This window comes from Pedobacter sp. UYEF25 (assembly GCF_054061655.1).
In genome coordinates this window covers 57,672-173,014 of record NZ_JBSSEL010000001.1, presented here as the reverse complement: position 1 = coordinate 173,014, position 115,343 = coordinate 57,672, and the positions used below count along the sequence as shown (strand labels likewise).

Annotated in this window: 102 protein-coding genes and 1 tRNA gene (2 of these 103 cut by a window edge); 67 read left to right on the top strand and 36 right to left on the bottom strand. The window is 38.3% G+C overall.

Annotation, left to right across the window (positions count from 1 at the left end):
• From ACVWYG_RS00735 to ACVWYG_RS00715, 5 genes are all read left to right on the top strand, one after another.
• On the top strand, nt 1–1,088 hold the final stretch of the coding sequence (locus tag ACVWYG_RS00735; RefSeq protein ID WP_457268207.1) for a DNA translocase FtsK 4TM domain-containing protein. It extends 1,480 nt beyond the left edge of the window; the window shows 1,088 of its 2,568 coding nt (coding positions 1,481–2,568); its start codon lies beyond the left edge, outside the window; it ends in the stop codon at nt 1,086–1,088.
• Nucleotides 1,089–1,148: 60 nt separating this feature from the next.
• The gene (locus ACVWYG_RS00730) at nt 1,149–1,799 is read left to right on the top strand and encodes a LolA family protein (RefSeq protein WP_457268206.1); all 651 of its coding nucleotides are present in this window, start codon (nt 1,149–1,151) and stop codon (nt 1,797–1,799) included.
• A 407-nt stretch (nt 1,800–2,206) separates the two neighbouring features.
• On the top strand, nt 2,207–2,455 hold the full coding sequence (locus ACVWYG_RS00725) for a hypothetical protein (RefSeq protein WP_457268205.1): 249 nt from the start codon (nt 2,207–2,209) through the stop codon (nt 2,453–2,455).
• 27 nt (nt 2,456–2,482) lie between these two features.
• Nucleotides 2,483–3,247 (top strand): MBL fold metallo-hydrolase, encoded by a 765-nt coding sequence (locus ACVWYG_RS00720; protein ID WP_457268204.1) that lies wholly within the window; start codon nt 2,483–2,485, stop codon nt 3,245–3,247.
• 211 nt (nt 3,248–3,458) lie between these two features.
• Nucleotides 3,459–3,542: transfer RNA gene (locus ACVWYG_RS00715), tRNA-Leu, on the top strand.
• Nucleotides 3,543–3,686: 144 nt separating this feature from the next.
• On the opposite strand, the gene ACVWYG_RS00710 is transcribed toward ACVWYG_RS00715, so the two are convergent.
• The 13 genes from ACVWYG_RS00710 to ACVWYG_RS00650 all read right to left on the bottom strand — a co-directional run bounded on the left by ACVWYG_RS00710 (nt 3,687) and on the right by ACVWYG_RS00650 (nt 16,606).
• On the bottom strand, nt 3,687–4,379 hold the full coding sequence (locus ACVWYG_RS00710; RefSeq protein ID WP_457268203.1) for a MarR family winged helix-turn-helix transcriptional regulator: 693 nt from the start codon (nt 4,377–4,379) through the stop codon (nt 3,687–3,689).
• 34 nt (nt 4,380–4,413) lie between these two features.
• On the bottom strand, nt 4,414–5,472 hold the full coding sequence (locus tag ACVWYG_RS00705) for an oxygenase MpaB family protein (RefSeq protein WP_457268202.1): 1,059 nt from the start codon (nt 5,470–5,472) through the stop codon (nt 4,414–4,416).
• On the bottom strand, nt 5,469–6,716 hold the full coding sequence (locus tag ACVWYG_RS00700) for an NAD(P)/FAD-dependent oxidoreductase (protein WP_457268201.1): 1,248 nt from the start codon (nt 6,714–6,716) through the stop codon (nt 5,469–5,471). The genes ACVWYG_RS00705 and ACVWYG_RS00700 overlap by 4 nt, the downstream gene beginning before the upstream one ends.
• Nucleotides 6,717–6,815: 99 nt before the next feature.
• The gene (locus ACVWYG_RS00695; protein WP_457268200.1) at nt 6,816–7,532 is read right to left on the bottom strand and encodes an SDR family NAD(P)-dependent oxidoreductase; all 717 of its coding nucleotides are present in this window, start codon (nt 7,530–7,532) and stop codon (nt 6,816–6,818) included.
• A complete protein-coding gene (gene folE / locus ACVWYG_RS00690) occupies nt 7,532–8,212 on the bottom strand; it encodes a GTP cyclohydrolase I FolE (protein ID WP_457268199.1) in 681 nt (226 codons plus the stop codon). Before folE ends, ACVWYG_RS00695 begins: the two co-directional genes overlap by 1 nt.
• Before the next feature lie 359 nt (nt 8,213–8,571).
• Complete coding sequence (locus ACVWYG_RS00685; RefSeq protein WP_457268198.1) at nt 8,572–9,312, bottom strand: LytR/AlgR family response regulator transcription factor; 741 nt, start codon at nt 9,310–9,312, stop codon at nt 8,572–8,574.
• Nucleotides 9,313–9,412: 100 nt separating this feature from the next.
• A complete protein-coding gene (aroC, locus tag ACVWYG_RS00680) occupies nt 9,413–10,525 on the bottom strand; it encodes a chorismate synthase (protein ID WP_457268197.1) in 1,113 nt (370 codons plus the stop codon).
• 127 nt (nt 10,526–10,652) lie between these two features.
• Nucleotides 10,653–11,936, bottom strand: coding sequence for a 3-phosphoshikimate 1-carboxyvinyltransferase (gene aroA / locus ACVWYG_RS00675; RefSeq protein WP_457268196.1), 1,284 nt, complete (start codon nt 11,934–11,936; stop codon nt 10,653–10,655).
• Nucleotides 11,937–12,022: 86 nt separating this feature from the next.
• Complete coding sequence (locus tag ACVWYG_RS00670) at nt 12,023–13,162, bottom strand: chorismate mutase (RefSeq protein ID WP_457268195.1); 1,140 nt, start codon at nt 13,160–13,162, stop codon at nt 12,023–12,025.
• Nucleotides 13,163–13,262: 100 nt separating this feature from the next.
• Nucleotides 13,263–14,096 (bottom strand): prephenate dehydratase, encoded by an 834-nt coding sequence (locus ACVWYG_RS00665; protein ID WP_457268194.1) that lies wholly within the window; start codon nt 14,094–14,096, stop codon nt 13,263–13,265.
• A gap of 329 nt (nt 14,097–14,425) precedes the next feature.
• Nucleotides 14,426–15,331, bottom strand: coding sequence for a sterol desaturase family protein (locus ACVWYG_RS00660; protein ID WP_457268193.1), 906 nt, complete (start codon nt 15,329–15,331; stop codon nt 14,426–14,428).
• Nucleotide 15,332: 1 nt separating this feature from the next.
• A complete protein-coding gene (gene aroB / locus ACVWYG_RS00655) occupies nt 15,333–16,400 on the bottom strand; it encodes a 3-dehydroquinate synthase (RefSeq protein WP_457268192.1) in 1,068 nt (355 codons plus the stop codon).
• Complete coding sequence (locus tag ACVWYG_RS00650) at nt 16,400–16,606, bottom strand: RNA-binding S4 domain-containing protein (RefSeq protein WP_457268191.1); 207 nt, start codon at nt 16,604–16,606, stop codon at nt 16,400–16,402. Before ACVWYG_RS00650 ends, aroB begins: the two co-directional genes overlap by 1 nt.
• Before the next feature lie 93 nt (nt 16,607–16,699).
• Between ACVWYG_RS00650 and ACVWYG_RS00645 the strand changes: the two genes are divergently transcribed.
• The gene (locus tag ACVWYG_RS00645) at nt 16,700–17,887 is read left to right on the top strand and encodes a proline dehydrogenase family protein (RefSeq protein WP_457268190.1); all 1,188 of its coding nucleotides are present in this window, start codon (nt 16,700–16,702) and stop codon (nt 17,885–17,887) included.
• A 185-nt stretch (nt 17,888–18,072) separates the two neighbouring features.
• On the opposite strand, the gene ACVWYG_RS00640 is transcribed toward ACVWYG_RS00645, so the two are convergent.
• The 3 genes from ACVWYG_RS00640 to ACVWYG_RS00630 are packed head-to-tail and all read right to left on the bottom strand — an operon-like array spanning nt 18,073 to nt 21,758.
• Nucleotides 18,073–18,390: an Mpo1-like protein gene (locus ACVWYG_RS00640; RefSeq protein WP_457268189.1), complete on the bottom strand. Its 318-nt coding sequence runs from the start codon at nt 18,388–18,390 to the stop codon at nt 18,073–18,075.
• Nucleotides 18,391–18,393: 3 nt separating this feature from the next.
• Nucleotides 18,394–19,029 carry an HAD family hydrolase gene (locus ACVWYG_RS00635; protein ID WP_457268188.1) on the bottom strand — a complete coding sequence of 212 codons (636 nt, stop codon included), beginning with the start codon at nt 19,027–19,029 and terminating at the stop codon, nt 18,394–18,396.
• Nucleotides 19,030–19,049: 20 nt separating this feature from the next.
• Complete coding sequence (locus ACVWYG_RS00630) at nt 19,050–21,758, bottom strand: PQQ-dependent sugar dehydrogenase (protein WP_457268187.1); 2,709 nt, start codon at nt 21,756–21,758, stop codon at nt 19,050–19,052.
• 392 nt (nt 21,759–22,150) lie between these two features.
• Between ACVWYG_RS00630 and ACVWYG_RS00625 the strand changes: the two genes are divergently transcribed.
• Genes ACVWYG_RS00625 through ACVWYG_RS00610 form a run of 4 tightly spaced genes read left to right on the top strand, consistent with a single transcriptional unit; the run spans nt 22,151 to nt 24,928 of the window.
• The gene (locus ACVWYG_RS00625) at nt 22,151–22,930 is read left to right on the top strand and encodes a DUF547 domain-containing protein (protein WP_457268186.1); all 780 of its coding nucleotides are present in this window, start codon (nt 22,151–22,153) and stop codon (nt 22,928–22,930) included.
• A gap of 5 nt (nt 22,931–22,935) precedes the next feature.
• Nucleotides 22,936–23,271: an arsenosugar biosynthesis-associated peroxidase-like protein gene (locus ACVWYG_RS00620; protein ID WP_457268185.1), complete on the top strand. Its 336-nt coding sequence runs from the start codon at nt 22,936–22,938 to the stop codon at nt 23,269–23,271.
• Nucleotides 23,272–24,321 (top strand): arsenosugar biosynthesis radical SAM (seleno)protein ArsS, encoded by a 1,050-nt coding sequence (arsS, locus tag ACVWYG_RS00615; RefSeq protein ID WP_457268184.1) that lies wholly within the window; start codon nt 23,272–23,274, stop codon nt 24,319–24,321. It abuts the gene before it with no gap.
• Nucleotides 24,269–24,928 (top strand): TIGR04282 family arsenosugar biosynthesis glycosyltransferase, encoded by a 660-nt coding sequence (locus tag ACVWYG_RS00610; protein ID WP_457268183.1) that lies wholly within the window; start codon nt 24,269–24,271, stop codon nt 24,926–24,928. Before arsS ends, ACVWYG_RS00610 begins: the two co-directional genes overlap by 53 nt.
• On the opposite strand, the gene ACVWYG_RS00605 is transcribed toward ACVWYG_RS00610, so the two are convergent.
• Nucleotides 24,923–25,336: an EamA family transporter gene (locus ACVWYG_RS00605; protein WP_457268182.1), complete on the bottom strand. Its 414-nt coding sequence runs from the start codon at nt 25,334–25,336 to the stop codon at nt 24,923–24,925. The two genes, ACVWYG_RS00610 and ACVWYG_RS00605, sit on opposite strands and share 6 nt — an antisense overlap.
• Before the next feature lie 437 nt (nt 25,337–25,773).
• Between ACVWYG_RS00605 and ACVWYG_RS00600 the strand changes: the two genes are divergently transcribed.
• The gene (locus ACVWYG_RS00600; RefSeq protein ID WP_457268181.1) at nt 25,774–27,279 is read left to right on the top strand and encodes a glycosyltransferase family 39 protein; all 1,506 of its coding nucleotides are present in this window, start codon (nt 25,774–25,776) and stop codon (nt 27,277–27,279) included.
• Nucleotides 27,280–27,554: 275 nt separating this feature from the next.
• Here ACVWYG_RS00600 and ACVWYG_RS00595 read toward each other — a convergent pair whose 3' ends face one another.
• Together ACVWYG_RS00595 and ACVWYG_RS00590 are read right to left on the bottom strand one after the other, a co-directional pair.
• Nucleotides 27,555–28,511 carry a hypothetical protein gene (locus ACVWYG_RS00595; RefSeq protein WP_457268180.1) on the bottom strand — a complete coding sequence of 319 codons (957 nt, stop codon included), beginning with the start codon at nt 28,509–28,511 and terminating at the stop codon, nt 27,555–27,557.
• A 111-nt stretch (nt 28,512–28,622) separates the two neighbouring features.
• Nucleotides 28,623–30,008, bottom strand: a complete 1,386-nt coding sequence (locus ACVWYG_RS00590) for a nucleoside permease (protein ID WP_457268179.1) — start codon at nt 30,006–30,008, stop codon at nt 28,623–28,625.
• Between the two features lie 502 nt (nt 30,009–30,510).
• On the opposite strand from ACVWYG_RS00590, the gene ACVWYG_RS00585 reads away from it, so the two are divergent.
• Nucleotides 30,511–30,741, top strand: coding sequence for a hypothetical protein (locus tag ACVWYG_RS00585; RefSeq protein WP_457268178.1), 231 nt, complete (start codon nt 30,511–30,513; stop codon nt 30,739–30,741).
• Nucleotides 30,742–30,814: 73 nt separating this feature from the next.
• Here ACVWYG_RS00585 and ACVWYG_RS00580 read toward each other — a convergent pair whose 3' ends face one another.
• The 3 genes from ACVWYG_RS00580 to ACVWYG_RS00570 form a co-directional block, all read right to left on the bottom strand.
• Nucleotides 30,815–31,429, bottom strand: coding sequence for a bifunctional nuclease domain-containing protein (locus ACVWYG_RS00580; RefSeq protein WP_457268177.1), 615 nt, complete (start codon nt 31,427–31,429; stop codon nt 30,815–30,817).
• Between the two features lie 46 nt (nt 31,430–31,475).
• Nucleotides 31,476–32,447 (bottom strand): electron transfer flavoprotein subunit alpha/FixB family protein, encoded by a 972-nt coding sequence (locus ACVWYG_RS00575; protein WP_457268176.1) that lies wholly within the window; start codon nt 32,445–32,447, stop codon nt 31,476–31,478.
• 102 nt (nt 32,448–32,549) lie between these two features.
• Nucleotides 32,550–33,287 (bottom strand): electron transfer flavoprotein subunit beta/FixA family protein, encoded by a 738-nt coding sequence (locus ACVWYG_RS00570; protein WP_457268175.1) that lies wholly within the window; start codon nt 33,285–33,287, stop codon nt 32,550–32,552.
• A 64-nt stretch (nt 33,288–33,351) separates the two neighbouring features.
• Here ACVWYG_RS00570 and ACVWYG_RS00565 point away from each other — a divergent pair, with 64 nt between their 5' ends.
• On the top strand, nt 33,352–33,687 hold the full coding sequence (locus ACVWYG_RS00565; protein WP_457268174.1) for a tetratricopeptide repeat protein: 336 nt from the start codon (nt 33,352–33,354) through the stop codon (nt 33,685–33,687).
• Between the two features lie 154 nt (nt 33,688–33,841).
• Nucleotides 33,842–35,059 (top strand): chromate efflux transporter, encoded by a 1,218-nt coding sequence (chrA, locus tag ACVWYG_RS00560; RefSeq protein WP_457268173.1) that lies wholly within the window; start codon nt 33,842–33,844, stop codon nt 35,057–35,059.
• Between the two features lie 107 nt (nt 35,060–35,166).
• Here chrA and dnaB read toward each other — a convergent pair whose 3' ends face one another.
• Nucleotides 35,167–36,735, bottom strand: coding sequence for a replicative DNA helicase (gene dnaB / locus ACVWYG_RS00555; RefSeq protein WP_457268172.1), 1,569 nt, complete (start codon nt 36,733–36,735; stop codon nt 35,167–35,169).
• A gap of 196 nt (nt 36,736–36,931) precedes the next feature.
• On the opposite strand from dnaB, the gene rlmB reads away from it, so the two are divergent.
• Nucleotides 36,932–37,699 (top strand): 23S rRNA (guanosine(2251)-2'-O)-methyltransferase RlmB, encoded by a 768-nt coding sequence (rlmB, locus tag ACVWYG_RS00550; RefSeq protein WP_457268171.1) that lies wholly within the window; start codon nt 36,932–36,934, stop codon nt 37,697–37,699.
• Between the two features lie 53 nt (nt 37,700–37,752).
• Here rlmB and ACVWYG_RS00545 read toward each other — a convergent pair whose 3' ends face one another.
• Together ACVWYG_RS00545 and ACVWYG_RS00540 are read right to left on the bottom strand one after the other, a co-directional pair.
• Complete coding sequence (locus ACVWYG_RS00545; RefSeq protein WP_457268170.1) at nt 37,753–38,337, bottom strand: YdeI/OmpD-associated family protein; 585 nt, start codon at nt 38,335–38,337, stop codon at nt 37,753–37,755.
• Nucleotides 38,338–38,400: 63 nt separating this feature from the next.
• Complete coding sequence (locus ACVWYG_RS00540) at nt 38,401–38,727, bottom strand: DMT family transporter (RefSeq protein WP_457268169.1); 327 nt, start codon at nt 38,725–38,727, stop codon at nt 38,401–38,403.
• Nucleotides 38,728–39,013: 286 nt separating this feature from the next.
• On the opposite strand from ACVWYG_RS00540, the gene ACVWYG_RS00535 reads away from it, so the two are divergent.
• The 4 genes from ACVWYG_RS00535 to ACVWYG_RS00520 all read left to right on the top strand — a co-directional run bounded on the left by ACVWYG_RS00535 (nt 39,014) and on the right by ACVWYG_RS00520 (nt 42,415).
• On the top strand, nt 39,014–39,496 hold the full coding sequence (locus tag ACVWYG_RS00535; RefSeq protein ID WP_457268168.1) for a GAF domain-containing protein: 483 nt from the start codon (nt 39,014–39,016) through the stop codon (nt 39,494–39,496).
• 177 nt (nt 39,497–39,673) lie between these two features.
• Nucleotides 39,674–40,162, top strand: coding sequence for a pyridoxamine 5'-phosphate oxidase family protein (locus ACVWYG_RS00530; RefSeq protein WP_457268167.1), 489 nt, complete (start codon nt 39,674–39,676; stop codon nt 40,160–40,162).
• Between the two features lie 50 nt (nt 40,163–40,212).
• Nucleotides 40,213–41,520, top strand: coding sequence for a kynureninase (gene kynU, locus ACVWYG_RS00525; RefSeq protein WP_457268166.1), 1,308 nt, complete (start codon nt 40,213–40,215; stop codon nt 41,518–41,520).
• Entirely contained in the window at nt 41,510–42,415 is a 906-nt protein-coding gene (locus ACVWYG_RS00520) for a histone deacetylase family protein (RefSeq protein WP_457268165.1), read from the top strand. Before kynU ends, ACVWYG_RS00520 begins: the two co-directional genes overlap by 11 nt.
• A 53-nt stretch (nt 42,416–42,468) precedes the next feature.
• On the opposite strand, the gene ACVWYG_RS00515 is transcribed toward ACVWYG_RS00520, so the two are convergent.
• The 3 genes from ACVWYG_RS00515 to ribD are packed head-to-tail and all read right to left on the bottom strand — an operon-like array spanning nt 42,469 to nt 45,106.
• Complete coding sequence (locus ACVWYG_RS00515) at nt 42,469–43,338, bottom strand: nucleoside phosphorylase (RefSeq protein WP_457268164.1); 870 nt, start codon at nt 43,336–43,338, stop codon at nt 42,469–42,471.
• Complete coding sequence (locus ACVWYG_RS00510; protein WP_457268163.1) at nt 43,319–43,969, bottom strand: IMPACT family protein; 651 nt, start codon at nt 43,967–43,969, stop codon at nt 43,319–43,321. Before ACVWYG_RS00510 ends, ACVWYG_RS00515 begins: the two co-directional genes overlap by 20 nt.
• 6 nt (nt 43,970–43,975) lie before the next feature.
• Nucleotides 43,976–45,106 carry a bifunctional diaminohydroxyphosphoribosylaminopyrimidine deaminase/5-amino-6-(5-phosphoribosylamino)uracil reductase RibD gene (gene ribD / locus ACVWYG_RS00505; protein WP_457268162.1) on the bottom strand — a complete coding sequence of 377 codons (1,131 nt, stop codon included), beginning with the start codon at nt 45,104–45,106 and terminating at the stop codon, nt 43,976–43,978.
• 1 nt (nt 45,107) lies between these two features.
• On the opposite strand from ribD, the gene prmC reads away from it, so the two are divergent.
• Nucleotides 45,108–45,959 carry a peptide chain release factor N(5)-glutamine methyltransferase gene (gene prmC, locus ACVWYG_RS00500; protein WP_457268161.1) on the top strand — a complete coding sequence of 284 codons (852 nt, stop codon included), beginning with the start codon at nt 45,108–45,110 and terminating at the stop codon, nt 45,957–45,959.
• Nucleotides 45,960–45,965: 6 nt separating this feature from the next.
• Here prmC and xerD read toward each other — a convergent pair whose 3' ends face one another.
• Entirely contained in the window at nt 45,966–46,865 is a 900-nt protein-coding gene (gene xerD, locus ACVWYG_RS00495) for a site-specific tyrosine recombinase XerD (RefSeq protein ID WP_457268160.1), read from the bottom strand.
• Between the two features lie 117 nt (nt 46,866–46,982).
• Here xerD and ACVWYG_RS00490 point away from each other — a divergent pair, with 117 nt between their 5' ends.
• Nucleotides 46,983–47,405, top strand: coding sequence for a type II 3-dehydroquinate dehydratase (locus tag ACVWYG_RS00490; RefSeq protein WP_457268159.1), 423 nt, complete (start codon nt 46,983–46,985; stop codon nt 47,403–47,405).
• 5 nt (nt 47,406–47,410) lie between these two features.
• On the opposite strand, the gene ACVWYG_RS00485 is transcribed toward ACVWYG_RS00490, so the two are convergent.
• Together ACVWYG_RS00485 and ACVWYG_RS00480 are read right to left on the bottom strand one after the other, a co-directional pair.
• Complete coding sequence (locus ACVWYG_RS00485) at nt 47,411–48,433, bottom strand: glycosyltransferase family 2 protein (protein WP_457268158.1); 1,023 nt, start codon at nt 48,431–48,433, stop codon at nt 47,411–47,413.
• Entirely contained in the window at nt 48,423–49,331 is a 909-nt protein-coding gene (locus ACVWYG_RS00480) for a lysophospholipid acyltransferase family protein (protein ID WP_457268157.1), read from the bottom strand. Before ACVWYG_RS00480 ends, ACVWYG_RS00485 begins: the two co-directional genes overlap by 11 nt.
• Nucleotides 49,332–49,341: 10 nt before the next feature.
• Between ACVWYG_RS00480 and ACVWYG_RS00475 the strand changes: the two genes are divergently transcribed.
• The 4 genes from ACVWYG_RS00475 to bioB all read left to right on the top strand — a co-directional run bounded on the left by ACVWYG_RS00475 (nt 49,342) and on the right by bioB (nt 53,662).
• On the top strand, nt 49,342–49,950 hold the full coding sequence (locus tag ACVWYG_RS00475; protein WP_457268156.1) for a WbqC family protein: 609 nt from the start codon (nt 49,342–49,344) through the stop codon (nt 49,948–49,950).
• Nucleotides 49,951–49,956: 6 nt separating this feature from the next.
• Nucleotides 49,957–51,078 (top strand): magnesium/cobalt transporter CorA, encoded by a 1,122-nt coding sequence (gene corA, locus ACVWYG_RS00470; protein WP_457268155.1) that lies wholly within the window; start codon nt 49,957–49,959, stop codon nt 51,076–51,078.
• Between the two features lie 127 nt (nt 51,079–51,205).
• Nucleotides 51,206–52,555, top strand: a complete 1,350-nt coding sequence (gene mgtE / locus ACVWYG_RS00465) for a magnesium transporter (RefSeq protein ID WP_457268154.1) — start codon at nt 51,206–51,208, stop codon at nt 52,553–52,555.
• 105 nt (nt 52,556–52,660) lie between these two features.
• The gene (gene bioB, locus ACVWYG_RS00460) at nt 52,661–53,662 is read left to right on the top strand and encodes a biotin synthase BioB (protein WP_457268153.1); all 1,002 of its coding nucleotides are present in this window, start codon (nt 52,661–52,663) and stop codon (nt 53,660–53,662) included.
• A 63-nt stretch (nt 53,663–53,725) separates the two neighbouring features.
• On the opposite strand, the gene ACVWYG_RS00455 is transcribed toward bioB, so the two are convergent.
• A complete protein-coding gene (locus ACVWYG_RS00455; protein ID WP_457268152.1) occupies nt 53,726–54,136 on the bottom strand; it encodes an organic hydroperoxide resistance protein in 411 nt (136 codons plus the stop codon).
• Nucleotides 54,137–54,250: 114 nt separating this feature from the next.
• Nucleotides 54,251–56,407: an FUSC family membrane protein gene (locus tag ACVWYG_RS00450; RefSeq protein WP_457268151.1), complete on the bottom strand. Its 2,157-nt coding sequence runs from the start codon at nt 56,405–56,407 to the stop codon at nt 54,251–54,253.
• A gap of 736 nt (nt 56,408–57,143) precedes the next feature.
• On the opposite strand from ACVWYG_RS00450, the gene ACVWYG_RS00445 reads away from it, so the two are divergent.
• The 27 genes from ACVWYG_RS00445 (at nt 57,144) to ACVWYG_RS00315 (ending at nt 90,258) form a co-directional block, all read left to right on the top strand.
• A complete protein-coding gene (locus tag ACVWYG_RS00445) occupies nt 57,144–58,496 on the top strand; it encodes a PhoH family protein (protein ID WP_457268150.1) in 1,353 nt (450 codons plus the stop codon).
• Nucleotides 58,497–58,731: 235 nt separating this feature from the next.
• Complete coding sequence (locus ACVWYG_RS00440; protein WP_457268149.1) at nt 58,732–59,193, top strand: hypothetical protein; 462 nt, start codon at nt 58,732–58,734, stop codon at nt 59,191–59,193.
• Nucleotides 59,194–59,316: 123 nt separating this feature from the next.
• On the top strand, nt 59,317–60,339 hold the full coding sequence (locus ACVWYG_RS00435) for a glycosyl hydrolase (protein ID WP_457268148.1): 1,023 nt from the start codon (nt 59,317–59,319) through the stop codon (nt 60,337–60,339).
• 182 nt (nt 60,340–60,521) lie between these two features.
• Nucleotides 60,522–61,040, top strand: a complete 519-nt coding sequence (locus ACVWYG_RS00430) for a UpxY family transcription antiterminator (protein ID WP_457268147.1) — start codon at nt 60,522–60,524, stop codon at nt 61,038–61,040.
• A 208-nt stretch (nt 61,041–61,248) separates the two neighbouring features.
• Nucleotides 61,249–63,462 carry a glycosyltransferase gene (locus ACVWYG_RS00425; protein ID WP_457268146.1) on the top strand — a complete coding sequence of 738 codons (2,214 nt, stop codon included), beginning with the start codon at nt 61,249–61,251 and terminating at the stop codon, nt 63,460–63,462.
• A gap of 8 nt (nt 63,463–63,470) precedes the next feature.
• Nucleotides 63,471–64,217, top strand: a complete 747-nt coding sequence (locus ACVWYG_RS00420; protein ID WP_457268145.1) for a capsular polysaccharide synthesis protein — start codon at nt 63,471–63,473, stop codon at nt 64,215–64,217.
• Between the two features lie 13 nt (nt 64,218–64,230).
• Entirely contained in the window at nt 64,231–64,878 is a 648-nt protein-coding gene (locus ACVWYG_RS00415; RefSeq protein ID WP_457268144.1) for an FkbM family methyltransferase, read from the top strand.
• A 19-nt stretch (nt 64,879–64,897) separates the two neighbouring features.
• Nucleotides 64,898–65,509, top strand: a complete 612-nt coding sequence (locus ACVWYG_RS00410; RefSeq protein WP_457268143.1) for a DUF4255 domain-containing protein — start codon at nt 64,898–64,900, stop codon at nt 65,507–65,509.
• A gap of 23 nt (nt 65,510–65,532) precedes the next feature.
• Nucleotides 65,533–66,573, top strand: coding sequence for a hypothetical protein (locus ACVWYG_RS00405; RefSeq protein WP_457268142.1), 1,041 nt, complete (start codon nt 65,533–65,535; stop codon nt 66,571–66,573).
• A gap of 11 nt (nt 66,574–66,584) precedes the next feature.
• The gene (locus ACVWYG_RS00400) at nt 66,585–68,126 is read left to right on the top strand and encodes a phage tail sheath family protein (protein ID WP_457268141.1); all 1,542 of its coding nucleotides are present in this window, start codon (nt 66,585–66,587) and stop codon (nt 68,124–68,126) included.
• Nucleotides 68,127–68,162: 36 nt separating this feature from the next.
• Complete coding sequence (locus ACVWYG_RS00395) at nt 68,163–68,597, top strand: phage tail protein (RefSeq protein ID WP_457268140.1); 435 nt, start codon at nt 68,163–68,165, stop codon at nt 68,595–68,597.
• Nucleotides 68,598–68,608: 11 nt separating this feature from the next.
• Complete coding sequence (locus tag ACVWYG_RS00390; RefSeq protein ID WP_457268139.1) at nt 68,609–69,154, top strand: phage tail protein; 546 nt, start codon at nt 68,609–68,611, stop codon at nt 69,152–69,154.
• 3 nt (nt 69,155–69,157) lie between these two features.
• Nucleotides 69,158–69,316 carry a DUF5908 family protein gene (locus ACVWYG_RS00385; protein WP_457268138.1) on the top strand — a complete coding sequence of 53 codons (159 nt, stop codon included), beginning with the start codon at nt 69,158–69,160 and terminating at the stop codon, nt 69,314–69,316.
• 3 nt (nt 69,317–69,319) lie between these two features.
• Complete coding sequence (locus tag ACVWYG_RS00380; RefSeq protein WP_457268137.1) at nt 69,320–70,030, top strand: CIS tube protein; 711 nt, start codon at nt 69,320–69,322, stop codon at nt 70,028–70,030.
• 12 nt (nt 70,031–70,042) lie between these two features.
• On the top strand, nt 70,043–71,929 hold the full coding sequence (gene vgrG, locus ACVWYG_RS00375) for a type VI secretion system tip protein VgrG (protein WP_457268136.1): 1,887 nt from the start codon (nt 70,043–70,045) through the stop codon (nt 71,927–71,929).
• A 1-nt stretch (nt 71,930) separates the two neighbouring features.
• The gene (locus ACVWYG_RS00370) at nt 71,931–72,182 is read left to right on the top strand and encodes a hypothetical protein (protein WP_457268135.1); all 252 of its coding nucleotides are present in this window, start codon (nt 71,931–71,933) and stop codon (nt 72,180–72,182) included.
• Between the two features lie 125 nt (nt 72,183–72,307).
• Nucleotides 72,308–72,739 (top strand): GPW/gp25 family protein, encoded by a 432-nt coding sequence (locus ACVWYG_RS00365; protein WP_457268134.1) that lies wholly within the window; start codon nt 72,308–72,310, stop codon nt 72,737–72,739.
• Nucleotides 72,736–75,972, top strand: a complete 3,237-nt coding sequence (locus tag ACVWYG_RS00360; RefSeq protein WP_457268133.1) for a baseplate J/gp47 family protein — start codon at nt 72,736–72,738, stop codon at nt 75,970–75,972. Before ACVWYG_RS00365 ends, ACVWYG_RS00360 begins: the two co-directional genes overlap by 4 nt.
• A 3-nt stretch (nt 75,973–75,975) precedes the next feature.
• Entirely contained in the window at nt 75,976–78,597 is a 2,622-nt protein-coding gene (locus tag ACVWYG_RS00355) for a hypothetical protein (protein ID WP_457268132.1), read from the top strand.
• Nucleotides 78,598–78,602: 5 nt separating this feature from the next.
• Nucleotides 78,603–81,455, top strand: a complete 2,853-nt coding sequence (locus tag ACVWYG_RS00350) for a hypothetical protein (RefSeq protein ID WP_457268131.1) — start codon at nt 78,603–78,605, stop codon at nt 81,453–81,455.
• Between the two features lie 42 nt (nt 81,456–81,497).
• Nucleotides 81,498–82,919 (top strand): contractile injection system tape measure protein, encoded by a 1,422-nt coding sequence (locus ACVWYG_RS00345; RefSeq protein ID WP_457268130.1) that lies wholly within the window; start codon nt 81,498–81,500, stop codon nt 82,917–82,919.
• Nucleotides 82,913–84,280 carry an ATP-binding protein gene (locus ACVWYG_RS00340; protein WP_457268129.1) on the top strand — a complete coding sequence of 456 codons (1,368 nt, stop codon included), beginning with the start codon at nt 82,913–82,915 and terminating at the stop codon, nt 84,278–84,280. The genes ACVWYG_RS00345 and ACVWYG_RS00340 overlap by 7 nt, the downstream gene beginning before the upstream one ends.
• A gap of 172 nt (nt 84,281–84,452) precedes the next feature.
• Nucleotides 84,453–85,214: a CHAP domain-containing protein gene (locus tag ACVWYG_RS00335; RefSeq protein WP_457268128.1), complete on the top strand. Its 762-nt coding sequence runs from the start codon at nt 84,453–84,455 to the stop codon at nt 85,212–85,214.
• Nucleotides 85,215–85,250: 36 nt separating this feature from the next.
• The gene (locus ACVWYG_RS00330; RefSeq protein ID WP_457268127.1) at nt 85,251–85,907 is read left to right on the top strand and encodes a tetratricopeptide repeat protein; all 657 of its coding nucleotides are present in this window, start codon (nt 85,251–85,253) and stop codon (nt 85,905–85,907) included.
• A 32-nt stretch (nt 85,908–85,939) separates the two neighbouring features.
• The gene (locus ACVWYG_RS00325) at nt 85,940–87,490 is read left to right on the top strand and encodes an eCIS core domain-containing protein (protein ID WP_457268126.1); all 1,551 of its coding nucleotides are present in this window, start codon (nt 85,940–85,942) and stop codon (nt 87,488–87,490) included.
• A gap of 62 nt (nt 87,491–87,552) precedes the next feature.
• The gene (locus ACVWYG_RS00320; protein WP_457268125.1) at nt 87,553–88,158 is read left to right on the top strand and encodes a hypothetical protein; all 606 of its coding nucleotides are present in this window, start codon (nt 87,553–87,555) and stop codon (nt 88,156–88,158) included.
• A gap of 357 nt (nt 88,159–88,515) precedes the next feature.
• Nucleotides 88,516–90,258: an eCIS core domain-containing protein gene (locus tag ACVWYG_RS00315; RefSeq protein ID WP_457268124.1), complete on the top strand. Its 1,743-nt coding sequence runs from the start codon at nt 88,516–88,518 to the stop codon at nt 90,256–90,258.
• A gap of 170 nt (nt 90,259–90,428) precedes the next feature.
• On the opposite strand, the gene ACVWYG_RS00310 is transcribed toward ACVWYG_RS00315, so the two are convergent.
• Both ACVWYG_RS00310 and ACVWYG_RS00305 read right to left on the bottom strand, forming a co-directional pair.
• On the bottom strand, nt 90,429–91,214 hold the full coding sequence (locus ACVWYG_RS00310; protein WP_457268123.1) for a response regulator transcription factor: 786 nt from the start codon (nt 91,212–91,214) through the stop codon (nt 90,429–90,431).
• A gap of 399 nt (nt 91,215–91,613) precedes the next feature.
• Nucleotides 91,614–92,486 carry an AraC family transcriptional regulator gene (locus tag ACVWYG_RS00305; RefSeq protein WP_457268122.1) on the bottom strand — a complete coding sequence of 291 codons (873 nt, stop codon included), beginning with the start codon at nt 92,484–92,486 and terminating at the stop codon, nt 91,614–91,616.
• A 205-nt stretch (nt 92,487–92,691) separates the two neighbouring features.
• Here ACVWYG_RS00305 and ACVWYG_RS00300 point away from each other — a divergent pair, with 205 nt between their 5' ends.
• From ACVWYG_RS00300 to ACVWYG_RS00285, 4 genes are all read left to right on the top strand, one after another.
• Complete coding sequence (locus ACVWYG_RS00300) at nt 92,692–95,844, top strand: SusC/RagA family TonB-linked outer membrane protein (protein ID WP_457268121.1); 3,153 nt, start codon at nt 92,692–92,694, stop codon at nt 95,842–95,844.
• Nucleotides 95,845–95,863: 19 nt separating this feature from the next.
• The gene (locus ACVWYG_RS00295; protein ID WP_457268120.1) at nt 95,864–97,522 is read left to right on the top strand and encodes a RagB/SusD family nutrient uptake outer membrane protein; all 1,659 of its coding nucleotides are present in this window, start codon (nt 95,864–95,866) and stop codon (nt 97,520–97,522) included.
• A gap of 11 nt (nt 97,523–97,533) precedes the next feature.
• A complete protein-coding gene (locus tag ACVWYG_RS00290) occupies nt 97,534–98,607 on the top strand; it encodes a hypothetical protein (RefSeq protein WP_457268119.1) in 1,074 nt (357 codons plus the stop codon).
• Between the two features lie 80 nt (nt 98,608–98,687).
• Nucleotides 98,688–99,662, top strand: coding sequence for a hypothetical protein (locus ACVWYG_RS00285; protein WP_457268118.1), 975 nt, complete (start codon nt 98,688–98,690; stop codon nt 99,660–99,662).
• A gap of 13 nt (nt 99,663–99,675) precedes the next feature.
• Here ACVWYG_RS00285 and ACVWYG_RS00280 read toward each other — a convergent pair whose 3' ends face one another.
• Nucleotides 99,676–99,924 (bottom strand): hypothetical protein, encoded by a 249-nt coding sequence (locus ACVWYG_RS00280; RefSeq protein WP_457268117.1) that lies wholly within the window; start codon nt 99,922–99,924, stop codon nt 99,676–99,678.
• On the opposite strand from ACVWYG_RS00280, the gene ACVWYG_RS00275 reads away from it, so the two are divergent.
• From ACVWYG_RS00275 to katG, 11 genes are all read left to right on the top strand, one after another.
• The gene (locus tag ACVWYG_RS00275; protein ID WP_457268116.1) at nt 99,902–101,011 is read left to right on the top strand and encodes a glycoside hydrolase family 26 protein; all 1,110 of its coding nucleotides are present in this window, start codon (nt 99,902–99,904) and stop codon (nt 101,009–101,011) included. The genes ACVWYG_RS00280 and ACVWYG_RS00275 overlap by 23 nt on opposite strands.
• Before the next feature lie 19 nt (nt 101,012–101,030).
• On the top strand, nt 101,031–102,335 hold the full coding sequence (locus ACVWYG_RS00270; protein ID WP_457268115.1) for a glycoside hydrolase 5 family protein: 1,305 nt from the start codon (nt 101,031–101,033) through the stop codon (nt 102,333–102,335).
• Nucleotides 102,325–103,482 (top strand): glycoside hydrolase family 26 protein, encoded by a 1,158-nt coding sequence (locus ACVWYG_RS00265; protein ID WP_457268114.1) that lies wholly within the window; start codon nt 102,325–102,327, stop codon nt 103,480–103,482. The genes ACVWYG_RS00270 and ACVWYG_RS00265 overlap by 11 nt, the downstream gene beginning before the upstream one ends.
• A gap of 30 nt (nt 103,483–103,512) precedes the next feature.
• Nucleotides 103,513–104,913: an MFS transporter gene (locus ACVWYG_RS00260; protein ID WP_457268113.1), complete on the top strand. Its 1,401-nt coding sequence runs from the start codon at nt 103,513–103,515 to the stop codon at nt 104,911–104,913.
• A 49-nt stretch (nt 104,914–104,962) separates the two neighbouring features.
• Nucleotides 104,963–106,537 (top strand): glycoside hydrolase family 28 protein, encoded by a 1,575-nt coding sequence (locus tag ACVWYG_RS00255; protein WP_457268112.1) that lies wholly within the window; start codon nt 104,963–104,965, stop codon nt 106,535–106,537.
• Nucleotides 106,538–106,556: 19 nt separating this feature from the next.
• Entirely contained in the window at nt 106,557–107,729 is a 1,173-nt protein-coding gene (locus ACVWYG_RS00250; protein WP_457268111.1) for a glycoside hydrolase family 130 protein, read from the top strand.
• Nucleotides 107,730–107,762: 33 nt separating this feature from the next.
• Nucleotides 107,763–108,956 (top strand): AGE family epimerase/isomerase, encoded by a 1,194-nt coding sequence (locus ACVWYG_RS00245; protein WP_457268110.1) that lies wholly within the window; start codon nt 107,763–107,765, stop codon nt 108,954–108,956.
• Between the two features lie 165 nt (nt 108,957–109,121).
• Nucleotides 109,122–110,672 carry a glycoside hydrolase family 28 protein gene (locus ACVWYG_RS00240; protein WP_457268109.1) on the top strand — a complete coding sequence of 517 codons (1,551 nt, stop codon included), beginning with the start codon at nt 109,122–109,124 and terminating at the stop codon, nt 110,670–110,672.
• Nucleotides 110,673–110,789: 117 nt separating this feature from the next.
• Nucleotides 110,790–111,776, top strand: a complete 987-nt coding sequence (locus ACVWYG_RS00235) for a hypothetical protein (protein ID WP_457268108.1) — start codon at nt 110,790–110,792, stop codon at nt 111,774–111,776.
• Between the two features lies 1 nt (nt 111,777).
• On the top strand, nt 111,778–113,238 hold the full coding sequence (locus ACVWYG_RS00230; RefSeq protein ID WP_457268107.1) for a family 43 glycosylhydrolase: 1,461 nt from the start codon (nt 111,778–111,780) through the stop codon (nt 113,236–113,238).
• A 1,335-nt stretch (nt 113,239–114,573) separates the two neighbouring features.
• Nucleotides 114,574–115,343, top strand: partial view of a catalase/peroxidase HPI gene (katG, locus tag ACVWYG_RS00225; protein WP_457268457.1) — the 5' end (the start) only. The gene runs 1,432 nt beyond the window's last position; only the first 770 of its 2,202 coding nucleotides appear in the window; the start codon lies at nt 114,574–114,576; the stop codon falls past the right edge of the window.

Genomic DNA, 115,343 nt, shown 5'->3' with positions numbered 1-115,343 from the left:
AAACCATTAGTAACGAGGTCTACATTGCAGACTTGGCTAAAATGCCACATTTATTAGTTGCCGGCGCTACCGGACAAGGAAAATCTGTTGGAATTAATACAATTTTGGTGTCCTTACTTTACAGCAAACATCCTGCAGAGTTAAAATTTGTATTGGTCGATCCAAAAAAAGTCGAATTGACGCTTTTTAATAAGATTGAGCGCCATTTTCTCGCAAAGCTTCCCGGAGAGGAAGATGCGATCATCACAGATACGAAAAAAGTAATAAATACCTTGAATTCGCTCTGTATCGAAATGGACCAGCGCTACGATTTATTAAAAGATGCCCAGGTAAGGAATCTAAAAGAATACAATGCTAAATTTATCAAACGAAAACTAAATCCAGAAAATGGGCACCGATTTTTGCCTTTTATTGTGCTGGTGGTAGATGAGTTTGCTGATTTAATGATGACGGCCGGAAAAGAGGTGGAAACGCCGATTGCCCGATTGGCCCAACTGGCCCGGGCCATTGGAATTCATTTGGTTTTAGCTACGCAGCGTCCTTCTGTAAATATTATTACCGGTACGATAAAAGCAAATTTCCCAGCTAGATTGGCTTTTAGAGTTTTGTCTAAGATAGATTCTCGAACTATTTTAGATACTGGTGGAGCAGATCAGCTAATTGGTAGGGGAGACATGCTTTTGGCGACAGGAAGTGAGTTGATCAGACTTCAGTGCGCTTTTGTAGACACCCCAGAAGTAGATAGAATTTCTGAATTCATTGGCAATCAGCGTGGTTATTCTGATGCTTATTTACTTCCAGAGTATGTTGATGAAAACGGAGAAGGCGGAAAGTTAGATTTCGATCCGAACGAGCGAGATGCAAAATTCGAGGAAGCTGCGCGATTAATTGTAATGCACCAACAAGGGTCTACATCCCTGATTCAACGAAAAATGAAATTGGGATACAACCGAGCGGGCCGAATTATAGATCAATTAGAGGCCGCTGGTATCGTTGGGCCGTTTGAGGGAAGTAAGGCTAGAGAAGTTTTATATCCAGATGAATATTCTTTGGAACAATTCTTGAATGGTATGAAGGGAGGGGAGTAGATTAAACAATTGGAAAATAATCGCTCTATATATTTAACCCTTGCAAATAGTAAATGTAATATGAAAAAAATAGTAGCAGCTATGATGGTTTTTGTTGGATTTACAACAATAGCCTACGCACAGCAGGATGCAAAAGCCAAAGCGATTTTGGCAGAGGTAAGTAAAAAATATAAATCTTATAAATACATTAAGACAGATTTTTCTTTTACCCTAACCAACCCAAAAGCCAATGTCAAAGAAAGTCAACAGGGTACATTATTTGTTAAGGTAAACTCTAACAAGTACAAGGTGGCCATGACAAACCAAGAATTGTATAGTGATGGAAAGACGCAGTGGACGCTTTTAAAACAGGATAAAGAGGTGCAGGTGAGTAACGTCGACAAAAGTAGCGACGCAATCAATCCCGCAAAGATTTTTACGGTTTACGAAAGTGGATTTAAATACCTCTACACGGGAGAGAAAAAAGTAGGTAATAAAACTTATCAAATGATCGATTTGACTCCAGTTAATGCTAAAAAATCTATATTCAAAATTCGATTGAGTATAGATAAAATGGCAAAGCAGATTGCGAGCGCTGTTTTATTCGATAAAAACGGAAACACATATACCTATGATGTAAAGTCTTTCACCCCAAATTCGAATATTCCAGAAAGTACTTTCGCATATGACGCAAAAGCGCATCCTGGGGTAGAATTGGTAGATTTGAGATAAAAGGTTTTTTAAAATAGCTCAGGTTCGAACTAAATTGAACCTAAGTTATTTTTTTGTTCGCAATTCAATTTTTAGATAATAAAACGGTTTTTTCTGAAAATCAGTTTTGGAGAAATGTTTTCGTGGAAATCGTAGTAGACTTTTTGTGGCGACTATACGAATCACGTCTTTTTTTAGGTTTCGACTAGAAAAAATATAATTGATTGCATGTTAAATTGTCCATATCGGTTGCAACACTGCGCTGAACGTAAACTTTTGTATCAAGAATAAAGTTTAGTTAAATATTTGAGCAAGTTCAAAAAAATGAGTTCATTGTATCGACCTGCGAGGAACGATTGAAGAAAAATTATTCACTTTAGAATGGTATCGTTATCTTTGATAGGATGGCTTTAATGCATACAAAACACATGCTAGAAAAACTAGAGCAGCTTTTATTTGCTATGGGCTATAAGGTACGGTATGAAAAAGGAAGCTTTAAAACTGGATCTTGCCTATTAGAGCGTGATAAAATAGTGGTAGTGAATAAATTTTCTAATCTGGAAGTGAAAATTTATGCACTTGCAATGCTTGTGAAACAAAGCAGTTTTAACGACGTTACTCTACAAGCTAAACAAAGGCAATTTTACCAATCTTTAATGCAAACAGAATTGTTTTAGTGTTCGAAAAATGGGAGAGTTTAATTGATGAATATTACATTTTTGGGTACTGGAACGTCCCAAGGGATACCGGTAATTACTTGCAAATGCGAAGTGTGTCAATCAGAACACCCGTATGACAATCGACTTAGGACTTCGGTATTAATTGAGGCAGAAGATAAGACTTTTGTAATAGATAGCGGTCCAGATTTTAGATATCAACTGCTTAGGGCCGACGTAAAAACGTTGGACGCCGTGTTATATACACATGAACATAAAGACCATATTGCAGGTTTAGATGACATTAGGCCATTTAATTATCTTCAGAAGAAAATTATAGATGTTTATGCAACAGCGCGGGTTCAATCAGCGTTGAAAAAGGAATTTAGCTACATTTTTGCTGAAACTAAATATCATGGTTTGCCGCAAATTAGCCTTCATACCGTTATCGAAGGAGAGACTTTTAGTGTAGGGGAAACTGCTATTATTCCTTTTGAAGTCATGCATCATTTATTGCCAATAACCGGATATAGAATTGGTGATTTTACTTACATTACAGATGCTAAAGTAATTTCAAAGGCATCTATTGAAAAAATTAAAGGAACAAAGGTTCTCATTTTAAATGCGCTGCAGCGCACAAACCACATTTCTCATTTTACGTTACAAGAAGCGATAGATTTTGCCCAAGAAATTGGAGCTGATGAAACTTATCTAACGCATATTAGTCACAATTTGGGTTTACATCGGGTGGTTTCGGAAGAACTACCCAAAGGTATTTCGCTCGCTTATGATGGCCTTAAAATAAAATTATAATTGCTTTAACTATTCAGCATTGTGTTGCCCAATTGCGGGCTATTAAAATGTATTGCGCAAGACTTTACACGATTTAAAAGCCAAACGCACTTTGTTTTAATCGATAACGCCGCTCAACCGCTTGTAAGAAGGATGCTAGCGCGATGTTAATTTTTTAAACTCCAATAAAATTCTATTTAGGTATGAAAAACTTGGTTATATTTGCCGCCATACCCGGGTGGCGAAATTGGTAGACGCGCCAGCTTGAGGGGCTGGTGCTGGCAACGGCGTGGCAGTTCGAATCTGCTCTCGGGTACAAGAAAATATATAAAAGCCTAATAATTTGATTATTAGGCTTTTATTATAAATGATTTAAGGTTATCGGAATTGGTTAACGTAAATTTGTAATAATTGCAGTCTATTTACTTGTTGACCGCAAATTCTAAATTAAAAAAAAGGGTCACAACGCTACTGGAAAGTTGTCTTCTACAAAACTTTTCAGATCTGATTTGCTTAGAATGGCTTTCTTATCATAAACATCTAAATGAAAGTCCTCTAGTTTCTGCAGCAAATACTGAAGTGTCAGCTTTTCGCCAAGCGCCAATTTACCTGTAATCATTTTACCTACATCGTTCATATCTGTAAAAACATGTTGCAGCAATTCTTTACCGGCATCGCTAATGGCAATTTGTTTACTTCGCTTATCCTCCAAATCGTCCCATTGCATCACCAATCCATTTGCGATTAATCTTCTGATAACTTCTGTCCCTGAAGTCTTTTCTTGTAGATTATGCTTAATAAGTTCTGTCTTTGAAAGGCTTTTATGGGTCATCAAAATGGCAAGAGCGGTAAAATCTTCTGCTGCCTGCAATGGGGTCCCGTCGAGTGCTTTTTTGATGTATAATTTTGCATAACGGCTCATAAATACAAATAATCTTCCAATATTATTATCCAATTGGTATGCAATTTCGAGTGTATCGGAATCATTATTTCCAAACCTCACTTCAGTATTCGCTACGTAGTCGGAATGGTGTGGTGTTTTATTTAGTAAAAAACCGGTAAAATCCTGGATCGTTGGTTCTTTCCCATTATTTTCCTCCTCAAGTTGCTGTACAAGATTTAGCAATTGATATATTAATTTATATGATTTCATTTATAAAATATTATCAACCCCGCTCCAGGCAAACTTAAATAGCTTGCTTGAATTGAGGATTCTGTTTTTTGAATGTAGTGTAGGCGCTATAATAAGTTGCTCTTATATCTCCCTTAGCCTTAATACTTTTAAATAAGTTTATCGCTCTAATTAATGACAGCTTATATTTTGGTAAATCGGGTCCGGCAATATTCAGCATATCTGCTATATCAGCCCCTAGTAGGTGCCGCATAAGACCAAGAATATCGTTATTGGTCGCTTTTCCCTTATTTACGGAAAAAATATGATCGATTAAAGATTGGGTAAGCTCTTCTCCATGTGAAGAATTTCTGAATTGACGCTGTTTGATTGAAAAATCCAGCTCTATGGCCATCTTTCCATCTTCTGGAATTAAATCATCGGCCAAGCCAGTAAAATAACCAATTACTTTCCAGAGGTGCAAGAAGGAAATTTGTTCCTTATCACTCACCGTTATTCCTAATTTACGAAGACCGCGTATTACAATTAACGAAAACGAGAGGTTCGTTCCAGCCATGTCTTCTTGATTAATCGGGATGCCCCATGCATCATCCCATTTACCACTTCGAAGCATATAATAACGTACAGCAGCGTGTACCATTCGCACCTTAAAAATCTGATTAAAAGCATTTCCAGCATCCGAGAATCCATCGGGTCCCATTACTTCCCATACAAATACTGCCGTGTCATAAAGGCGTTTTGAAGTTTGCTTTCTTATCCGTTCAGATAGATATAATACCATTGCGCCATTTGCTGCGGTATAGCAGTAGGGAAGGGATAAGAGCCCGAGCAGCGTCATTATATTTTGAGAATGTATGGCAAAAAATGCGGAGCCCTCTTGCATCAGTTTTCTGTTTGCCCAATGTGGTAGCTTAGTTGCTTGTTGGAGTAAATTGACATCCGGGAAAATTAAATCTAGTTGAGGTATTCCGGTGTTGCCCAACAGCCATTGCTGGAATTGGATTTTCTTCAAATCATCCGCAAAAACGTGTCTTATAAACTCATCAGCTGAAGGATCGCCAATGACTCTTTTTGCATTTAAAAATTCGTCGGTATAGGTTTGTGTAGCGGTCATCTTTTAGCCATTTCATTTATAATAGTTTCAGCCGCCACTCTACCGCTTTTCATTGCCGCATTAATGGATCCATTTAAAAGATGGTCCCCACAAATGAAACAACTATCATTCAATCTTATTGTAGTCTCAGTCAATTCATTAACAACATTATCGTCATTAGGTAATGCATAAGGAATGTGGTAGGTTTTTATGTGTTTCCATTGCACCGCATCTGGGAACCACAATTTAAGCTCAGCTATAACTTTACTGATGAGTTCGGTTTCACTTGTTTTAGTATGATTTCCAATAAGCGATAAAGATATCAACGCTCGCCCATTTTTTGAATAGTTTTGAGCTATTTTATTCACGACAGCCATATTATTTACCAATTTTCCCGGTAAAGTATTCAAGGCAATTAGCCGCCTTTCGAATGGGTTTTGCTCAGCACTGAAGTATAAAGTTGTTACAGAATTAAATTTATAAACGGGTTTTTTATTTGGAAGAGGTACATTTAGCTGGTCGGTTGCGATTAAAATAAAATCTGCCGGATAGGTCATACCATCTGCTGTTGTTACGCCACCAGACGCAACTTCAGAAACCTTTTTATTAAATATAATTTCTTCCTTAAGAAGTCCTTCTGCCAACTGAACAGGAATCATTCCCATGCCTTTCGATGGTAGTGAGGCACTTCCTTCACTAAACATTTTAAACACAAATTCGAACATTCTACTCGAAGTGCTAAGTTTATCTTCTAAAAAAATACCCTTGAAAAAAGGAAGAAAAAATTTATGGATAATAAGTTCGGTAAATCCTTTTTTTCGTAAATAAACCAAGGTTGTTGTTTCTTCTTCGCCAAAAATATCTTCTATCGACTTCGATAAAAGATTAAGTTTGAGCTTCAGCATTCGCATTTTATCTATAAAAGTTCCAGCAGACGAGAATAGAGTACTAAACAGTGCGGTAGGCTGTCGTAATGGGTCACCAATTTTTGATATGCCTTTTTTATCAAGAAGCAAAGCGCCAGGGTCGAAACTTTGTAATTCGAGTGCTTTATAATTTAAGAACCGTTTTGTTTCCGGGTAGGCGGTTAGCAAGACCTGAAATCCCCTATCGAGCAAAAAACCATCTACCTCGTCCGTCCTCACTCTTCCACCAACGGCATCAGAAGCTTCAATCACAAGAAAAGATTTCCCAGCGTCTTTTAAAACCTTTGCAGCAGTGAGACCGGCTAAACCGGCGCCTACTATAATCACTTTTCCTTCCATTTCTAACGCGCTTATAAATCAGTTTTAATTAGAAAATGAATAAAAAAACCTTTCCTGAAAGTTAATTTTTGCGCACATGAATTGTGGACTTTTCCAATATCAACCAGTTCTAAGATTTCCCAATCCACCATCAATACCGATCACTTGGCCGGTAATCCAACCACTCTCTGGTGAGAGTAAAAAAGCAATTAACTGACTGATGTCGTCAGGTTGTCCAATTTTTCCTAGAGGATGCCTTTTTGCAGAAACTTCACGCCTCTCAGGCGTACTAAGTAATGCTTTTGCTAAAGGTGTATCCGTTAATGAAGGGGAAACCACATTCACCCTAATCTGCTGGAAAGCTAATTCAGCAGCGAGCGTTAAGGCCATTCCCTCCACTCCAGACTTTGCGGCAGCAATACTCGCATGATAAGGCATCCCTGTTTTAGCCGCTACGGAGCTAATTAGTATTATTGACGCACCGACGGCATCTTTCAATGGTTTCAATGTTTTTCTGATGATGCGGGCAGCCCCAAGCACATTTAAATTAAAATCGTTTATAAAATCATCATCCGTCAGCCGACCAAATGGTTTAAGTGTAATGCTCCCGACAGAATAGACAAGTCCGTGCAATTTTTCAGGTAGAAAAGTCTCAAGTGTTTCAATACTTTCTAATATATCTGCTTTGAAAAATTTTACATCTGTAGACCATTCCTCAGATGCGGATCTTGAAACCACATAAATGTTTGCTTTTTCTGCAGCCAACAACTTTACAAGAGCCAATCCTATCCCAGAACTTCCACCTACCACAAGAATATTTTTTCCTTCTAATTTCATTATCCGATATGTTTTAGAAATTCGTTTTTTGTCTCTGCATTTAGAAATTTTCCCCCATACTCTGCAGTGAGTGTAGAACTTCCTGCATCCCTAATACCGCGACTTGATACGCAATGGTGATGTGCATCGATGATCACCGCTACATCCTCTGTATTCAAAGCCTCTTTCAACATATTTGCTATTTGTATCGTCAACCTTTCCTGTACTTGAGGTCTTTGCGAACAATATTGAACAATTCTATTTAATTTCGATAGACCAATTACCTGTCCGTTACTAATATATGCCACATGCGCTTTACCAACTATTGGCACAAAATGATGCTCACAATTGCTAAAAACAGAAATATTTCGCTCTACCAGCATTTGGTTATACTTATATGGATTGTTAAATAAGGTAGGTTCTGGTTTATTAGCAGGATTTAAACCACTAAAAATTTCTTTTACATACATTTTTGCCACACGCTTCGGCGTATCCTTTAAGCTGTCGTCGTCTAAGTCTAAACCTAGTATTTGCATGATACTTTTAAAATGCTTTGCAATAAGTTCCATCTTGGTCTCATCGTCCATCTCAAATGCGTCAGGCCTAAGGGGCGTATCAAAGGATAGTACAAAAGGCTCTTGCTGAGCATTTGCTGCCGAGTTGGCGATTTTTAATTCAGTTATGTTGTTGTTACTTGCCATGAAATTCAATGAAATTTAGATTGTATAAACTATCAACAAAAGTAATACGGTAATGTTTTTTATTTGTCTTTGTGATGCAATATCGTACTATAAGATATAATATTTCATAGCATACATCGCTTCAATTATTACATCTGAGAATTTATAATCGGAAATTTTGGAGTTTCGAATTTTCTTAAGCTCGACTAGAAATCACACAGAATGTATTGCTTAACTTATTGTTTGTCAACTTATAGAGTTCTAATCCATCCGTTAAAAATACACGGTGCGCCTGAGTAATCACACCTTTAAAAATATGTGCACAGCCAACACCTCGCCGATATATTGACATATCCACTTTAAATATCTTTTGTCTAAATTTATTTTAGAAACCTGGAAATGGTGTGTTTACCGATCGCATTTTCTAACAAGTATTGTCTGCTTGAGGTGGTGATTGGTACAGAGAAATCGAAATCGAGGTAGCACTTTTGAGTACTAAGCGTTACGATGTGATTTATATTGATGATGTACTGTTTGTGTACCCGCAAAAATTGGTGTGAGGGAAGCTGCAGATCCAAATTTTTTAGGCTTACCAGAACTACGTGCTGTTCTGTACTTGTAAATATTTTAGAAAAATCTCCCATGCTCTCTATGTATATTACATCATGGAATTTTAGTTTCGAGATTCCCCTTGGTTCTTTAAAGTAGAAAAAATTTTCCTCCTCGGTTTTTAACAATGAAGAATTTTCCTCTGCCTTTGCCTTAAGTTTTAAGTAATCTGTGGCTTTTGTAATCGCCTTTAAAAGCCGTTCGAATACAATTGGTTTATCAATATAATCTATCGCATTTACGCTGTACGCATCTAATCCAAACTCTCTATAATTACTAATAAATATAAATAAAGGAGGGTTTGGAAGACTTCTCAATAATTCAATGCCAGATAGTTCGGGCATTTTTATGTCTGAAAGAACAATATCGATTTTATTGTTTAACATAAAACGAAGGGCTTGCACACTGCTAGAACATACAGACGCTAGACCAATCTCGTCCACTTTGCGAAGATGCATTTCCATAATGTTCCGATCCATTTCGTTATCGTCTACTATTAAACAGCGGTACATCTTTTATTCGTTAAGTGACAGATAATCTGACAACACCAAAAATAAAAAATTTGTTGATAAACAAACCTAAAAATTAAAAATGTACGTATATAATGAGCATTTATACGTAGTTGTTAGGGAGTTTTATCCCGAGATTTCTCAGCAGGTGATCTGAAATAACCAGCGCGGCCATTGCTTCTACAATCACCACTGCTCTTGGCACTACACACGGGTCATGTCTTCCTTTTCCTTTAATTTCCGTAAGTTCTCCCGCAGCATTAATGGTTTTCTGCTTGTGCATAATTGTCGCTACTGGCTTAAAAGCAACTTTAAAATTGATTTCCATTCCGTTAGAGATACCACCTAGTATACCACCGGCATGATTTGTTATGGTTTCAAATGTCTTCACACCTGCGGGTTTCGGCAATGGAATATCGTTGTGTTCTGATCCTTTCCATTCACTTCCCTCAAACCCAGATCCATATTCAAAACCATGAACTGCGTTAATACTCAACATAGCTTTGCCTAAATCTGCATGCAACTTGTCAAATACCGGTTCGCCTAAACCTGTTGGACACCCCTTTATGATACAGCCAATCTTACCGCCAACCGTATCTCCATCTCTTCGAATTTCGTCTATGTACGCTATCATTTTTTCTGCAGTAGCCGCATCTGCACAACGTACAATATTCTCTTCTCGCACTTTTAGCAAAGCCAATAGGTCTTCGCTTTTTAAATTCGGCGCTTTTAGAATTCCAACTGCCGTTACATGAGCAAATACTTCTATACCATAATGTTTTAGCAGTAATTTTGCAACTGCACCTGCAGCGACCCGAGCAGCAGTTTCGCGCGCAGAAGATCTGCCGCCTCCGCGATGGTCTCTAATTCCATACTTTGCATCGTACACATAATCTGCGTGGCTTGGCCTGTAAATATCAACGTTATGTCCGTAATCTTTCGATCGTTGGTCTTCATTTGGAATAAGCAAGGCAATGGGCGTGCCTGTTGTCTTACCTTCAAAAACCCCCGATAATACCTGAACAATATCACTTTCCTTACGTTGGGTTGTAATTTTAGACTGACCCGGACGCCTTTTGTCCAATTCCGATTGAATAAAATTTAGATCAAAATCTAACAATGGCGGACAGCCATCAATAATTACACCTATAGCTACACCATGAGATTCCCCGAAGGTAGTAATGCGAAATAATTTTCCAAATGAATTGCCAGCCATACTGATTTACGATTTAAATTTTTAGATTTTAGAGTTTCGGTCGGATTTTAACCAACTCTACTTAGGTATAATTTTTTTTCCTGATTTGCAGCCTATTGTCTCAAATCTTATCGCTTGCTTGGTAAATCTATGCTACCTCGAATCCAGCCTTTTTTAGATCTTCCCAAAAATAGGGATAAGATTTCTCCACCACTTTCATGTCTTCAATTTCTACTTCGTTGATGAGCAGTGCGAGCGGCGCAAATGCCATCGCCATTCTATGATCTTCATAGGTTGCAAAGGTCACTTTATCAGGGAAATTAAGGTTGTCACAGTTCAACGTATACAACAAATCGTTCTCAGTAAACGCTACACCAATCTTGGATAATTCTGTTTGAAGCGCGAAAATCCTATTCGTTTCTTTGATCTTCAGTGTTTCCAAACCTGTAAAACTTAAATTTTTGCCTAAAGCAGCCGCAACAACGACGATGGTTTGTGCTAAATCTGGACATGTTTTTAGATCTAAAACTTGTTCATTGCGGTGTGGGATTACTTCCTTATTAATTGAGATTCCTACTGAGGTAAGGGACGTAAATACGCCAAATAGTTCCATTAATTTCTGAATTTGACTATCTCCTTGCAGACTTTTCTCTTTTAAAGCAGGCAAATTAATGTGTGCCTTTCTGGCAAGGGCAGCAATGCTGTACCAATAAGAGGCAGCGCTCCAGTCTGGTTCAATAATCAATGTCCCTTTCTTAAAGGACTGCGACTTAATATTGATGGTATTTTGAACCCAGGTGTGCGCTATACCGACTTCGGCAAGCATATCTAACGTCATATCTACGTATGGTTTAGAAGTAAGTGCGCCATCAATTTCTAATTTTAAGCCCAGTGGTAAGGTTGGCGCAATCATTAGCAACGCAGAAATATACTGGCTGCTAATGTCGCCCTTCACTTTTACAGAATCTGTCTGTTGATTAAATGATCCAGAAATCTTCAACGGAGGAAAACCTTCTTTCTCTGTATAAGAAATTGATGCGCCTAAGGTTTTCAACGCCTCCGTTAAAATCCCTACGGGACGTTGTTTCATCCGTTCGGTACCCGTGAGTAAAAAGTTTCCGTTTTTAGCGGCGAGGTAGGCAGATAGAAAACGCATTGCAGTTCCTGCGGGCCCTACGTCAATTGACTGATAACTATCGCTATCTTTCGTAAAGTTTTTATCATTATCGATCTCCTCTGTTTGAAGTTTTGTTAAAATTTCATTTAAAGTAACTGTATCTGCCGCATTAGAAAGATTAGCGACTTTCACCAAACCCTTACTCAGCGCGCTAATAATTAGAGCTCTATTGCACTCGCTTTTCGAACCAGTGAGACTAATTTCGGTACTTATATGTTTGCTCCTTTTAAAAGAAACCAATGCACTTTTAGACATTTACTTTTTGAAGATTTATGGTAATTTGTTGCATTGAAGCCTGAGCTTTTCGCCGCCTTAAAAATTTAAATTAACTTCTGTCGATACTAAGCTTTAATTTCCTCGTGCTTTTCTGCTGCGATTCCCTTTTCAGCTTTGTTTGCATTCATAATTTCAGTTTGTCTTCTGATAGATTCGCCATGCACAAGCTCCAAGAACTTTTCGGTAAAATTAACATCCAGGTTTAATGCCTTTGCAAAGGCCGTTCCTTTCTTTATAATTGCATCCCAGCGATTAACTTGAAGAATGGTAACTTGGTTATCTCTTTTATATTCCCCAATTTTTGAAACAATAGCCATGCGTTCGCCCAATTTCTGTAACAACACATCATCGATTTTATCGATCGATTTACGAAGCTCGGCCAAATGATCGGTAAACTCTTCATTGTTAGATTCAGGCTCTCTAACGGTTAATTTATCAACAAGTTCTGCTAAAGCCGAAGGTGTTAGCTGTTGTTTTGCATCTGTCCATGCCACACTTGGATCTACGTGCGATTCGATCATTAAACCTTGCATATCTAAATCTAAGGCCTTTTGAGAAATGTATGGAATTAGTTCTCGGTTGCCACAAATGTGACTTGGATCGTTAAAAATTGGCAGCTCAGGACAAAGCGTTTTTAACTGAATGGCAAGCTCCCACATCGGCTCATTGCGGAACGAAGTTTTTTCATAAGAGGAAAAACCACGGTGTATCGCACCAATTTTAGTAATTCCTGCCCGATTGATCCGCTCAATAGCCCCAATCCAAAGTTGTAAATCAGGATTAATTGGGTTTTTTATCAAAACAGGAACATCGTGACCCTGCAACGCATCGGCAATTTCTTGTACTGTAAATGGGTTTACGGTAGAACGCGCACCAATCCAGAGAATATCCACACCAGCAGCAAGGGCTTCTTCTACATGTTTTGCATTAGCAACCTCAACGGCAATTGGCAGACCAGTTTCTTGTTTTGCACGATTTAACCACTGTAAGCCGATGCTTCCAATGCCTTCAAATTCTCCAGGACGTGTACGGGGCTTCCATATACCAGCTCTTAAAACAGATACTTTGCCCGTTGCAGCCAATAAATGGGCTGTTGTTAACAACTGCTCTTCCGTTTCTGCACTGCACGGCCCCGAGATTAATAGAGGTTCGTTTTTAATTTCTATCCAAGAGTTTAGTGGTTGGATATTTAGATTAAGTTTCATATTGATTAGTTTTTGATTTTCTTTAATTTAATGTGACTTGTATTAACGCCCAGTGGCTTAATGATGATTTAAAATCGGTATTTAAGGCATAAAACAGACACTATACCTTATCGTTTTTTTGATATTCGCCTAAAATATTAAAATTAGAAGTGAACTTAAGTACCTTTCTAATGGCTTTCTCATACTTTTCTGTATTTGGCCATTCTAAATCTACATAGAAATAATATTCATTTCTTTTGCCCAATACAGGCATAGATTGAATTTTTGTCAAACTAACTTCTTGCTGGGCAAACAGATTTAACACAGTAGCCAAAGAGCCTACTTTGTGGCCAACTTGAAAACAGATTGAAGCTTTATTCACCTTTTTTTCTTCTGCTGTTTTATCCTTTTTAATAATTAGAAACCGGGTAAAATTTTTCTTATTAGATTCCACTCGGCGTTCTAAGATATTTAATCCATAAAGTTCTGCTGCCAAACTGTTGGCAATAGCCATCGTGTCTTTTAATTGTTCTTCTTTAATTCGTTTTGCACAGGCAGCAGTATCACTACTTTCAACAATTTTAATGTTCGGATAATCGTAAAAAAAATCCACACACTGTCTAATGGCAATGGGATGGGAGGTTACAATTTTTATGTCTTCAAATTTTACTCCTGGCAGCGCCATCAAGTGCAATTGAATAGACAGATAAACTTCTCCTACTACAGAAAAACCATAATCTCTAATCAGCGTGTAGTTGGGTAGTAAACTTCCTGCAATAGAATTCTCTATGGCCATCACCACAAAATCAGCTTCATTCTTCTCTAACTTGTCACAAGTTTCCTTAAATGAATTGCATTCTAAGGTTTCAATGTCTTTGCCAAAATATTTATAAGCGGCCTCCTCATGAAAAGATGCCTTAATGCCTTGAATAGCTACTCGTTTTTTTAATTCCATTATATATAAAACAAAAAAGTCCTGGCGGTAGGCCAGGACTTTTTATACATTTAATATTTTCATCTATTTTTTTGCATATTAGCCCCGGCATTTACTAAAATAGTAAAAGTAACCAAAGTAATATGTTGCAACTTTTTTCATTTCTTTTTTTGAATAAGTCAAATGTAGCAACAAAATTTAATTTGTCAAGATATATTTGAAAATAATTTAAACAAAATTTAATTTCGTTATTGTTTGTGGTCGAATGCGATTGCCACCGCAGTATTTTAGCTTTTCCTAATTCCGATTTAAATCAAAATAAATATCAACAGTGGACTTTAGGAGTTAACCTATGATGTTTTCTTAAATTTTTCTGTTTCAAGTAATTCTCTTTGCATTACTTTAGCTATTTTAGTGCTTCCGTTATGGCTCCATCCAGGTGGATTTACGATATACCGAACCTTATCAAAAAATGTTGGAGCATTCTTTACATCTGCTTTTAGCGCGATAAATTCGTGAAATATGATGTTGACCGCTCTAGTATCTTGGGGCTGTGTGGTTAACCCATATTTAACCTCATCTTCGGGCAATTCCTCCTGAAAAGTGCCGAACCATCGATCCCACAGAATAAGTACCATGCCCATATTTTTATCTAAATAACGCACATTGTGGGCATGATGAACCCGATGATGAGAGGGAGTTACAAAAATATATTCGAACCAAGGATGAAGTTTTCCAACAGTTCGTGTATGAACCAAGTTGCCATAAATCTGCGTAATTAAATAAGCAAATAAAATATCAACGGCGCTAAAGCCCATGAAAGCAAGCGGAAGATAGAAAAACACCCGATAAAACGGCTCAAATACTGTGGACCTAAATCCTGTGGTTAAGTTGAAATGTTCTGACGAATGGTGTGTAACATGCATCGCCCAAAAAAGCCTTACGTAATGCCCGACCGTATGCAAAAACCAGTATAAAAAATCCTGCGCCAGTATCAAAACAATCCAATACAGCCACAAATTTTGGATTTGGAACAACTTAAACTGATAGCAATAATCCAACAAAAAGAATGTCGCTGTTTTCATGGTTAAGTTTACCACAATTGCAGACGCCATTAAATAGACGTTTGTCCAGGTATCTTTTTTGGTGTACAGTTTTTTATCGTGAAAGTAACTAAAATACATTTCTACGAATGTAAGTACCACTACAAAGCCAAATAAAAATCCTACAGATATGTCTCCACTAGAAAACCTCATTTTATATAGTATTGTAATATTTTAGCGCAGAGAAAACGTCTTTTTTAGTTACTCTGCAATTGTAAGTACACCGGCCAATGTTCTCTAATAGAGAAAATAAAATATTTCCATCTTCATTTTTTTTATCCCCCTCCATTAGTAGGTATAAGTCTTCGAAAGTTGCTTCCTTAATGATGTATTTTGGATAAATTGAAGTTATATAATCTGAAATCTCTTTCAACGCTGTTTGATCAAGGCCGTTATTTTTTACCGAGAGTGCGGCCTCGCAAACAAAACCTATTGCAATTGCTTCGCCATGGGTTAACGGTGACTGATCGTTTAATAACGAATAACTTTCTACAGCATGGCCAATGGTGTGGCCAAAATTTAAGATTTTTCTAACGTTTTTTTCTTTTGGATCTTTTGTAACTACATGGTTTTTGATTTTTACCGAATGGTAAATGTCCTCGGGAAGGGGGCTGCGGTAATCGCCTTCAATCAATTTGTAAAAAAAATCTTTATCTGCTATCAAACCATGTTTAATCATTTCGGCAAAACCTGACAAAAGCTCTCGCTCTGGCAATGTTTGCAAAAACTGAGGTTCAATAAAAACCATTTGAGGTAGGGTAAAGGTGCCAACCATATTTTTGGCGCCATCCACATCTATTCCAGTTTTACCACCTACAGAAGCATCGACCATAGATAGTAGGGTGGTGGGAATGTTGATAAAATCTATTCCTCGTTTATATGTTGAGGCAATAAAACCACCCATGTCTGTAACAACTCCTCCACCAAGATTGATTAACAAGCTTTTACGGTCGGCGCCGAAATCTAACAATGTCTTCCAAATTCCAATGCAAAAATCTATGGTTTTGCTTTCTTCGCCGGCGGATGTTTCAATCAGGTCAAATTCCTCAAAATCTTGAAGCATCTCTTGAAAAACAGGCAGGCATTTTACAATCGTATGCTCATCAGTTAGCAAAAATACTTTGCTGTATTTTTTTTCTTCGAGCAGCGTAGCTAAATCCCTTAATCCGGTTTCGAAAAATATTTTATGACCCGCGCTGTCCAAACTCTCTAAAGATTTCATCAAATTACTTTTATGGTGTGTTCGCCAAATTTGATTACATCGCCAATCTTCACTTTAAGGCGTTTTCTGTAATCGACTTCATCATTATATTTCACAAGGCCTGCACTTACAAAAGTTTGTGCTTCTCCGCCGCTATTCACCAATCCCGTAGCTTTTAAAAGCTGAATGAGTGGGATAAACGGTCCTTTTAACTTAAACTCTATCATTTGTATGCAAAAATACATAAATTAATGTTTTTGTGGTTTTTACAATCAATGCTTTTTATAATTTTGCATACCACTGACTTTTATTTGTGCTACATGGATTCTATTCAAACAAAACACCCAAATTTTGACAATACCGAAATTGCCTTTCGTAACAAAACGAACCCTGAATTGAAAAAAGCCTATTGGCTGTTTAAAGCCATAGGAAATAATTTTTTGTCGACCATCGGGCCATCTATCACCAATTTCTTCTTAAATGTAGGTTTTCCTATCAAGGGAGCAATAAGAAGTACAATATTTAGTCAATTTTGTGGTGGGGAAGATATTTCAGAGTGTGAGAAGGCAATAAATCAACTTGCAAAAGCAAACGTCGGTACTATTTTAGATTATTCGGTAGAAGGCGAGGAGAAAGAGCAAGTATTTGATGAAACGCGCGATGAAATTATGCGAACGGTTCTGCGGGCAGATGGTGATAAACGCCTCCCAATCACCGTCTTTAAAATTTCTGGTATTGGTCGTTTTGAATTGTTAGAAAAAGTACAGGCGAAAGTTACATTAACGACCGACGAGAAATTGGAATTTGAAAAAGTTCAAGAACGTTGTGAAAAGATCTGTCAAGCGGCTTTCGACAGAATTGAGCCGGTAATGATTGATGCCGAGGAAAGTTGGATACAAGGTTGTATAGATGATTTGGCGTTGGATATGATGCGCAAATTTAACAGGGAAAGGGTAATTGTTTATAACACTTATCAAATGTATAGAGGAGATAAGCTGGCAGATATGCAGGCAGATCACTTGATAGCAAAGGCTGCTGGTTTTATTTTGGGCGTGAAAACTGTTCGCGGGGCTTATATGGAGAAAGAACGAGCAAGGGCAATTTCATTAGGAGTGGCAAGCTTAATCCAACCAAATAAAGCAGCCACAGACAAAGATTTTGATGAAGCTTTGCGTTACTGCACAGACCATGTGGAAGAAATTGCTTTGGTTTGTGGCACTCATAATGAAGAGAGCTGTAGGTTGCTCACCTATCTTTTAGATGAAAAAGGAATTAGACATAATCACCCAAATGTATACTTTTCGCAACTTTTGGGAATGAGTGATAACTTAAGCTTCAACCTCGCAGATGCCGATTACAATGTGGCGAAATATGTCCCTTATGGCCCAATAAAAAGTGTAATGCCATATTTGTTTAGAAGAGCTCAGGAAAATACCTCCGTTGCTGGTCAAACAGGGAGAGAGTTAGCCCTGATAGAGCGAGAGTTAAAGCGAAGAAAAATAAAATAGGAAAATAAGAATGTTGCTCTGCTTATATTTTACTTATAGAGAATAGGTATATGACTATTTTTAGAGTGACGCGCTATAGTGATTGTTAGTTTGATCATTTAGACCGACAATTGAAACGACACAAATCAAGCTTGTTTAGCCATCCCTATAGAAACCGATCGATTATTGTAGTTGATAAATTTAACTTATTTGACCTTAAAACTCTGTTTTCCTGTTAACAGATCGTAAAACAGAATAAAATCGCTTGCCAAACTATAAGCAGGATATTTAAAAGTTGCAGGTTTGTTCTTTTCGAAAAAGTAATGTCCAATCCAAGCAAAACCATAACCTACAACAGGGGTAACGATAAAAAAGCGGAAATCATGAAACAAAAAGCCAGTAAAAAAGCAAAGCACAACCAATCCACTCCCTATAAAGTGTAAGATTCTAGAGGTTGTGTTGGTGTGTTGGGAAAGATAAAATGGATAAAATTCTTTTAGTGATCTGTAATGCTTAGTGATCATAAATTAAAGTAAGCCGTTCGCTTTTAAAAATCCCCCAAGATTGGAGGGCTTTTCTGTCATCAACAGAGTTTGTAAACCTAGCTTTTTTGCGCCCTCTAAATGCTGTGGACTGTCATCTATAAATAATGTTTCTGCAGGTATTAGATGATTATCATTGATCACTTGCTCAAAAATTTCTCGATTTGGCTTTCTCAATTTCATTTGTTGAGAAAAATAAACCCGCTCGAAATAATCATCGTAATTTTCAAAATTAAACTCTCGCTTAATGTAATTTATAATCCAATCATAATGGATTTCGTTGCTATTGCTAAGTAAAAAAGTGCGATAACGTTGTTTCATTTGTAACAGCACTCGATTGTTCTCTTCAAATGAACCGATAAGTAGGCTATTCCAAGCGCCATCAATTTGTTCATCGCTAAGATTGGCATTGTTAACCTTGGTTCTAATTGCGGCTCTAAACTCTGTTGGAGATATGTTTGCCGTTTCTAACTCATCAAATAAGCTGGTATGTGCTTTATGCCCAAAAAAATCACCGACGTTAATTATTCCTAGATCAGCAAACGATTGCTGTGCCTTTTCAAAATCTATCTCAAAAATAACATTACCGAAATCGAATATTACGTTCTTTATGTGTTCCATTTAAGTAGCCATCTGTCAAATTATAGAGATTCAAACCTAAGCGCCTTAACCATTAATTTCGGCTTGGCATCATTTTTAGAAAGCTGCGTAAACACAATGAAAAGGTTATGATATTTACCATCAGTTATTTTATTTAAATTAACGATTTGTCCAGTGCTACTGCCAACCAACTTTCCGTTAACGTCATCTAGCCTAATTTCAGTTTGCATAGATCTATCTACATCATTTTCAAAATCGATGTTAATGGCTTTTATATTCGTCAAATCTATATTCTTTAATTTTAGCCAACCAGAAGTTTTGCTGAGCTCAAGTACTTGGGACTGTTGCATTTCCTTCACATCGAAATTAGAAAAGTCTTTTATATCGCTTGCCGCAATGGTGCTATTTCTTAAATTCAATTCATAAGTAGTGCTCAAAGGTCTTAGTCCAGAGGCGCCGTTATCAGTATAACTGGCTTTAAGGCTCAAAACGGTATTCTTTTTATTGCTAGGTACATCGGTCAACAATTGTCCTTTTAAAGGCAAAGACGCCGCTACCGACTTTTGTTCGTCTAAACTTAATATCCATTTAGCTATTTCCTTCAAATCGGAGTCTTTTGTTGTAGGATGTGCCGGCATAGGAACTTCTCCCCACACACCAGCACCACCTTTTTTGATTTTATTGGTTAAGTAGTCAACCGCATTCGCATCACCTTTATATTTCTGGGCTACTTTTATAAAGGCAGGGCCGATAGATGTTGTAGCTTCTTTATGGCAAGTGCCACAGTCGAGTTTAGCTATCATTGCCTTTCCCACCATTGCAGTTGCAGCTTGTTGATGTCCTAACTGTGCACCTGCCAGGTCAAAACCTTCTACATAGCTTTTTGAAAGATATATTTTAGTTTTATCTACAATTGCACCTTTGTCGCTAACAACTACGTTGTAATTTATAGGATTGTTCGCAAAGTAAAAACTTTTATTACCAACTACATCTATCGCCACGTTTGGATATTCATTTCCGGCAAAAACAGGAATAGTATTGCTTTTTGCACTTGCTTTCAATGGATCTATGACTGTAACACTTACGGGATATTCACCAACCTTTGTATAGGTATAACTAAACGAAGGGATAGTTGTCGTTTTTTTAATGCCATTACCCAAATTCCACACATACATAAGGGCATCTCCATCGGGATCTTTTGCCTTTACGGTAGCAGTTAGTTTATATGGTAAGCTGCCTGCAGTTTTGGAAATAGAAAAATCGCTAACAACAGGCGGACGATTGCCTTTTAAATAATCTACACGAACTAGTGCTGCATCTGGATTGCTTGCAAACCACCCCTTTCCATATTCTAAAATATATAATTTCCCGTCAGGACCTTGTTCCATATCAATTGGTGCCGATAAAGACATATTTCCCATAAAAGGCTCCATACTCACGTAATCTCCATTCGATCCCATGGTTACAGCCTTAACCCAACCGCGTACCCAATCGTAGATAAGAAGTTTGCCATCGTAGTAGTTTGGATAAGGAGATGCTCCAGGTTTTGAGTAGTAAACAGGACCTGCCATTGCAGTTCTACCGCCCGAACCTAACTGCGGAAATTCTTTTGACTCGCCATAAGGATACCATATAAAGGCAGGTTGCGCTGCCGGCAATTCTGTAAGTCCTGTGTTGTTTGGCGAATTGTTAATAGGCCTAGCAGGATCAAAATATGCTCCACTTTTTCCTGTGGTATAGTCATAAGCACGATAAGGATAGTTGTTGCCAATAATTAATGGCCAGCCAAAATTCCCTGCTTTTTTCGCCTGATTTACTTCGTCATAGCCTCGCGGTCCGCGAGTGGAATCATCATTATTGGCATCAGGTCCAACCTCGCCCCAATATAGATATCCTGTAGTTTTATCTACGGCAATTCTATAAGGATTTCTATCTCCCATCACATATATTTCAGGACGCGTTTTTGCAGTTCCCTTTGGAAAAAGATTTCCTTCAGGAATGCTATAAGTACCATCCGCATTCATTTTTATCCGCAGGATTTTACCCCTTAAATCATTCGTATTACCTGCAGAGCGCCTAGAGTCATATTGTTCAAATCCTTTTCTTGCGTCTAGAGGCGCATAGGCGTTTGTTTTATAAGTAGAATTTTCTTGATCGAAAGGGGTAGAGTTATCGCCGGCAGAAACAAATAGCATGTTGTCTTTACCAAAGGCAATAGAGCCACCTGTATGGCAACAAATATCGCGTTGAGAGTAGAATTCTAACACAATTTTTTCTGAGCTTAGGTCAATCTTATCATCTATCATTTTAAACCGAGACAAACGATTTACCGACTTACTTGTGGGACTATAAAAAAGATAGATGAATTGATTTGTAGAGAATTGAGGATCTGCAGCTATGCCCAGAAGACCTTCTTCAGCATTCACGTTCGGAACGGTTGTTTTCCAGTAAACATCTAACTTACCAACTTGGCTCATCATTTTTGTTTGGTTTTTGTACAGCAAAACCTCGCCTCTTCTCTGCGCTACTAACACATCATAATTGGGCAGAACTGCGATTTCTGTTGGTTCTGTAAATTTTCCCTGTACTAAGGTTGTTTTAACAAACCTGTCTTGATCTGGTGTGTCTATTTTCAGTTCTAACTTTGCGTCGTTTGAACGACTCGGCGCTGCAAAATAATTAGACATTCTAAAAAAATACAAAAGCGTTAAAGCAATAATTGAGAATAAAAAGACGGAAATATTTTTCATTTAATGGGTTAATTATGGTCGAACGGGCGTAAATATAAGATATAAAACCAAATCATAAAAATTTTGCGGTTAATTGACTCGATAATTGAAGGTAACCCCTTACCAGAGTACTGAATACACGACTAATTTGTCTTGGAATTAGATTCGACATAGTCATTTTAACTTAGAGGTTTCTCCAATCTTTAACTGCATAGGCGCGCTAACGACCGAAACGGCATCTTTTTGGGCAACATTGCCCAAAAAATAGAGTGGAAGGTGTGTTAAAGCGCCCAAATAAATAGGTTAATGATCTAAACAAATCAGATTTTATTTATTGACAAAAGAACATACTTCGGTGCGCTGAACAAATTTTTAGAAAAGTCTATAAACCTCCTATTTACGTAACTTTAGTTATGAAAGGTGCTTGCCTTATTTCGATGTGGCTAATTTTAAATATAACGGCTAATTATTCGTTGGCTGGAATGATCGAGGCCACGTTTGAAAATCCAATAAAGATTTCTCAAGATTTTTTATACGCCGCCAGAACTGGTGCGTCGACTGCACAATACATCGAAGAGTTGAAAAATATGAACAGTACCGGACTCGCCTCAGATTTGTCAACTGATGCCAGAAAGACGGCTTTTTGGTTGAATATATATAATGGTTTTACCCAAGTGATTCTTTCTAAAAACCCAGATAAATACAAAACGAGAGGCGCTTTTTTTTCTAGCAAACAAATAGACATTGCCGGCAATCTAATGAGTTTGGATTTGATTGAGCACGGGATTTTGCGGCGTTCTAAAATTAAATGGGCTGGTGGTTATCTTGGTAAATTATTTCCTTCTTCATTAGAAAAAAACTATCGGGTTGCTGAATTAGATTTCCGCATTCATTTTGCGTTGAACTGTGGTGCGAAAAGTTGTCCACCGATTGCATTTTATGATTCTAATAAACTTGATAAGCAATTGGATGTTGCTGTAAATACTTATTTGAGGAGCGAATGCCATTATGATAAATTTGCCAATGCCGTGAAAGTTCCTATATTGATGAGCTGGTTTAGAGGAGATTTTGGAGGGATAAATGGGATTAGGAAAATTTTGGTGAACCATGAGATTATCCCTAAGGGAGCAAAACCAGAAATTCAATTTAAAAGCTACGACTGGACCTTATATTTAAATAACTATAAATCATAAATTAGATGGCAAATCATTATTACAACGCGGAAGATTTAGGTAAATTTGGAAACATTGGCGAATATCAAAAGCCATTGGCCGATAAATTCTTCGACTATTATGGCGAAGTGTTCAAGGACGCAGCATTAACGGCAAAAGAAAAATCTTTAATTGCGTTGGCCGTTGCGCATGCCGTTCAATGTCCGTATTGCATAGATGCGTATAGCAGTGATGCTTATGAAAAGGGGTATAGCGAAGCACAAATGATGGAAGCCGTGCATGTTGCCGCGGCCATAAAAGGTGGTGCTGTGTTGGTTCATGGCGTGCAAATGATGAATAAAGTGAAGGAAATAGCAATGTAAATGATAAAATCTTTAAAAGTATTACAGCATCATTTATCAATACCTGAAAACCAACTTGCCGTTTTAGAAGATTCTGGTAAACATAAGCATGAATCTTTTAGGGCAAAAGCCGCAAACATTGGATTGCTGCCATTGAAAGCTACTGGCGTTGAGGTTTTTCAGGTAAACATGGGAAAGATGTGCAATCAGGTTTGCAAACATTGTCATGTCGATGCCGGGCCTGATCGGAAGGAGATTATGACCATGGAGGTAATGACACTTTGTTTAGATGTTTTGGCACACGAAGACATCAAGATTGTAGACCTTACAGGTGGGGCACCAGAACTCAATCCAAACTTTAGATGGTTTGTAGAAGAAATTAGAAAACTTGGGAAACACATTATTGTTAGGTGCAATCTAACAATCATTTTGGCCAATAAGCGGTTTAAGGATTTGCCAGAATTTTTTAAACTTCATCAAATAGAGGTAGTTTCTTCGCTGCCTAGCTTTACCAAAAATCGCACAGATAGGCAACGTGGAGACGGAGTTTTTGACGATTCTATCAAAGCTTTACAAATGTTAAACGAGGTTGGATATGGAAAGCCAAATACTGGCTTGATTTTAAATTTAGTCTACAATCCGGCAGGTGCATTTTTGCCTCCACTGCAAGAAGCGCTGCAGAAAGAATACAAAATAGAGTTATATAAATTATACGGCATTGTATTTAATCAACTGTTTGCCATTACAAATATGCCCATAAGCAGGTATTTGGATTATTTGCTTTCTTCTGGAAATTATGATGGCTATATGGAAAAATTGGTGAATGCCTTCAATCCGACGGCTTTGGCCAATGTAATGTGTAGAAATACCATTTCGATTGGGTGGGATGGCTATTTATTCGACTGTGATTTCAATCAGATGTTAGATTTGAAGGTGGATGTAAAATTTACAAAACATTTAAGGGATTTTGACCTTAATTTATTAAATAATAGGAATATCATTCTCGGTCAGCATTGTTATGGCTGCACAGCAGGTGCCGGTTCTAGTTGTGGAGGTGCAGTTGCAGGTTAAAACAAATTTCATCTCCTCGCCGATCGATGCACTGATCATTTTTGTGAGGCATCCGGAGTTGGGAAAAGTAAAAACTAGATTGGCCGCATCCATAGGCGATGAAAAAGCTTTGGTGATCTACCAAAAGTTGCTGCGACACACGTTTACAGTTACTAAGCCACTTACGGCGGCAAAGTTTGTTTTTTATGCTGAGACTATCCAAAAAATGGATCTATGGAATGAGCAAGGTTATTGGAAATGTAAGCAAAAGGGCAGAGATTTAGGCGAAAGAATGAAACATGCATTCTCTTTCCTTTTCGATCAAGGTTTTAAGCGCGTAATTATTATCGGAAGCGATTGTTACCTATTAACAAGCAGGACCATTCTGGATGCTTTCGAAATGTTGTCAACCCATCAAATGGTAATTGGACCTGCCGAAGATGGAGGCTATTATTTACTCGGAATGACTAAATTATATCCCGAAGTTTTCGAAAATAAAATTTGGAGTACAGATCAAATTGCAGCTCAAACCATTCAAGATGCTAGGAAGATGGGTGTTAAATTCAGCTTACTAACAACGTTATCTGACGTGGATGAATTTGACGACTTGGCGAAAAGTGGCTTATAGCAAAATGACTATGCTACCGCCAATAATAAGTAATCCGCCTATCAAAGTTTTTACTTCTATAGGTTCTTTTAGGATTAAAAAAGCCAAAGCCATTGAAATGGCTACACTCATCTTGTCTATAGGAGCAACTTTAGAAACCTCGCCGGTTTCTAGTGCTTTAAAGTAGAAAATCCAAGAAAGTCCGGTCGCTACTCCGGAAAGACCCAAAAAAAGCAGGTTATTTTTAGTGATCGTCTTTAATTCACTGACTTCCCCGCTTGCCAAAACAATTCCCCAGGCGATAAATAATACCACAACAGTTCTAATTGCGGTGGCTAAATTCCCGTTAATTCCTTTTATCCCTAACTTGGCTAAGATGGCTGTCGCGGCTGCAAAAAATGCCGCTAAAACGGCGTAGAGTTTCCACATGTTTTGTTTAGATAAAGAAACTATTATAAAAAAATACAAGGACAACTTTAGCACTTGGCTTTATTGCTAAGCACTGCCTTGTAGTGTTATTTAGCAAATATATACTTTATCTCGTGTCGATGCGATAGGAAAAGTCCACCTATATGAGACATTTAACGCTCATTAATATTCAATGTCCGAAACACCTTTGGGGCCTAACGACAGTAAACATTTGCTTGCCAACAAAACCTGCGGCTACAACATTTAGAATCCGATCAACTCAAAATAAGCCACTTAACTTATTTTTTAGCACAGGTGTTTGGATCTAATAATCACGAATTTCAACTTCATTTCAATTTTTTGGAATGGAAACTCCACTGGCTTTATCGCTGCTCAAGTTTCGTAAAAATCACCAAAAATTTATCGGCTAGGGAAAAAATGTTTCTTTACTTTTGAAAATGAAAATTTTATCGGACAATAATAACTCAAAAACCTTGGTTGGTTTAATTTCGATCATTATTTTAATACGTATTATTTTCATCTTTTGCATGGGGCCAATGCCTCAAGATGCTTACTATTTCTTTTACAGCCAGCACCCAAGTTTATCGTATTTCGATCACCCTCCAGCCATCGCGGTAATTCTCAGGTTTTTCACCTCGATTTTCGGTAACAACACGATCGCAATTAAGCTTGCAGATTCCGTTACTACTTTAGGAACAGTGTGGGTTTTTTATCTACTCGCTCAAAAATTCTATAAAAAGGATCAAGCACAAAAGGCGTTGTTATTGTTACTGTCAACGCTAATGGTTAGCATCCTTTCCTTAATTTCCACACCTGATAGTCCGCTGTTGTTGTTTTGGGCTTTATCGCTTCTTTTTTTATATAAAGCTATTTTTGAGCATAAAATTTGGTTTTGGATCTTAACTGGCATAGCGATGGGACTTGCTTTTGACAGTAAATACACCGCTGTTTTTCTTCCTTCTGGAATGATTTTATTTTTGCTTTTAAGCAATAGCAAACGTAAATATTTGACGACCATTTGGCCATATCTGGTTTGTGTTTTATTTGTTATTGTCGCGATGCCAGTGATTATTTGGAACGTCGACAATCATTTTGCTTCTTTTGTGTTTCAAGGGAGAGAGCGGATGCAATCGGTTTCTGGATTTCATTTAACGCCGCGCTTTTTCTTCGGTTTGGTTGGAACGCAACTATTCCTGTTAATTCCAATTTTATTTATAGCCCTTTTTTACGGGCTTTGGAAAATTTTTAATACTTACAAACATTCCTGGCGCAAACTGCCCAGTGACCTTTTATTTTTACTCTGTTTTTTTCTCCCTGTTTTTTTGGTTTTCATATTGTTGTCGCCCATTTATTGGATTAAAATAAATTGGTTAATGCCTAGCTATATTGCCGGGATTATTTTTGTAAGCAGTTACATATCTGATAAATGGCTAAAGTGGCAGATCGTTATTTCTGTGATCATTCACGTGGCCATGGCTGTAGAAGTTTTGTTTTACGTGGTGCCTGTAAGAAGCGATGATACTTGGTTTGGATGGAAAGATTTATCAACACAAACGCATACGATCGAAAAGCAGCAGGGTGCCGATTTTATATTTTCTGCCGACGGTTATAAGACTTCTGCAGAACTTAATCTTTTTTCTGATCATTTTATCTACGGTCAAAATGTAATTGGAGATCCAGCTTTGCAATTTGATTACATCGGCACAGACTTAAGCAAGTTGAATGGCAAAACAGGGGTTTTTATCGACTCAGAACCGCGCTTTAAAGATTTAAATAAAGCAGCATTTATTCCTGAAAAGTTAAATGCCTACTTCAAAACCGTGAAGCAATTAGATCCAATTTTAATCTCTAAAAACGGAAAGGTAGTGAGGAAGTTTAATGTTTTTCTTTGCGAAGATTATCATTTTATTCCGCCGGTAGGAGTAATTGAAAATAAACCTTAGTTGGTGCGCAAATAGATACTTTTGCTTATGCAAAATTTGCTCTTTGGGAAGTTAAGTTTGAGCATTTCAGATTTAGATAACGCGGATTTTCCAATCCCTATAGCCAAATTTTCTTAAGGGATTACAAATAGCTGGCTATCATGTGTTAGACATGACCCTGCGGAGCATATCGAACAGCGGGTTTAAATGTTAAATAACTGATTTACAACCTATAAATTAATTATTTGAAGCCACAAGCATTGGTGATTTCTAAAAGCAGATTAACTTCTTTTTCTTTACCAGTATTTAATTTCTCTCGTTTCGTTGTAAATTGATGAGAACTTTTTTTGGTCTGGCGCATAAGTTTTCATCGAAACATCTCGCTTATTCCAATTGCCATGACTATCGTACACATAAGCAAATTTCGATTCTCTAATTAACTTGCTACCGTTATAGATTTTAACATCAATTGGGTTATACAACTGATCATATTTGGTTTCTTCATCCATTTGCTTTATTAAATCTCGCGAAACGGTATAAATTCGTATTTTAAAAATATAACCGTTTTTCCACTCGATTTCACTAACGCGGGTTGTCCCCATAAATTTATAAGAGTACCCAACCAATTCGCCTTTCTTGGTGTACTTAGATTCTGCCACGTAAACAGGCTCCTTATTATTTCCCTTTAGTTGCGTCTCGGAAATGATTTTTCCTGTACCATTTAATCTATAAATGGTGTTACTTACTATAGAATCATTTTCTCGACCGTCTACTTGTTTAACAATTTTACCTTTGTCGTTAAGATAAATGGTAACCGTTTGTTGTGAACTGTTATTTATTAATATGTTTTTTTTCTCTGTTTTGTTGATTGTATCTCTCTTGCTTGTTATAGTATAATGCGTGTTTGTGGGTTTATTTTTAGAGGTAGTTTTATTGTTGAAGTGTGTCTCATCGTATTCCAGATGATTACTTTCTGTCAGTATGCCCTGAACGTCGAAATAGAAAATTTCTTTTACGGAACCAAAATCTGTAAATTTTTCCTTAAGTGTTATAATTGCCTTATCATCATTGTGGTCTTTTTGAAAAACCGTTTTGTAGGTTTCGATTTCCTTTACTTTTCCGTAAAGGTTTTTTTCCTGCCAAGCATTTTTAAAATCAGCGTACACTGGTTTTAAACCGGTCGGCATTTCTGTTTTTCTGCCACAGCTAAAAAGAATAATTGGCCACAGGTAGAGAACGTAGGAGTTTTTCATTTTAATTTGGTTGGAAGCAGATTATTGAAGCAAATACAGCGTTACAAATATCATTTTTCCAAACAACCTATATTTGGTTGGCTTAACGCAATTTTGTTAATCTTTGATCCGCTAGTGTATTATTGCCTCAATCGCCTTTTCTCGCGCGGTCGTATGCTTATGCTTAAAAAAAATCATAAATAAAACAGCAATAATCAATGCATAAATGGTGAAGGTAAGCCAAATGTCTCGCCAGTCTTTCATTAAAATCGGCTGACTAAAAAAGCCATTGTTTGCAATGCTTACACCCTGTTGCTTAATGAAAGATTGGAGGTGATTGTTGCTCGGTTCTGAGCCTACAAATTTTGCCATAGATTGTACTGTAGAAAAGGATTTGGTGAAATATCGATCTATCATCCAACCCGAAACCAAACTACCGAAAACCGCGCCGAAACCGTTAGTCATCATCATAAACAAACCTTGCGCAGAAGATCTAATTTTTGGTGCCGTAGAGGTTTCCACAAATAAAGAGCCTGAAATGTTGAAGAAATCGAAAGCCATGCCATATACAATACAAGAGAGTATGATCATCCATAAACCTCCACCAGGATTTCCATACGCAAACAGACCGAACCGGAGCACCCATGCAAACATTGCAATAACCATCACATTCTTAATTCCAAACCGCTTAAGAAAAAACGGAATTGCCAAAATAAATAGCGTTTCCGAAATTTGAGAAATCGACAAGATCATTGTGGAATACCTAATTACAAGGGAATCAGCGTATCGTGGAAAATCTTTAAAACCGTCTATAAAAACATCTCCATACATATTAGTAAGCTGCAATGCGCCACCCAAAAACATGGAGAAGATAAAGAACAGAGCCATTTTATAATCGGCAAAAAGTTTAAAAGACTCCAATCCAAATTTCTGCGCGAGTGTATTTTTTTCTGCACTCAGGTTTGCAGGTCGGCATTTCGGTAAAGTAAAACTATAAAAACCCAAAATTAAGGCCGCTACCCCTGCAATGTAAAACTGCATTGCACTTGCCTTACTGCCCGTTGCGTTTGTGGCAATCATGGCTACAATAAAACCTATGGTTCCCCAAACCCGAATGGGAGGGAAGTCCTTCACTACATCTAATAACTTAGATTTCAAGGTGGTGAAAGAAATAGAATTACTTAGCGCAATAGTGGGCATATAAAAGCACATGGCTAAAAACATCACCCAAAAAAAATCACCCGGTGTAGTTACCTGTGGAATGTAAAATAATACTGCCGCATACAAAAGGTGCAAAATTCCATACAAACGCTCGGCGTTAATCCATTTATCTGCAACAATGCCCATTAAGGTTGGCATAAATAAAGACGCGAAACCCATGGTGGCGAAAATAGCCCCGAATTGCGTTGCATCCCATCCTTTTGTGTTAAACCAATAGTTTGCAATGGTAATCAGCCATGCGCCCCATACAAAGAATTGCAGGAAGCTCATCACCGTTAGGCGAAACTTAACATTCATGTTTTGTTCGATTTTGAAATAAAATTTGAATATAGAATTAATTTAAAGTAAAATCTAAGAATGGTGTCTTTTTCGTCTTACTTAACTGGTTTCATCACCTCCCGATTGGTTTTATAGCTTCAAGGAGTCTTTAAATCCCAGAATGAATTTAGACTGACGGTCCACGTTATGGTTTTGTTTTCTCGGCGTTCTAAACGATTATATCTTCAAGCTAAATTCGTTTTTGCGTAGTGTTGCCAAATTGTCTGAACCTGGAGCCGGGAATCTGGGATTTAAGTAGAGAGTTTTTAGATGGTTTGTGTGTTCCCCTGAAGAGGGTCGCGCTTTACGTTTCAATCTTTTTGCTCGTTCCTCACAAAAAGGTTTTCCACTCCAATCGCTAACCGTAAAATCCGATATGCTCCCAAGCGCTAACGATGGGAATGGCATCTTTAATTGGCGCCTAAAGCCAATTAAAGTATAATGGACAGCGTGTTAAAGCGCACTAATAAATATCAACATCATGAACGTTAGAAAATTCAATGAGTTTTTAAATAATTTGGGCGTTCCCCTGAAGAGGGTCGCGCTTTACGTTCCAATCTTTTTGCTCGTTCCTCACGAAAAGGATTTCCAGGCAATCGCCACCGCAAAATTAGAGATCAGAGGTCGGGTGTATTCGATCAGCAAAAAGTGGCTTGTCGGTCGAGAAAATAGCAAATGCTTCACGTCAAATTTGATGCACAAAGCTGTCTGATAAAAATCAATAATTTTGAAGCTTTTCTATGTATTTTATATTAAAAAATTTAAAAAAAATTTTATTTAAAATATCATTTTGCATTCCTCTTACTCAGCTCATCTCTAAAACGCGCGGCCTTCTCATAGGCCTCAGCGGCGATGGCTTCTTGAAGTTGGTGTTGCAACTCTTCTAAAGTCAAATGGCTTAAACCCTGCTGTTTATTTTTTGTGGGCAAACTATCTGCATCTGGTTCTTTGGCAATATTATCCAAATTCTCTAAGAACAATAAATCGCTGCCTTCAATCAACAGTCCAGCAGATCCCAAAATAAATTCATAGGTGTAAATCATAGCGTTAAATCGCACGGCAAGCGCTATCGCATCTGATGTTCTCGCGTCGATCTCTTTTACATTTTTTCCATCAGTACAAATCAATTTTGCAAAAAACACACCATCTACCAAGTTGTAAATAATTACTTCTTGGATGTCTATGTGAAAAGTCTCTGCAAACGACTTAAAAAGGTCGTGTGTAAGCGGACGAGTTGGCGTCATTTTCTCAATTTCGATGGCAATTGCTTGGGCTTCAAAGGCGCCGATAATGATGGGAAGCCTGCGCCTACCATTTACCTCGCCTAACACCAATGCATACGCGCCAGTTTGAGTTTGACTATAAGATAAGCCAACAATATCGAGTTTTACTTTCTTCATTTTTTGGTGTGCTTAAAATACACAAATGGATTAAAATTTTGTGAATTTAAGATTGGTGTGCTTTCAATGTTGCTATCAAACGAGGAACGATGTCAAATGCATCGCCAACAATTCCATAATCAGCTACTTTAAAAAATGGTGCTTCAGGGTCTTTGTTAATCACCACAATTACTTTCGAGGAACTAACGCCAGCCAAATGTTGTATGGCACCAGAAATGCCAATGGCAATGTATAAATTCGGACTAATTGAAATTCCCGTCTGACCAACGTGTTCTGCGTGTGGTCTCCAATCTGCATCGCTAACGGGTTTTGAGCATGCCGTTGCAGCACCCAATAGGCTAGCCAATTCTTCTATCATTCCCCAATTTTCTGGTCCTTTTAAACCTCTTCCTGCAGAAACTACAATTTCGGCATCGGGTAGGGAAACTTTATCTGTTGCCCTGACAATTTCCTTAATAACCGTGTTTAGATCAGATTGATTTATATTTGCAACAAAATCTTCAATAGTTACTTCACTAGCACTTTCTTTCGTGCCAAAAGCATTCGGATTTAGTGCAATAACCTTATTGTCTGCTACGAGTTCGGTCATGGCAAATGCCTTACCAGAAAATGCCGTTTTTTTAACGATAAACTTGCCGTCGGCCACTATCGGAAGTTCTACTGCGCCATCTGCCAACCCGGCTTTTAATTTTACTGCAATTCTTGGTGCCAAACCTTTCCCGGTAAAGGAATTGGAAAGAACAACGATTGTTGCGTTTTCTTTGTCTGCAGCTGATGCGATTACGCTTGCATAGGCTTGGTTTACAAAACTTTTTAACTTATCTGAGGAAACATTTAATATTTTTGTAGCCCCATACCTACCAAGTTCCCTTAATTCATTTTCTGCAACATCGCCAATAGAAATGGCTGTTAAATAGGTAGACTGCTGATCTGCTATTGCTTTAGCGTAGGAAACCGCCTCAAAAACAGACTTCTTAAATTTTCCTTCTGCTTGTTCTACATAAACTAATACGCTCATATTTATTTATCTTTTTCGGTTGTTTAATCGCTTTTTGCGGATGACCGTTGGAATTTTTAAAAATTTTAATTCAGACTTAATTTTTGGTTTTTACTTTAAACCTTAAATAACCTTCGCTTCACTGTGTAACAGGTCAATTAATTTTTCTGCATCGTCAAATGGGATCAATTTTACGGCACCCCTCGGGGCAGGTAAATCAAACTTAACAATTTCACTTACTACTTCTATTTCTACAGGCTCAACTACGATTAGGGGTTTGCTTCTAGCGCTCATTATCCCGCGCATATTTGGGATTTTGGGTTCTGCAACACCTTCTGCGCAGCTTGCAACAAAGTTACCAGTAACATTTACGACTTCTTTTCCGCCTTCAACTTCACGCTCCAAAACTGCTATTCCATCCTCCAAGGTTAATTTTTTAATGATAGAAATGGACGGAAGGTCTAAGAATTCACCTATCATCGCAGCAACTTGGTTTCCGTTGTAATCAATTGATTCTCTGCCGGTTAAAATCATGTCGAAATCTTTACCTTTTGCATACGCCGCAATTTGCTTCGCAACAAAATAGGCATCGCGCGGCGCGGCATTAATTCTTACTGCATCGTCTGCGCCAATTGCCAAAGCTTTTCTAATGGTTGGCTCGGTAATCGCTTCGCCTACATTTACGACGGTAACAGAACCGTTTCCACCTTCTGTTAGCATGATGGCTTTTGCCAAAGCAATTTCATCGTAAGGGTTGACTATAAATTGAACGCCAGAAGCGTTGAATACTGTATTATCGTTGGTAAATGTTATTTTTGTAGTCGTATCCGGTACGTTACTTATACAAACTAATATTTTCATAGGAATCTTATTTTTTATATAAATGGCCTTGCCGCAAATTTAGTTAAAAAAGCAATCAAACAAAATGTCAGCTACCCGATTAAGCAAGTTATTACAATTTATGGAGCAGGATCCTAATGATTCATTTATACTATATGCCATCGCAACCGAATATAATAACCTAAACAACACAGCTGAGGCTCTTCAGTTTTATTTAAAACTTATCGCCGAACATCCAACTTATGTGGGTACCTATTACCATTTAGGCAAATTATATGAAAAGCAGAACGAAACCGACCAGGCGATAGGTATTTATCAGCAAGGAATGCAGATCGCAGAACTTAAAAGAGATATGCACGCGCTTTCAGAACTTCGTTCTGCCTTTAATACTGCATCTGGGTTAGATTACGAGGACGATTGATGTTACAAGCATTTTTTTTTAACACGTTGATTTGCCGAACTAACCCACAAATTTGCGGAAATCAAAAAATGAACTACATTTGGTCGACAGACAAAATTTAGCGCCAAAAATATGCGCAGTTTTTCTGCCAATAAGTAATCCCGAAAATCTTGTCATGCAACCGAATTCCATCGCTGTAAAAAAACAACTGCTTTTTATCAAAAATGTGGTGCTGTTTACTTTCAGTTCTTTCGGTGGCGCTCAGGCACACCTGGCCTTATTGCTAAAATATTTTGTGAATCAAACAAAATTTATTTCTGCAGAAGAATTATTAGAACTTAATGCATTGGCGCAAGTACTGCCTGGTCCAGCAAGTACCCAAACCTTGGTGGGCATCGCATGGAAAGTGGGTCGTCTAAAACTTGCGCTGATTACGTTTGTCATCTGGATTACGCCAACCGCAGCCATTATGACTTTTGCTGCCATCAGTTACGCAATGGTTGGTCAGAAAGCACATTTCGCAGATGTGTTAAAATATATCCAGCCTGTTGGTTTAGGTATCGTTGGCTATGGCGCTTTTAAACTTGCAAAGAAAATTTTAGTTACGCAAATGCCCATTTTTTTAGCGCTTGCAGCGGTTATTGCCACTTTAGTTTTAAAGAATGCCTATGTTTTTCCACTTGCCATTCTTATTGGAGGCATGATCTCGTCTGCCATAGAAACGCCAAAGGAGGAAACAGAGTTGAGAGTAAAACTTTTTTCTAATGTAAATCCAAAAAAGCTAGTGTATTTTTTAGGTGCCCTGTTGCTTTTCGCGCTTGTTGGTGCCGTTATAAACAGAACTTCGCCCTTTAGTTTGCCAATACGTTTATTAGAAAACTTTTACCGCAACGGTATTTTGGTATTTGGCGGCGGACAAGTTCTTGTGCCGTTAATGTTTACGGAATTTGTACAAATGAAGCATTACCTTGATTCTGCCGGATTTTTGTCTGGATTTGCCATACAACAGGCTTTACCCGGGCCAACTTTTTCTTTCACCAGTTATTTAGGCGCTCTCAGCATGAAAAATTTTGGTTATGGGATTTCAGGACAGGTACTTGGAGGAATTGTCGGCGTTTTAGGGATTAATCTGCCAGGTTTAATTTTAGTACTATTTATCGTTCCATTTTGGGAAGATCTAAAGAAAATTTCTAGAATTAGACACAGCTTATCGGGAATAAACGCAGTTAGTGTTGGCTTTATGATAGCCGCGTTCATTTTATTACTTACCCCTATTGGCCTAAATTGGATGTTTCTTGCTGTTATGTTACTGACTTTTTTATTATTAAATTACACCAAAATAAGTCCGCCAATAATTGTAGTGTTGGCTGTTGCGCTAGGGTATTTTTTCTAAAAAAATCTCACTAAAGCTTTAATAAGCTTGCAAGACAACCTTTTTTGCAATCAAAAAATTTCAATAACCCACTTTCATCTAGATAGCAAAGATCAGGTAAGAGGTTTTTAGAAAGGTGCTCCATCATCGCTATAATCATCCATTTTAGACGGACGAATGATTACATTGCTTTGCTTCTCAAAATCTTGCGAGGGGTACATGCCAGATGACGGGCTATCCATGGAGAAACTGTTTGGTGTACTAAAATCATCTTCAAGATCCATAAACTTAACAAATTTACCAACAAATTTGAGGGGTACAATTCCAGTTTCACCGTTTCTATGTTTTGCGATGATTATCTCTCCGATTCCCGCTTGAGAACGTCCTTGTTCGTCTTCGGTGATTCCATAATATTCTGGTCTGTATAAAAAGAGTACCACATCTGCATCTTGTTCAATTGAGCCTGATTCACGTAAATCTGACAACATTGGCCTCTTTCCATTTGGTCCAGGCCTGCTTTCCACTGCTCTACTCAACTGAGAAAGTGCAAGTACTGGAACTTCCAATTCTTTTGCGACAGACTTTAACGCTCTAGAGATGCTACCAATTTCTTGCTCGCGATTTCCACCGCCTTTTTGGTTCTCACCTTTTCCATGCATTAATTGCAGATAATCTACAATAACCATTTGAATGTCATACTGAGCTTTTAGCCGTCTACATTTCGCCCGAAATTCAAATATATTTAGTGCGGGCGTATCGTCAATTAATAGTGGCGCATCGCTTAATTTTTTAATCTTGCTGTGCATCTGTTGCCATTCCCACTCCGCCAAATTGCCTTTTCGTATTTTTTCTTGTTCTATTTCGGCTTCGCCAGAAATTAGCCGATTAACCAACTGTACCGACGACATTTCTAACGAGAATACAACAACAGGCTTTTGAAAATCTACGGCTGCATTGCGTGCACAGGTAAGCACAAAAGCTGTTTTACCCATTGCAGGACGAGCCGCAATGATCACTAAATCTGATTTCTGCCAGCCACCAGTAATTCTATCCAAACCTGTAAAACCTGATGGAACTCCGGTCAAACCATCTGTTTTGGTGCGCAACTCTTCCAACGTGGCAAGAGATTGTTTGATGATCTCGTCCATCTTTTGCGTATCTCTTCGCAGGTTGTTCTGAGCAATATCAAACAGGTTTTTCTCAGCATGATCTAACAGGTCAAAAATATCCGTGGTATCTTCATAAGCGTTGCTAATAATTTCCGTGGAAATTCTAATGAGTTCTCGCTGAATGTATTTTTGGGAGATAATCCGAGCATGGTATTCTATATTCGCGGCAGAAGCAACGCGATTGGTTAAATTCGTTATGTAATAGGCACCACCAACCATTTCTAGGCTTCCGATTTGTCTAAGCTCTGCAGTAACGGTTAAAATATCAACAGGTTTAGATTTCTGAAAAAGAGAGTGAATGGCCTCAAAAATTTTTTGATGAGATTCTTGATAAAATACTTCTGGCTTTAATATATCAATAACAGAGGAAAGTGCGTCTTTCTCAAGCATCAATGCGCCTAAAACTGCTTCTTCCAAATCTAGTGCCTGAGGTGGTATTTTCCCATTTCCGCCTGTTTGCGGATTGCTTAACCTGCCTTTACGCGGACTGAAATTAACATTTCCAGATTGTTCCTTATCGATACTCATATACAAAAGTAAACAAAACTTTGCCGCCTTGTTTCAATAAGTTGTTAGTTATTGTTAACAAATTGAAGGTGAATTGGATGTATTTCGAGCGCTTAAAACGGGTCTAAAAAGTTTTAACCTTACCTTTGTTGATAAGATGGCTTTTCTTAAAACTTAATCGTTTTTATTTAGATACTTTTGCCAAATATTTTTTACAATGGATAAATTTAGAAGACCGCAACGGGGAAAGGAAAATAACGAGTTTGTTTTCGGTATTCGTGCAGTAATAGAAGCAATAAAAGCTGGTAGAGACATCGAAACGATTTACGTGCAGCGCGGTTTGAGTGGCGATCTATTTTTAGAACTTAAATCTGTGTTAACCGACACTACAATTCCTTTGAGCACAGTTCCGGTAGAGAAACTAAACCGAATGTCTCAAAAAACGCATCAGGGCGTTATTGCTGTCATTTCTCCGATCACCTATCAAGACATAGAGGACATTGTTCCAGGAATTTTCGAAAGAGGAAAAGTTCCATTTATTTTGGTGTTAGACAGCATAACAGATGTGAGAAACATGGGTGCTATCGTGCGTACAGCTGTCTGTGCCGGCGTTCACGCCATTGTTGTACCTATAAAAAATGCTGCCCAAATAAATGGTGATGCCATTAAAACATCGGCGGGAGCGCTTTTCAATATACCCATTTGCAGACATGGAAATCTACAGAAGACATGCCTGTTTCTGCAAGAATGTGGTTTGCAACTCGTTGCATGTACAGAAAAGACAAATGACCTAATTTACACGCCAGATTACACCTTGCCAACAGCAGTAATCATGGGATCAGAAGATTTAGGGATTTCTAATGAGTTAATAAGAATTGCGGACAGACTTGCCAAAATACCAATGGTAGGCGCTATTGAATCTTTAAATGTATCTGTTTCTGCAGCCATTATTTTATACGAGGCCGTGAGGCAAAGAGGCATTTAGTGATTGATTGCTAGCTGTTAAGTGGTTAAGTTGTAAAATGGATAGATCGGTAATTAATAGCTCTTTTTGTACTTACTATGCTTCCATTGGTTTGTTCCATTTTCGCTTTCGCGGATGAGCTCTCCTAATCTTTTTTGACGCGTTAACTCAGTTTTTGCACTCATTACCCAGTGGGTTGACGTTTTTTTATAAGATGGCGCGAGTGCAAAGAAATACTCCCAAGCTGCTTTGTTTTGTTTAAAAAGCATTTCAAATGCGTTAGAAAAAATTACTTCTTCCTGCTCGAAGGCATAAATTTTGGATTTAGTTGGTTTGCGTTTTTCGAAAGCTAGCAAACCTGCTTCTTTCACCAAGTTATTTTTTACAAGTTCTTCCATTTTTTTTATGTTCACTGCGCTCCAAATACTATTCGACTTACGTTTTGTGAACCGAATCTGATAACTTTCTGCATCTATCGAGTTTCTAACGCCATCGATCCAGCCAAAACACAATGCTTGATCGACAGATTGACCCCAAGTTAGGGTTGCCTTCCCACTTCGTATTTTATAGAAACCTACAGTCAACTCGGTTTCAACCAGGTGGTTTATCGATAACCAATTTCTAAAGTCTTTTTGATCTGCGAAAAATATGGGCGTCATTTTAATTCATTATTATAAAAAAAACCTATAAAATTATAAATTTAGCTTTTTCACAAACTTTTTTTAATTTGAGACAAATTTCAAACCGATAACAGACGCAATTAAGGTGGTGATGAAAAATATCCGCCAGAAATCTGCTGGTTCTTTAAAAATAACAATGCCAACAAGTACGGTTCCGACAGCGCCAATCCCTGTCCAAACTGCATAAGCAGTGCCAATTGGTAGGGTATTAGTCGCTTTTACCAATAATAACATGCTGATTGCAAGGCATAATAAGAAACCTGAAAACCAATAGTAGCTCAGGTTTCCATAACTTTGTTTCGCTTTGCCCAAACAGGTTGCAAAGCCCACTTCGAATAGTCCTGCGATAATCAATAGTATCCAATTCATAATGAAAAGCAAATTTTGTTTAGTGCAAAACTAGCTATTATTTAAAGATCGTATGTAAAGACGATGGAGTTTTGATGCGCAATGGTAGAATGAGTATAAAATTTGAATAGATTTGCTGTTTGCTAAGAAAAATTCTTGTGGAAACTTGCATGTACATCATGCTAGCGCTAACGACAGAAACGGCATCTTTTTGGACATTTTTCTTGTGCAAAAAAATACAGTAGATGGCGTTTTAGAGCGCCCAAATTTTTAATTAATTATAATTTTATACCTCACATTTAGATTTATGTCAGAAGATTTAACCATTTTATTATCAGACAATAAGGAAAATAATTACAGGTCAATCATTCCCCAAATAGCATCATTGTTGGAAGGCGAAGATGACTTTATAGCAAATATGGCAAACATTTCTGCAGCGTTAAAAGAGCAATTTAGTTTTTTTTGGGTTGGTTTCTATTTGGTTAAAAATGATGAATTAGTGCTCGGACCGTTCCAGGGACCGGTAGCTTGCACGCGGATAAAGAGAGGAAATGGCGTTTGTGGAACAAGTTGGTTGAAAGAAGAAGTGATTATTGTTGATGACGTTGATGCGTTTCCTGGGCACATTGCGTGTAGCTCGGGATCCAAGTCTGAAATCGTTCTACCACTAAAAAAAGATGGCGTGATTGTCGGTGTCTTAGATGTAGACAGTGAACATTTGTCACATTTTGATTCTATCGATCAGATTAATTTAGAGATTATTATCAAGATCTTGTTAAAATATAGTTGAGATGGTTTATCTCCATTCAGCGGATGACAGAATTAATTAGAGTTTACTGCAAAAAAACAGGGAGATAAATGAAAATTCGTAGTAAACCCAGTGGCTTCGCTAATAATTGATTCTCGTTAATGCTTCAAAACTGAAAACTTTTCTCCACTCAGAATGTTTTTCATCAAAGCGAATCACATGAAAAACGAGAAGAATATAGAGAAATTAAAAGGAATGGTAGAAGATGTGCGAATCTGCATGTTTAATACGATTGGCTTAGAAGGAGAGATGGGCAGTAGACCAATGGCTACTGCAAAAGTAGACCACGACGGAAGTATTTGGTTTTTTACCAATGAGTATTCGCCAAAATCTAAAGAGATTTCTAAAGACAATAAGGTGTTGCTCGCTTACAGCGATCCATCTAATAACACTTACGTTACGGTTAAGGGAAAAGCTTCTTTTGTAGATGATAGAGATAAGAAAAAAGAGCTCTGGTCGCCGTTTGTCAAAGCATGGTTTCCTGATGGCGTAGATGATCCGAAACTTATATTAATAAAAGTTGAAGCGGACGAAGTTGAATATTGGGATAGTTCGGCGTCTAAATTAGTAGTTTTGTTTAGCACGCTTAAGGCAATTGTAACTGGAGACCAACCCGATGTGGGGAAACATGACAAAATAAAAATTTAATTAAAAAAGCAGGAAAATAAAATTCCTGCTTTTTTTTGTATCATTGATTCATGCAGTTTAAAAATACGCTCGAGTTTGCTAAATCACTTGATAAAGCTGACAGTCTTAATCAATTTAGAGGACAATTTATTTTTCCAAAGCAAAATGGAAAAGAATTTATCTATTTGTGCGGTAATTCCTTAGGACTGCAACCTAAACGAACAAAAGAGTTAATTTCTAAGCAATTAGATCATTGGGGAAACAAAGCCGTAGAAGGTTGGTTTGAAGGAGAAGACGCTTGGATGTACTACCATAAGCGGGTAAACGCATTGATGGCTGAGTTAGTAGGAGCAAAAGTCGACGAAGTTTGCGCCATGAATACTTTGACCATAAATCTGCATTTATTGATGGTCAGTTTTTATGCTCCCAAAAATAATAGATTTAAGATACTGATGGAAAAGAGCGCATTCCCTTCAGATCAGTATGCCATTGAAAGTCAGGTGAAATTTCATGGCTATATTCCTGCCAATGTGATTGTAGAAATTGGCCCAAGATCCGGCGAATATACTTTACGAACTGAAGACATCATTGCCGAAATTTTAAAACAGGGTGACGAATTGGCGCTCGTTCTATTTGGCGGCATTAATTATTTTACCGGTCAGCTGTTTGACATGGCAGAAATAACTAAAGCAGGTCACCAAGTTGGGGCAACGGTAGGATTCGACCTCGCGCATGCCGCGGGTAATGTTCCTCTAAACCTGCACGATTGGAAGGTAGACTTTGCCTGCTGGTGCTCATACAAGTACCAAAATGCCGGTCCGGGTGGTGTAAGTGGTATCTTTGTGCATGAAAACCATTTTCAAGATAAAGAGCTTAATCGATTTGCAGGTTGGTGGGGTTACAAAGAAACCGATCGTTTTTTAATGGAAAAAGGATTTCAGCCTGAAAAGGGCGCCGATGGTTGGCAAGTTAGTTGCACTCAGGTTTTTCCGCTAACCATGTATTATGCTGCTCTGCAGCAGTTTGAAGAAGCTGGCTTTATGGCGCCGTTAAGAAGTAAAAGCGAGAAATTAACTGGTTACTTACAATCTATTATAAATGAGATAAATATAACGCTTGGTTATGAGCAATTTCAGATCATTACTCCATTAATAGAAGCGGATCGCGGAGCTCAACTTTCCATCATTGCAAAGGAAAAACCAAAAGAAATCTTCAATGGATTGGTCGAAAAAAATATACTTGGCGATTGGCGCGAACCCAATGTAATTCGTTTTAGTCCGGTGCCAATGTATAATTCTTTTGAAGATGTGTACGTTGCAGGAGTGGTGTTACTGGAAGTTACGAAGCAACTCCTGGAAAGTAAAATAAATGGAGATTAAAATCGCATGGAATCCGATATATGCGCATCCTTTACCAGAAGGTCATCGATTCCCCATGTTAAAATACGAACTAATTCCGGCTCAGTTGCTGCACGAGGGAATTATAGTAGAAAATAATCTTTTCAATCCTGAGCTTTTAGAAGAGAAATATGTACTCACCACCCATACAAAATCTTATTGGGAAGACTTAAAAAACCTTACCCTAACGCCAAAGGAACAGCGAAAAATTGGTTTTCCGCTTACTAAAAAATTGGTGGAGCGTGAGCTGACAATTGCAAAAGGAACGATAGACGGGGCGATTTGCGCCTTGGAAAATGGCGTGGCTTTTAATGTTGCAGGTGGTACGCATCACGCAGGGAGCAGTTGGGGCGAAGGTTTTTGCCTTTTGAATGACCAAGCGATCTGTGCCAACTATCTGCTTAATAATAATTTAGCTAGTAACATATTAGTTATAGATTTAGATGTTCACCAAGGCAACGGAACGGCTGAGATATTTGAGGATGATCACAGAGTATTTACATTTTCGATGCATGGAGAAAAAAACTTTCCTTTTAAAAAAGAAAGATCGAGTCTGGATATTGCTTTACGTGATGGTGTTTCGGATGGAGAGTATTTGGGAATACTAGACGAAACACTTCACAAGCTTTTTGAGCTGGAGCAGCCAGATTTTGTTTTTTATCTTGCAGGCGTAGATGTTTTGGCTTCAGACAAATTGGGAAAACTATCCCTTACTAAAGCTGGTTGCGCAACCCGGGATAAAATGGTATTGAGTTTATGTAACGCGAAAAAAATTCCTGTTCAAATAAGCATGGGCGGTGGCTATTCTGCAGACATCAAACAAATTGTAGATGCCCATTGCAATACCTACCGCATCGCATTTGATATATTTACCTAATATTACTTTTAAGGTAATCTTCGTAAGAAACAGTATTTTAGATATATGTATTATTAAATATAGCAAATTCTTTCCAACACCATTTTAATCGCAGTGTCAATTATTTTATGTGGTTCTTTGGCGAATTCTAACTTAGTTCTGCCGGCTAAAATGGCATTTATCGAAATGGCTTTATGGCCCAACATATTTGCCAAAGCATAAATACCGGCCGTTTCCATCTCTAAGTTAGTGACTTTATTTCCCTTATAATTGAAGCTATTTAATTGTTGAATAAGATTGGTCATGGAGTTTTCGGTACGTAATCTACGGCCCTGCGGACCGTAAAAACCTGGAGCAGTTGCTGTGATTCCGTGCATCATTTCTTTTCCTATGATTGTTAGTAACTGATTGCTAGCTGCAGTAATGTATGGATTGAAGTTTCTAACAACGCTAAAGTGTTTATTAAAACCAATTAGTATATCTTTCTCTTCTTCAGTATTTTGAGAATTATAATAATTCATGAGTGCATCTAAACCTAAGCCGAATGAAGAAGCCATAATGGTGCCCAGAGGAATATCATCTTGAATTGAGCCCGAAGTTCCGATTCTAATAATTTTTAACGATTTTAAATTCTTATTTATTTCCCTTTTGGTAAAGTCGATATTGACTAAGGCATCTAATTCATTTAAAACAATATCTATATTGTCCGTTCCGATGCCTGTGCTGAGGACAGTGATTCGATTATTCCCTAGCATTCCAGTATGCGTAATGAATTCCCGGTTTCCTTTTCTGAGCTCAATTTTATCAAAATGTTTGCTTACTTCTGCCACGCGTTCGGGATCACCTACGGTTATTACAGTATCTGCAACATCTTCTGGCAATAAATTTAAATGATAAATAGTTCCATCAGGATTGATGATAAGGTCACTTTTTGCTATACTCATATATTTCTTTCCAATTTTTGGTGTCATTTGTACTAATCTCACTTATATTGAGATTTGGAACGGTTGCTAATCTATTGATAACGTGGAAAGCTAAGGACTTTTTTACCCAAAACTTTAACCCACATTTTAAATCAAACTGCTGTTCAAAAACCTCTATATCCTCAAATTTAACTATTTGCATCACATCATTCATATAGAGGTGAGTAAAAGTAATCTGTAGCGCTATTTTATTAAAATCTTCTATGATGGTAGCTTTATCCAAAGCCATTAGACTTGCTGTTTTATAAGCATTAATCAATCCAGGAACACCTAATAATTTGCCGCCAAAGTACCTGACTACTACAATAAGTATATTTTCTAATTTTTCTGAGAGAAGACAATTTAAAATCGGTTTCCCCGCCGATCCGGCTGGTTCGCCATCATCGTTAGATCTAAATATACCATCAATGTTAAGTCGGTATGCATAGCAGAAATGTCCAGCCTTTTTATGCTGAGATTTTAATGCTAATAGAATATTCTTTATTTCTTCTTCGGTTCTTACCGGATAGGCATAACCTATAAATTTGCTCCCTTTATTGCTAAAAATTGATTCGGCTGAAGTCGCTATCGTTTTAAATTGATCAATAGACACCAGAAGTTAGCTTTTAGGATTTTTATAGACCGAAAATTCATCTTCCCCCACCTTCGAGCTTTCGACAAAGTCGGCGCGCAGCTGCGGGGCACGCAAACCATCTTTCCAGGCTAATTTCGACCTGAAAATTCTGGCTTCGTCCCATAGGTCTGCCAATAAAAATTGATTTAACACATTTATTCCGCCCTCCACAATAAAAGACTGAATATCCATTAGATAAAGCTGAAAGCAAATTTTTTGCGGAAGGTAAAAATGCATATCTTCCATCTGAATGTAATGTACATTTCCAATTATTTCTGTCTTCACCTCATTAAAGACAACGGTTTTTGCAACTTCATTAAAAAATAAGTTACTCGTTGGAATTTCCAAATTTTTATCGATCAATAACCGAATGGGATTATTCCCAACCCAGTCTCGAACGTTAAGCTCGGGATTGTCTATCAGAGCAGTATTTTTGCCTACCAAAATTGCATCTTCTTCGGCACGCCACTTATGTGTTAAGCGCTTAGCTAGATTGCCACTAATCCAACTTTGGGAGCCGTCAAGAGGCGCAAAATAGCCATTTGCAGTTTCGGCCCATTTTAGTATGATGTAAGGACGTTGTTTCTCAATTCGAGTAAAAAACCTAATGTTTAACCTTCGGCATTCTGAGTCTAATACATTTGACACCACGCCAATCCCGGCATTTTTAAGTTTTTCTATTCCTAGTCCATTTACGCCAGAAAAAGGATCTCTATTGCCTATAACTACCTTCTTAACGCTGTGTTTCACTAATAAATCTGCACAGGGTGGCGTTTTACCGAAATGGGCACAAGGCTCTAGATTCACGTAGACTGTTGCTCGGTTCAGCATTTCTTTCGACTTTTCTCCATAGCGTTCAAAAACAGCTTGGATGGCGTTTGGCTCTGCATGTGCTTCGCCAAATATTTTGTGATAACCTTCTCCAATAATAACGTCATCTAAAACAATTACGCAGCCAACCATAGGGTTTGGACTCACATCTGCAATTGCTAACCTGGCTAGATCTAGGCAACGACTCATATAGCTTTCATCATCCATTAATGCAAAAATAACGAATAAAAGCATCTCTTTTAAAATCTTCAAACTAACATTCGTATAAATACCTAATTTTGCCATTATGAACCAGAACCAGCTAAATAGACTTTTCAAACAAGAATTAATCGCACTTTACACAGAAAGTGAGATTAAAGTATTCTTGAGTTTAACTTTAGAAAAATATCTAGCAAGTCCAAATTTTAAATTAGATAACGAAAAAAATTTAGCGTTGAGCGAGGGCTTAACAAACAAGTTTAAAGACATATTGGCGGAACTAAAAATCCACCGCCCCATTCAGTATATTTTAAATCAGGCCCATTTTTTTGGGCTTCTCTTTGAAGTAAACCAATACGTTTTAATTCCTCGACCAGAAACAGAGGAATTGGTATTCTGGATGCTTCAAGATTTTAAGGCAAAAAAGCGAGAACAAATTAAGGTATTAGATGTAGGCACTGGCTCTGGCTGTATCGCAATTAGTCTAAAGAAAAATTTTTCCTTTATTCAGATGTCAGCAATTGATATCTCTGCCGGAGCACTTGAAGTAGCAAAAGCCAACGCGTTGATAAATAAAGTAGATATAAATTTTATCGAAGACGATATCTTAACATCAACTGCCATTACACGATATGACGTGATTGTAAGCAATCCTCCGTACGTGCGTAAGTTAGAAATGAGCGATATGGAAAAAAATGTAATCGATTTTGAGCCACATCTGGCGTTATTCGTAGAGGATGATGCACCTTTAAAATTTTATAGCGCCATAGCAGACTTTGCTTTGAGAAATTTAAATCCCACTGGAACACTTTATTTGGAGATAAATGAATTTTTATCTAAACAAACAGTTGAGTTATTAGATCATAAATTATTTACAAATATAGAATTAAGGAAAGACATGCAAGGTAAAGATAGGATGATTAAAGCTAATTTACCCTAATTTCGATTATGCCCTGGGATGGAATTGGGTTATTACCTGCTTCAAATAATCTCTATCTAAATGTGTATAAATTTCTGTGGTTGTAATGCTTGAATGCCCAAGCATTTCTTGAACTGCCCGCAAATCTGCCCCACCTTCTATTAAATGCGTTGCAAATGAATGGCGTAATGTATGTGGGCTAATCGTTTTAGTTATTCCTGCAGAGATTGCCAGTGTTTTTATAAGATTGAAGATCGAAATCCTGGAAAGTTTAGTGCCAAACCGATTCAAAAAAAGACAATCTTCATTGCCCTTTTTAATGTCGGCATGAGCTCTAACTTCGTTTAAATAGATTGAGATATATTTCAATGCCGAGCCGCCGATTGGAACTAAGCGTTCTTTATTTCCTTTGCCAATAACTTTAATAAATTCGATTTGTGCGAAAATATTTGAAATTTTTAATTCTGTTACCTCTGATACCCTTAGGCCACAACCATACAACACCTCAACAATAGCTTTATCTCTCATTCCTTGTGCAGATGAGGCATTGATTGCTGAAAGCAACCCGTCGATTTCTACAAGATTTAGGGTGTCAGGAAGTTTTCTTGTACTATTTGGACTTTCTAACAACGCACTTGGATCTATAAAAATAATCTCCTCCATCAATAGGTATGCAAAAAAAGCTTTGATCCCCGAGATGATTCTTGCCTGTGTACTCGCTTGCATCCCAAGATTGTGTATCGAACTGATGAAACTTTTCAGGTCATCACTCTTAATCTCGGTTATTGTCGGTTGCTCGTCTCGATTCAAAAAGTATTGAATCAATTTTTCCACATCGCCCAAATAGGCACTTATCGAATTAGCCGACAAAGATCTTTCTAGCTTTAGGTAAATCTTAAATTCTTTAAGATAGGGTTGCCACATCATGGTTTAAGCGTATTAACTTTTCAAAAATACGACATTGTTTGCAAAGGAAAATTATTTATAGGCAGCTGTCAAACGCCCAAAAAAAATTACCTTTATGGCAACGACAATTAATTACTCATGAGATTACAGATTATTAACGGACCCAACTTAAATCTTTTAGGAGTTAGGGAGCCATCTATCTATGGAAACAAAAAAATGGAAGATTATATGACGGAACTTTCTGAAAGGTATCCGACCATAGAAATGGATTATTTTCAAAGCAATGTAGAAGGCGAAATTATTAACAAATTACACGAAGTTGGCTTTGATTATGACGGGGTTATATTAAATGGTGGGGGATTTACACACACTTCTGTTGCAATAGCCGATGCCATTGCTGCAATAAGCACCGCCGTGGTCGAAGTACATATCTCTAATATTTATTCGAGAGAAGAATACCGCCACATCTCTTTAACAGGTAAAAACTGTAAAGGAGTGTTAACTGGTTTTGGAATGGACGGTTATCGTTTGGCAATAGAAAGCTTTTTATGCATCCAATAAGCAAACTACCATAACTGTGAGAAGTATTTAATTTTCCTAACGAAGAAATCCCAAACGATGCTACCGCTATATACGCCCGCATTAGATAGATACGGTTTTTGATAAGCGCTCCGCTTTTTATTGGTTTTGGCGATGGAAGTAATGAAATGCCAATGTGCTTTGCTTACAGCCCAAGTAAACTTTGGTTTTCCCGTAAGTAGGAAGTGCCACCAAGCAATAAAATCGATAAAAATTCTAATGGTAATCCTAAAAACAGCTTCCACGGGTGGAAGGTTTTTCTGCATGATGATGAGGTTATTTCTAAAATTGAGGTAGGTTTTAAAAGGATTTTCTGTTTGCAAAGTTCCACCTCCGATGTGAAAAACCTCTGCATCAGCACAATACATTATTTTATGTCCTAAGTTTTTCAATCTCCAGCAAAGGTCTATTTCTTCCATGTGGGCAAACAAATCAGCGTCTAGGCCAATAGTTTCTTCCCAAAACTTGCTTTTAATGAAAAATGCTGCACCACTTGCCCAAAATATCTCTGTGGTATCGTTGTATTGTCCATTGTCGTCTTCATATACATTAAACAATCTTCCCCTGCAAAATGGAAAAGCAAAATGATCTAGAAATCCTCCAGCGGCGCCTGCATACTCGAACCGATTTTTAAAGTTATAAGCCTTTATTTTTGGTTGAGCAGCGGCAATGCTTTCATCACTTTCCATCAACCTTATAACGGGTTCAATCCAATTTGGCGTCACCTCGACATCAGAATTTAGCAGAATAAAATAATCTGCAGTAACGCGCTCTAAAACCTTATTGTAACCGCCTGCGAAACCGTAGTTTACAGCGTTGATTAAAATTTTTACATCTGGGAACTTTTCCAATAACATTGCTACCGAATCATCAGTCGAAGCATTATCTCCAACTATTATCTGTAAATTTTGGTAGTTGGAAGCTAAAATTCCTGGCAAAAACTTTTCCAGCAAAGCGCTTCCGTTCCAATTTAAAATAACTACGGCAACCGATGGAATTTTACTGCGCATTTTCTGGTTTAATTTTCCAACGATTGTGGCTCCAAAGCCAAAGTGCCGGGTGTTCGGCTATGCAAGTTTCTAAAAGCGCAAAGTGCTTTTTTGTAATTTCTAGGTCTGTGGTTTTTTGTGGTTCTAAGCAAACCGGCAAAATATCTCCCTCATAATATCCTCGTTTTATCCGTCGAACCTTAAAGAAGAAAATAGGTCTATCGGTTTGCTTTGCAATTTTTTCAATACCTAGCATTACGGCAGTTGGTTGATTTAAAAAAGGAATAAAATACTTTGTTTCAGAACGGGCAGGTGCTTGGTCGCTGACAAAAGTTATTAAAGTTGGTTCATTTTTATAGGCGACAACTTCTCTTAAAGTTTGCTTCATCGCAATCAATACATTGCCATATCTCGACCTACAATTGTTCAACCAATTCTCAAAAATCTTGTTAGAGAGCGGTTTATAAATCATGAGCGTTTTGGTCTCAAGTTCGATTCCTAGAGATAAGCCTCCAAGTTCCCAATTTCCAAAATGGCCTCCGCAGCCCAAAACGCTAACTCCGTTTTGCAGGTGGGTTCGTAGCAAATCAACATTCATAAATTTAAAACGTTTTAACACTTCCTTTTCCGATATTGTGGTCATTTTTATAATCTCGAACATGAGATCAGCCAAATATTTAAAAAAATCTTTTTCTATTTTGATAATTTCAGCCAAAGATTTTTCGGGAAAAGAAGCTAATAGATTTTTACGAACAACTTTTTTTCGGTAGCCAATTATGTAATACAACAGATAATATGTTAATCTTGCAAAGAAAAACAACACAGTTAAAGGCAGGAGTGATAGTGAGAATAAAAAAAGCACGCCAAGCTGCGCTATTGCCCTATTAATCATTATTTTTAAACGTTTGGCTACAAACATAGATTTTCAAATGCAAAATACAGCAATACTTCCCTTGTTTTATCTTCCGCCGGTTGGCTATTTTGGCATCATTAAAGGAGTGCATGATCCAATACTAATAGAAAAGCAGGAAAATTTCCCGAAACAGACCTATAGAAATAGGGCATGCATCTATTCACCAAATGGACCATTAGACATTACAGTGCCGATAGTTAAAGGTGCTAAAAACCATGTTGCCTTTAAAGATGTGCGGATTAGTTACGACTTTAAGTGGCAACGGTTACATTGGCTCAGCTTACAATGTTGCTACAGAAGCTCTGCTTATTTTGAATATTATGAAGATGAGCTTGCAAAGTTTTACGAACAAAAATTTGATTTTTTATTTGACTATAATCTGGAAATTTTTAATTGGCTTTGCAAAAAAATTAAAATAGGTCTAGATTTTGAGCTTAGTGCTTCTTATTTAGAGCCGGCAGAAGTAAAGGTGGATTATAGACATATTATGAGTCCTAAAAAACCATTTTTCTTTGATGCAAAGCCTTATTACCAGGTGTTTGAAGATAGGCATAAATTTATCCCAAACTTAAGTATAGTCGATTTATTGTTTAATCAAGGACCACAAGCAGGTGCTTATCTTTAGTTATTTATGGCAAAGAATAAACTACGCGATAAAAAAAAGAAAATTAATTTTTCAGAACCTGGCACAAGTCCGGGGGCTTATGTAATAGATGATAATGCATTAAAGCCAATTATTAGCTTTCATATGTATAATACAGATAACCATAAGGTTGAGGTGCTGAAATCTTTAAAAAATATTGATTTGTTAACGGCCGACCCCAATTTTAGCTATTGGTTTGACATTAAAGGAATAGGAGATACGAGCTTGTTTGATACGCTTAAAACTAAGCTAAATATCAGCATCTTGGTATTAGAAGACATCACAAGTTCCTATCAACGACCAAAAATAGATGAATATGATGCAGAAAATTATCTTTTTGCAGTAAGTAGACATCTTTATTTCAATTCAGAGAATGAATTAATTAATGAGCAGATTTCTTTTATCTTAACACAAAATTGCCTCATCACTTTTCAAGAAACCTACGAAGATTGCTTTGATTCTGTTAGGAAGCGTCTTGATATTGGCAAGGGTAACATTCGCTTGGGCGGAAGTAGCTACTTGATGTATGCGTTGATGGACATGGTGGTAGACAGTTACTTAAAACTTCTTAATGTTTGGGGCGAGCAGTTAGATTCGATAGAAGATCGGCTTTATGCTAACCCGGATAAAAGGATAATGTACGATACGCAGGCCATTAAAAGAGCTTTACTGACTACAAGAAAAGTTGTTTGGCCCGAACGTGACAAGTTGAGTGACATTTTAAGAAGCGAGAGTCCGTTAATTACCTCTTTAACAAAAACTTATTTAAAAGATGCCTACGATCACTGCATTCAAACCATAGATTTTCTGGAATCTTTAAAAGAGATTGCAACCGCCAATATCGATTTAAATTTATCAATTGTGAGTAATAGAATGAACGAAATTATGAAGGTCTTAACCATCATATCTTCGATATTTATACCTCTAACCTTTATTGCTGGCATTTACGGAATGAATTTTAGTCGGGAAGATCCTGTTACCGGAAAAGTGTTGCGAGACAACATGCCAGAATTATATTTACAACATGGTTACGTTTACACTTTGGGGATCATGATTGTGATCGCCCTTTTTCAGATATTTTATTTTTATAAAAAAGGCTGGTTTAAATAATTCTTCTCATCGAAAATTTCTTTGAATAGACTTCAAATATTTTAAAAAATCAATCATCAAGTAAATTATATCACTTAGATTTACGGCTTGTGTGCTTAAATAAACTTTATCGCATTTAACAAAAATAATGCAGTCGTTCGAAATAGACAAAAACGATATACTTAAGGTTAAAAATGCGATTTTAGCCGGAGACGAAGCTTTACTAAAAGTCTTAGAGGATTATCATGCCTCAGAAATTGCAATTCTTTTCGAAAGACTTTCTATCGGCGAGCAGCAATATATTATCAATTTACTACCGTCTGATTTAGCATCTGAGGTCATTTCAGAGATGGATGAAGAATCTCACCCGGAAGACCTTTTGTTTCAACTTCACCCAGATAAAAGGACCGAAATAGTAGAGGAGCTAGATTATGACGATGCAACAGACATCATTTCATATCTTGAGGATCACGAACAGAACGAGATTCTCAAAGATTTAAGTCATGAAGATGCCTCAAACATTAGGGCACTTTTAACTTACGACGAGAAAACGGCTGGTGGATTGATGAACACTGATTTGATTTGCGTAAATGTAAATTTTACCAAAACAGATGCAATTGCCGAAATTATCCGCCAGAGCGAAGAAATGGAAGAGTTCTACACCATTTACGTAGTGGATGATGTAGACCGATTTATGGGTATTGTGTCACTTAAAGACATCATTAAAGCAAAACACGATGCTAAAATGATAGATTTGGTAAAGGTAGACGCGGTTTATGTAAGTCCAGAAACAGATCAAGAAGAAGTTGCCTATCTAATTTCTCAGTACAACTTAACGAGTATTCCGGTTATAGATAGAAATCATAAATTATTGGGTAGAGTTACGTTTGATGATGTGATAGACGTAATGGAGGCAGAAAGTACCGAGGACATTCTTAAGATCTCCGGGGTATCGGAGGATGAAGAACTTAGTGGTAATTGGGTTGATGCAGTAAAATCTCGATTACCATGGTTGATTATCAATTTGGCTACTGCGTTTTTAGCCTCATCTGTGGTAAGGTATTTCGATCCAACCATCAAGTTAATTCCAAGTTTAGCAGCCTATATGACCATCATAGCCGGGATGGGAGGAAATGCCGCAACTCAAGCATTGGCGGTAACCGTAAGACGTATTTCATTGTATGATTTGACCGATAAACAGGCTTACAATACAGTTTTAAAGGAACTTACGGTCGGTTTTATAAATGGCGCAGTAAATGGATTAATTGTATTTGCGTTCGCCTTTTTTTTTGATGGCAACCCAATGCTTGGCTTGGTTATTTTTTGTGCAATGACCGGTAATTTAGTCATCGCTGGAGTTACAGGCGCGGGTATTCCATTAATTTTAAAACGCGTTGGCATAGATCCCGCCATTGCATCGTCTATAATTATCACTACTTTTACCGATGTTTTTGGCTTTCTTCTAATTTTAGGTTTAGCTAGTAAATTGCTGCTTTAGAGTTAGCGAGTATTAAGGGACATTGAACAAAGCGCAAGGATCAAAAGAGTAAAGATTGAAGTTAATTGAAAAAGGGTTTTCAGCCCTGTATAAGTTTTATAAATTATGCAAGCAACCAAACACGATTGGACTAAACAAGAGATTGCCGCCATTTACAATAAGCCATTTTTAGATTTGGTTTTTGAGGCAGCGAGTATTCACCGGGCAAATAAAGATTACAATGAAGTGCAAGTTAGTTCTCTCATTTCTATAAAAACAGGCGGCTGTCCAGAGGATTGCTCTTACTGCCCACAAGCTGCGCGTTACCATACCGATTTAGAGGTAGAACCTTTAATGAAGTTGGGCGAAGTAATCAATGCGGCAGTGAAAGCAAAAGAGGGCGGAGCTTCTCGTTTATGTATGGGTGCCGCTTGGCGCGAGGTAAGAGATAATCGCGATTTTGATCGGGTAATAGAGATGGTTAAAGCGGTGAACGAAATGGACATGGAGGTTTGTTGTACACTTGGTATGTTAACAGAAAATCAAGCGCAACGCCTTGCAGATGCAGGACTATATGCATACAACCATAATATAGATACCTCTGAGGATGATTATAAACGCATTATAACCACCAGAAATTTTGATGATCGGTTGAGTACAATTAAAAATGTGCGCAAAGCAAAGTTAACCGTTTGTAGTGGCGGTATTATTGGATTAGGAGAAACAGTTGAAGATAGAGTTTCGATGCTTAAAACATTGGCCACTATGGAAAAACATCCCGAGTCTGTACCGGTAAATGCATTGGTTCCGGTAAAGGGTACACCTTTAGAAAATCAGCCTAGAGTGCCAATTTGGGATATGGTTAGGATGATTGCTACTGCGAGAATTATAATGCCCAACTCCGTTGTTCGCCTATCAGCAGGAAGAAATGAGATGAGTACGTTAGAGCAAGCTTTTTGTTTTATGGCAGGTGCAAGCTCCATTTTTGCCGGAGATAAACTTCTCACTACACCAAATCCAGCCTTTGTAGATGATATGGCGATGTTCGAATTGCTTGGGTTAAAAACCCGATCTGCATTTAAGAACGGTCGACCGGCAAACACCAAAATTGAGGAAGAGATTGCATAACAGTAGCATAAAAGCCAAAATATTTTTAGATTTTGGCTTTTATGTTTTTTTATGGATTTGAATTTAAATCGCTGTAACCCTCACTTCTATATTTCCGCTTACCGCCTTACTGTAGGGACAAGCCTTGTGCGCTTTGTCTGCCATTTTCTGAGCTTCTTCTTGAGAAATATTTGGGATATGCACATCTAAATCTGCTGAAAGCACAAAAGCATTTCCGTCCTTATTAAAAGATACCAATACATTCACAGTTGCCTCAGCCACATCAATACCTTCCCGAGCCGCAACGCTGCCCAAAGCGCCAAGGTAACATGGTCCCCATGCTGCTGCAAACAATTGCTCAGGATTAGTACCGCCACCTTGTCCATCTAGCTCTCTTGGTTTTCTAATTTCTAAGTCTATCACGCCATCGCTAGAATGCACGTGCCCGTCTCTTCCGCCTTTAGCAAGAACCTCTGCGGTATATAATTTTTCCATAATAAAGTCTTTCAAACTTCAACAAAAACAGGGATTTTTTGTTTTTAAATTGTTTCAGTTATGGGTAATTCAGTCAAACACTTTCTTCAAAACATTGTTGTGAGTAGACTTTTTTTAAGTAAAATTAAACTGTTTACTTATTTTATAGATGTCGTAAGCAGTTTTTTGAAGATTTTCACACTGCGACAAGCTTAAGTTTTTTCTCGCTTTAAGCAATTCCGATTCAGAAAATTCAGCATCATGAAGGTGCTCAACTTCTTTGGAGGACTGCTTTAATTGATCGATAGATAGACCTAAATAGTTCGAAACTTCTTTTTCTGCGCACATTAAATCATTCAAACCTTCAGCAAGCATTTCATTTTTATCAATTAAGGAAAGAGATGCAATGTAAGAGGAAAGCAGGTGATTCATTACAGTAAACTGGTATAATTGAGACATGTAGACCTGCTTATTTTTGGGCTCGGAAAACATGCGTTGAAATGTCGACGACAAATTGGCGCTTGCTACGTAAACTTGCTTTCTTGCCAATTTGTACAGTATTCTTTCGCCATCATCGTTTGCCTTCATTTTAATAAGCTCCATAAAGTATAACTTATTAGCCTCGAGCATTTTTACCATCGCCTCTTTTAGATAGTCTTTTTCCCAACTAGGAAAAAGAAAATAGCTCGCTGCGAATGCAATCCCTGAACCAATAAGCGTATCATAAATACGTTCTCCCGCTAACGTTATCGTACCCAGACCTAAAAATCGATATAGAAGCAATATGTAGGGCGTCATAAAAACAACGCTGACTACATAATTTTTTCGCTGAAAGCTATAACAACCAACCATACAGAACAGTAAAATTACAAAGAGCGAATAAGTGTCTTTTATGTAAGTAATCAAAATCATACCTATCACAGCACCCACGATGGTACCAACTACTCGTTGATAATTTCGTTGCTTTGTGAGGCTAAATCCGGGTTTACTAATCACTAAAATCGTAAGCAGAATCCAATAACTATGGTTAGAAGGCAATATTAACGACACGCAAAAGCCGATAACCATAACGGTAGTAACTCTTAATGCATGTTTAAAGGTGTTAGATTTTAAGGTGAGGTTCTGCGTAAAAACGGAAAGGCCAAATTGTTCTTGATCGATAAATTTTTTCGGCTCTATATTTGGACGTTTCAAAGCGTTGCTCGTACGCATATTAAAGTATTCGATCATGGTTTCAACGCGATAGAAAATCCGCTCGATGTTTTCTTCGATCTTTCCAAGACTTTTAAAAGCAAAACCATCAATGTTGTCTTTTTCAAAGGGTGTTAAAGTTTCATTGATTCTCATTTTTGTTGCCTCAAACTCTTTCAAAAGACTTCTTGATAATGTTGGTGGATGCCCATCTTTTATCGCAAAAGCAATGTTATTTAAAGCTTCTGCAATATGTTTGATGAATCTTTCGTAATCAACGAAGACCTCTGATTTCCCAAATTTATCATGCAGAATTTTATAATCATAGTGCGTGGCCATAATCCTTTCAAAAACATCGACCATATCTATAAATACGATAAGTAAAAATCTACCTTCCACGCTTGAATCTCGAACCACACTTCTTGTTCTAAATAACAAATCCCTAACGGCATTTTGTTTCTCGTGAACGTTCACCTGCAGCTTAACGAGTTCAGAAAAAGTCGCCTCGAAATCAGTTTCCGCATTGAATAAACTGGCTTTCTTAACAAGATAATTAGCCACTTCTAAAATAGAATCGCTCAATTCTTGTTGTACAGCCCGATACGGCCTAACTCGGTAAACAAGGTAACTTAAACAGGTGTACCAAATACCGCCCGTTAATATAAACACACTGTATTTTACTTCCTCTACAAATGGCCTGGTGTCGTCTATACTTAAAATAACTATCAGTAAACTTGCGGTGCCAATAGAGGCCGCCCTGACTCCATAACAATAGAGCATTGAAAAAATAAAACTTGTTAACACGATAACTAGCCCCATCAATAGGTTGTTTTGGTTGGACACTCCCGTTAGAAAAGCACAAAGAAAAATAAGTACGGAAGTTATAATCATCGCATTTCGACGGTGTACAATAGGGCCCGGACTGTCTACTATGCTTACGCAAAGAGCACCTAATGACAATGTGATGCCGATTTTTAATAGGCCAAATTGCGCCATAACTAACGATGGGAGAAGTACACCCATGGTAACGCGCAAGCCGTCGGCAAAATACGTGCTTTTGAAAAAGTTTCTCGCGTCGTTTTTGGCTTGCTGTAGCTGCATAAGAGCAAAATTAACATATAATTTTTCTATAATGCCATTTGCTTAAAAACAACTTCTTTACATTTATTTGTTCATCTAAGTGGAAATCTGAAGAATAACTTTATCTTTTATAAATGTATATGTTGGTAACTAGGTTTGGTTTCGTTGTTGATAACATCGTTGTGTAAACAAAATTCGATCGTCTCACCTGTTTTAAGGACTTAGGATACGTTAATAAGTAGATGATTTCGGTGGATAACGTTGTGAAAAGAAAAGGCTAATTATATGTTGCCAAAATCCAATATGGCAGTATATTAGAGACATCAAATACGAAGTACTTTGAATTCTGATAAGGTAAATCAATTTAAAACTAAACCGAAAGGTTAAGAATTTTACATTTGCCCACAGGGAATATGATTGAATTAGGAACGGCGTAAGTTGTACTGAAAAATGCTAGAATGATTTTAGGACAATCTAGTATAAAAATCAAAAGGCCCATACAGAGCTTATCAAAAATTGCAAAACTCTATGGAGCAAGCAGTAGATGATAAATTTTAGCGCAGTGAAAAGCTTTGCAGCAAAACAGTAGCGGAAAAATTAAAGTATTGAGAATTAGATTTTAATTGCGACTATGGTTGTAATTGAAAGAAACGGGGAACTGAATCGCAAGAGGAAGAGCCCCGTTTTTGTTTTTTTGCTTGCCGAAAATTCCTAAGAAAACAATAATTTATAGAGACACAAATCTTAAATTTACCAAATGGCCACAACAGGTAAATTGTCAGTTGAGATATTAAAGAAGATTTTTGTGTTGGACACTTCTGTCATTCTATACGATCACAACTCTGTTGAAAGTTTTCAGGAGCACGATGTCGCAATCCCAATACAGGTTTTAGAAGAATTGGATAATTTTAAAAGTGGAAATGACACGCGCAATTTTGAAGCGCGGAGTTTTATCAGGCTGATAGATGAGGCCGCTCAATCTAAACTCATTAATCAGTGGCTTTCAATTGGCAACGGGCAGTTGGGTAAATTTATGGTGGTTTTGACTGAAACGGCTCCAAAAATTGATGCAGAAAAAGTTTTTGGTAGTGACAAAACCGATCATAAAATATTAAATGTTGCTCTAAAACTGCAGGAGGAAAATCCTGAGAAAAAAGTGGTGTTGGTTTCAAAAGACATTTGTTTAAGACTAAAGGCAAAAGCTCTAGATTTGAACGCAGAAGATTATGAAACCGGTAAAATAAAGAATGTAGAGGAACTGTATCAAGGAAAAACTCAAGTTGAAGGTTTTGATAAAGTTTTACTTGACGAGTTAGACGCAAAAGGAGTGGTAAAGGTTGATCCAAATATTCTTCATTTGGAGAATGCAAACCACTTTTTTATTTTTAAAAAGAATAAAAATACTTTAAATGCCTTTTACAATCGACAGCTCAAAATGCTTAGTAAAGTAAGTATGGATTCGGTTTTTAACATTCAACCAAAAAATGTAGAACAAGCTTTTGCACTCCATGTCTTGCTAGATCCAAACATAAAGTTGGTTAGCATTCAAGGCAATGCTGGTACTGGAAAAACACTTTTAGCATTGGCAAGTGCATTAGAACAGCGGAAAAATTTTCGACAGATTTACGTCACCCGGCCTATGGTTTCCTTAAGCAACAAAGATATTGGGTATTTACCCGGAGATGCAAAATCTAAAACCGATCCATTTATGGCGCCCATTTGGGATAATTTACGCTTTATAAAAGAACAGTTTGTAGGAGATCAAATTACCTATGCAAAAATAGATGAGCTGGTGGCAACAGAAAAAATTGCAATAGCTCCGCTTGCGTTTATTCGAGGGCGCACATTATCTAAAATATTTTTTATTATAGATGAAGCTCAAAATTTGACCCCTCATGAGGTGAAGACGATCATTTCAAGAGCTGGTGAACAAACGAAAGTAGTATTCACAGGAGACATTCATCAAATCGATACCCCTTATTTAGATTCAGAAAGCAACGGATTATCTTACCTTATTGCTAAAGCGAAAAATCATCCTTTATATGCGCACATCACCTTAAAAAAAGGGGAGCGAAGTGAATTGGCGAATTTGGCTAATGAACTATTATAGGATAGAAATTCCATTTTAAAGATTATTCCCTACCTTTAAGGCAAAGGCTTTTTTTAGAATAGTACAAGATAAGAACAAGGTTGTAAAAAAGGTAAACCTGACAGCTTCACTTAAAAACCATATACATCGTTTGGAAGAGATGCGAGCACTTGAGAACCAAGCGATTTTAGAAATAATTAATATTTCTATATCTTTTCAAAAACTACTATCTTACCACACAAAAAACCATTCATTTATGAAGAATTTCTTCCGCACAGCAGTCGTTCTAAGCGTTCTTTTTCTAGCAGCCTGTAGTCAGAACAGCAAAACAAATAACGACAATCAAACGAATGAAAAACTGATAGATAGTGCTTGCTATGGCGCTTCCTTTGAGGAAGACAATGCGCACATGGTGCTGAAGAATTATGCTTCTGGAAAGGTTGGGGGCACTTTGATGGTTAATTATGCCAATAATTCGAAGAACGTTGGTACATTCGATGGGAAATTTGAAGGGGACACCTTGTTTCTGGCTTATCAATTCACTTCTGACTCGAAAGCGGTCCATACAAACCCTTTGGCTTTTTTAAAGAAAGACGGTAACTTGGTAATGGGGGTTGGCCAAATTGAAACCACGCTCGGGCGCTCGTATTTCGTAAAAGACAAACCTATAAATTTTGAAGTCGGCAAGTTTATTTTCGAACCACTGCCTTGTAAATAGGTCAATCCTAAACACTCCCGGAGCATTCAGGATGATGAGATTTTTAAATTGGCTTGTATTCTTTTCGCTTACTCAATTGCATGTCTTCCTTATATTAATTCTACTCAATTGTTTAAATAATCATTGCAGATTGCTGTTGGAAGAGAAGTCAAAGTTGGTAAATTTGAACCACCAGAAGGGAAGGTAATACTTTTTGTCGGACAAGATCTCGAGGCAATTGGAGGGACGTCAACATGTCATGAGGGCTATTTCGATGCCTTTGATGCGCCAGGTGGTTTTACCCAGTATACCAATTTAAGGGCTGGTTCTGCGTATACCTTGGCTGGGCTAACTACTTCTGCCAATTGGGGTGATGGACCGGAAAACATGTCTACGACCACCTCCAACCGTGAATTTGCAAATTCCTGTTTGTCGATCGGATTAGATCTAAGCAACGACAATGATTTCGCTACGGCTGAAGGAAAAAATGATGGAGCCATTTCTATGTTGGGAAATTGGATAAAGAAGCAGGGGAAACGACCTGTTTTTTTGCGTATTGGCTACGAGTTTGATGGATTCGATTGGAACCATTACGACAACTTGGCCTACATACAAGCTTGGAGAAGAATTAAAGATACATTCGATGCCATGAACGTAAACAATGTCGCTTATGTTTGGCAATCAAAAGGCGCAGGAACGACTAAGCAAACGCTTGATTCGTTTTACCCGGGTGATAAATATGTAGACTGGGTAGCCTATTCTTTTTTTACTGCTGCAGAAGAACATCATCCAATGATACAATTTGCACGAGCCCACCAAAAGCCCTTATTTATTGCAGAAGCCACACCAGTAATTTTAGGGCCAAATGGTGTTTGTTTACCGCTCGATCTAAGCAATACGACTGACGTAAATAAGGCTTGGAAAGAATGGTTTATGCCTTTTTTTAGAACCATCAACAACAATTCGGACGTTATAAAAGCCATTCACTACATTAATTCGCGATGGAAAACCAGGGTAATGTGGCAATCAAATCCTTACTTTAAAAACATTGATGCAAGGATTACCCGAAACGATTTGATGAAAAAACTGTGGATCGCAGAAACTTCAAAACCTAAATACCTTAAAGCCTCTGATACGCTTTTTACTTTTTTGTGGAACGAACACTAAAGTTTTGCTTGCAGAAGCTCCCTACAAAAAATGCAGACCAATGCTTAGTTGGAGCACGCATACCTCAATTGTGTTTCCTCGTAAATGACTAAAAATAGCCATTTTCTTGTGTAGTCTTACTCGCTAACTTCGGTCGTTATCTGTGCAGAAATTATTTGCCTTTTGATCAAAATAACAAGTTTATGGAACCCTATCTAGACAACAATTGGTACGTGGTATACACTTATCCTAACTTGGAAAAGAGGATTTACAACGATTTAACCAAAAGAAACATCAAGGCTTACTTACCGCTTCAGCTCGTAATAAGACAATGGAGCGACCGGAAAAAGGAACTTCAAGTCCCAATGTTTCCCAATTATTTGTTCGTAAAGTCGAGAGAGAGGGAACGTTTTGAACTGCTAAAAGTTGCAGGAATATTAAAGATGATTACGTTTAACGGCAAACCTGCGGTATTGACTGAAGAAGAAATAAACAACATAAGGAAGTTTGAGCGCTTAGAATTTGAAGTAGAGCCACATTTGGTTCAGGGCGACGAGGTACTTATTGTCAACGGCCCTTTTACCGGCTTAAAAGGCAGGTTGTTTTCAAAAAGAGGAAAACATAGGTTAGGAGTACACATTCAGTCTATCGGGCAATCCCTGTCTATCGAAATAGAGTCGTCTAGCATTAGAAAGACAATGGATAAAAATAGTTATAATTAACTATTTGTCGGTGTATGGGTACTCATTAACTTTAAGGCAAGATAGATTGAGATTTTAAAAACCTTTTTTCTAAGTTTCAATCACCATCAACAGTGTAGTAAAGGGGGTAAATGTGACAAACCTTTAGCGAAGCTTTGTAGCCGGCCGAGTAATACCCTCAATACATCCAACGGTTTTCGGAGCTCATCACCCTCGTTGATTATCATTTATGGAAACGCTTCCCCTCGTTACCTGCCTTATGCCAACCTTTAATCGACGGTCTTTTGTTCCGTATGCCATTAAGTATTTTTTGCGTCAGGGGTATTCAAATAAAGAATTGATTGTCATTGATGACGGTGAGGACTGTGTTGAAGACCTAATGCCGGCTTACGAAAACATTAAGTATGTTCGACTTACAACAAGAATAACCCTGGGCGCCAAATTAAATATGGGATGCAGCAGTGCATCAGGCAGCATTATAATGCATTGGGACGACGACGACTGGTATGCGCCGCATCGGATTGATTATCAAGTCTCACAGCTCAAAAAAAACCGCTCGGAGATTTGCGGAATTAACCAATTGATCTATCTTGATGTGAGATCTAATCGCGGTTTCGAGTATAAATATCCAACTAGCGAACCGAAATGGCTCTTGGGTAGCACGCTTTGTTACGAACGTAGTAGGTGGGCAAGGAACATGTTTAAAGAGATAAACGTAGGTATGGATGGGCTATTTGTCTGGAATACGCCACAAGAAAAAGTAACCGTTCTGGAAAATAAAAGCATGTCGGTACATCTCATTCATCACGACAACATAAGTCCCAAAGATACGCGAAATGAACGCTGGCATGATTACTCTTTGGCCAAGATTAAAAGCATCATGAAGGAAGATTTTGAGGAATACTTACCTACTGCCAATACCACGCTTCCGCGAAGAATGCTCACCTTAGAGCATGAATCGGTAGTTCCGCACACAAAAAAGCAAATAAAGAATATTTACGCTTGCTTGGTGCACGAACAATTAGATTGCGTGATAGATATGGTGCGCAACTTACATTTTAACGATCCAGATTCTACCATTCTTATTTTTAGTAGCACTGCAAGTTTAAGGTTAGAAAAATCGTCTTTTCCTTTTGATCAATTTGGAGCCGTTATTTATCCTCAAATTTTAACTGTTGAACACGGCTACCTCCATAATTTTGCGCTTACGTGCATGCAGTTTGCGCTAGAAAATTTTTCTTTTGATATTTTGACCATTGTAGATTCGGACCAGTTGAGTGTTCAACCCGGATATGCTGGTTTTATGGGGCAGTTTTTTTCTACGCAAAGCAATGTCGGGCTGCTCTCTAACCGGCCGGAACGCATTACAGAAAATTGTGTGGATGTTTTCACTTCCATCCAGGCGTTCAAAGAATACAACCTTTGGAAGCCTTTGCTCAAAACCTTTCCGAATGGCGAGGAAAAATTTGTGCACTGGTCTTTTTGGCCGTCTACCGTATTTACCTTCGAGGCAATTAAAGATCTGTTAACGCTTTTCGACACAAATAGGCTATTGAAAGACATTATGTGTCAGACTAAAATATGGGCAACTGAAGAGATTATCCTTCCCACATTGATTAGTTTATTGGGTTATGACATTAAGTTAAATCCTTGTGCCCATGATTTGGTGAATTATCGGAGAAACTACGAGATTCATGAATTAACCAAAGCGTTCGAAAATCCAAATGCATTTTGGGTGCATCCAATCAATAGGCGTTACGACGACGGGCTGCGGAAACATACCCGCAAAATGCTTAATGATTATCACAAGCCTGTGGCAGACGAAGAAACCGTTGAGATGGAGATGAACGTGTTGAATCCTAGAAAAGTGCTGGCCGACGTGCGGGAAATAGCAGGTTGGTTAAGTGATGCAGAAGCAGATTTGTTATTAGGATATTGCTTGAAAGCTTGCCAAAATTTTCCAGAAGCGGCAATTGTCGAAGTTGGAAGTTATCAAGGCAAGGCGACCATCGTGTTGGCTAGCGTAGCCGCCTCGGTCTCTACAAAAATAAAAGTGTACAGCATTGATCCGCACGATGGAATCTTAGGTTCCGCAGACCAAGGTTTACATCTTTTCGAGCCTACCCTAAATCAGTTTGAGGCCAATATAGAAAAGGCAAAACTTACTGGTGTTGTGATCTCTCTGGTAAATAATGCAAAAAACGTTTCTTGGTCGACGCCAATATCGCTCTTGCTAATAGATGGCTTGCATGATTATCTAAATATCTGCGATGATTTTACGCCCTTTTCGGCGCACATTGAAATAGGTGGTTTTTTAGCCTTTCACGATTATGCAGATTTCTTTCCTGATGTGATGGCTTTTGTAAATGAACTGACCGCTAAGAAAAGCTACATTAAATTACGACTTGCCCATTCGCTAATCGTTTTACAAAAAATAAGATAAATTTCATCATGCTCAACTCCAGTGTCGACTTACCCGTTTGGCTTTACTGGGAAGGAAATCTTCCGGAATGGATAAACAATTGTCAGCAAACGACTTTTGCCCATGCCGAAAATGTGCACCTGGTTAATCCTGCAATTTTTGAGGAAATGAGAGCAGAAGATATAGATATTAATCTTTCACAACTTCAGGTAGCGCACCGGGCAGACTTTATAAGGGCATTTTTGCTTTCCAAATTTGGAGGCCTTTGGATTGATTCTGATTGTTTGGTAATGAAGCCGCTACGGCCCCTGTTAGCGTTATTGCAACACAACGAGTTTATGGGGTATAGAGAACGCTCGGGAGAAGTAACCAACAATTTTATGGCTGCATCTATAGGAAGTAGTATCGCTAAAGATTATTACCTGCTGGTTTGCAAAATTCTGCGTGCCAAGCAGCCCATAGAATGGCTAACACTTGGATCTAAAGCATTGACCTATATCTTGGCACAAACACACAAGCCATGGCATGAGCTCGATGTGATGCAAATTCAACCAATATGTTGGAGCAACCCATCCGCTTTTTTCCAAAAAGGAAGTGAAAAAGAACATCAAGAAAAGCTGGCATCAGATGCGTATTGCTACATGCTTTCGGCCAACATGGTTAGAGGTTTTTGCGACCAAAACAACGGTGCAAATTTGTTGGATGAAGCTACATTCTATACCTATTTGTTAAAAATTTCCGAAAGAAATCGTAAACTTAGAACCACACTTGCATAACTCCTTCGAAAAGATGATCAATCTGGACGCCATAGCCTATAGAAAAAATACAGACGATGATCAGTGGGTAATACCAGAGGTAATTGATCAAGACATGTACCGCATCAGAACGAGCTTAATGCATTTAGAACCGGCAGCAAAGAGTTATGTAATAGATTGTGGGGCACATATTGGTGCATTCTCTATCATGTGTGCCACTTATTTTAAACGGGTAGAGATTATTTCTTTCGAGCCAAATCCAGACAGTTATAAGTATCTTAGAGAAAATGCAAGGACTTTCGGAAAGATTACTGCGCTCAATAAAGCGGTGTCTATCACTGATGAAAAGCTAAACCTTTATGCTCCGGATCAAAACGAGTGGAGCGGCCGATGGACAACCCTCCCAAACCAGAATAGATTTTTTACGGTAAACGCCGTAGGGCTATTTTCATTCATCAAAAGGCTAGACCATAACGTCTTCATCTTAAAGTTGGACATTGAGGGATACGAAGAGTTTTTGTTCGAGGCATCGTCCAGGCAAGATTTAGAAAAAATACAGACCATTATAGTAGAAACACATACTGCCGATTTTAACCATCAGAAATTAAGAGATTTTGGATATGAGTTGTTATTCAATCCCGATATTTCTGCAGCAAGGCAATTTGTTTACCTAAGAACCTAATTTTTTTTGCTTTAAAAGCATGTTGCGCACCACATTAGAATTTTTGGCCGACGAGTTAAACGCTTATTTAAAGCGCAAAGACCCTACAAATTTTGGCAATGACGATGTGGCGGTTATTTCTCAGTTGATGAATCCAGATGGCACGTTTGCAGTTTCGGCAGAAGGCGCTGATGTTTCGAAGATAATATTAACTCTGATCAATTTGGAGGAAGAACGAATTACCGATGTACAGAATATATACAAAAAGGTGGGCGAGCAGATTCAGGTAGTCAACCCACAAGTTAACCTAAATGTATACGTCGTTTTTTCTGCCTTCGGAAGTAATTATGGAACAACCTTACGTTTATTGTCTTATGTGATATCTTATTTTCAAGCAAATACCGTATTTACCGACGCGCTTTATCCGCAAATGAATGCTAAGGTGGAAGATGATAAGCCATGGCAGAAAATAGGAAGACTGCTGATTAACTTACATGCCACAACATTCGAGCAGCAAAACAATCTCTGGACGGCCATTGGCGCCAAGTATATGCCCAATGTCGTTTATAAGATCCGCACGATGAGTTTTGTAGATCTTGAGCCAAAAATGGAAGCCCCACCAATTACAGAAGTAACGATAAGCAATCGCTAAATTCATCCTTAGAAATTTGAGTTGTGATTAAAATTAAATATAAGGCACTTTTTACCCTAGACTTTCCGCACCCCTTTTACACCTCGGGAAAATGTAGAGATTTGGAAATTTTGCCGTCTGCAGGTTGTATTGCATTGATAAAGTCTTTGGGTCTGCATCTTCTGCCTAACGAATTTGGAGCTACTCTATACGGGAAGGTTAATGAAATTGACCTGATGAACAATGCCATACCAGAAGGAACAAAATTTAGTTTTTTGATAAAACTTAAGAATCATTCCTTCGAAAACATCAGCAACTTAAACCTTTCAAGACCAGCCGCCAACCGATACTATTTCAACAATTTAAAAATTAACCTTGCTGATGGTCAACCGCTTTTAGTGAGCGATGCGACTAGCAAAGTTGTTTCAGATTCCGACTCTATGGTTTTTGTAAGCAATAGTTTTTCATTTTCAGATACTAGTACTGCGGTAACGGAAACGGGAAAGATATTGTTTTTAGACAGCGGCGAAACATTGGAACAGACTTTAAAAAATGATCAAAATCGATTTAATTTCTCTTTCGATCTTAATAAAGCGAGTTGTGGCAGGGCAGTTTTTTCAGTCGGAGGAACAGAAAAGAAAACGTTTTTTTCGATTGCTGCTGAAGACTTACCCGACACATTTGGGGTTATAGAGATTTTTTTCAATACTAGCTTACCAACTGAAAATCAATTTCAACAGGCAGACCATTCCATCACTACAAAAAACTACCGCATCGCCTTTGCAAATAGAGCTACCACGTGGAGGTACATCATTACCAAAGCTTTTAACCAAAGTATTACGGGCGTTTTTGTGGCCAAAACTTCTGGCACAGCCATCAATTTTACCTCCGCTTCAGGAGCAATTTCCGGCAAGTTCATCGCAACCTCTAACAATGTGCTTCCGCTTACAGAAAAGTCAATAACAGGAATTACGCTGACAGACGAAAACGATAAAGTATTGGTAATGAGTTTGCCAAACCCACCAGTAAATTTAGTAAAAACAGAAGGTACGGATACCTTTTCTGATATTTTAATCACCATCTAAAAAAATAAACCATGGCAGATGTATTCAAAACCCCCGGGGTCTATATAAGGGAGATCCCATCTTTTCCACCATCGGTGGCAGAAGTAGAAACTGCGATTCCGGCTTTTATCGGCTACACCGAAAAAGCGACCTTTAATGGGGCGGATCTTACCTTAAAACCACAACGAATAAGTTCTTTGTTGGAATACGAGCAGCTCTTTGGCTTTGCGCAAAAGGAAGTTGCCATAACGGTAACCATTACTGACACAGCAGACGCCGGTAGTAACACCAGAACCATCGGGGTGACTAAGGATTTGGTAAGAAGCGCTAGGTTTAGGATGTATTATGGACTACAGATGTACTTTGCAAATGGGGGTGGCCCGTGCTACATCGCTTCAGTTGGTCCTTATCCCGCAGGTATTCCCTCGGATGCCAATGTATCTGCAGGAGCACTTGGCGATGGTTTGGCAGAAATAGCCAAGGTAGACGAGCCCACTTTACTGGTTTTTCCAGATGGGCCATCGCTTGATTCCTCTTCCTATTATTCACTTATTAACCTGGCTCTACAACAATGCTTGTTGTTACAAGATAGATTCACAATTATGGATGTGATTCAAGCAAGTAGCGCACCGAATAACATCAACGCATCAGCCGAGAATTTTAGGAATGCCACAACCTTGGGCAGCAATCTCGATTTGATGAAATACGGCGCTGCCTACTTTCCAAATTTGGAAACGACCCTTTCTTACCGATACGATGATGCCGATGTCAACTTGGTGTACATAAACGGAGGTGCCGATGAGACAAGTGACGCTGCGATAAGCCTTGCAACCATTTTAGATCCTCCAACAACGTTAAAAGCATCGATTAAAACTGGGTTGAATTTGCAAAAACCTGCACCGTCTGTTCCTTCGTCTCCACCAGAGCCACAGGCAGTTGCAGCAAACACAGAGTTGTATAATCAAATAAAGCTTCAGTTGCAGAAACTGAATATTGTGATGCCACCAGCTATGGCTGTAACAGGTATTTATGCCTCCGTAGATAGCGCCAGAGGGGTTTGGAAAGCTCCAGCAAATGTTTCACTCGCTTATGTAAACGCGGCGTCGCTAAAAATTTCAAGCGAAGATCAAATGTCCTTAAACGTTGACCCTACCTCGGGCAAATCCATCAATGCGATTAGGTATTTTACCGGCAAAGGAGTGATGGTTTGGGGTGCAAGGACATTGGCAGGAAACGACAACGAATGGCGCTACGTACCTGTGCGTAGGTTTTTCATTTTTGCGGAAGAGTCCATTAAAAAAGGCACAGAATGGGTAGTATTTGAGCCAAACGATGCGAATACTTGGGTTAGGGTAAGGGCAATGATAGAGAATTTCTTGATAAAACAATGGAGGGCTGGAGCACTCGCAGGTGCGAAACCGGAGCAGGCGTTCTTTGTGCGGGTTGGTTTAGGCACCACCATGACGGCACTAGACATTTTGGAAGGAAGAATGAACATAGAAATCGGGATGGCAGTTGTTCGGCCGGCAGAGTTTATAATCTTGAAATTTTCTCACAAACTGCAGGAATCTTAACTAAAACAATTAATCAATACTTTAAAACTAAAGAAAATGGCAAATTATCCACTACCAAAATTTCATTTCCAGGTTGATTGGGGAGGAACGAAGATTGGCTTTACAGAAGTAAGCGGATTAAATATAGAGAATAAATTAATCGAATATCGCGATGGCGCTTCACCAGAATACAGCAAAATTAAAATGCCCGGGATGAGAGAATTTAGCAACATCACCCTGAAGAGAGGCGTTTTTGCGGACGACAATGAGTTTTACCAATGGCTAAACACCATTAGTTTAAACACGGTAGAACGGAGAGACGTGGTGATAAAGTTACTTAACGAAGAGCATACGCCTGTGGTGACATGGAAAATAAAAAATGCTTTTCCGTTGAAAATACAAAGCACAGATCTAAAGGCCGATGGAAGTGAGGTCGCAATTGAGCAAATTGATTTGGCACACGAGGGACTTACCATCCAAAACGGCGATTAAGAAATACTAAGATGAGTTTAGTAAGTGGCATTATAGATGGACTGGTTTATCCTCCCGTTGGTTTTCATTTCATAGTGGTGTTTGAAATGTTTCCTCAAACTCCGCAAGACATCCGATTTCAGAGTGTTAGCGGATTAACTGCAAGTATCACTACTGAAGCGGTTGCTGAAGGAGGGGAAAACAGGTTTAAGCATCAATTTCCCGGCATTCCGCAGTACAACAAACTTATTTTAAAACGCGGTTTGTTTTTGGGATCATTTGTGAGTCATTGGTGCCGAGATTCCATCGAAAACTTTAATTTCCAACCAAAGAATATTCTTATTTCCTTATTAAACGACAGCCATATACCGCTAAATGTCTGGCATGTATTTAATGCTTATCCGACGAAATTAGAAATATCTGAATTTAATGCCGAACAAAACACACTGGTGGTCGAAACGTTAGAATTAACCTATCAATATTTTAAGCCAATTGGTTTAGACGATTTGATTGCGGGAGCTGTAGGCGCCGTAGGAGGAGCCATAAGTGGAGCAGTTTCCGGATCAATAAGTTTTTAGATTATGCCAATCATCATCAACGAAATAGAAATATCAGTCTCTGTATCAGATCGAGAGGAGGTTGCACAATCGCAGGTGGGACATAATTCTTCTAAAAGGGAAATTATTAAAGCTTGTGTGGAGCAGGTGATGGATTTGATCAAACAAAAAAACGAGCGATAGCAGATGAGCCTTTTGGATGTTTTGAACCCTTTGTTACCTGCTGACAAACTAAAAATTGAGTCTTGGGAAAAGATTGAGCGCGCAGGGGCATCTGAAAAGACATTTGCTGCTTTCATTAACCCGGATGAAATTACGCTGAATTACTCGGTTTTATTTGATGACAGTTCTGCCAATGGAAAAACAGGAAATGCCGGTACTTTTTTGGGCACTTCCCCTTTTGAGGTTACGTTGAAGTTTTTCTTGGATGGTACAAATTCCACAGGGGTTCCGCTCGATGTTAAAAAGAAAATTATCGAATTTTATGAAACCACTAGCTTTGATGGCGAAAGTCATAGAACCCGGTTTCTTAAAATATTATGGCCCGGCTTAGTATGGTATCGGGCAAACCAGTCGGCTTTTGATTGTGTTCTAAAGACTGCCAACATCCAATATAAGTTATTTGATAAGGATGGGAAACCCCTGCGTGCAGTCATTACCGCTACCTTTACAGAAAATAGAACTAAAGAGGAGATTGAGAAGGAAAACAACAAACATTCTGCCGATCTCACCCATGTAAGAGTTGTAAAAGAAGGAGATACGTTACCGGCGATGGTGTATAAAATTTACGGAGACGTCAAGTATTACCTCGAAGTAGCCAAAGTGAATAAACTCACTAATTTTAGGGATTTAATACCGGGTCAGAAATTGGTATTTCCGCCATTCGGGAAAAGTTGACAAAAAATTAAAATGGCAGTAACAGATGCAATTCCGACAGAAGTAGAGACGGTAGCCGAATTTAAAATTAGCGTAGAAGGTATTGAAATTCCCTATTCTATCCATCTTCAGGGAGCCTATGTGAGCAAAATAGTTAATAAAATCTCCTCGGCTATTTTGGTCATTCAAGATGGAGACGCTGCCAGTGGCCACTTTGCACTGACTGACGGAACGCTTTTTCTTCCGGGCAATCAAATTTCTATCGATGCTGGAGATGCAAACTCCAGTAAGAATATTTTTACTGGTATTGTCATTAAGCAATCCATCAAGATACGCGTTGGTATGGCATCGTTGCTTACAGTAGAGTGCAGGCACAAGGCTATAAAAACCACTCTTGGTAGAAACAATGCTTATTTCCACAACCTCTCTGATTCGGATATATTGGCCGAAATATTAAGTGATGCAGGGTTTGACGATTCAGATGTCGAATCAACCAGTTTCGTTCATAAGGAAATGGTACAATATAACTCCACCGATTGGGATTTTATGTTAAGCCGTGTCGAAGCCAACGGGAATGTAATCTTAACAAATAATGGAAGTGTTTTGATAAAAAAGCCTAAGGTTGAGGACGATATTAAACTTACTTTAGACTATGGGATCAACATTTTGGAGCTTGATGCAGAAATGGATAGCAGGAACCAATTTGCGTCTGTAGTGGCAAAGGCATGGAGCATGGCCGACCAAGAAATGGTTCAAACTACGGCCAATGCACCCGCTGCCTTAGAAGAACAAGGGACGCTTGTTGCCAGAGACCTTTCGGCTGTAGCCGGGCCCGAGGCGTCTTTTTTAAGCCACGGTGGCGCGTTAGATGCGCAAGAATTACAAAGCTGGGCAGATGCTGAACTATTAAAGTCCAGATTGTCAAAGATACGAGGCACGGTAAAAATTCAAGGCAACGCATCCATCGACCCTGGAGACGTTATAATGTTGAACGGCTTGGGAAGCCATTTTAATGGCAAAGCATTTGTAAGTGGCGTTCGCCAGGAATATAATGGTTCAATAGGTTGGAAAACCTACATCCAGTTTGGCAACAGCCCAAGATGGTTTTTAGAAGGGGAAGAAAATAAAGCTGTTGCGCCGAAAACAGGCGGATTACTTCCTGGCGTAAATGGCTTGCATACGGGATTGGTTACTGACAATGAAGATCCGGAGGGAGAAGATCGTGTTCGCGTTAAAATGCCATTTATAAATGCTGATGACGATGGAGTTTGGGCGAGAACGTCATTGGCTGACGCCGGAGACCAACGCGGCCTGTTTTTCCGCCCAGAGATTGGCGATGAGGTCGTACTTGGTTTTTTATACGATGACCCTCGTCAGCCTATTATTTTGGGCATGCTGCACAGCTCAAACAAGCCATCTCCCATAGCGCCAACCAACCATAATGATCAAAAGGGATATACTTCTAGGGAAAAATTAGCGATGATGTTTGATGATAAAATTAAAGAGACATCGTTCACGACGCCTGCCGGAAACAAATTATTTTTAAGTGATGATAAAAAGGGATTTAGTGTAGAAGACGAAAACGGAAGCAGAATCACTACGGATCCTTCTAACATTACCATCCAAGACAGCAATGGAAATATGATTCATATGGCCATTAATGCAGGTATACTAAACCTAAAGGCAATTACTAAAGTGGTGGTAGAAGCACCTCAAATAGAATTGGTAGATGGTGCAACTCATCCCTTAGTTTATGGTGATGCGTTGCTTAGCTACCTAAATCAATTGGTAAACATCTATGCCACACACATGCATCCTGGCGAAACAGCATTGGGTTTGCCGGTAACTCCGGCTCCGCCCGTTCCGCCAATGCCACCCGCTACACCAAGTTTGCTCTCTTTAAAAGTTAAAACAGGATAATATGGCATTAATTCCAGGTACCCCTTCGTCGCTTTCCGGAAGTATGGCAGAAGCCATTCAAGACGCCTTTAACAGCTATTATCCACAAATAATGGGAAAATCTGCTCCCGATGCGAATAAGCAAATGACCCTCTTGTGTTTGGCGATCGCCGAAGGAGTTATAAAGCATTTGAAAGCACATTCAGAAGCTTTCGAAATTAAGACTAGTTTGGACAACGGCAATACCTACAACGCGAAGGTAAGAATAGTCTAATCTTAAATAGGTTAGCATAATTTTTAAATCAAATATTTAACTGATGTGATTGTTTATATATTTTATTTAAATTGTTTAATATCAAATAATTGTTTTATATAATTAAGATTATAAAATCAGTATAAATGGAAGAGCAAATGAACATAGTTGAACGCTCTTTTTTGGGAACTGGTTGGAGTTTTCCTCCGACTTTTTCTAAAAGAACTAATGGGCTGTTACTCACTTCTGACGAAGAAGACATAAATAAAAGTTTAGAGATACTTTTATCGACCACCATCGGTGAGCGCTTTTTACAACCATTATACGGGTGTAATTTAGAGAATTATGTATTCGAAGCGATGAGTAGTTCTACCGAAACCAGTATTAAAATTACGGTTAAAACTGCTATTCTGTTATTTGAACCGAGAATAAAGCTGTTGATGGTGGATTTACTGGATGATTTTATCAGCGAGGGAAGGATCGATATATCTGTAAACTACGAAGTCATCAATACCAACAACCGTTTCAATTTGGTATATCCATTTTATCTTAACGAGGCCAATAACAAATCTGCATGAGCGCCAAAGCCATAGATTATAAGGTTATTTTAAAACGTGACGGTCAGACGCAGCAACAGCGCAAACCTGCATTGTTAGATCCGGCGAAAGTACTTGTTGATGAACGTACTAAGGCGGATTACTACAGTTTCGTTCAGCAGGTTGCCAAACAGGTAAAGTTTTATGAGGTTGATCCTGTAGCGGGAAAACTAATTAAAAACGGCACCTGGGAAAGTTTTTTTGAAATGCCGATCGAAGAAATCCAGAAAATGGCTGGTCAGGCATCCTTGCCTGCTCATCTAAGTTTATGGAATGCGTTTATTGAGCTTATGGATAAACCAAAAACGCTGATGAACAATCTAAGCAAGCGCCATTTAGATTTTTATTATCATGAAGTTTTAAGGCTCAACAACAAGCCGGCCAAAGCAGATCAGGCACATGTATTTTTTGAACTTAAGAAAAACACAGAAAACACACTACTTACAGCTGGTGCGAAGCTTTTGGCAGGAAAAGACGATGCGAAGAAGGAAATCATTTATCAACTACAAGACGCTATTATTGTCAACCATTCTAAAGTTTCCCAATTAAAGTCTATTTATGCCAATCCGAATAATGGCAACGCTATTTTTCAAGCCCCAATTGCCAATTCTAAAGATGGCTTGGGAGCTGCTTTAGACCCTGCCAATCCAAAATGGAGTGGTTTCGGCAATGGAAATATGCCTCTGGCGCAGGTAGGTTTTTGCTTAGCCAGTGCGGCGCTAAAAATGAAAGAAGGAAATCGAACAATAACGGTTTACCTTAGTCTAAGGGGTTTGAGAGCCGCCGCGAAGAATGCCTTGCTCACGAGCAATCTTTTTAATATTAGCATAACAGGGGAGAAGGGATGGATTGGTCCGAAACTTACCTCAGCCACAATCACATCGGCTGACAATTTAAATTATTCACTAAAATTTTCATGTACGATTGGGAAGGATGAACCTGCTGTAATTGGTTATGATGGTCCTACCCATAGCGGGAATTTCGAAACCGTAAATCCTATACTTCAAGTGCTGCTGAATAATGAAAAATCGGATTTTGGTTATAGGGATTTGCTGCAAGCAGAACTGATCGATGCAATGATTGAAGTAGAAGTGAAAGGCATTCAATCGCTGGGTTTAGAAAATGATTTTGGTACGCTAAACCCGAAAAAGCCATTTTTGCCATTTGGCCCTTTAGCAGAAGAGAATTCCAATTTCTACGTGTTAAACGATGAAACATTTTCCAAGAGACTCAAAAGCTTCTCGCTGGATGTAAACTGGAAAAATATTCCGTCAGGGAATTTAAAAGCATATTTCACCAATTACAATAACACTAACATTGATAATGCCTATTTTACGGCTTCAGCATCTTTCAAAGATGGTTTTTCGTGGAATAAAAGCTATCAATCGATAAAATTATTTAACGATAGTAACGCACAGCTGCAAACTACCTGGGGCTTTGAGAACCCAGATTATGCCGTGCTTTTTCCTGTGTACATTTTCGCAAAGGTTTACGCGCCATTTTACGTAAATCCCGGACAATCTGTTGCGCAGACAGAAAGCGTTAAAATGTCTTTTTTGGTACCCGGATTTTCGACAGTACAACAAAAGGCAAACATCCTGAAGGCTAAAAGAGCCAGTACTTTCGAGCTTTACCAACCCAAATTGCAACTCATTTTAAACCTTTACAGAGAAATTCGCAAGGGGCAATTACAGCTTACCTTAAATCGTAGTTTTTTATTTAAAGATTATAGAGAAAAGTATACGGCTGAGATCTTAAGGTACAGTTTAAATGGTGGGTTACTTAAAGTTCCTGCAGAACCATTTGCTCCCGAAATACAAAGTATTTCTCTCAATTACAAGGCGATCACTGCTAAAATCAACTTTAATCGAACTTCTTTAAATGACTACATAGATCAGGAAATTGAGTTCTTTCAATACGGAGCATTTGGTCAAGCGCGAGAACATGCTTACACCAGAAGCCGACAAACTTTTTTAACCAATGGGTCAATAAAACTTTTACCACAATATACTGCAGAGGGAGAACTTTTAATAGGTTTGAGCGATTTGAAGGCACAAGATACCGCAAGTATTTTATTTCAGGTGGTTGAAGGAAGTGCGAACCCCGAGAAGTCAAAAATAAACGTAGAATGGGCAGTACTTTGCGATAATTACTGGAAAGTACTTAGCCAAGATGATTTGGTGTTTGATACCACAAACGGATTATTAACAAGTGGTATTGTTAAAATAATTGTTCCTAAAGAAGCGACGACAAGCAACACACTACTCCCTGTTGATTTTCTGTGGGTTAAGGCTTCGGTCAAAAAAGATACAGATAGTGTTTGTAATTTAATAGATGTACAGGCAAATGCGGCTGCGGTTGTTTTCTATGATCAAGGAAATGATCCAAGCAGGCTGCTCAAAGTGCTTCCTGCAAACAGCATTAGCAAACTTCAGCTTGGACTTGCCCAAATTAAAAAAATTACACAACCCTATGCTTCTTTTGGAGGCGCTGTTGCAGAAGAAGATGCATCATACTATACGCGTGTGAGTGAACGTTTACGCCACAAGGAACGGGCAATTGCCATTTGGGATTATGAGCGACTTATTTTAGCGCATTTTTCAAAAATCCATAAAGTCAAATGCATCAACCATGCAAATAGAGATTCTTTTTATGCGCCGGGAAATACCCTTATTGTGGTTGTGCCAGATTTGACCAATCAAAATGCGACTGATTTATTTAAGCCAAAAGTTGATAAAAATACACTCGAAGAAGTGAAAGTTTTGCTAAGCAATCACGCTTCGGCATGGGTTAATTTCGATGTGGTTAATCCAACCTACGAAGCCGTAAAAATAGCAGTTGCACTAAAGCTGAAAAAAGGCTACGAATTTAATTATTATCAGAACGTGATGAATTTAAAACTTCAAGAGTTTTTATCTCCATGGATAAATAACGGAAACAGTGACCTATATTTTGGTGGGAAAATTACGAAATCGATGGTGATTAAGTTTTTAGAAGATTTAGAATATGTTGATTATTTAATCAGTTTATCACTTTTTAAATGCTCGCTTAACACCATGGAGTTTGGTCCGAATGTAGAAGTTGCCGAGGCATCCAATCCTGCATCAATACTCGTTTCCTATCCAACGCATTCTATAACAACAGAAGCGCCAAAAACTTCGTTTACTGTTATGAAATCTACAAAATATTTAGGTCAACTATTAACCAAAGCCTAACAAATGTCTGAGTCATTAACAATTTCTTCAAAAAAACCAGAAAATGATGCGCTTGACTATGAAGCGCTTCGGACCGCAGGTATAGAAATTATTGAACAAACAGGGTCTAATAACTGGACGGATTACAATGTTCATGATCCTGGTATTGCCATTTTAGAATTGTTATGTTATACACTAACTGATTTCAGCTATCGGGCAAGTAACAGCATTCCCGATTTGCTTGCAACCCCCAAAAATGCTAAAGAAAACATTTTAAAGCAGTTTTTTTCGGCAGCAAAAATATTTCCCAACAAAGCGACAACCATAAATGACTTCCGAAAAATCATTATTGATGTTAAAGGTGTTAAAAATGCTTGGCTTCAAAAGCGACACATCGAAATTTATGCAGACGTCACTCGCAAAAAACTTCAAATAAGTGAGCCTGCAACTGCTAGATGGACAATAGTCGACGTATCAGGATATTATGATGTGTTGATAGAGTTCGATTTGACAGTGGTTGAAGCTAATAAAAATCAAATAAGGCAAATGGTACGCGCCGTTTTGGCAGACAATAGAAATCTTTGTGAGGATTTTTTGAATGTCGCTGAAATTGAAAGACAAGATTTCCGTCTTTGCACCGAAATTGAATTAGATCCAAATGCAGATCCTTTTGATGCAGTGGCACAAATGTTTTTTAACATTCAGAATTACCTGACCCCAATTATCAAATTCTATGCGCTAAAACAACTGATTGAGGAAGGTTATACTGCCGATGTGATCTTTGAAGGGCCATTGCTTAACCATGGCTTTATTAAAGAAGAAGAGCTATTTAATACCGATTTAAAGGGCGAAATTCATCTATCGGACATTATGCAACAAATGCTCGACGTGCCGGGTATAGAAAATATTCTAGACATTGTCTTTAACGCAGCCGATCAAACGCAAGCACTTGCCAACAAATGGGTTATTGCGGTGGCAAGCGGTAGGCAACCAGTGGTTAATATTCTCGCGTCTAATATACTGGTTTATAAAAATGGAATTCCGTTACGGCCCGATATGAACATCATTGAACAGAGGTTTTCTCGATTGATGGACAATTATTTGAATGTAAACGAGGCTGTCCAAACAGATGACATTACTTTTCCTGTTGGTGCTTTTAGAGATGTAGGAAACTACTATTCCATTCAAAATCATTTTCCAAAAAATTATGGTGTGAGCCATTGGGGTTTGCCGCAAAATGCATCTGCCGAGAGAGTTGCCCAGGCGAAACAGTTACAGGCTTACTTGTATTTTTTCGATCAGCATTTACAGAATTCTTTCTCGCAACTTGCAAATCTGGGCAATCTCTTTTCTACAGATGTACAGCACAATACCTATTTTGCAAGTGCGGTTGAAAGTTTTGTTGGCGCTAAAGACATCTTTCTAGATTCTGCAAGCATTGATGAAAAAGTAAGCATTGCCGTAGAAGACCGCGCGACTTTTTACAGACGCCGCAACCTGTTTTTAGACCATTTGCTGGCTCGGTTTTCTGAGTCGTTTTCGGAATATGTGAATGTGCTTTATTCTGGTTTTACCTCCAATCCAAAAGAGGTGATTATTCCTTCTGCGGTAAGTCCGGAGGAGATTGTCTTCGATAAAGCCAATTTCCTAAAAAACTATCCACAGTACAGTTCAAATAGATTTTGCGCTTACAATTATGGCCAAAAAGACGAAACCTGGGACACCGGCAATGTGAGTGGCCTCGAAAAAAGACTTGAGGCTTTGCTGGGAATCGAAAATTTGAATAGACGAGATTTGGTAAATCTCCAAACCGAAATTCTTCAAGATTTAAATTCTTCTGGAAATCCTCAGTATTGGTATACCATCAAAGAGTATAGAAGTGGCATGATTTTGCTGCAGGGAACTGAGAAATTTCCAAGCCAAGAAGCAGCTGGTTTTGCCCTGGATAAAACCCTCAGTCTCCTCTATCAAACAGAAAACTTTTATGTTGTGGCGAATGGAGATGGTACTTTTTCTTTCCAGGTGCGCAACGGGGATAACCTAACCGGCAGCAGCGCTCAACTTTACTCCACTATGGCGCACGCAAGCTTAGATCAGCAGAAATTAATTGAGCTCGTAACCAAGAAGAGGGCAGAGGAAGGCTTATTTTTGGTTGAACATATGTTGCTTTTACCTCCACAAACCATAACAATGGCTACCAGTGGTTCAGAAGCTGGAGAAGGTTCTGTAGAAGGGTTTTTGCCTATATGTGTGGACGATGGTTGTAGAAATTGTATGGATACTGATCCATATTCATTTAGAATCAGCGTCGTTCTGCCAGCCTACGCACCTCGTTTTTTAAATATTGCATTTAGACAATATGCGGAGCGCACCATCAGAATGGAGGCTCCTGCACACACTTTTGTAAAGATATGTTGGGTTGGAAACGAACAACTTATCAACTTTCAAAATGCTTATAAACACTGGCTCGATGTAAAGTCTGTGAAAGTAGCAGACGAGGGCAACACGAGATTGCTCGAGTTTGTAACTATTTTAACCTCCTTAAAATCAATTTATCCAGTAGCAAAGCTAGAGGATTGCAGCAGTAACGAAGAACGAACACTGTTTATGCTCAATCAAAATGCACTGGGAACTCTAAAAACATAACCATTATGGGAAACGTGCTTAACCAAATTAGTAAAGACAACACGCGTTTTACTATTTTCGAAAACGACCAGGTACTAACGGCAGATCAGCTGAACGATTTGTTTAACTACCTTGATGTGCAAACAAAATTGACGCGGACCAAAGCAATTGGAGTTGGTATTGTTTATGGGCTGGAAATTGGGATGGTAGACAACAGCCATTTGGTACTTTCTAGCGGCACGGCCATTACAACAGATGGCGATTTGCTTGTTTTTGATAACGACCAAGAATTTGATCAGTTCGAGGTGTTTGAAGATTTGAACGCAAAATATCCTTATTTTTTAAATGATAGTGAGCAGATCCTACCTATGTTTCAGCTTATTGATAGTAGGCAAGTGGGCGCGCCTATTGGAAAAGATCTTGCCTCATTAGAAACAAATACCGGTACTTTATTGCAAGATTACATCGGAATTTTATATTTGGAATCGTACAATAACGATCCCGATTTATGCACTGGGGAGGATTGTGACAATAAGGGTGTTACTGCAATGAAAGAATTGAAAGTATTGCTTATACACAAAAACAACATTGGTGCTTTGCCTCAAAGCCTACCAAAATCAAATACAGACTATTTCTCCATCGAAGATTTGAACATCCCACGTGTATTGGTCAATACAGATTTAGATACGTATGCAGAACTCAATGGTTCTTTCCACAATGCGCTATCAATAAGGGCTGATCTAGAAACAAAACTGAACAAAGCCTATCAAGTATGTAAGCCTATTGTGGACCAAGATTTTCCAAATGGCGATCCAACCGCTGCATGGGTAAATTTGTTTAAGGCTCAATTCGATGTGGATAACGGTTTTTATAGTCAGTATTTATTTGATTATGTGAGAGATTTGGGTTATGCCTATAATGAGTTAAAGGAGAGCTTGTTTGTAGATGATATGCTTGCCGATCCTGAGGTAGACCTTTTCCCAAAGCACGTTTTATTGGGTTCAGTAAGAGAAGCAAAATTGACGCGTCCGATTCTTGTAAGTCCTAACGGTATCAATATTTCGCCCACGTTAGCCGTTCCATTAACAGATGTTGCTCCAACAAAAAGTTTATTAAATGCCAGTTTTCTTAAAATGAGCACGCTGCGATTTAATTTTAAGCTATTGACACAGAGGTTTACTAAAGTTGATGTTGCTTTAGAATATCGGCATCATTTTTACGAATCGCCTATTTTGAATAACAACAATGATGCAGATAAAGTGACGAGATTTAATTTTATGCGCATTCATTGTATGGTTACAAATTTCAAAGTGCCTACCTCCGATAATCTGCGAAATGTTAGCGTAGGTTTAAAAATAACACCAAGTCTTTTTGAAGATGCCCCTTTGGGTCAGCGGAGTATCCCCTTTTACTATGCTTTTGACGCCAACTTTCCGGTAAACCTTTATTGGAATTTTGAGGCGAACAAACGTCGAAAAGAGAACCAACTGCTTTCTTACAATGCGTTTGCCTATACTAAGGATGGTTCGGTGCTTACGCCTTTTAATTATAACATTTTAAAATATAACTTTTTCAGGGTAGAGGGACATATAGGATTTATATTGTCTGATGTTGAGGCAGCTTTGAATAAAATTATTCTAGACAATAATTTACCAATTAACATCATTTCTGTCCAGGTAGAAAAGAAAATAGAAACCATCCCACCAAGACCATGGTTTTTTCCGCACTTGTATATGTATGAGAAATCTATCAAAAGTACTTTTTTCGATAGGATGGATGATGCCGATTCGGTCAATGACGACTTGGTAAAAGTTACTGATGCCACAACAACCAACATTCCGGCATCAGAATTTAAGACTGCTCGGCAAAACGTGTACGACAACGCGGTAGATATTGGCGATGCCAAATTTGATTATGGAAAATATCGCTCTGCGGTAACAAATATCATGACGGCGGCGAGCAATGTAAAAGCCCAAACCAAACAATTTACTTTTTCGAATACAGCAATTCCACATGATTTTATTTTGAATTCAGATTTACTAAGGAAAACCGACGTAATTTCCGGCATCTACCAAGATACCATCATCAAAAAGAAAACAGGGTTGATGTTGGGCAATTTTATGAAGGAAAACCCTGGTTTAGAGCATGCTGGTGGTGTTTTGCGTGGTGGAACCTTTGTTTTAGTTTACACTGCCGACGACAAAAAAGTTGTTGCCGACTTCATGCTTCCATACGCCAGTATAGACAAAGATGTTATAGTTAATCCGCCAATATATACGCCCCTACCTTTTCCGTTACCGCCAAATACCCCAAAAATCCCGCTATTTCCTATTGATCGTGTTTTTGAGCCTATTCCGACTTATCTGACAAAATTCGACTCTAAGCTCGTCTCTTATATAAAGGATACCGATTTAGACAGCAAGATAAACGTGAAAGTTGCCCAGGGAATTGATGATGGGCTTAAAGTTGTAAATAGTAAATTAGATGGATTCAATACGCGTTTAAATGACAATTCCGATTTGTTTTCTAAAGTACTCGTGCCTAGTAAAATTACGGTTCCGGGTGTAAAAGGTTTGGGTATTTTAGACCAGATGAGCGCTTTGAAGGACGCTCAAGATAAATTACAATTGGTTGCAGTAGGCACCCCCGAAAGAGTAAATGCGGAACAAGAATACTTAAAAAATGCGGGAGTGGTAGTCGATGCGCTCTCTAAACCAGAGATTGCAAACGATGCGGCTAATTCTCTGGAAGTAGGAGCTGCTTTATCTCAAGTTCAAGCTGGTTTTGGTTTGATAAGCGATGCGAGCGTAAAATTAACTGCTGCTAAAACACTAGACAAGGCCAATGTGGTGGTTAGGGGATTAAAGTTTAATCGCTAGGGCGTGGATGATGATATTGTTATCAGACACCAAAAAATTAAGTTGCATTGCAATACTGAAAAAGTTGCGTTTGATTGCAACCATTGGCTGAAGGAAATTATAGCTAATGATTTGCCTACCGTATATGAGCGTATCTTTTCGAAGACGAATCAACCTGAGATCTACCTAAACTTATCCTCAATTCGGGTTGATTTAGGGACATTAACCGCAGAAGAATTAAAGAAACAGTTTTTAATTCTTGTAGAAGAGAAGATCAACATCAACCTGGCGAAGCAAATCAATGAGCGTCCAAATCAAGGATGTGAAAACCCATCTGACGTAAAAAGTCAGTTCAACGATCTTTTTGGCCATCTATCGACAAGCAATGAATCGCCAATAAGTTATGGCACAAAAAAAAGCCAGCAGATAGCGGCGTTATTTTACTTAGTGGAATTTGGTCGGTATCCGTGGTGGTATAGAAATCCAAGTAAAGATATTTTTTCAAAATGCTTTTTGGCTTTGGAAGAAGAGGAACGGAAGGATTTTGTTGTTCAGTTATTAAAGAAAATAAAGGAGCTATCTTCTTTTTTTGCCAGCCAAGCAATAAGCAGATTTACAGAAGGTATGTCTGCACAAGATCTCCTTGGACTGATCAACCTCATCGGTCAGGTGAAAGCAGAAATTCAATCAAATATCGATGCTATACAAGAGCGGCGAAATCAACTAATCGAGGTGTTTGGTACATCGGAAAAATCATTTTCTCAAAAACTATTTGCCTTCAGTTTCGCAGCGAATACGGATACCGATTTTTTTGAGCATTTCTTAGTCTCAATGCAGAATACTACTCATATGTCTTTAGATGTGTTGAAAAAAAGAATGACAAAAGCAGGATTTAAAGGTGACTATTCAGTGCTGTTAACGCAAGCAAATAGAGAAGAATCTAAATCCATTCAAAACAAATTAGCAAAGTCCGATAAAAAAATTGAAAGTTTATATATTGGAAATGCTGGCCTTGTGCTTCTACATCCATTTTTGAGCACCTTTTTTTCAGCGCTGAGATTGATAAACCGGAACATGGAATTTGTGTCGGTAAGAAAACAGCAACGCGCTGCAGTTTTATTGTATTACCTACAATGCGGAAGCAAAAATTACCAAGAATGGGAAATGCCTTTTAACAAAATTTTGGTTGGCCTACATCCCGAGGCGTTTTTGCCAAACAGGATAAAGCCGAGTAGAAAAGAACGGGATGAATCAAGAAATCTTTTAGCTACGGTCGTTAATCATTGGACTGCGCTAAAAGGATCGAGCGTAGAAGCGTTACAGCAAACGTTTTTTATGCGAGAAGGTAAAATTTCTCAAAAAGACAGCGCTTGGTTTGTACAAGTTGAACGGGGTGCTGTTGATGTATTGTTAGACAAGTTGCCTTGGAGTATTGGCACAATTAAATTGCCTTGGCTTGAAGAAATAATACACGTAGAATGGTAGCTGTAGAAGTTTTAGAGCATCATCCGTATTTATCAAATGCAAAAGATTTGGTTGAAGAAATCGCTTGGTTTGATCAAGTGGTTCAAATCAGATTAAGCTTATTTTTAAATGAATCTACTGATTTTAAGGATATAACGGAAATTACGCCACCAGCGCTAAATGGCGATTCGGTTTTCTCTGAATTTATCATGTTTTATAGGCTATCCTTTTCTGAGCGATTGTTGATGATGCTTGCGCTTCTTCCACATGTATTTCCACAAAAGTTAGATGTGTTTTTAACGAAGCCAGCAACAAATAGCGTCGGGTTTACCGTTTTTGGTGGATTGAAGGGCACTGCTTTCAGTGGATTTTTACCAACAGGAGAAACTGCGGCATTTTTATTGGCTGGGACAGATTTGGGAAAGCGATTTAAAACAATGCAGCTTTTTGAAACCGATCATTTGTTTAAAAAACATCAAATTTTATGGTTGGCCCAAGCCCCCGTAAACGAACCATTTTTAAGTGGTCAGTTGCTAATTAACGAAGAATACATAGACTTATTTACTGGTGGAAATGTGCGAAAGCCCAGTTTTAGTATGGGTTTTCCGGCAAAGCGGATAGAAACTCCACTTGCTTGGGACAATTTGGTGTTGGACCGCCACACGATGCAACAGCTAAACGAAATAAAAATTTGGCTGGAACATAGACACACGCTTATGGAAACATGGGGAATGAAAAAAACGTTGAAACCAGGTTATAAGGTGTTGTTTCACGGTCCACCGGGAACTGGTAAAACCTTCACTGCAGCGCTCTTTGGCAAATTAGCTGGTTTAGATGTTTATAGAGTAGATCTATCTATGGTCATCTCAAAGTACATCGGTGAAACTGAAAAAAACCTAGAAAAGGTGTTTTCAAAAGCCGAACACAAAAATTGGATCCTATTTTTTGACGAAGCCGACGCATTATTTGGCAAGAGGACTTCAATTTCAGACGCACACGATAAGTATGCCAATCAAGAGATCGCCTATCTGTTGCAGCGTTTAGAAGATTATAATGGTTTGGTAATTCTGAGCTCAAATATGCGAAACAACGTCGACGAAGCATTTGGAAGGCGTTTGCAATCTATTGTTCATTTTCCAGTGCCCAAGGGGAAGGAGCGATCGCTGCTTTGGCGAAATACTTTTAGTAAACACACCGCACTAGAACATGGTTTCGATCTGGACCAATTGGCTAATAGATACGAACTCGCTGGCGGGTCTATTTTGAACGTGGTGCAGTATGCATCGCTCATGGCGCTTCATCGCAAAGAAAATATTATTCGGGAAAAAGACATTCTGGAAGGGATTAAAAAGGAATTTAGGAAAGAAGGGAAAACGGTTTAATTTTTTAAAGGGACACTTCGGGGTACAAACATTCCACAATTTCTCTATTAAAGCTTATCTATCGCTAAATCGAAACCGCTTCTAACCTGCTTTTGGTTTGCGCAGTACTCCAAGCGTAAAACTTCTTAACTACAATCGCAAATTCATTCTAAACTTCAACTTTTTTTAAATTATGGAACCATTAAAAAAAGGTGCCAATGGCGCCTCAGTTAAAGAATTACAAGAAACTCTTCGCGAATTAGATTACAACATCACGGTCGATTCATCGTTTGGCACAGAAACCTACAATGCAGTTCGCGCTTTTCAAGCGAGCCATCTAGATAAGCATGGAATACCCCTAAAAGTAGATGGGGCTGTGGGCGACATTACTTGGTGGGCTTTAAAAAATCCGCGTGTTACCGTATCTAGTGGCGTAATAGATTATAAAACGATGCCTCCAACCTCGATGGGTGGAAGCGCTTTAGGCAGAGGTGCACTGCAAGCCGCAATAAATGAATTAATTGCGGGTGCTGGCGAAATTGGTGGGAATAATAGAGGTCCGTTTGTGAGAAAATACTTTGCTCCTTCGGGAGTTGCCGAAGGGAATTCTTGGTGCGCCGCTTTTGTAAGCTGGTGTTTCTTTGAATCTGCAGGTGGCAATAAAAATGCAATGGGATTTAACTATACAGCAGGCGCTAGAAATGTCTTCGATCAATTGAAAAAGAAGGGGGAAACATTTTCCGGTACAACAGACGGATTGACACCTGAACCCGGTGATTTGGTAGCATGGTGGCGGGTTTCCTTACCCTCTTATCATGGGCATATTGGTATAGTACACCACGTGCAGGACGGTTTTTTATACACTATAGAAGGAAACAAGGCGGCAAATGTTGCAGGGTTTAGCTATGTGAAGACCCGAATGGACAAGTTGCTGGGATATGCAAGAGTAAAGTAGAAAAATATTTAACGATTCATTATTAAGAAAAATAAATTGACAGTATTTGAAAAATTATTCGACGGATTAAAACTTTACGAAGTTATTTCCCTTTTTTGCGGAAGTTTACTGTTTATTGTAGCACTGATTATCTTATGTATATTGGTTGCACAACGAAGGAGCATTAAACCAATTGCACTTTTTTTTGGGATTGCTGCAATTTTGCTTGTTTGGCCGTCGATACAGAAATTTAATGTAGAAAGTCTTGGTGCCAGCATCGAAACCAAAACGGAGGCCTATGCGAAAAACCCAAGTCCAGAGAACAAACAAGCAATAGAAAATACCATCGACGCCCTAAAAGATAAAGGGGTAAAAAACCCAGAGGTTGTGGCGGATATTGCGAACGCCCAATATGCCATAGGTAACAACAAGCAAGCAGAACAGACCATTATATCATTGCCACCAGAAACACAAAATTCCTCGAAGATTGCTGAGTTAAAAAAAAGCATTTTAGTGTCTACGGCGCTTAAGAAACAAATTCAAGTCGTTTCAGCGCAGCCTACAGATACCGCGGCATTGGAGAAATTAAAGCTTATCCAAGAAAAAGCCAAAGTCTTACCAGTCAAAAGTACAGCTGTAGAGTTGAACATATCGCTTGCAAACAAAAAAATTAGCTCTTTCCGGGCGGGGAGATCCGCATCTGAGGGCAATTAATGATAAGATTGAACTTATTTAATCATTAGCTTATGGAAGCGAGAATAGATATGTCTACTAAAACGGCAGCGATGAGAAGTGTTGAGCAAAAACAACATTGGGGAATTGGTGCCTCTAACACTGTATCTGAACGAGAGAATGTGTTTCTTCAAGCTAAATTAACTGTTGGTTCGCCCAACGATCCTATGGAACATGAAGCAGATGCCATGGCAGATAAAGTGATGCGGATGCCTGATATTTTATTTGCGCAGCGCAAGTGCGCAAGTTGTGAGGAGCATGAAAATAAAGTGCAGCGCAAATTCCTTGCGTCTTTTATTCCTAGCACCACAGGTCAGGGAGGTTTCGTTGCGTCGGATTCAGTCAGCAATCGCATAAATGCAGCTAAAGGAACGGGTGATTTTATGGATAGCCATACCCAATCTTTTATGCAAAGCAGATTTGGTAACGATTTTAGTAATGTGAAAATACATACAGATAATGAAGCCGTGCAAATGAATCTTGACTTAAACGCAAAGGCATTTACAGTAGGGAATGATATTTATTTTAATGAAGGAAAATACAGTCCTAATTCTGATGATGGCAAACGTTTATTAGCTCACGAGTTGACGCATACTGTGCAGCAGGGCGGAAGTGTCGGTTTGGCAGCGAGAAGAATACAACGTACTATTAATACTTGGGGAGGAGAGTGGGATGCAAGCCCTTATGTTTTAAAACAGGATGAAGCGAATGGCACAGCGTATCCTGCGGCTGTAGGCGTAAGAGGAGCTGATATTACATTGAAATTTACCCCTAATGCAAAAGTAGATGCTGAGTTAATCGGGCTGACACAAACCGCTCAATCAACTGTAGCAGGAACACATCCATTTATTGATGGAAACCCGAACCGGGAAAAAAGAGCTATCACTACTGGAAGTGAAAAAGGTACAATGGTTGACAGAGCAGATGCCTACAACAATCCCATTTATGCTGTAAAAACCCAGCCAAGTCTTTCCTTAAGCGATGCAAGTACAAGTGCAGGTTGGGGCCAACTTGGTTGGAATAACAGTTCACTTACGCCTCCTGCAAAAGCTGCCACTTTGATCGACAGTCCTCGCATAGCAGGTTCTTCAAAAAATTCGTCACAAATTTTTGAGACAACAGCGCTTGCGACAAAAGGTGTTCAGGTTGGTACTTACTATGGTTCCGTACAGTGGGGTTGGCGAACAGATGCTGCAGGAGTTCACACACTTGTACCACTTTCTCCAATATCGCAAGGGGTTCCCTCAAAAACTTTTATGACCGCTGCCGGTATTTGGAATACGGCAAAAGACTCTACAGGTGCGGATACCGTTGATTTGCCAATTGTGGATGTAAAGGTAACCACTTCAGCGATTAGTGAGGCGGAAGAAGCTCCGATCCAAACAATGTCAAGAGTTGTAAGGTCTATTCCTCCAGGAACAAGAGTTCAAATTATCTTTGGTGGAGCTACCGCTGCTAGTGGCGAAAGACTGGCTCAAATCAAGATTGTTGATGGTATGCTTACTGGTACAGTCATGAAGATAACTTTGTCAGATTTAATTTCGCTACGTAATGAAAGTGCTTAAAATGAAATCAATTAAACATTATGTTTACATTAAATTAATTAATCTGATCTGGTATGACCAAAATGAACCACCTTGCTGATCAATTTATTGATGCCAGTTATAGCAAACTTTTTCAGTCTGGGGATCATAGTTTAGTTGATTCTCTTTGGGATGATGGCAGAAATAGTTATAGTCTATTAGAAATTGTTTCTAAAAATGACTGTGATGATTACGCGCGTTTATTGGCTTCAGAGGTATTATTTGCAAAACAAAAAGACTATCCACCAAAAGCATTAGAAGATACACTTGCTTACATTTATTCAAAAGCATTGTTCATCACCGGAGATAATGCTAAAAATTATCGTCTAGCAGGCAATTTGTGGGGATTTATGTATTTTTCTGAGCAAAATAAAATTACTGATTTTGGAATTTTAGGAAGTCATTTGATGGTAACTAGGAGAAAAGCAATCCCTTATTTGATAGACCTATTAACGAATTCACAAATGTTTTTTTATGAGGGTAGTCAAGAAGCTACGATCGGTAATAATTTAAAATATAGAGTAAAGGATGCTGCAGCTTTTTATATTGGTAAGATAAGCGGTATTTCTGTTAAATATCACGACACTTTTTCTGACAGAGATTTGGAAATTGAACGTCTAAAAGAAGCGCTCAAATTAAGTCGGCAATAAAGACGGAAATTTAAGTTGCAATGAATTAGAAAGACAAACCGGAAAGGCAAGTCTTTTCGCACAGAGCATTGTCGAAACAAATTAATTGTTAAAATGACAGTGATTTTTTTCTATATGGTCTAATGAATTACCTGACAGAAAAGTGGATGCTCGACCCACAGAATTTAAAGGGAAATCATGCGGTGAGGTCAACGAATTCAGAAAGCTATAGCCTCACCTCATAACTAGGAAGATTTTTAATCAATATTAAAATTCTACTGATGTGTTTACGGCGCTCTTACTTTCATTAAAGATAGGAAAAAGCCTTGCTGGTTTGTGTTCGTTACGAGCGTCCTCATCATCTAAATTTCGTCTGTTGTGAATAGAATTGTAACACCCCAACCCATTTTGCCTGCTCAAGTTCCTCTACCCATAAAACAGGCGCAAGAAAGCGAAATCGCACCGGCTAAAACTTGGAATCAGGTATATTTTCAAGCCAAGTTAACAGTTGGTTCGCCGGACGATCCGCTAGAAAAAGAAGCGGATGACACGGCGGAACGGGTTGTGGGCATGTTCGAACGGTCGCTCTCACAGCAACCCTACAGCCAAGGCGGATCTCAAGTTCAGAGAGATGAGTCCACTAAAACGCCAACTGCTCAAGAATCTTTAAGCCAACAAGCCGATAAAACTTTTAATGCCAAAGAGCTCAGTCTTCAGCTCACCGCCCCTAATTTTTTAAGTATGAGGCAGCCGTTTTTTAAAAGAAATGTGCTGCATCTTTGGGACAGCGACTCGGCGCTTGAAGTTTGGAATTTTAATAAAATTTTTTTTAATCGCTTAGGTTTTGATGGCGATTTATCTGCAAAGGCTGCAAACCTGACTGCGCCATTTTTTATTGATGCTCAATTAAAAGCAGATAACCCAACTTGGTGGGAAATTACAGATAGGGATTTGAACACCTCGTCTTTTGTTGCGTCCATTCCGATTTTCGATTTTGATGCAGGTTTTCGGAATTGGCGACCGCTTCCATTTTTGCAACCAAAGCTAATCGATTCTTCTAAAAGCCCCGCCTTAAATTTTCTTCAACGAAAATGCGCACATTGCGAAGAAGAGGAGCAAGCTCAGCGAAAACCTTTATTGAATGCCATCACGCCATTTATCCAAACAAAATCTGGAGGATCTCTATCGCAAACTAGCGATGACGTATCCCAATCGATTCAGTCTTCTCGAGGCGGAGGCTCGACAATGGACAATCAGACTAGATCGTTCATGTCGGAACGTTTCGGAAGCGATTTCTCTGGCGTAAATATCCACACCGATGCAAATGCAGTTCAGTTAAGTCAAACGCTTAATGCACACGCCTTTACTGTTGGCAACGACATTTATTTTAACCAAGGGCAATATCGACCAGAAACAAAGGATGGAAAATTCTTGCTTGCTCATGAGCTCACGCACACCCTTCAACAAGGAGGATCATCCCCTATCCAAAAAAAAGAATCAATTCAGCGTACCACAGTTGGCTCAGTACTAAATGAGTTTTTTTCGCCATTCTCAGATCCTACACTCTGGAATATGCCAGAAAGTGATAATTATACCAACATCGTTAGGTCTTGGCAACCTGTAATAGATGGTTTGATTTCAATAAAAGCAGATATAACATCAAATTGCGCCAATTGGGCGGCAACTCATAGGACAGATACCAGCTGGCGGCCTGGAATGACAAAACCACCAGTGACGGATCCAAATTCTTTTCCTAAATGGGTTTCCAGTCCGCCCGGTACAGATCCCGAAACTTGTAAAAGCGCTTTTATATTGTATGTAGGTACTATGATTCCGGGTCCAGCGATTCAAAGCTTTGGACTCTATACCTGTTCTATAGGATCTTTTGGGCTATATGTGACGGTAGATGCCATCGACTGCGCAGCACAGACAGCAACGATTCAAGTATGGATGTACAATACGATGGATAAAGCATCCTTTGGGAAGTTTGCAAGTCACCCTGCATTTAGTTTCTGCGGAATGGAACCTCAATATATGTGGTGGAATTGGGATGAGCAAATTAATTGGGCAGGCCCAACTGGTACGGTAACTGCGCCAGAATCGCCAAGAGACACCTGGTAACACAATTGCTTATTGCTAAGAAAAAGAGGAAGTAAGCGCTTTATTAGCTGTTAGTTTATCAGGATTGAAAACTAGAATCGCACATTCACTTGATAATTTGTTGTCCCTATGACCATGCTTGTGCCCTTAAAATGAAGTCTTATCAACTCTCTTCTGTAAACAAACAGGAACTATAATACGCCGCTTTTAACGGCTATATCAACCAGTTGCAAAATATTTTTACAATTACAACGCTCCAACATATTCCTTCGATGGTTGTTGATTGTATGTATACTGATATTTAGCTGATTGGCAATTTCTCTACTTGCCATCCCAATACTTGCCAATTTTAGCACATCGACTTCGCGTTTGCTAAGAATCTCTTGAGTTTTTTTTAGAAAATAGCACTTCAGCTCTACCACTATTCTTTCATTTATACCATCGAATGATTCAATTAAGTGGTTAATTTTAGCATCGTTTTTAAAATTGGTTACATCTGTAATCCAATTAAGCGAAGCTATGGGCATTCTATAGAATCTGCTAAAAATATAAACGGTTCTCTGCACGACATAAGACCAATCATTACTAGAATTTTTAATCCGAAAGTTTGTAGTGAACGAATATTCTACGTTTGTTTCGTCTTTGTGCCTTTCAAGAAAAGCCATTTGGTCTGGAAAAATCTGTTCGTTGAACACCTGAAGATCTTCTGTGTGTCTAAGTTCATTTAAAAAGGAACCATCCGTTTTGAGTAAGTCTTCAAGACAGTAGCCTAAAAACCTATTTGCATTTTGGTTGCTGAAGAAATTTGCATTCTCAACAAAATTCGTAAGATAAAATACAGAGCCAAATATACTATAGTTATAAGATTCGCGGCCAAACTGTGTTAGAAGTTCTGGTACTTTAAGTGATTCGATTAGGTGTCTATTTTGAGATTGTTTTAAAAAATCAAAATAAAATGAGGTGTTAACGACTTTCATAAGATTTCGCTTTTACAAGGTTTTCTGTACTTCCTTTCAATTCATTTTTGTGGTATCCTTAATTCTTTCTATCGTGCAAATAAGCTGTATTTTTAAATCAGTGGATAAAATTCAAATCCCTATTTGCTTATACAATTATCAAAATGACAATGCAAATTACCAGACAAAAAAATAAGCTGAAGCTCAAGTCTAAAAAGTCTGTAATGCTCTTTTAAACAAGTAGTTAAATTTACAAATTAATTTTAATTCGCAGCTTTATTGAGATGAAATTTCGCTTTTTTACTTAAAAGTCAGTATAAATCGAACAAATGGAACGGCACAAAATCAATTGTGTAATTTGGAAGGTGATTACCTTATAAAGTTAATTTGCTAGATAGCTAGTTGTTGTAAGCCATTTAATTAGATGAAAATTCGAGTCCCGGAAAAACTAAGCCTGAAATCTTTTGGCGTACAAGCCTTTTTCTTTTTAAAAATCCTATTAAAATTCGAGATGTTATTAAATCCGCAATTGTAGGCGATTTCTGCAACGGTTGCCGTAGTATCAATCAGCAGTCGACTTGCGTGCCCCAATCTAATTTCATTTAGACTGTCTATAAATGAATTTCCTGTACGCTTTTTAATAAATCTGCTGAAAGAGGCTTCTGGCATTCCTACTAATTTTGCAACTTCCATCAAAGTCACCTGTTTACTATAATTATCGTTTAGATAGGCAAACGCTTTTTCAATGCGGCGACTGCTATAATTAAACTGGTCGTTGTTAAAACCAGCATCAGATAAAGTGCGCATATTTCTAGAAATAGACAAATCGTGCAAGATCGAGAGTAACTCTAACACAGAATCAAAACCTTGCTTTTTGGCCAGTGCTTTTATCCGATTTTTTACGCTATTTATGGTTTCTTGAGAAAACAGAATTCCTTTCTGAGCCTGAATAAACATGTTGCGTATAAAGCTGAGCTGATTTTTTTTAAGGAGTGCATCATCAAATAAATCTTGATGGAATTGTATGGTTATTTCTGTAATGTCTTCGGTTTCGCATAAGTGGGTAAACCAGGCATGGCACAGATTTGGCCCCACTAATACCAATTCTAGCGAGTCTATTTCTTCGATGTGATCTCCCACAATTCTTTTCGCACCTTTGGCATTTAATATAAGATTTAACTCATACTCCTCATGATAATGTAATGGAAAGTCGAAGCCCTTTTTCTTTCTTGAAAAAAGAGTAAAACAGTCGCTTGGGGTAAGCGGAGTAATTTCTTTTGTGATATTGTTCATTTTATAATTAGTTTATCCATTATTTTTATAACAAAATCAGTAACTTATGTTATAATAGTATTACACCAAAAACGGCTAAAAGGTGTCTCAGAAATTAATTGACTGACAAGATGGTTATATTTGAGTGTAATTTGGTATAAAAGTATTAAAATAAAGCCAGTTTTAGCGATATGTTTGTTTTATTAAATAACCAAATATGTCAAATATGAAAACATTCTACTTTTCGGTAGTTTTCGGTGTTCTAATGATTTTCTTTTTCGGGCTAAATGTAATGGCGCAAACACGTGTTATCAGCGGTAAAGTTGTTGATGAGACTAATTCGGCTTTACCTGGTGCTTCCATAAAAGCCAAAGGAACAAACATCGCAACTATCTCTAACCAGGACGGGCAATTTACTTTTTCTGTTCCTAGTGCAACCATAACACTTGTCGTAAGTTTTACGGGCATGAAGCCCGTAGAGGTAAGTATCACAAATAAAAGTTTTGTAACGGCTAAGCTTAATTTATCCAACAACGGTTTAAACGATGTTGTCGTAATTGGGTATGGCTCACAGAAACGTGAGGACGTAAATGGTTCAATCTCGTCGGTAACAGCGAAGGATATTGAAAATATTCCACAAACAAGTGTCGACCAATTGATTCAGGGTAAGGCTGCGGGTGTTACGGTTACCAATGGTACAGGCGCGCCAGGTAGTGCCGCCTCAGTACATATTCGGGGAATCACTTCTCTTTCTGGTTCTAATGAACCTCTTTATGTAGTTGATGGAGTTTATATTGACGGCGCTGCCTATACCGGGCAAAATCAAAACAATGGAGAGAATGCCGTAAGTCCTTTGAGTTATCTTAACCCTAATGACATTTTAACTATTGATGTTTTAAAAGATGCATCTGCAACAGCTATATATGGTAGCCGTGGTTCAAATGGGGTTATCATTATCACCACCAAAAAAGGTAAAAATGGTGGTGCGCATTTAAACTATGATGGGTATTATGGGATTCAGCAGCAAGGAAAATTTCTCAAAATGAGTAATCTTCGGCAGTATGCCAATATCGAAAATGTTTTGGCAGATGTGACCGGAGTAGGTCGCAGAGGTGAATTTGCAGATCCGACTTTGCTCGGTGATGGAGAAAACTGGCAAAAAGCAGTGTTCAGGTCTGCACCAATGATTAATAACAACCTCTCTATGACTGGTGGTAATGAAAATATGAACTATTATATATCTGGTGGTTTCCTTAAACAAGATGGTACCATTATAGGTTCAAACTTTAAGCGTTACTCTTTTCGTACTAATGTAGAAGGAAAATTAAGCGATTGGTTCAAACTAGGCGCAAGTATGACTTTAAACCGTACTGATGAGAATCAAGGAGCAAGCGACAATGGCGGTATTGTTTACTCCGCATTATTAAACGCTCCGGATCAAGCAGCCAGCAACGCAGATGGAAGTTATACAGTTGCTCCGGCTTCGTACGGAAGTGGTGCACTGATTAGTCCGGTTGCGTTGGCATTATTAACAACAAATGCCTTGACTCGTAACAGCGTTAATGCGAATTTTTACAGTGATATAAAAATCTACAAAGATTTAACGTTGAGATCAGAAATTGGTGGCTATAATAATTTCTCTAACAGTACATTATTTAATCCATCATTTACGGTGGTAGATCCAATAAATCCGGCTAATGTTTATGGTAATCCGATAGCAAAGTTAAGTAGAAGAACCGAGCAAGGCTTAGGTTATAACTGGAAAGAATATTTTTCTTACAACCATACTTTTGGTACCAAACATAGAGTTAGTGGAACTTTAGGTTATGAATTGAATCAAGGGAATTATAACAGTATAAATGCGGGTACAGATACATTTTTAACAAATGATGTTCCTACACTTAATTTAGGCGGTGCTAAAATTCCTACTATCGGAGAGTACAAGTCCTCAAACGCACTTCAATCGTTTTACATTCGTGGAATATATGATTATGACAACAGATACAGCTTAACTGCAACGGTGAGATCTGATAAATCATCTAATTTTGCACCTGGAAGACAAACTGGCTATTTTCCGGCTGCAGCTATTGGATGGACTATTTCTAATGAAGCGTTTATGGATGGTGTTAAAAAAATCGCTACGAATGTAAAATTACGAGTTGGGTATGGTCAAGTGGGTAATCAAAACGTACCGGGATATCAGTATGGAGCGGCTCTTAATCCAACCATAACCGGATTAGGCACAGGTTTTAACATTGATAAATATCCAAATCCATTGCTTACTTGGCAAACTTCCATCCAAACCGATATAGGTTTAGATTTTACCTTGTTTAACAGGGTAGATGCTTCATTCGACTGGTACAACAAAACATCTAAAAACTTTTTATTCCAAGCGCCTTTACCACAGTATTTGGTTGGTCTTGGTTCGGATCAGAGCTATCTTGGAGGCATTGGCGCGCCGTATGTTAATGGTGGAGAAGTGAGTAACAAGGGTATTGAATTCAGCATTAATTCGAGAAATATTATTTCTACTAATTTTAATTGGAATACTACGGTAACATTTTCTCAATATGTAAATAAGGTAGTCTCTACGTATAACAACAGTTCTATCACAAAGAATATCACCTCAGGCTTTTTAAGCACTCCAGTAACACAAACAATAGTTGGTGGCCCAATTGGCGAGTTTTATGGTTATAAGGTAAAAGACATATTTAGAACTGCCGATCAGCTAACTGCCGCCCCTATACAGTTTGGTCAGCCCATTAGCAATACGCCGGGAACAGCAGGGTCTACATCTTTAGGTGATATACAGTACGAAGATACCAACGGTGATGGAGTGATTGATTCGAAGGATTTAGGTCCTATTGGCGATCCAAACCCTAAGTTTACCTATGGCTTAACTAACACCTTTAAGTATAAAGATTTTGACTTATCTGTATTTGTTTATGGTTCTTACGGTGGTAAAGTGCTTAATTTTTTAAATTATTCACTTGAAGGATTAAATGGATTGTATGTAAATCAACTTGCTGAAGCATCCAATTACTGGACGCCTACTAATCCAAATTCTAATATTCCGGCCCCCAAGGGTGGTGTTAACTCCAACCTAAACATGTCAACCCGGTTTTTAGAAAGCGCCTCTTTTTTAAGAATTCAAAACGTACGTTTAGGATATAATGTTCCAAGTAAATGGGTTAATAAAATTAAACTTAGCAGCTTTAAAGTGTATGCGAGTGCACAAAATCTGTTTGTTATAACAGGTTACAAAGGGCTCGATCCAGAAGTTGGACAACAAAATCAAAACGTATTTTTAACCAATGTAGATTTGGGAAGATATCCATCGCCTAGAATAATAACATTTGGAATTAACGCGGAATTCTAATTATATAAAGAAATTAAAAATGAAAGCAAATATAAAACATATAATTTATGTAGCTGTTGTAGGTCTCTTTTCCATAGCAGGTTGCAAGAAAGAAGTTTTTATTAAACCTCCTGAAAATGCCATTACAATTGATAACTACTATAAAACCAATAACCAGGTAGCAGCGAGTACGCTCAATTTATACAACTCGGTTTGGTACCCCTATATAGGTAAAGCAAGTTGGGCGCTTTGCGATATGACCGCTGGTAATGGAAGAAGTTATTCGTCAGATGTAACTGATTTTGGAAACCTGAACGGAGCTGTTACCAATATTAATTCGGTAAACAATTCAGGTTGGGGATCATTGTGGACAGTTGTAGAACAAGCGAATGCCATTATTAATTTAATACCATCAAGAGTAGGCCCAGAAGTGAGTCCGGCGGTATTGAACAATGCGTTGGGAGAAGCTCATTTTATGCGGGCAATCGCTTATTTTCACATCGTTAGGATTTGGGGAGCTGTGCCGATTATAGAAAATGGCAGCGATTTTTTAACAAATTTCCAGATTAACAGTAATCGTATCGAAGACGTGTACACATTCATGATTAATGATATGAAATTTGCAGAAGCAAATTGTACTCCTACCATTAGAACAGGTGCTATTTCACAAGGTCACGTATCCAGTGGATCAGCTTCTGCCATGTTAGCGAAGTTGTATTTGTATATGCAAGATTACCCAAATGCACTTAAGTACGCACAAAAAGTAATAAGTAGTGGTGAGTTTAAATTGTATGGCATAGACATTCCAAGCAAGGGCTATAATGATCTATTTAAAACTGCAAATAATAATAACGAAGAGAGCATTTGCCAACTTCAATGGGCTGGCGGTCCGTATGGGCATGGAAATCCTTTTCAAGGCAACAACGCAATAAATGGAATAACCGGAACAGGTGATGGCTACAGTGTAATGGGCCCAACAATTGATTTGACAAAGTCATATGAAGCTGGAGATGCTCGATTTCATGCTACCATAATGACAGCTGGAGATTTTTATCCTGAAATTCAGGCTGCAAATGGCGGTTACACAGTACCGGCTACAGTTAATGCGCAGGGTGGTGATGCAGCTATCAAAAAATATATAGTAGGAACACCTGCTGATAACGGGGGTCTCGGTAGCGCACAGAACTCAGCCAATAATACTTATTTAATGCGTTATGCTGAGATTTATCTAATAGCAGCAGAAGCAATTGTTGGTAACAATAAAATCTCTTCTGATCCACAAGCTTTAGCATACATAAATACCATCAGAACACGTGCAAAATTGAAAAATCTAACAGTTATAAATCGCAATCACTTAGTCGCTAATCCTAACTTTGATGCTACTTATAATCCAACTGCGCCTACGAATATCATACAAGATGATATTTTGAATGAAAGAAGACATGAGTTTGGTATTGAAAACGATTACTGGTTTGACCTTTGTCGATTAGACGGATGGAATGGAATACTGACCAATTCCCACCCATTGGCCACTCAAATTATAAGCCAACAGGAAAGGGGTACATACGCCGATGACCGCAAAACGATTTATCACTCGGCAGTAACGCCAAAGGCATCAGATTTTTTACTTCCAATTCCAATTACTGAGTCGGCAGCTAATCCTAAGCTATTACAACCTCCTGTACCGTACAAATTTTAATTTATAAATACATGAAAAATTTAAAATCAATATTTTTTTGCTGTATCCTTTCATCATTGATCGTATTCGGCTTAAGTTCCTGTAAAAAGGAGCAAGAAAATGGTGCACCCACTATCTCCCGGGTACGCACAGTTTTTCAAGGTAGCCAAAATTCTCAAGCCATTGTGGCTTTTGATTCGACAACTACTTCCGGTAAAATAGGCAATAGATACGCAATAATAGGCAACAACTTAAATTCGGTAACTGCCGTACTAATAAATGGCGTTTCTATTTATTTTAATAAAGCGCTTGTTTCCAACACAACATTACAATTTTCAGTTCCGGTTAAGTTTGGCTTTGGTGGCACAGTAAATACGCTGACAATTATTTCCCCACAAGGGCAAGCCACTACCCCGTTTTCAATTCTGCAACCTGCTGCCTCAATCACTAGTTTCAGTCCTGTAGTAACGGGAACCGGTGGGATTGTTACCATCACTGGTACACTCTTCGATAACTTAATTGCGGTAAGATTTGATGATATTCCAGCTGAAATTATTGGAACACCAACACCAACTGAGATTCAAGTTAAGGTACCTGCTGGGGTTGTGCAAGCTTTTATATATGTGCAAACCGCAGGTGGAATTGCAAAATCTGTTTCTCCATTTGGTTTTAAGGCTTTGGTGTATGGCGATGGTTATACAACTTCGTGGGCTAGTACCGGGTATAACTCTACCACTTCTGAAGTTGGCGTAAATGTAAAACGAGGTACGCTGGCCCTGAAATGTGACTTCTTGGGTGGATACGGCGCGTATAGAGCGGGTTATAGCGGACCTGATATCAATGTGGCAGCGGCCGGTATCACTGCAATTAAGCTCTCTATTTTTGGTGGGCCCGGTTCAGATGGAAAGAAGGTAAACATTTCATTGAATGATACTTATACGGATGGTAAGCGTGTTACATTAATTTTAACAGAGGGAAAATACACAGATTACATTGTTCCGCTCAGTTCTTTAGGCAGTCCAACAACCTTAACAGAAATTATTTTGCAAGAGTTTAGCGGCTTTGCGCCAAGCACTATATACATCGATGACATTGGCTTCATTTAAATAAAACAGGATAAAAATCTGGACCTGATAATCAGGCTCAGATTTTTTTCACCAAAAATCAGTCGAAATAAAAGATAATTATGTTAAATATTAGTAGAATCTTTCCAATTTGTGCGATAGTTTCAATCGGTATTTTTTCGTGTAGTAAAACTTCAGAAAACCCGACAACAATGCCACCTATTGTCATTCAACCTGTTGTGGTGCCACCGGTAATAAAACCAGTTGAACTTAATTTTGGCAATGGTGTAAACGTTCAGCCATCATATTATAATGACGGAACTGTAAATTTTGGGTGGGATTTGATGAAAAAATACACCAAAATTAAAACCGTTCGAATAGAAATTGAGCCAGATAAAATTAATCAGGGTAAGCATTGGATTCAAGAAGCAATCACTAATGGATATAGCGTTATCGCCACCTACCACAAATATAAAGTGCTCGGATCAGATGATGCAACCGAGGTCATGCTTGCAGCAAATTGGTGGAAAGCCAATTACTTAAATCTATCCGCATCCGGTGCTTTTACCATAAATTTAATTAATGAATGGGGAAGCCACAAAATTACTCCAAAAGCATATGCCGATGCATATAATAGTGCTATTGCTGTTGTAAGAACAGTTTATTCCGGTAATATTATTATCGATTGCCCCGGATATGGGCAAGAAACGACAACAGTGTCTCAAGCTGTTATGGGTACAGGAGTGGGTGGGGTAAAAATTACCGATACCAATATCATCTTATCTGCACATATTTATAAAAACGGATACAATCAGGTTAAAGGCCGTAGTGTCAACCAATCGGATGTAGATGATTTATTAGCAACCAGCAGAGCATGCATTATTGGTGAGTTTGGAGATCAACCTGCAGACGGAAGCGTAGACTGGTCGGGAATCGTAACTTATGCTAAATCGAAAGGGTTTAAAGTATTGGGATGGTGCTGGAATGGCGACGGCGGAACTATGAATATGGTTTCTCCGGCTTGGTCTACCAATGCAAATCCACCATCATTCAGTATTTCCACACCTTATTTCAATACCATTTACGATTCACTGTAACCGCTAATAAATTTCAATTAATCTTTGTAGTTATTTTCTCCAAACGATAACTGAACAGCAACCAATAAATTAAATTGATTAAACTAGTTTCGATGTTAAATTTTAATAAGATTTTTTCAATTTGTATGATAGCCTCTATAGCTATGTTTTCTTGTAGTAAATCTCCTGAGAACCCTACATCAACACCGCCAGTTGTAACACCGCCTACATCTCCTCCTCCAACATCATCAATTCCAGTATTGCCAACGACATTAAGTGGCATTAAAGCCATTTTAGTCGACAAAAATGTTACAGATGAAACAGCTGCCTTATTTTACAATTTGAAAGTTTTGGCAAGAACTAAAATTTTATTCGGTCAGCAAGATGCAACGAAAACTGGAAAAAGTCCAGGATATGTTACTGGTATGTCTGATATTAAAGAAGTTACAGGTGCATTCCCCGCTATTTACGGCTCAGACTTAATAGACATTGCATCATTTCAGCGCAACCCTTGGTTCGATGAGCAGGCAGATCTGCTCAGACAACTTTCGGTAGAGGCTTATAAAAGAGGTGGTATAAACACATACAGCTGGCATTATTGGAATCCTGTTTTGAGTAAAAGCCCTGGACAAGATGGTATTAAGGAGGGTTCTAACGCGGCTTTCTATTATCAAGACGCACCGGCGACAGCGGTTTCCCAAATTTTGCCCGGTGGTAATTATAATGACGTATTTAAAATGTCTTTAGACAGGGTAGCAAATTATTTCAACTCTGTAAAAGCCGCAGACGGAAAACTTGTTCCAATAATCTTTAGACCATTTCATGAGATGGACGGCAGTTGGTTTTGGTGGGGCGCATCGCACTGTACGGCTGAAGAATATAAGCAGCTTTATCAGTACACCGTTAAGTATTTAAGAGATGAGAAAAATGTTCGTAATATTTTGTTTTGCTGGTCGCCGGATAGGGGCGCTCTTACCAAAGAGCAATACCTTGCAAGGTATCCCGGAAATGATTATGTAGATGTGCTGGGCATAGATGAATATGAAGATCTAAAACAACCCTCGGGGATAACAGCTGCAGCAAATAAACTTAAGATAGTGTCAGACTATGCAATGCAGAACAACAAAATTGCTGCGATGACAGAGACGGGTTTAGCCAACATTACTAAAACAGATTGGTATACAGAGGTTCTTTTAAAAGCGATGACTCAGCAGAAGATTGAATTGTCTTTTGCAATGGTTTGGTATAACGGGGGTGATTTTTACACACCATATAAGGGACAGGCTGCGGAATCAGATTTTGTAAAGTTTAAAAATAACCCAAACATGGTCTTTGGAGATACGGCTCCAGACATGTATAAGATAAAATAAAAAAGACTATAGAAAAAATATGTTAAACTATAAATTAAAAATAGCTGCTGTTGGTTTAATCTCTGCAATATTTTTCAATTCAAACGTTAGCGCACAAGAAAAATTTGTCTCTGCTAAAAATGGGCAATTTCATATTGGCGATAAACCGTACAATTTCGTTGGCACTAATTACTGGTATGGGTCTTTATTGGCACTAAAAGGTGAGCAAGGCAAAATTAGACTTAAGAAAGAGCTTGATTTTTTGAAGAGGAATGGGGTAATTAACCTAAGGGTAATGATAGGAGCGGAAGGGGTGAGCGATTACAAATATCGCGTAGCAAATGAGGATGCGCTTCAACCTAAGAAGGGAATTTTTAGAGATTCTGTTTTGTATGGTTTAGATTATTTACAGAATGAGGTCGCTAAACGTGATATGAAAACTGTCCTACATTTTACCAATACATGGGAGTGGAGCGGTGGGTTGGGAGAATATCTAGAATGGAACGGGCATGGAAAGCAACCTTTGCCTAAAACTGAAGGTTATTCTTGGGATGTTTATAGAGATTACATCAGCCAATTTTACACCTGCGAGTCGTGTAAAGAAGATCTTCAAAAGTATATAAAATACATTCTCGCACACACCAATACCGTTAACAATGTTAAATATATAGATGATCCAAGCATCATGGCTTGGGAAATAATAAATGAACCGCGACCTATGCGTGCTAAAGTTACGGAGGCTTTTCAGCAATGGATGAGCGAGACGGCTGCCCTAATTAAATCGATCGATAGCAACCACTTACTTACGACGGGAAGCGAGGGTGAAATTGCGATGGATAACAATACCGAGGAATTCGAGAAACTCCATGCGGATAAGAACATAGACTACATCACCATACACATGTGGCCAAAAAATTGGGGCTGGTTTAAAGGGGATAGCATAGCGGAAAATTTTGACAACATCATCAGCAAAGCAGATAATTACGTTAAAAAGCATGTATTAATTGCGGAAAAATTGAATAAACCACTGGTTCTAGAAGAATTTGGGTTGCCAAGAAACAAGGGATCTTTCGATCCAAAATCCTCAACTTCCTATCGGGACAAATTTTATGAAAAAGTATTCGAGATTGTCGGCCAAAATAAGATTATCGCCGGTACGAATCTTTGGGCATTTGGTGGTTTAGCAAGACCGATTTCTGGACAAATATTTTGGAAGCACGGAGATGACTATATGGGCGATCCGGGCGGTGAGGAACAAGGATTAAATTCCGTTTTTACCTCAGACAGCTCGACATGGAAAATAATTAAATTACACGCAAAGAAGATCGATAAAAATGAACACTAGAAAAATTGGATTTTTAGCTACGGCTGTTCTGTATTTGACGCTCACAACCGCTTGTGCACAACAGCACGAGTTAATGGATAAGAAAGCAACAACAGAAACCAAAAACTTGTATAAAAATTTGTTCAAATTGATGGACAAAGGAATTATGTTTGGTCATCAGGACGATTTGGCATATGGCACCAAGTGGAGATTTGAAGACGGAAGAAGTGATGTTAAAGAGGTAGTTGGTGATTATCCGGCGGTATTTGGATGGGATATTGGCCAGATAGAACACAAGAAAGATGAAAACTTAGATGGCGTTCCTTTTGAAAAAATTAGGGCGTATGTTAAAAAAGTTTATGACAATGGAGGCGTAAATACCATAAGTTGGCATGTAGACAATCCTGCCACTTTAAAACAAGCTTGGGACAATACAGAAGCCACTAGTTCCATTTTGCCTGGCGGAAAAAACAATGTCAGATACGAAGAATGGTTAGATAATGTTGCAGCATTCTTAAACAGTTTGAAGGGCAGTGATGGCAAGGTTGTACCGATTTTGTTTAGACCTTACCATGAGTTGAATGGAGATTGGTTTTGGTGGGGAAAGAAATCTACAGCAGTTAAAGATTATGTAGCACTCTGGAAATTTACTATAGACTATTTAAGGGATAAAAAGCAAGTTCATAATTTAATTTACATTTACAATACCAACAGTTTTAAGGATATCGCAGAATACATGGAACGCTATCCGGGCGACGATTATGTTGATGTAGTAAGTTTTGATAATTATCAATTTGCAAAACTTGGGGCTAACGAAAATGAACTTCAGGAGTCTTCCACAAAATTTAAGGATCAGATTAGAAATAGCTTAAGCGTCTTAGACGCTGTTGCAAAAAAACACCATAAGTTACCTACATTCGCAGAAACCGGCTTCGAGACCATTCCTGCAAAAAATTGGTGGACAACAACCCTTTGGGACGCTTTAAAGGATTATAAAATTTCTTATGTAATGGTTTGGAGAAATCAAGGTTGGTTGGAAAAGGAGAAAAAAGAACATTTCTACGCTCCGTTTAAAGGGCAGGTTTCTGAAGATAATTTTAAGGATTTCTACAAATTAGACAGGACCTTGTTTGAGAAGGATGTAGCAAAGCAGCATTTATATAAATAATACAAACACTTAAACGCAAAATCCTTAGAAATGGATCAAAATTTAAAACTCAGAGAGAAAGTTGCCTATGGTTTCGGCGATTTCGCTTCTTCCATGTTTTGGAAACTGTTCTCTGTTTATCTGCTCTATTACTACACAGACATTTTCGGAATTTCTGCTGCCGTAGTGGGTACTATGTTTTTGGTAACCCGGATTTGGGACACTGCGCTCGATCCCATTATTGGCATTCTTGCCGACAGGACGGAGACAAGATGGGGAAAATTCAGGCCTTATCTCTTATGGGTTGCGATACCATTTGGAATTATCGGCGTGTTGACATTTACCGCGCCAGATTTAAGTTTGAGTGGTAAATTAATTTATGCCTATGTTACCTACACACTTATGATGATGATTTATTCGCTTATAAATGTGCCTTATGCGTCGTTGATGGGCGTAATGACCTTAAACATAAAAGATAGAACAACGCTCTCTACTTTTAGATTCATTTTTGCATTTGCAGGTAGTATTTTGGTTTTGGCAACGGCAGAGCCACTTGTAGCGGCTTTAAGCAAAACCGCAAATGGTGTAGATCTTCAAAAAGGATGGCAACATACCATGATTATTTATGCAGTAATTGCTGTGATATTCTTTTACTTCACTTTTAAATGGACAAAAGAGCGTGTACGACCACCTAAATCCCAAAAAAATTCGTTAAAAGAAGATTTAAAAAACCTGCTTTCGAATAAGCCCTGGTTTATCCTTTTAGGGGCGGGCATATCTACGTTAATTTTTAATTCCCTAAGAGACGGTTCTGCTATTTATTATTTTAAATATTATTTTCAAAGTCAAGAGGCTTTTGAAATTCCCTTATTCAAAATAGCGATCAATTACAGCACGCTTTATCTGGTTTTAGGTCAAGCAGCAAATATCGTAGGCGTTGTTTTGGCCAAGCCGATATCAGACAGAATTGGTAAAAAGAACACATTTTTTTATATGATGCTTATCGCATCTTTATTGAGTTGCGTTTTCTATGTTTTTGGGGAAAATGATGTTACTTTAATATTTGTATTCCAATTTTTAATAAGCATTTGCGCAGGAAGTATTTTTCCGTTATTGTGGTCTATGTATGCAGACATTGCTGATTATTCTGAGTGGAAAACCGGTAGACGTTCGACGGGACTTATCTTTTCCTCTTCGTCTATGTCTCAAAAGCTAGGTTGGACTTTAGGCGGGGCATTAACAGGATGGATGTTGGCCATTTACGGCTTCGAGGCCAATGTGGCGCAAACCGCAGAGGCTCAATTAGGAATTAGGTTAATGTTGAGTTTTATACCTGCTGTAGGAGCATTGCTCTCGGCAATTTTTATTTTCTTCTATAAACTAAGTGACCCCTTCATGCTTACCGTTACCGACGAACTTTCTGCCAGACGCGTGAAAGAAGGTGAACTTTAAAAATATATGACTTCGAATGTTTAGGGTTTGTGTTAAGTTATTTTGGTTGATGTTGATTTGTTCACTAACCTCGGTTATATGCGCGAATAGCGCATATAGCCAGGTTAATGGCATTTTTAACATAGTAAATTTTGGTGCGACGACAAATAAAAAGTCGAATGCAAAATTTGCCATCCAAAAAGCCATAGATGCTTGTAGCAACGCAGGCGGCGGAACTGTTTTTATTCCCGATGGTAACTTCTATAGCTCAACTGTTTATCTGAGAAGCAACATCGATTTACATTTTTCTAATGGTGCAAACCTCTTTGCGATAGCAGATAGTTCCTTATACAAAAACGATAAAGAAGGTTTAGAAGATGCAGGCGATTCTTTTATTCCTGCACTCATTGTAGTTAAAAAGCAGAAGAATGTAAGCATTACAGGGAACGGTTCCATCATTGGTCCGCCCGAGTTTTATTATACCTTGGTATCGGGTAACGATGTTTATCCCGGATTTAATGAAAATGCGAGAAAGTCTGGTGCAGACATGAATAGGCCTTGGGTGAAAAACCCAAAAGTTTCATTAGTGTACATTTCAGATAGTGAAAACATTACCTTAAATGACATAAGCATTATTGATTCTCCAAACTGGAGTTGCCACATCCAATGGAGTAACCATGTTAGTATTGCAAGAATTAAGATAAAGTCGAGCCTAAACAACGGGGTAAATTCTGATGGATTAGACATTGACGGATGTAAAAAAGTAGTTATTTCTGATTGTATCATAGAAACAGGCGACGATGCCATCTGTATCAAAACTACTGTTCAGGGAAGTAGAAGTGAAACTGCTGAAGATATCCTGGTCAACAATTGTGTACTTTCTTCTTCGTCTTGTGCCTTAAAAATTGGTACTGAAACCAATGCCAACATCAGTCGGATTATCTTTTCAAATTGTACCATAAGTAATTCAAATAGAGCCATAGGCATTATTGTTAGGGATGGTGCAATTGTAGATAACGTAACGTTTTCTAACATTCTGTTAGACTGTTATAGAAAGCCGTTTTATTGGTGGGGAAATGGAGAAGCATTTCATTTTAGTGTTTTAAAAAGAAATAAGGATTCTAAGTTAGGACTGATTAAAAATGTTGTCTTAGACAACATAAGAGGCACAGTGGAAGGAAGCTCGAGTATTCTTGGTTATCCGCAAGGTGATGAATCTTCCATTCAGAACGTTACTTTATCGGCCATATCCCTTCAAATAAATGCCGAGCGAGAAAAAGATAAAAGAACAAGAAATGCCATAAATATTGTAGATGCCAAAAACATCTCGATGGAAAAGGTGGCAATAAGCTGGAACAAAACTAGAGTAGAGCCGTTGTGGGAACGCGCACTTTTTCTAAAAAGTGTAGTGGGTTACACCCTATCAAATAGCAGTATAGCTGCTGTTACTGAAGGTCGGAACAACCGATCTATTTTTTTACAGGATACCAAAGACGGTTTCTTAGCCATTCGCTCATTAAACAACCAAAATACCATCTCGGTAAGTGGAGTAGAAACGAATAATATAAACATAGAGACCAATGCCCTGAACGCTGTTTCGGTAGACGATAGCGTATCAAAAAAAGTTAACATTAAACTGAAATAAATAAAAAAACTCCCTTAAAATGAACAGCATATTTAGTAAAAGACTCAAGTTACTCGAAGATAGCTACAATGCGGTGGTTAATAGACCGAATGAAAAAGAGTTACCGGGTAACGGCATATTCGATCGTTATTTTAATCCTGTTTTAACAGCTTCGCATGTCCCATTGAATTGGAAATATGACTTAAACGAAAAGACTAATCCATTTTTGATGGAACGGATTGGCATTAACGCAGTTTTTAATGCTGGAGCCATACAGTTTAATGGAAAATATTATCTGGCGGCACGGGTGGAAGGTTCAGATCGTAAATCATTCTTTGCCATTGCAGAAAGTAGCAATGGGTTAAACGGGTTTAAGTTTTGGGAACGTCCAATTTCTTTTGAAACTTTTGAAGATGCAGATGTCAACATGTATGATATGCGTTTGGTACAGCATGAAGACGGATGGATATATGGAATATTTTGTACTGAGAAAAGAGATCCTGAAGCGCATGTTGGCGATCAGACTTCTGCCTTAGCGCAATGTGGTATTGTAAGAACCAAAGACTTAAAAACTTGGGATCGATTACCAGATTTAAAAACGCCGTCTCCTCAACAGAGAAACGTTGTTGTTCATCCAGAATTTGTAGATGGAAAGTATGCTTTCTATACAAGGCCTCAGGATAGTTTCATAGAAGCTGGAAGCGGCGGCGGGATTGGCTTCGGAATCGCAGATGACATCACACACGCGGAGATATTTGAGGAAAAAATTCTCTACAAAAAAGAATATCATACGGTTTACGAGAGTAAAAATGGCCAAGGGCCTGCCCCGATAAAAACTGCACATGGCTGGTTGCATCTTGCCCACGGCGTAAGAAATACTGCTGCCGGATTGCGCTACGTGTTATACATGTTTATGACAGATTTGAACGATCTGACAAAGATTACCCATAAACCTGGTGGTTATTTTTTAGCGCCAGAAGGAATAGAGCGCGTCGGTGACGTTTCTAACGTAGTTTTTAGCAACGGTTGGATTGCAGATGAGTCTGGTTCTATTTTTATTTATTATGCCTCGAGCGATACGCGCATGCATGTAGCCACCTCTAGCTTAGAGCAATTAATTGACTATGTGATAAATACCCCAGAAGACGGCTTAAACTCTGCCGCATCTGTTGAAGCGATCAATAATTTGATTGATAAAAATAAAAAAAATTAAAAGTGATAGAAGTGCACAGTTTAATTTGCTAAAATGATTAAAGATTTGAAGATTGAATTTGAATACGAATTACGAGCCATTTTAGACTATTGGAAAACGCACGCCATTGACACAGACCAAGGTGGTTTCTTCGGTAAAATCGACAATCAAAATCAAATAGATAAAACAGCGCCTAAGGGCGCTGTTTTAAATGCAAGGATTTTATGGTCGTTCTCGGCAGCCTACAATTTACAACGAAATAATAATGATCTGCAGGTAGCAAAAAGAAGCTACGAATATCTTAGAACGTACTTTTTTGATGAAGAATTTGGTGGGGTGTATTGGTCGGTGGATGCACTAGGGAACCCTCTAGACACAAAGAAACAAATTTATGCCCTTGCCTTTGCCATCTACGGTTTATCCGAATTTTATAAAGCTTCTGAAAGTAAGGAAGCCCTAAATTTTGCCATTTCTCTATATAGAGACATTGAAGTACATAGTTTTGATGTAGGTAAAAATGGTTACCTCGAGGCACTTTCTAGAGACTGGCGAGAAGTAGATGATTTGCGCTTAAGTGAAAAAGATGCGAATGAAAAAAAAACCATGAATACGCATTTGCATATTTTAGAAGCATACACCAATCTTTATAGGTATTGGCCCGACGAACAATTGGCAGAGCGAATAGCGAATATTCTGTATGTTTTTGATACAAAAATTTTAAACGCTAAAACAAAACATTTGGTGTTGTTTTTTGATGAAAACTGGAAATCTAAACACGACATTGTTTCTTACGGACATGATATTGAAGCTTCATGGCTGATGTTGGAAGCCGCTGAAGTTTTAAATCGAGCGGAATTAATAGCGAAATTCAAGAAATTAGCGGTTGAGGTTGCAATTGCTTCTGCCGAGGGAATTGACGAAACTGGGGGAATGATTTACGAAACGGACGTTGATCAAAATCATAAGATCGCGGAGAAACACTGGTGGGTTCAGGCAGAAGCAATGGTTGGATTTTTAAATGCCTTTCAACTTACTGGAGCGCAAAAATTCTATAATTATTTCTTAACAGTTTGGGATTTCACTAAAGAATCCGTCATCGACAAAGAAAATGGAGAGTGGTTTTGGGGCGTTAAAGCCGACGGATCTATGATGGAAGGCGAGGACAAGGCTGGTTTTTGGAAATGCCCATACCATAACAGCAGAGCTTGTATGGAGCTTATCAGGCGTTTAGAAAAAACAGGATTATAATTTCGGGAAATATAAAAACTGCAATTGTTGCAAATTTTTATCAGGCAACAATACCCTGGAGTATTTCGGTGCCGATGATAAAATCAAGTGAATAGAAAAAGGTCGGAATAAATTGCCAATTTTTTGTTTGCGCGCTCCTCCATACTATAACTAAAACGTATTGAAATGAGAATAATCTTAACCGTATCTGCCATTCTTATTGGGTTAGCATCGAATGCACAGATCTACAACATTAAAGACTTTGGCGCAGTTGCCGATGGCAAAACAATAAATACCAATGCCATACAAAATGCCATTGATCAATGTTCGATCAAAGGCGGCGGAATGGTTTATGTGCCTGGCGGGAAATTCATTACGGGAACATTTTCGTTGAAAAGTAATGTAAATCTTCATTTAGAAATAGGCGCCATTCTTAAAGGAAGTTCAAATATTAAAGATTATAAAAGTTACGAAAAGCCAACTTACGGAACCAACTATTATGGCATCCTTTTTTCAGAAAATATAGAAAATGTGTCGATAACCGGTGGCGGCAAAATAGATGGAAACGATAGTGCTTTTTTCGAATGGGATAAAGCTAAAACAATAGATACAATTACCACGAAATATTCAAGGCAAAAATCAAATTATCGAAAAGTATATGAAGGAATAGGCGATGGTCCGGTGGTTCCAATCGAACCTCGGCCAAGACAAATGGTTCTGTTTTCACAGTGTAAAAAGGTTACGCTAAAGGACGTTTCATTGTTAAATGCCACTTTTTGGACGCTACACTTTGCAGATTGCGATGCCGTATTGGTAGATGGAATTAGGCTTTGGAGCAATTTGCTGGTGCCAAATGCAGACGGGATAGATGTAACAAGTAGTTCAAATGTAACCATAACGAATGCCGACATCCGCACCGGGGATGATGCCATTGCCATTGTGGGCTACGATCATCACTTCGAAATCCCGGGTTTTAAAGGAATCAAAAAAGATTGTGAAAATATAATCATCAGCAACTGTAATTTGCAATCGGCCTCCAGTGGAATTAGGATTGGATTTTTAGACCAGAACGATGTTAAAAATATTCAAATTAACAATGTAAACATTACAAATTCTACCCGCGGCATAGGTTTATTTTTAAGGGATCGAGGTTCTTTAGAAAACATTAACGTTTCAAATGTCTACATCCAAACAAAGTTGAGAACCGGAGATTGGTGGGGAAATGGCGAACCTATTCATATATCAGCCATTAGGGGGAAACAGGAAGTAAAATTAGGAAAGATAAAAAACATTAATTTTAGTAATGTCATCTGCGAAGGCGAAAACGGCCTATTGGTTTATGGAACTGATGAAAGCAGGATCGAAAATCTGTCTTTTAAGGACATAACATTAAAAATTGTCGAAAGCAAGTTAAATGGTGTTGCCGGAGGTAATATAGATTTAAGGGGCGTTTTGGGAGAAAAGAATCAGATTTTTAAACACGATATCCCTGGTTTATATGCTCAAAATATAGACGGCTTAATGATCGAAGATTTTAAACTGGAATGGCCTGCTCAAACACCTTCTTTTTTTACCAATGCCATTACCGTTCAAGATTTTACCAATCTTAGTCTACATCAAATAAAGGGAACTTCTGCGCCTTCAAATTTAACTTTGAAGCCAATAAAACTGATAAATGGGGAGGGATTGAAAACTGACGTAGGTAAATCTGAATTGGATAAGGAAAATATTCGTTGAATGCTGTAAGTCGTCTATTTTCAGCTTATTGAAATATCATAGGTTTTAACAAAAACATCTTTTTTTAGGCTGCTTTAAGAATTAAAGAACACAACTGATTAATTTTAGAGATTTACCATGATGCTCAAAAAAATTATTTTTTCAATCTTTACGCTGCTTATTTTCTTTGCGAAACAAAGTGAAGCACAGCAAAATATTTTACAGCGACTGAAATCTCCAATTATTTTTAAAGGTGACGAGAAAACGGCTTACCGCGATCCGGCCATCCTTTTTCACAACAAAAAGATGTATCTATTTTTTACGTTGATAAGAACCGAAGAAGGAAAGGTCTATTCGTATACAGCGATGAGCGAATCAAAAGATTTGAAAACCTGGTCTCCAATAAAAATAATCACACCTAGAGACATGTCTTTAGATTTTTGTAGTCCGGGGAATGTAATTAGGTATAACAACGAATGGATCCTTTGTCTGCAAACTTATCCACGTCCAGATTACACGGTTGATCAAATGCCGAGATTTGGCACCAGCGATGCGCGTTTATACTTGATGCGTAGCAAGGATTTAGAGCATTGGAGCACGCCAGAAATTATGAAAGTTAGGGGTCCAGAAATGTCTTTCAAAAACATGGGCAGAATGATAGATCCATATTTACTAGCGGATGAAAAAGCGCCCGGAAAGTGGTGGTGCTTTTATAAACAGAATGGCGTGAGCATGTCTTACAGTTATGATTTGACAACTTGGAAGTTTTTTGGTCACACAGAATCTGGAGAAAATGCTTGCGTGTTATATGAAAACAATGAATACCTCTTAATCCATTCCCCAAAAAACGGAATCGCCATTAAAAAATCTAGCGATTTAATTCATTGGCAAGATTGGGGGAATTTAATTACACTCGGGCAAAAGCAATGGGATTGGGCTAAGGGGCGAATTACAGGTGGCGTTGTAATTAATCTAAAGAAAAACAAAAATGTTGGTAAGTATGTAATGTTTTTTCACGGCTCTGGCCCGAAAACAGAAGAACAAGGAGACTTCGATAAAAATGCTTCCATCGGTATTGCTTGGAGCGAAGATTTGTTAAACTGGGATTGGCCTAATAAAAATTGAAATGAAAAACAAACTTTTAAAAAACTGCGCATTTACAGGATTGGCCCTTTTCATTAGCCTTTCCACATTTGCGCAAAATCCAGATCAATCGGTTATAAATCTCTGGTTAAAGAAGGACTCGCAGTTTAATGCTCCAAATAACCACAACCCATTATTACCTGGTTATTATGCAGATCCAACCATCATAGAAGACAATGGAACGTTTTATATTTATGCTACCAGCGATATGCCAAATTGGAACGATACCAATAAAATGGCTGTTTGGTCCTCTAAAGACTTTGTAAACTGGAAGGCTGAATACCTTAATTGGCCAACGAAAGAGTTGTGTGAAAGCGCCACCGGAACTCCATCGGGCGTGTGGGCACCAAGCGTTATCAAAGCGCGCAATGGCAAATTTTATATGTATGTAACCATCGGCCAAGAAATTTGGGTAGGCGTTGCAGATAGTCCAATTGGTCCATGGAAAAATGCAAAAGCTGATAATGGACCTCTTGTAAAGCACAAAGAATATTTTTATGTAGAGACCATTGATGCAGAGTGTTTTGTGGATGATGATGGGCAAGCGTACCTCTATTGGGGATCTTCAGATTCTGGCCGCGATATAGAAGGAAGGTGCTTAGGCGTTAAATTAAAGCAGGATATGGTTTCTTTTGCCGGACTGCCACAAGATGTTACTCCACCACATTATTTTGAGGCGCCTTATATGTTTAAGAAAAATGGCACCTACTATTTATCTTATTCTTGGGGAAAAACTTGGGATGATACTTACCAAATACGGTACTCTACCGGACCAACACCCTTTGGTCCTTGGAAAGAAGGTATGATCCGTCCGATTTTAAGCACCGACGATTACGACAACAAAATTAAATCTACTGGCCACCATACCATTCTAAAATTTAACGATAAATATTACATTATTTATCACCGTTTCAATACGTTAGATAGCTATCCAATTTCTCAAAAGTTGCGTCAGGTTGCTGCCGATGAACTTCTTTTCAATCCAGATGGTTCTATAAAACGTGTGGTAACTACACATAGAGGTGTGCCCGCACTACAACAGATTTCTACGCAAACGAACATCGCGTTTGGAAGTATAATTACAAGTTCGCATGATTTAGATTCGATGGTTACACAAGCCAACAATGCGGTAGATGACAACAATACCACGCTTTGGATTGGTGGTAAATATGCTGAAGAATGGTTGCGAGTTGATCTTGGTCGCGTAAAGTCGTTTAAGGAGATTCAGGTATTTCCAGAATTCCCAATAAAGTATTATCAGTACAGAGTGGAAATTTCTGACGATAATAAAACTTGGAAACTTGCCGATGATAAAAGCGGGAATATCGAAATTGGTTCTCCAATGGTGAGTTCCGGGAAATTCAAAGCCAGATATGTTCGTGTAGTCATGCTAAATGGCAAGGATAAACCCAGACCAGGCATTTGGGAAGTTAAGATTTATTAAATGATGAAGAAGTTGTGTTAACAATACAAAAAATTACTATCCCGCTCTGCCCTCGGCTCGTGTCCCCACGAACCGAAATCCTTAGCTGGTTCAGTATAATAGTTTGTAAAACAGTTTCGTGGGGACACGAACCATGGAGTTAGTAAATAGTTCTTTCTGCCCTCGGCTCGTGTCCCCACGAACCGAAATCTTTAAAGCTGGTTCAGTGTCTTAGTTTTTAAAACAGTCTCGTGGGGACACAAACCAGGGAGTTTAAATAATAGTTTTCCTCTCTGCCCTCGGTTCTTGTCCCCACGAACCGAAATCTTTAAAGCAGGGTCAGTGTAATAGTTCTTAAAACGGTTTCGCGAGGACACTAACCATGGAGTTAGAATCCATTCGGCACGGGGTTACCTCTGCCCTCGGCTCGTGTCCCCACGAACCGAAATCCTTAGCTGGTTCAGTATAATAGTTTGTAAAACTGGTTCGTGAGGACACGAACCAGTGAGTTAGATTTATTAAATGATGAAGAAGTTGTGTTAACAATACAAAAAATTACTATCCTGCTCTGCCCTCGGCTCGTGTCCCCACGAACCGAAATCCTTAGCTGGTTCAGTATAATAGTTTGTAAAACAGGTTCGTGGGGACACGAACCAGTGAGTTAGCATATAGTTCTTTCTGCCCTCGGCTCGTGTCCCCACGAACCGAAATCTTTAAAGCTGGTTCAGTGTCTTAGTTTTTAAAACAGTCTCGTGGGGACACAAACCAGGGAGTTTAAATAATAGTTTTCCTCTCTGCCCTCGGTTCTTGTCCCCACGAACCGAAATCCTTAAGCTAGTTCAATATAATAGTTTTTAAGACGGTTTCGTGAGCACACTAGCCAGGGAGTTAGAATCCATTCGGCACTGGGTTTCCTAACCCCGAAAGCATTCGAGCAATTCCTCATCTTTTTAAAAAAAAAACGTTAAATAATGATGCAAAATGAGACATAAAAAAATAAATAATATCTAAAGTAATGCTTCTCAAAAAAAATGAAATGTCTCCACTTTACTATTGCAATTCCAAGCTAGGTTTATCAGAGTAATATTGAGAAACAATCAAAACAATCAAAGAGCTGGAATTTGGGAAGCTAAAGTTTTTAGTGTGCAGTTTACAACGATTTTAACTCTAGTGATCTACGCCTGATTAAAGTAAACTATCCATGATTATAGCTTTTATCTATTAGCCTATAAAATCTTCGAATAGCAACCATCGTTTTAAAACTGTAAATTACCAGACGTAAAACTTAATTTTCTAATCATGGAAGAAATATCGAACAATCATTCTAGCCCTGCGCATGATGCGAAGGTTGGAGACATGAATACCGAAAATGGCGCAAAGTGCCCATTTAGTGGCGGTACCCTACAACGCGGTGCTGGTGGAGGAACTAACAATAGAGATTGGTGGCCAAATCAATTAAAACTTAACATTCTTAGGCAAAATTCTGAATTGACCAACCCGATGGGCGACAATTTTAATTACGCTGAAGCATTTAAAAGCCTAGATTTAAATGCGGTAAAACAGGATTTATTTTATTTAATGACCGATTCTCAGGATTGGTGGCCAGCAGATTATGGCCATTATGGCCCATTTTTTATTAGGATGGCTTGGCACAGCGCAGGCACTTATAGAATTAGCGATGGTAGGGGCGGAGCGAGTTCCGGTTCTCAGCGTTTTGCGCCATTAAACAGTTGGCCAGATAATGCCAATTTAGATAAAGCAAGACAGCTTTTATGGCCGATTAAGCAAAAATACGGAAATAAAATTTCTTGGGCAGATTTGCTCGTTCTTACAGGAAACTGTGCATTGGAATCTATGGGTTTTGAAACATTTGGTTTTGGCGGCGGACGATTGGATATTTGGGAGCCAGAGCAGGATGTGTATTGGGGCTCTGAGACTGAATGGCTTGGAGATCAGCGCTATGTTGGCGATAGAGTGTTAGAAAACCCTTTGGCAGCGGTTCAAATGGGGCTTATTTATGTAAATCCCGAAGGACCTAATGGAGAGCCAAATCCGCTTGGATCTGCTAGAGACATCAGAGAAACATTTGGCCGAATGGCCATGAATGATGAAGAAACCGTTGCATT

Coding starts and splice junctions, on each gene's coding strand:
- ACVWYG_RS00730 (WP_457268206.1), top strand. CDS start 1,149: ATGAAAAAAATAGTAGCAGCTATGATGGTTTTTGTTGGATTTACAACA.
- ACVWYG_RS00725 (WP_457268205.1), top strand. CDS start 2,207: ATGCTAGAAAAACTAGAGCAGCTTTTATTTGCTATGGGCTATAAGGTA.
- ACVWYG_RS00720 (WP_457268204.1), top strand. CDS start 2,483: ATGAATATTACATTTTTGGGTACTGGAACGTCCCAAGGGATACCGGTA.
- ACVWYG_RS00710 (WP_457268203.1), bottom strand. CDS start 4,379: ATGAAATCATATAAATTAATATATCAATTGCTAAATCTTGTACAGCAA.
- ACVWYG_RS00705 (WP_457268202.1), bottom strand. CDS start 5,472: ATGACCGCTACACAAACCTATACCGACGAATTTTTAAATGCAAAAAGA.
- ACVWYG_RS00700 (WP_457268201.1), bottom strand. CDS start 6,716: ATGGAAGGAAAAGTGATTATAGTAGGCGCCGGTTTAGCCGGTCTCACT.
- ACVWYG_RS00695 (WP_457268200.1), bottom strand. CDS start 7,532: ATGAAATTAGAAGGAAAAAATATTCTTGTGGTAGGTGGAAGTTCTGGG.
- folE (WP_457268199.1), bottom strand. CDS start 8,212: ATGGCAAGTAACAACAACATAACTGAATTAAAAATCGCCAACTCGGCA.
- ACVWYG_RS00685 (WP_457268198.1), bottom strand. CDS start 9,312: ATGTACCGCTGTTTAATAGTAGACGATAACGAAATGGATCGGAACATT.
- aroC (WP_457268197.1), bottom strand. CDS start 10,525: ATGGCTGGCAATTCATTTGGAAAATTATTTCGCATTACTACCTTCGGG.
- aroA (WP_457268196.1), bottom strand. CDS start 11,936: ATGTCTAAAAGTGCATTGGTTTCTTTTAAAAGGAGCAAACATATAAGT.
- ACVWYG_RS00670 (WP_457268195.1), bottom strand. CDS start 13,162: ATGAAACTTAATCTAAATATCCAACCACTAAACTCTTGGATAGAAATT.
- ACVWYG_RS00665 (WP_457268194.1), bottom strand. CDS start 14,096: ATGGAATTAAAAAAACGAGTAGCTATTCAAGGCATTAAGGCATCTTTT.
- ACVWYG_RS00660 (WP_457268193.1), bottom strand. CDS start 15,331: ATGAGGTTTTCTAGTGGAGACATATCTGTAGGATTTTTATTTGGCTTT.
- aroB (WP_457268192.1), bottom strand. CDS start 16,400: ATGAAATCTTTAGAGAGTTTGGACAGCGCGGGTCATAAAATATTTTTC.
- ACVWYG_RS00650 (WP_457268191.1), bottom strand. CDS start 16,606: ATGATAGAGTTTAAGTTAAAAGGACCGTTTATCCCACTCATTCAGCTT.
- ACVWYG_RS00645 (WP_457268190.1), top strand. CDS start 16,700: ATGGATTCTATTCAAACAAAACACCCAAATTTTGACAATACCGAAATT.
- ACVWYG_RS00640 (WP_457268189.1), bottom strand. CDS start 18,390: ATGATCACTAAGCATTACAGATCACTAAAAGAATTTTATCCATTTTAT.
- ACVWYG_RS00635 (WP_457268188.1), bottom strand. CDS start 19,029: ATGGAACACATAAAGAACGTAATATTCGATTTCGGTAATGTTATTTTT.
- ACVWYG_RS00630 (WP_457268187.1), bottom strand. CDS start 21,758: ATGAAAAATATTTCCGTCTTTTTATTCTCAATTATTGCTTTAACGCTT.
- ACVWYG_RS00625 (WP_457268186.1), top strand. CDS start 22,151: ATGAAAGGTGCTTGCCTTATTTCGATGTGGCTAATTTTAAATATAACG.
- ACVWYG_RS00620 (WP_457268185.1), top strand. CDS start 22,936: ATGGCAAATCATTATTACAACGCGGAAGATTTAGGTAAATTTGGAAAC.
- arsS (WP_457268184.1), top strand. CDS start 23,272: ATGATAAAATCTTTAAAAGTATTACAGCATCATTTATCAATACCTGAA.
- ACVWYG_RS00610 (WP_457268183.1), top strand. CDS start 24,269: ATGGCTGCACAGCAGGTGCCGGTTCTAGTTGTGGAGGTGCAGTTGCAG.
- ACVWYG_RS00605 (WP_457268182.1), bottom strand. CDS start 25,336: ATGTGGAAACTCTACGCCGTTTTAGCGGCATTTTTTGCAGCCGCGACA.
- ACVWYG_RS00600 (WP_457268181.1), top strand. CDS start 25,774: ATGAAAATTTTATCGGACAATAATAACTCAAAAACCTTGGTTGGTTTA.
- ACVWYG_RS00595 (WP_457268180.1), bottom strand. CDS start 28,511: ATGAAAAACTCCTACGTTCTCTACCTGTGGCCAATTATTCTTTTTAGC.
- ACVWYG_RS00590 (WP_457268179.1), bottom strand. CDS start 30,008: ATGAATGTTAAGTTTCGCCTAACGGTGATGAGCTTCCTGCAATTCTTT.
- ACVWYG_RS00585 (WP_457268178.1), top strand. CDS start 30,511: ATGAACGTTAGAAAATTCAATGAGTTTTTAAATAATTTGGGCGTTCCC.
- ACVWYG_RS00580 (WP_457268177.1), bottom strand. CDS start 31,429: ATGAAGAAAGTAAAACTCGATATTGTTGGCTTATCTTATAGTCAAACT.
- ACVWYG_RS00575 (WP_457268176.1), bottom strand. CDS start 32,447: ATGAGCGTATTAGTTTATGTAGAACAAGCAGAAGGAAAATTTAAGAAG.
- ACVWYG_RS00570 (WP_457268175.1), bottom strand. CDS start 33,287: ATGAAAATATTAGTTTGTATAAGTAACGTACCGGATACGACTACAAAA.
- ACVWYG_RS00565 (WP_457268174.1), top strand. CDS start 33,352: ATGTCAGCTACCCGATTAAGCAAGTTATTACAATTTATGGAGCAGGAT.
- chrA (WP_457268173.1), top strand. CDS start 33,842: ATGCAACCGAATTCCATCGCTGTAAAAAAACAACTGCTTTTTATCAAA.
- dnaB (WP_457268172.1), bottom strand. CDS start 36,735: ATGAGTATCGATAAGGAACAATCTGGAAATGTTAATTTCAGTCCGCGT.
- rlmB (WP_457268171.1), top strand. CDS start 36,932: ATGGATAAATTTAGAAGACCGCAACGGGGAAAGGAAAATAACGAGTTT.
- ACVWYG_RS00545 (WP_457268170.1), bottom strand. CDS start 38,337: ATGACGCCCATATTTTTCGCAGATCAAAAAGACTTTAGAAATTGGTTA.
- ACVWYG_RS00540 (WP_457268169.1), bottom strand. CDS start 38,727: ATGAATTGGATACTATTGATTATCGCAGGACTATTCGAAGTGGGCTTT.
- ACVWYG_RS00535 (WP_457268168.1), top strand. CDS start 39,014: ATGTCAGAAGATTTAACCATTTTATTATCAGACAATAAGGAAAATAAT.
- ACVWYG_RS00530 (WP_457268167.1), top strand. CDS start 39,674: ATGAAAAACGAGAAGAATATAGAGAAATTAAAAGGAATGGTAGAAGAT.
- kynU (WP_457268166.1), top strand. CDS start 40,213: ATGCAGTTTAAAAATACGCTCGAGTTTGCTAAATCACTTGATAAAGCT.
- ACVWYG_RS00520 (WP_457268165.1), top strand. CDS start 41,510: ATGGAGATTAAAATCGCATGGAATCCGATATATGCGCATCCTTTACCA.
- ACVWYG_RS00515 (WP_457268164.1), bottom strand. CDS start 43,338: ATGAGTATAGCAAAAAGTGACCTTATCATCAATCCTGATGGAACTATT.
- ribD (WP_457268162.1), bottom strand. CDS start 45,106: ATGGCAAAATTAGGTATTTATACGAATGTTAGTTTGAAGATTTTAAAA.
- prmC (WP_457268161.1), top strand. CDS start 45,108: ATGAACCAGAACCAGCTAAATAGACTTTTCAAACAAGAATTAATCGCA.
- xerD (WP_457268160.1), bottom strand. CDS start 46,865: ATGATGTGGCAACCCTATCTTAAAGAATTTAAGATTTACCTAAAGCTA.
- ACVWYG_RS00490 (WP_457268159.1), top strand. CDS start 46,983: ATGAGATTACAGATTATTAACGGACCCAACTTAAATCTTTTAGGAGTT.
- ACVWYG_RS00485 (WP_457268158.1), bottom strand. CDS start 48,433: ATGCGCAGTAAAATTCCATCGGTTGCCGTAGTTATTTTAAATTGGAAC.
- ACVWYG_RS00480 (WP_457268157.1), bottom strand. CDS start 49,331: ATGTTTGTAGCCAAACGTTTAAAAATAATGATTAATAGGGCAATAGCG.
- ACVWYG_RS00475 (WP_457268156.1), top strand. CDS start 49,342: ATGCAAAATACAGCAATACTTCCCTTGTTTTATCTTCCGCCGGTTGGC.
- corA (WP_457268155.1), top strand. CDS start 49,957: ATGGCAAAGAATAAACTACGCGATAAAAAAAAGAAAATTAATTTTTCA.
- mgtE (WP_457268154.1), top strand. CDS start 51,206: ATGCAGTCGTTCGAAATAGACAAAAACGATATACTTAAGGTTAAAAAT.
- bioB (WP_457268153.1), top strand. CDS start 52,661: ATGCAAGCAACCAAACACGATTGGACTAAACAAGAGATTGCCGCCATT.
- ACVWYG_RS00455 (WP_457268152.1), bottom strand. CDS start 54,136: ATGGAAAAATTATATACCGCAGAGGTTCTTGCTAAAGGCGGAAGAGAC.
- ACVWYG_RS00450 (WP_457268151.1), bottom strand. CDS start 56,407: ATGCAGCTACAGCAAGCCAAAAACGACGCGAGAAACTTTTTCAAAAGC.
- ACVWYG_RS00445 (WP_457268150.1), top strand. CDS start 57,144: ATGGCCACAACAGGTAAATTGTCAGTTGAGATATTAAAGAAGATTTTT.
- ACVWYG_RS00440 (WP_457268149.1), top strand. CDS start 58,732: ATGAAGAATTTCTTCCGCACAGCAGTCGTTCTAAGCGTTCTTTTTCTA.
- ACVWYG_RS00430 (WP_457268147.1), top strand. CDS start 60,522: ATGGAACCCTATCTAGACAACAATTGGTACGTGGTATACACTTATCCT.
- ACVWYG_RS00425 (WP_457268146.1), top strand. CDS start 61,249: ATGGAAACGCTTCCCCTCGTTACCTGCCTTATGCCAACCTTTAATCGA.
- ACVWYG_RS00420 (WP_457268145.1), top strand. CDS start 63,471: ATGCTCAACTCCAGTGTCGACTTACCCGTTTGGCTTTACTGGGAAGGA.
- ACVWYG_RS00415 (WP_457268144.1), top strand. CDS start 64,231: ATGATCAATCTGGACGCCATAGCCTATAGAAAAAATACAGACGATGAT.
- ACVWYG_RS00410 (WP_457268143.1), top strand. CDS start 64,898: ATGTTGCGCACCACATTAGAATTTTTGGCCGACGAGTTAAACGCTTAT.
- ACVWYG_RS00400 (WP_457268141.1), top strand. CDS start 66,585: ATGGCAGATGTATTCAAAACCCCCGGGGTCTATATAAGGGAGATCCCA.
- ACVWYG_RS00395 (WP_457268140.1), top strand. CDS start 68,163: ATGGCAAATTATCCACTACCAAAATTTCATTTCCAGGTTGATTGGGGA.
- ACVWYG_RS00390 (WP_457268139.1), top strand. CDS start 68,609: ATGAGTTTAGTAAGTGGCATTATAGATGGACTGGTTTATCCTCCCGTT.
- ACVWYG_RS00385 (WP_457268138.1), top strand. CDS start 69,158: ATGCCAATCATCATCAACGAAATAGAAATATCAGTCTCTGTATCAGAT.
- ACVWYG_RS00380 (WP_457268137.1), top strand. CDS start 69,320: ATGAGCCTTTTGGATGTTTTGAACCCTTTGTTACCTGCTGACAAACTA.
- vgrG (WP_457268136.1), top strand. CDS start 70,043: ATGGCAGTAACAGATGCAATTCCGACAGAAGTAGAGACGGTAGCCGAA.
- ACVWYG_RS00370 (WP_457268135.1), top strand. CDS start 71,931: ATGGCATTAATTCCAGGTACCCCTTCGTCGCTTTCCGGAAGTATGGCA.
- ACVWYG_RS00365 (WP_457268134.1), top strand. CDS start 72,308: ATGGAAGAGCAAATGAACATAGTTGAACGCTCTTTTTTGGGAACTGGT.
- ACVWYG_RS00360 (WP_457268133.1), top strand. CDS start 72,736: ATGAGCGCCAAAGCCATAGATTATAAGGTTATTTTAAAACGTGACGGT.
- ACVWYG_RS00355 (WP_457268132.1), top strand. CDS start 75,976: ATGTCTGAGTCATTAACAATTTCTTCAAAAAAACCAGAAAATGATGCG.
- ACVWYG_RS00350 (WP_457268131.1), top strand. CDS start 78,603: ATGGGAAACGTGCTTAACCAAATTAGTAAAGACAACACGCGTTTTACT.
- ACVWYG_RS00340 (WP_457268129.1), top strand. CDS start 82,913: ATGGTAGCTGTAGAAGTTTTAGAGCATCATCCGTATTTATCAAATGCA.
- ACVWYG_RS00335 (WP_457268128.1), top strand. CDS start 84,453: ATGGAACCATTAAAAAAAGGTGCCAATGGCGCCTCAGTTAAAGAATTA.
- ACVWYG_RS00325 (WP_457268126.1), top strand. CDS start 85,940: ATGGAAGCGAGAATAGATATGTCTACTAAAACGGCAGCGATGAGAAGT.
- ACVWYG_RS00320 (WP_457268125.1), top strand. CDS start 87,553: ATGAACCACCTTGCTGATCAATTTATTGATGCCAGTTATAGCAAACTT.
- ACVWYG_RS00310 (WP_457268123.1), bottom strand. CDS start 91,214: ATGAAAGTCGTTAACACCTCATTTTATTTTGATTTTTTAAAACAATCT.
- ACVWYG_RS00305 (WP_457268122.1), bottom strand. CDS start 92,486: ATGAACAATATCACAAAAGAAATTACTCCGCTTACCCCAAGCGACTGT.
- ACVWYG_RS00300 (WP_457268121.1), top strand. CDS start 92,692: ATGAAAACATTCTACTTTTCGGTAGTTTTCGGTGTTCTAATGATTTTC.
- ACVWYG_RS00295 (WP_457268120.1), top strand. CDS start 95,864: ATGAAAGCAAATATAAAACATATAATTTATGTAGCTGTTGTAGGTCTC.
- ACVWYG_RS00290 (WP_457268119.1), top strand. CDS start 97,534: ATGAAAAATTTAAAATCAATATTTTTTTGCTGTATCCTTTCATCATTG.
- ACVWYG_RS00285 (WP_457268118.1), top strand. CDS start 98,688: ATGTTAAATATTAGTAGAATCTTTCCAATTTGTGCGATAGTTTCAATC.
- ACVWYG_RS00280 (WP_457268117.1), bottom strand. CDS start 99,924: ATGCCACTTAATGTCGTTGGCAATACTGGAATTGATGATGTTGGAGGA.
- ACVWYG_RS00270 (WP_457268115.1), top strand. CDS start 101,031: ATGTTAAACTATAAATTAAAAATAGCTGCTGTTGGTTTAATCTCTGCA.
- ACVWYG_RS00265 (WP_457268114.1), top strand. CDS start 102,325: ATGAACACTAGAAAAATTGGATTTTTAGCTACGGCTGTTCTGTATTTG.
- ACVWYG_RS00260 (WP_457268113.1), top strand. CDS start 103,513: ATGGATCAAAATTTAAAACTCAGAGAGAAAGTTGCCTATGGTTTCGGC.
- ACVWYG_RS00255 (WP_457268112.1), top strand. CDS start 104,963: ATGTTGATTTGTTCACTAACCTCGGTTATATGCGCGAATAGCGCATAT.
- ACVWYG_RS00250 (WP_457268111.1), top strand. CDS start 106,557: ATGAACAGCATATTTAGTAAAAGACTCAAGTTACTCGAAGATAGCTAC.
- ACVWYG_RS00245 (WP_457268110.1), top strand. CDS start 107,763: ATGATTAAAGATTTGAAGATTGAATTTGAATACGAATTACGAGCCATT.
- ACVWYG_RS00240 (WP_457268109.1), top strand. CDS start 109,122: ATGAGAATAATCTTAACCGTATCTGCCATTCTTATTGGGTTAGCATCG.
- ACVWYG_RS00235 (WP_457268108.1), top strand. CDS start 110,790: ATGATGCTCAAAAAAATTATTTTTTCAATCTTTACGCTGCTTATTTTC.
- ACVWYG_RS00230 (WP_457268107.1), top strand. CDS start 111,778: ATGAAAAACAAACTTTTAAAAAACTGCGCATTTACAGGATTGGCCCTT.